Source organism: Nostoc sp. JL34, assembly GCF_017114945.1.
Taxonomy (GTDB): Bacteria; Cyanobacteriota; Cyanobacteriia; order Cyanobacteriales; family Nostocaceae; genus Nostoc.
Map to the genome: position 1 here is coordinate 57672 of NZ_JABXKQ010000108.1, position 98752 is coordinate 156423.

Here is a 98752-nt window from a genome sequence, read left to right on the forward strand (position 1 = left end):
AAGCCATCCCTTTCGCAATAATAAATATAATTACAAAGTTACTATATAGTAAACCGGAATCAACGGATTTTGGGAAAACACATAGGCGATCGCGTAGAATAGCTGCTCAATTATAAGTATTGGGTTTGACTGGGAAAAGTGACTGATTATTAGACACATCTGTAATATTAACTTGGCGTAAAAAAAGGACATAAACCAAGAAATTACTTTGATAATTCATAAATGAATAAAAACCTAACATTCATTCTAGATGGCAATACCTATAAACAGTGTAAAACTTTCAATTAAAATAAGGAGATTGGAATTTATATGCAAATTCAAGCTAGTGAGTCAATTTTAAAAATTAAAAGGCCTAGTACAAAGCAATTTTCCGAGACATGTAAACAATTTCAGCCTTTTATTATTGAAGATGTTGCTCAACATTGGGGTGCTTGTCAGAATTGGTCTAATGATTATCTGATAAAACACTGTGGAGATAATATGGTTCCAGTAAGATTTTATCAAAAAGATTTTTGGTCAGATCATAAAAACTTTGCTAATGAAGATGGCTATGAGCCTAAAAAAGAAATTAAACTCAAGGAGTATATAAATAACCATCTAGAAGATCGTAATTTAGAATGTTATTTATCTGAGGCATATTTTGAAGAGCGTTTTCCGGAAATTGTTGGAGATGTAACTTATCCAGAATACTTGAACAGAAAGGCATTTGTTATATTATGGTATGGTTTTTCAAGTACAAAATTTTCTTCAACTACTAACCTTCACTTCGATCCACTACATAATATTTTTGCTCAAATCCGAGGGAGAAAAAGAATACTTTTATATCCGCCTTCAAATTATTTGTCATTCTATCCACCTCTTGAGAGTCCTTCTGGCGTAGGATTTAATAGTAAGGTAAATCCGGATCTATTAAATTTAGAATTATTTCCGAAGTTTCCTTGGCAAGAAAAAATAGAAGTTATACTTCAACCGGGAGAAATACTCTACATACCTCCTTTCTGGTGGCATCATATTACCGCAGTAGATAAGAATATATCATTATCATTTTGGTACGATCTGAAAATTCAAGATTTTTTCTGGCAAAAAAATATGTCGTCAGTTTTTTTTAATATTGCGCCTCATTATTTATCTCATACAATCTCTGCTGGAAAACTCAATTATTTTATGGAATTCTTTAAGAGTATGTTTGTTTAATTGATGTTCTTATAACAAAATGAGTTGCACATTGCGTTGAGTTGAAAATAGAAATGAATAAATTTTCTCATAGCTTCTTGGATATTATTGGCAACTTTTCTACAGTTGTCGAAGTACTGCGTTTAAGAAGCTCTACGCAGCCGGATAGAGATGCTTTTACCTTTTTGTTAGATGGGAAAACAGAACAAACAACACTAACATATCAAGAATTAGATAGGCGATCGCGTCAAATAGCTGCTCAATTACAAGCATTGGGTTTGGCTGGGGAACGCGCTTTACTACTTTATCCAGCCGGATTAGACTTTTTGGTTGCTTTTTTCGGTTGTTTATATGCCGGAGTTGTGGCTGTAACTGCATATCCCCCTAGAAATGAGCGCAACACACCGAGAATAAAAGCTATTTCTATAGATGCACAAGCAGCGATCGCTCTCACGACAACAGAAATCCTGCCGATAGTGCGGTCTTTAATGTCACAAAAGACTGACTTAGAATCCTTACAGTGGTTGACTACTGATAATCTTGCAGAGGGAATAGAAGATGCTTGGCAAGAACCCTCTATTGATCGAGATACCTTGGCTTTTCTGCAATACACCTCTGGCTCTACAGGGACACCTAAGGGTGTAATGATTAGTCATGGAAACCTACTGCACAATGCTGACACAACTTACCAATTTATGGAGCATTCTCCAGAAAGTAAGTTCGTGACGTGGTTGCCGATGTACCACGATATGGGTCTGATTGGGGGAATACTGCAACCTTTGTATGGAGGTTTTCCTTGCATCATCATGCCTCCAACTTCCTTTCTGCAACGTCCTTATCGTTGGTTGCAGGCTATATCTCACTACAAAGGTACAACTAGTGGTGGCCCTAACTTTGCCTATGAGTTATGTACTCAAAAAATTACTCCTGAACAAAAAGAAACTCTTGACTTGAGTAGTTGGAGTGTGGCATTTAACGGCGCGGAACCGATTCGTTATGATACTTTAGAGCGGTTTGCAGCAGCTTTTGCAGATTGTGGCTTCCGTAAAGAGGCATTCTACCCTTGTTACGGAATGGCTGAAACAACTCTGATGGTTTCTGGTGTGCAGAAGGCAACATCACCAATTATCAAAACAGTCCAAAAGTCTGCATTAGAATCCAATCGAGTAGTTGCATCATCTGTTAAAGATGAGGATGTTTATCATTTCGTCAGTTGTGGTCGAGTCATACCAGAATTGGAAGTGGCGATCGCTAACCCAGAAACACTCAGTAGTTGTAAACCTGGTGAAATTGGGGAAATCTGGGTATCTGGGCCGAGTGTTGGTCAAGGTTATTGGAATCGTCTTCAAGAGACAGCAGAAACTTTCCATGCTTACTTATCAGACACTAGTGTAGGCCCTTTTCTGCGGACGGGAGATTTAGGTTTTTTGCAGAATAGCGAGCTTTTCATTACAGGTAGAGCCAAAGATTTAATTATTATTCGAGGTAGAAATCTTTACCCACAAGATATAGAATTAACCGCAGAACGTAGTCATTCATCTTTACATTCCGGTGCTAGTGCAGCATTTACAGCCGAAGTTAACAACGAAGAACGGCTGGTAATCGTCCAAGAATTGAAGTTTCGCGCCAAGCCAAATTTAGAAGAAGTTATATCTGCAATTCGCCAAGCTGTTACTGAAGAACATGAAGTACAAGTTTATGCTGTGGTTTTGATTAAACCAGGTAGTATTCCCAAAACTTCTAGCGGTAAGATTCAACGACGTGCAACTCGTACTCAGTTTCAGAATGGTGAACTGAGTGTAGTTGTCAGTAACACTCTCAAAATTAGCAATATTGTCAGAGAAGAAACTCGATTACAGCGTTCTGAACTTTTGGCACTTTCTCCAAGAGAATGTCAACAGCTTTTAGAAACATATTTGATTGAACAAGAAGCGAGAGTACTTGCGATCGCACCAGATGATATTAGTCCTGAAGAACCATTAAGCGCTCTGGGACTTGATTCTTTAAAAGTGTTTGAGTTGAAAAACCGCATTGAGGCTGATTTAGAGGTAGAAATATCAGTAGCAGACTTCTTTGCAGGGATGAGTACGCGATCGCTCGTCACTAAGATTCTGGCTCAAATAACAACAGATGCGATCCCGTCAATATCCCTAACTCAACGAGAAAAAACTACATCCGTTCAGCCTCTATCTTTTGCCCAGCAGGGATTGTGGTTCATCAATCAGCTAAATCCTGATACTCCTACATATAATATTCCTATAGTTATTAGCTTAAAAGGTTGCATTAATTTAGTAGCCTTACAAGATAGTCTTAATGAAATTATTAACCGACACGAAGTATTACGAACAAGCTTTGCAGTGGTTGACGGACAACCAGCCCAAGTTATAAATCAACCTGCACCCTTAACTTTAGCGGTTGAAGATTTGCGTTTACTCTCAGAAAGAGAACGCACTCAAGAAGCACAACGTTTAGCTACAGAATTAGCACAGGAGCCGTTTGATTTATCTGCTCAATCACTTTTCCGTGCTAAAATTTTACAGTTAGATGATAAAAGTTATCAATTATTAGTCACTCTGCATCATATAATTGCAGATGGTTGGTCTATTGGTATTCTGCTCAAAGAACTAGCTGCATTATATGATGCATTCTCCACGGGCAAAGTCTGTCTGCATTCGCGCAGCGTGTCGCAGACAGACGCTACGCCAACACCACTACCTGAACTGCCTATTCAGTATAGAGATTTTGTCAATTGGCAACGACAATGCCTTGATGGCGAGAGCGCTACGCGCACACTACGCGATCGCATTCAACCAAAACTTACTTATTGGAAACAAAAGTTAAGTGGTGAACTGACTGTATTGAATTTACCAACTGACCGGCCGCGATCGCCAGTTCAAACATTCAAAGGCGCTCAAGCGAAATTAGTTCTTTCCCAAACTCTGACAAAAGAGCTAAAGAATTTCAGCCGTCATGCGGGAGTAACTCTGTTTATGACCTTGCTTACAGCCTTCAAAATCTTGCTGTATCGCTATACAGGTCAGACTGATATTTTAGTCGGTTCGCCAATCGCCAATCGTAACAGAGCAGAAGTTGAATTATTAATAGGACTTTTTGTCAATGTTTTAGTTCTGCGTACAGACCTTTCTGGCGACCTAAGTTTTCAGGAGTTACTAGCACGAGTGAAGTCTACAGCTTTAGAGGCTTATGTTCATCAAGACTTACCTTTTGAAAAGTTAGTAGAGGAGCTACAGCCAAATAGAGACTTGAGTTACAATCCACTATTTCAAGTGATGTTCGTTCTCCAGAATGTGCCAATATCAAATCCCAGACTGTCAGATGTCTCTGTTACTTATCAGGAGGGTTACAACGGGACATCAAAGTTTGATTTGACATTGTTTATGGAGGATTCCGAGCAAGGGTTAGTTACAACTTGCGAGTACAATACAGATTTATTTAATGCAGATACTATTACCCGGATGTTGGGACACTTCCAGACTTTATTGGGAAGCATAGTTAGCGATCCCCAACAACGGATTACAGATTTGCAATTACTTACGTCATCGGAAATCCAACAGTTATTAGTTGAGTGGAATAATACCAAAACAGAGTACCCGCAAGATAAGTGCATCCATGAGTTATTTGAGGCACAGGTAGAAAAAACACCTGAGGCAGTAGCAGTCGTCTTTGAAAACCAACAATTAACCTATCGCGAACTCAACGCCAAAGCAAATCAACTAGGGCATTATTTGCGATCGCTGGGAGTAAAACCAGAGGTATTGGTGGGGATTTGTATAGAGCGATCGCCTTTAATGGTAGTTGCAGTGTTAGGTATTTTAAAAGCTGGCGGAGCTTACTTACCTTTAGATACTGCACATCCCAAAGAGCGTTTAGCCTTCATTTTAGAAGACACTCAAAGTCCAGTACTGCTAACTCAGCAGAGGTTGATAGAGAAATTCCCAACTGATAACACTAAGGTAATTTGTCTAGACTCGAACTGGAAAAAAATTGCTCAAGAATCTTCAGAAAACCCTGTTTGCAAGACAGATGCCGCTAACCTAGCGTATGTTATCTATACTTCTGGCTCCACTGGCAAACCTAAAGGAACATTAATTCCTCATCAGGGATTACTCAATTACTTAAGTTGGGCTACTCAAGCATATACAGTTGAGCAAGGCAAAGGAACTACCGTTCACTCTTCTCTGGCCTTTGACTTAACTATCACAAGTCTGTTCACACCATTACTAGTTGGGCGTCAGGTAGAACTTATTCCTGAAGACCAAAGCATCGAATCTTTGGGAAATGCACTTCGTCAAGAGTCAAACTTGAGTCTCGTTAAAATCACACCAGCCGAACTCTTATTACTCTCTGGGCAATTATCGTCAAAAGAAGTAGCAGGTATCACTAGAGCTTTCATCATCGGAGGAGAAAACCTCTTGACAGAGAGCATCAGCTTCTGGAAGGCTTTTGCACCTGACACGATGTTGGTAAATGAATATGGCCCAACAGAAACTGTGGTGGGCTGTTGTATTTATCGAGTACCACAGGATGAAATTGAGTCAAGTTCAGTTCCTATTGGTCAACCGATCGCTAACACTCAGCTACATGTATTAGACCAATGTTACCAGCCAGTGCCGATTGGAGTTCCAGGTGAACTATATATTGGCGGTGCTGGTTTAGCGCGAGGTTATCTGAATCGACCAGAACTTACGGCTCTTAAATTCGTTCCAAATTCCTTTAGTCACGAGCCGGGAGCGCGATTGTACAAGACTGGGGACTTGGCTCGTTATCGTTCAGATGGAAATCTAGAGTTTTTGGGACGAATTGATCATCAAGTAAAAGTGCGTGGTTACCGGATTGAACTTGGAGAAATTGAGGGTTTATTAGGACAACATCCCAAAGTTCAAGAAGCAGTAGTGTTGATGCGGGAGGACTTACCAAAAAATCAGAGTTTGGTGGCTTATTTTGTTGCCAACACTGAGATAGCGCCTACCACCACTAATCTCCGAAACTTTCTTAAAGAAAAACTACCGGAATATATGCTGCCATCGGTATTCGTACAGCTAAAGGCGCTGCCATTAACGACGAATGGCAAAGTAGATCGTCGGGCATTACCAGTGCCAGATGGCGATCGCCCGGAGTTAGAAGAAGTTTATGTGGCTCCTCGTTCTGAGATGGAACGAGCGATCGCTACTGTTTGGCAAGAAGTGCTACATCTAGAAAAAGTGGGTGTCAATGACAACTTTTTTGACCTTGGCGGTCATTCACTATTAATGGTTCAGGTTAACAGCAAACTGCAAGAAGTTATTAACTGTAATATATCCATTATCGAAATGTTTCAGAATCCAACTATCAACTCATTAACACAATACTTTAATCAGAAACCAGAAAAACAGACTTTATTTCAACCAGTCCGCGACCGAGTAAATAAGCAAATGGAAGCGATTGAAAGGCGAAAAGAATTATTGATGAGTCAAAAGAGAAAAAAATTTAAATTATGACTAAAATGATAAATTTAGCAACAGTTGAAACTACCGATGCTAAAATAATTTTTAGCGCTCAAGGCGAAAACATCCTTAGCCTACCAACTCAAGAAATATTAGACCTGTTCAATTCATTTGGTCTTCTGCTTTTTCGAGGTTTTGGGGTGAATTATGAGCAAATGGTAGAATTTTCGGGAAAATTTAGTTCTAAATATGTCCGAGATCCTCAAAGACAAATTGTTGATTCACCAGACAAATTCATCCAATTAGTAGACAATGGAACTGACTATGTTCCTCCTCATTGTGAGAATGCAGTTAGTCCATTTCGTCCTGACGTTGTTTGGTTTTGTTGTGCTGTACCAGCAGCAGAAAATGGTGAAACTCTGTTCTGGGATGGTGTACAGGTTTGGAAAGAGTTAAGTGAACAGTCGAAACAACTATTTCTTTCCAAAAAGATCAAGTTTATGTTTGATTTTGATGTCGATAGCTGGAAGTTATTTTTTGGTTCAGATACCACTATTGATGATGCGAAGCGATCGTTATCTGAGTTGGAAGGAATAAATTACTTTATCAGAGATGATCAATCCATACATATGGAATATATTTGCTCATCTGTAGTAAAAACAAGAACTTCTGGGAAAGAAGCATTTGCTAATAGCATCATACCGTGGTATCAGAAACAAGGAACTTGGGAGAAGATAAAGTCCTCTTTACTAGATACGTATAGTAGCTCGGCTTTCGGAAAGTTTTTTGGCTCTCTGCCACAATTTTTGGTTACTTATTTACAAGCAAAACCCCAGACAGTAACCTTTGAAGATGGTTCACCGATTACTGATGTAGTTATCGATGAAATCAACACAATCATGAATAGATTGACTGGGGTGATACCGTGGCAGACTGGCGACATGGTAATGATTGATAATTCCAGATTTTTACATGGACGCAGAGCGTTTAAAGATACTCGCCGGCAAATTTACAGTCATCTAAGTTACCTGATAAACTAAAATAAATTGGATATTTTAATTGATATTTTTGTATTTAAAATAACATTAATACAAATTTTTCAGGTAAGCATTAGCACTGAAATGCTGCAATAAACTCTTAGAAAAAGGGAGTTAAGAAAACTGATTATGAAAATTACAATTGTGACATGGGGTTCATCTGGTGACATAGTACCTTATATTGCCTTATCTTTGGGGCTACAACATGCTGGTCATACCGTGCAACTGGCTACTTATAGTCAACATCAAGAAATAGTCAATAGTTATGGGATCAAGTGTGTTCCCATTGACTTAAATGTTAAAGAAATCGAATACCCAGAACTCTTTATCCACTCCACCTTGCGTACAATAATTTATCAAAGCAGGCTACTGCAACTGTATAAAGAAAAAGTTCTACCTGAGTGCTGGCGTATTTGCCAAGATACAGAGGCGATTATCTTTGGCTCAGACGCACATCCAATCTATGAGATTGTCGAAAAACTAGGTATACCCAGTTATTGTGCTTTTGCACAACCACTTCACCAAACGTATGCTTTTCCTCATCCATATATGCCATGTAGATTTGATTTGGGAGGAATCTATAATTGGCTGAGCTATCCATTCTTTGACCAACTTTCTTGGCAATTTTTTCGTAAGTCGCTCAATGAATGGCGAGGGAAAAGCTTGAATTTGTCTAGTCTCTCCCATTGGGTAGGTATAGTGCGTAGGATGCATCAGCAGCAAATACCCTGTCTTTACAGTTATAGTCCCTCTGTCCTGCCTAAACCATCTGATTGGCCTGATTGGATTCATGTCACTGGCTACTGGTTTTTAGACCGACCAGCAGATTGGCAAGCACCGACTAACCTAGTGAATTTTCTATCAGCTGGAACACCGCCAGTATACATCACCAATAACAAGAATTTGGATCTACTAACTAAGGAAGCAGTGATAGAAGTATTAGCGCTGACAGGACAGAGAATTATAGTGCAGAGTTTGGATGATGATGCCGAACTACCAGATGAGGTTTTCAATATAAAACAATGGATTCCTCATGAATGGTTGCTCCCACAAGTAGCAGCAATTGTGCATCATGGTGGTTGTGGAACAACAATGAGCAGCTTGCGTGCTGGTGTTCCTACAATTATTATTCCTAGTATCACCGACCAATTTTTCTGGGGGAATAGAGTAGCAAAGTTAGGTCTTGGACCAATATCAATTCTACGAAAGCAATTTTCAGCCAAAAGGCTTGCTGCTGCAATTTTAGCTGCCATCAGTGACAAAAAAATGCAGGATTGTGCAGCGGCTATGGGGAAACTAATTCAGGCAGAAAAGGGTGTAATGCTTGCTGTTGAAGCTTTTCATCATCATTTGCCCTCAAACCTAAAGCCGCTAACAACCTCCGTTTTTTGAAGCCTTTTATTAGAACTCGTGAATTAATAATATGGAAAGTAATCTTCAGAATTAACATATTCTTCAGATGCGGATAAATATCTAGCTCAACACAAATACAATAAAGTCAAATTCAGACAAGGATAAAAAATGCTAGTACTAGGAATTTCTGGAGGTCCAGAACTCATTAACGAGAATCTATATGGACTGGACGAGCCATATATTGGTCATGACTCAGCGAGCGTTTTGCTTGAGAATGGAAAAGTAATTTTTGGAATTGAGGAAGAAAGACTCAATAGAATAAAGCATACGAACATGTTTCCTGCTCAATCCTTGCATTCGTGCTTGAAGAGTCATGGTATACAACTCAAGGACATAGACTTAATTGCCTATTACTTTTCTAAAGAATGGGTTGAGTTATTCATGAAAAAACTTTTTTTGGCTAAAGCCCAAGTGCCAACGTTTCTTGAACCGATAACGTTATTTCAGGAGCTTCTACGCCAGACATTACACTCTGAAGTAGATCCGGATAAGCTTTGTTTTGTAAAACATCACTACGCACATGCAATGAGCACGTTCATACTTTCTGGTTATGAAAACAGCCTCATTACTACATTTGATGGATTAGGGGAAGAGTCTTCTGTTGTGGTCTTCAAAGGAGAAGGGTCGAAGCTTGAGCAGATAACCGACTTTCCAGAATCAAAATCTCTTGGCTTGTTCTATGATGATGTTATACCTTTTTTGGGATATACTTTCTTCGACGAATATAAAGTGATGGGACTAGCTCCTTACGGAGAGTCGGGAAGATATAGAAATTTATTCAAAACATTCTATACATTACTGCCGAACGGAGATTATGTTATTCACACAGATCAGATTATCTCACTCTTTGATTTAGGAATGCCGCGCAGAAAAGGAGAGCCGTTCACACAAGTCCATAAGGATATTGCTGCTTCTCTCCAGGAAGCCTTGGAAGATATAGCGTTTCATGTAATTCAATATTACAGACAGGAAACCAAACAGAAAAATCTATGTCTAGCTGGAGGAGTAGCTCACAATTGTACTCTCAACGGAAAAATATTGCGCTCCGGAATGTTTGAAAATGTATTTGTTCAACCAGCGGCTCATGATGCTGGCTGTGCGTTAGGTGCTGCTTTGTATGCTTACTATAAGGCTAAACCAATGGCTCCGAAGCCTTCCAAACTGGAGCATGTTTACTGGGGAACAGATATTGGAAGCGCACCTTCAGTATTGAGCCAATTGAGGCAATGGCAAGATTTTATTGCTATCGAAGAATTGATGGATGTCTCTGGAAAGACGGCAGAGTTGTTAGCAAATGATTATGTTGTGGGATGGGTACAAGGTCGCTCCGAGTTTGGACCTAGAGCTTTGGGGAACAGAAGTATTCTTGCAGATCCTCGACCGGATGAAAACAAAGTCCGTATTAACAAAATGATCAAGAAGCGGGAAGGCTACAGACCATTCGCCCCTTCTGTTTTAGAAGAGGATGTTGATGATTATTTTGAAGTTCCGCCTAATCAAAAACAGCTTCCGTTCATGATATTTGTGGTTAATGTTAAAGAAGATAAACGCAATCTTCTAGGTGCGGTAACCCATGTTGATGGCACAGCAAGGATACAAACTGTATCACGGAAAACAAACGAAAGATATTGGGATTTAATTCACTCATTTAAAAAGTTAACAGGTGTTCCTGTTTTACTGAACACATCATTTAATAACAATGTTGAGCCAATTGTAGATTCTGTTGAAGATGCAATAGTTTGCTTTTTAACAACGGAACTGGACTATCTCGTGGTTGGAGAATATTTGATTAAGAAAAAGGAGGTCTCTTGGCGGAATTATTTGTCTTTTAAACTTTCACTTCCCCCTTATTTTTCGTTACACCAAGATAAGAAGTTTAATTCAGATGGAAATTTAAGTAATTTCTACTATATCAGTAATAGCTACAATTTTGAGTTTCAGATAGGAGTATCAGCAGAAGTATTTAGTATCTTGACATCAGTAACCAGTGAGGAGACTGTGGAAAACATCCTTCAGAACAATGATAAAGTTGAAGAAGTAAAAGCTCAAGAAATTGTTCATGAGCTTATGGAATTATGGTCGCAGCGTTTGATTCTCCTCCGACCATAAGTAAACTCCACATTTGATCGGGTTGCAGGTCGAATAAGACGCTTTTGACCTGCCATCTATGCACAATTGATCAAGCAAGAGAAAAAAACAAATGATGGGTAGCTCACAAACATCTGAATCAATGGAAGCCATTGCCATCATTGGTATAGCAGGGCGTTTTCCAGGTGCCAAAAGTCTTGAGGAATTCTGGCAGAATTTACAATCTGGTGTAGAGTCGATTTCCGTATTCACAGATGAAGAGGCAATTGCTGATGGAATAGACCGTGTTATATTAAATGATCGCAATTATGTAAAAGCCAGTGCCATATTAAAAGATATAGATTTATTTGACGCTTCATTTTTTAGTTTTAATCCCAAAGAAGCAGAAATTACTGACCCCCAACACCGAATTTTTTTAGAGTGTGCATCTGTTGCATTGGAAAATGCTGGCTATGATTCTAATAGATGTGACAGTCGCATTGGAGTTTATGCTGGTGCTAGCCTCAATAACTATTATTCATTAGATTTAAACCGCGATCGCCTGGGTTCAGCCCAATGCTACCAAACAGTAATTGGTAACGATAAAGATTTCCTCACAACTCGTGTTTCTTATAAATTAAATCTCACCGGCCCAAGCATTACAGTCCAAACAGCTTGCTCCACCTCATTAGTTGCAACCACACTTGCTTGTCAAAGTTTGTTGAATTATCAATGCGACATGGCTTTGGCTGGTGGGGTTTCTATCCACGTACCCCAAAAAACGGGTTATCTGTACGAACCCGGAGGCACATTATCGCCTGATGGTCACTGTCGTGCTTTTGATGCCAAAGCACAGGGAACAACTATTGGTAATGGTGTAGGAATTGTTGTCCTGAAGCGATTGAGCGATGCTCTAGCAGATGGTGATTGCATCCATGCTGTAATTAGAGGTTCAGCTATTAATAATGATGGCTCTGGTAAAGTTGGCTACACAGCGCCTAGCGTCAATGGTCAAGCAGAGGTAATTGCCGAAGCGATGATGTTGGCGGGAGTTGAGCCTGAGACAATCAACTATATTGAAGCTCATGGCACTGGTACAGCTTTAGGCGATCCCATTGAAATTGCTGCACTCTCTCAAGTCTTTCGTAGCAATACCACCAAAAAAGGCTTTTGTGCGATCGCTTCAGTGAAGACAAACATCGGTCATTTAGACGCAGCAGCTGGGATTGCCGGACTGATTAAAACAGTTCTAGCCCTGAAACATCAGCAGATACCACCCAGCTTAAATTTTGAGCAACCCAATCCCCAAATTGATTTTGCCAACAGCCCTTTTTATGTGAATACAACCCTCACAGAATGGAAAGCGGGAAGTACCCCTCGGCGTGCTGGTGTGAGTTCTTTGGGCATTGGTGGGACTAATGCTCATGTGATTCTAGAAGAAGCGCCAGTGCTGGAACAGTCTAGTTCTTCTCGTCCCTGGCAATTGTTGGTACTTTCTGCCAAAACTGACTCGGCTCTAGAAACTGCAACAGAAAATCTGGCTAATCACCTCCAGCTACATCCCGATGTGAACTTAGCGGATGTTGCCCATACCCTGCAAGTGGGGCGTGGTGAATTTAATCATCGTCGCGTGCTGGTGTGCCAAGATATCGAGGATGCAGCCAGCGCCTTACGAGATCCGCAAAGAGTTTTCACTCGCTTAGTTGAAAGTGGCGATCGCCCCATTGTCTTCATGTTCCCTGGACAAGGCGCTCAGTATGTGGATATGGGTAAAGAACTATACCAGACTGAGCCGATTTTTCAAGAACAGGTGGATTTGTGCTGTCAATTGCTGCAACCTTATTTGGGGTTGGATTTGCGTTCGCTAATTTATCCCAACGAGTTGGAGTCAAAAACCGCAGCCGAAAAACTGCAACAAACTGACATCACTCAACCAGCTTTGTTTGTCATAGAATACGCTTTAGCTCAATTGTGGATGTCGTGGGGGATTTCTCCCCAGGCGATGATTGGTCATAGCATTGGGGAATATGTTGCTGCCTGTTTAGCTGGTGTAATGTCTGTTGAAGATGCCTTAAGACTGGTAGCTGCTCGTGGGCGACTGATGCAACAACTTCCATCTGGTGCTATGCTCTCTGTCCCCCTGCCAGAAGCGGAAGTTAGAGGTTTACTGAATGAAAATTTATCCTTAGCTGCTAGTAATGCACCAGCCTTATGTGTGGTATCGGGAACTGATGATGCTATAGATGCATTGCAAAACCAGCTTCAAGGGATAGAATGTCGGCGTTTGCATACCTCCCACGCTTTTCATTCTGCGATGATGGAACCCATCTTGGAGCCATTCGAGAAGGAAGTCAGCAAAGTCAAACTAAATCCCCCGAAAATTCCCTTTATTTCCAATGTTACGGGCACTTGGATTACGGCAGAGCAAGCCACAGATCCAAATTATTGGGCGAAACATTTACGCTCCTGTGTTCACTTTTCGGAAGGAATCTCTGCATTACTGCAAGAGCCAAATCGCATCCTGCTAGAGGTTGGGCCTGGACATACTTTATCTACCTTCGCCAAAAAGCATTCAGAACCGATCGCATTATCTTCATTACGACATCCTCAAGAAAAACACTCAGATGTAGGGTTCTTATTGAACACATTAGGCAAGCTTTGGCTATCTGGAGTAAATGTGGATTGGTCGGGATTTTATGCTCATGAGCGCCGTCATCGTCTTCCCTTACCAACATACCCCTTCGAGCGCCAGCGTTACTGGATTCATGACCAAAAACCAGCAGCAACTGTCAAGACAAATGTACAGACGCCTGTCACCTCTCTACCAGGTAAAAAGTCAGATATTGCCAACTGGTTCTACGTCCCATCATGGAAACGCTCTCCACTACCCGAAAAGCCCAAAAGTGAAAAATCGGTTTTGGCTTGCACTCTGGTGTTTACCGATGAGTGCGGATTGGGTGAAGAATTAGTGAAACGATTGAAACTGCAAGGTCGAGATGCGATCGCACTCAGCGTCGGATCAGAGTTGAGAAAACTAAGCGATCGCCACTACACTTTAAATCCCCAACAACGAGATGACTATGATGCTTTGCTCAAAGAACTTCTAGCAGAAAACAAATTCCCAAACACAATTGTGCATTTATGGAATGTCACCCCGATTGGTAACACAGAATCAGCAGTTGGCAAAGCAGAAGATTTAGGATTTTACAGTCTGCTATATCTCGCTCAGGCACTTGGAAAACATCATTTTAGCGAGCAACTGCAAATAGCCGTCATCTCCAACAACATGCAGGAAGTGACTGGAGATGAAATTCTTTGTCCTGAAAAGGCAACTATTCTTGGGCCTGTAAAGGTCATACCAAAAGAGTATTTAAATATCAGTTGTCGCAGTATTGATATTGTTAGTCCCTCAAACCAATCTTGGCATCAAGAGAAACTGATAGACCAGTTGCTCAGTGAATTACAAACACAATCTTCTGACTCAGTTATCGCCTACCGAGGAAATCATCGCTGGGTACAACAATTTGAACCTGTTTCCTTAGAGCCAGCATCTGCAAAAATACCAAAACTACAAGAAAAAGGCGTATATTTAGTCACTGGTGGATTGGGAGGCATTGGATTGGTGCTGGCGGAGCATCTAGCGAAGACTGTAAAAGCAAAATTGCTGCTCACAGGACGTTCATCATTTCCAGCAAAAGACAAATGGTCAGAGTGGCTGAAGGCTCATGGTGAGCAAGATAGTATTAGCCGCAAGATTCAAAAACTCCAAACACTCGAACAGTTGGGTGCAGAAATTTTGGTGGTGAGTGCTGATGTCACTGATCGGGAACAAATGCTTGGGGCGATCGCTCAGGCGCAGGAGCATTTTGGTAAGTTCAATGGTGTAATTCACGCCGCTGGGATTCCAGGAGGTGGAATCATTCAGCTAAAAACGGCGGAAATGACAGCAAATGTTCTGGCTCCTAAAGTCAAGGGAACGCTAGTTATTAATAGTATTTTTCAGGATACTCAGCTAGATTTCTTGGTTTTGTGTTCCTCAATGACTGCCATTGAAGGAGAATTAGGACAGGTAGATTATGCCAGTGCTAATGCTTTTCTTGACGCTTTTGCTCACTATAAGAGTAATCGAGATGGCATATTTACTACATCTATTAACTGGTCTGCTTGGCAGGAAGTTGGTATGGCAGCCGCAGCCGCAAATCTATTAACCCCATCCCTAGAGATTGCCAAACCTCAATTTCAAGCAGTAAACCATCCATTATTTGAGCAATGCATAGTGGAGAGTTCAGAGCAAGAAATATATATCTCGAAGTTTAGCGTCATCAAACACTGGGTTTTGAATGAACACATAGTCATGGAAAAGGCGACACTTCCAGGAACAGCTTACCTGGAAATGGCTAGGGCTGCTTTTGAAAAGCATAGCGAAAATCGCCCAATAGAAATCAGTGAAGTGTATTTTCTCACGCCCTTAGTGGTAGAAGCTGATGAAGAAAAAGAAGTTCGGACACTGTTGAAAAAGCAGGGAGATAAATTTGAATTCTCTATCATCAGCCAATCAAACTCTAAGGGAGATAAATGGTTAGAACATGCTAGGGGTGAAATAGCCTTTATAGAAACAGAATTACCTAATCAATATGACATTGAAGCGATTATAGCCAGATGTAACGAGCAGGAAATTACCAATGCAGAAAGGGAGAGCAAACTTCAAGGAGGATACATAGAATTTGGTTCTAGATGGAACAACTTCAAACAGGCAAAATTCGGTAACAATGAAGGTTTAGCTATCCTAGAAATACCTAGCCAATTTGCCAATGATATTAATTTATATAAATTACATCCGGCTTTACTAGATAATGCCGTTGGTTTTCTGAGCATCAAGGAAGAAAGCGCTTACTTACCGTTTTCTTATAAAAAATTGAGGTTTAGAGAATCTTTACCTGAGAAAGTATACAGTCACATTAGATCCATTAAAAATGACAAATATCGGAATGATACTCTGAAATTTGATATCACTATTATGGATGAGCAAGGGAGAGAATTGGTTGAGATAGAAGAGTATACTTTGAGAAAAGTAGATGTCATCCCAAAAAAATCTCCTATTTCCGAAAGCCAAAACTTCTGTTTGCAAATTTCTTCTCCTGGTACTTTAGATACTTTGACATTTCAATCAGGATCGCGACAGCAAGCAGGTCGAGGAGAGGTAGAAATTGAGGTGGGTGCAACTGGTCTTAATTTTAAAGAAGTACTTCTGGCTCTAGGAATGCTTCCTATCCCAACTGATGCTCATCTCAAGTTCGGTTTGGAGTGTGCTGGAAAAATAGTTGCATTAGGAGAAGGCGTTGAGGGGTTTGAAATTGGAGATGAAGTGATTGCCTTTGGCGATAGTTGCTTTAGCCGATTCCTCACGACTTCTGCTTTGTCAGTTGCACTCAAACCCAAACATTTGAGTTTAGAAGCAGCGGCAACAATTCCTGTAGCATTTACTACAGCTTACTATTCCCTGATGCAATTAGGTAGGTTGAGTAAAGGCGATCGCGTTCTCATTCATGCTGCGGCTGGTGGAGTGGGCATGGCGGCAGTTCAAATTGCTCAGTGGGTAGGAGCAGAAATCTTCGCCACGGCGGGTAATCCAGAGAAGCGAGCGTTTCTGCATTCGATTGGGATTGAACATGTCTTTGATTCTAGGTCTGTTGCTTTTGCTGAGGAAGTGATGCAACGCACGCATGGCAAGGGTGTAGACGTAGTTTTGAATTCCCTTGCTGGAGAATTCTTGACCAAAAGTCTAGACGTATTAGCACCTTACGGACGCTTTCTGGAAATTGGTAAGCGGGATATTCTCAATAACAGCCAACTAGGTCTAAAAGTCTTTGCAAAATGCTTATCGTTCTTTGCTATTAACGTAGATCGACAACTTCCCAACTTTAGCGACCTGTGGCGCGAAGTAGTACAACATTTCCACGAGAGGAATTTTCAACCCTTGCCTTATCAGGTCTTTGCCATTGATTCTGTGGCTCGTGCTTTTGAAGAGATGGCAAGAGCGAAGCATATTGGTAAGATTGTTGTATCTTTGGAAAATCAAGACTCTCTATCTATTGGGGAAAACAAAGACACTAAAGTACCTGTAGCTTTCAGTTCTAGAGAGCCGAAAAAATCTGTCACACCTGCCCAAACGTATCAAAAACAGCTGCTTGAGCAGGGGTTATCATCTGCTGAGGGGATAGAAGCGTTCAACCGGATTCTGGAAAATACGCTTTCCCAAGTTTTGGTCTCAACCCATGATTTTCGACTCCAAATCAAGCCGGATCTCGTGAGTTACTCACCCATTCCAGAAGCTACAAACAAAGATAACCTCTCAAAACCAACGTATTCAAGACCAGAACTGAGTACGACTTATATTGCTCCCAGAAACGAAATCGAGCAAAAAATCTCTTTTATCTGGCAAGAACTCCTGGGCAGCGAACAAGTAGGTATCCACGACAACTTCTTTGAGCTAGGTGGCGATTCACTCCTCATGGTACAGGTACGCAGTAAATTGCAGGCTGCTTTAAACTGTGATATCTCCACAGCTGACTTATTTGAATATCCCACCATTAATGTCTTGGCAGGATATCTCAGCCAGACACAAAATGAACAGCCAGCCTTTGAGCAAGCCCAAGAGCGTGCCAAGAGGCAAGAAGCAGCAATTGAAGAAGAAATGGATCTGATGAGGCTCAGGAGGAGAGTGTATGAGTAATCGATTGAAAGGAATAGCCGTAATTGGCATGGCAGGTCGGTTTCCCGGAGCCAAAAATGTGGCTCAATTTTGGCAGAATTTGTGCAATGGTGTAGAGTCTATTTCACTCTTCAATGATGAAGATTTAATGGCACAAGGCGTAGATCCAGCTTGTTTACAAGACCCTAACTATGTAAAAGCTGGGTTTGTGCTAGAAGACATCGAGATGTTTGACGCTTCATTCTTCGGCTACTCTCCTAGAGAAGCTGAGATTCTCGACCCACAACAGCGAGTTTTTTTAGAGTGTGCGTGGTCAGCTTTAGAAAATGCTGGTTATGACCCAAAATCAGACAATAACCTGATTGGTGTATATGCTGGGGGCAACCTGAGTACTTACCTGCTCAATAATCTCGCCTCACACCCTGACTTGCTCAAATCGCTGAACATGCAAATTGCCCTTGGCAATGATAAGGATTCTATATCTACACGAGTTTCTTACAAGTTAAATTTAAAAGGGCCAAGTATTAGTGTTGGTACAGCTTGTTCCACCTCCTTAGTAGCTGTTCATCTGGCGTGCCGAGGATTACTGAGTTACCAGTGCGATATGGCGCTGGCTGGTGGTATCGCTATCCAAACTCCCCAAATAGAAGGTTATTTCTATCAAACTGGCGGGATGGCTTCTGCTGATGCTCACACTCGCGCCTTTGATGCTAAAGCCCAAGGTGGCCCTTTTGGCAGAGGCGTGGGGATTGTGATCTTGAAGAGGTTAGAGGATGCCGTAGCGGATGGCGACTATATTTATGGGGTAATTAAAGGTTCAGCTATTAATAATGATGGTGCAGTAAAAGTCAGCTATACAGCACCGAGCGTCGCAGGTCAAGCCGAAGTGATTGCCCAAGCTCAAGCGATCGCAGGATTTGATCCTGATACCATTACCTACATTGAAACTCATGGCACTGGTACAGCCTTGGGCGATCCGATTGAAATTCGGGCGTTAGAAAAAGTGTTTCGTGCCGGAACTAGTAAAAAGGGTTTTTGTGCGATCGGTTCCGTTAAACCTAATGTTAGCCATTTGAATACAGCTGCTGGGGTGACGGGCTTAATTAAAACTGTTTTAGCTCTAAAGCATCAACAAATACCACCCAGCTTGTATTTTGAAGAACCCAATCCTGAAATAGACTTTGCCAACAGCCCTTTTTACGTTAATACCGAACTATCTGCATGGCAAACAAACGGGACACCACGCCGCGCTGGGGTCAGTTCTTTTGGTCTTGGAGGGACTAATGCTCATGTTGTTTTAGAAGAAGCACCGGAAGTGGAGCAGAGGGGCAGGGGAGCAGGGGAGCAGGGGAGAAAGTATCAATTGCTGGTAGTTTCTGCTAAAACTAGCTCTGCTTTAGAGACGGCGACTACAAATTTGGTTAATCACCTGGAACAGCACCCAGAAATTAACCTTGCGGATGTAGCTTATACATTGCAAGTTGGGCGGCATGGTTTGAGTCATCGGCGGACAGTTGTTTGTCAAGATACTCAAGATGCGATCGCAGCCCTCCAAAATCCCAAACGAGTCCTCACTAGCACTCAGGACATGAATGAGCGCCCAGTAGCCTTTATGTTTACTGGTTTAGGAACTCATTATGTCAACATGGGTTCAGAATTATACCAATTTGAACCAACTTTTCGCGAACACCTCGATCGCTGTTGCTCGTTGTTTGAACCTCTGTTGGGACTGAATCTCAAAGAAGTTATTTATCCTACTTCCTCCGCCAAGCAAGAAGCAACAAAAGAAAAATCAGGTATCGATTTACGCCAAATGCTTGGTCGCGATCGCCAATCACCAGATCCCGCCGCCCAAAAACTCAATCAGACATACCTCACTCAGCCAGCACTGTTTGCTATTGAGTATGCTTTAGCTCAATTATGGATGTCCTGGGGCATTCGTCCGGTAGCAATGATTGGTTACAGCATTGGTGAATATACCGCAGCAACTCTAGCAGGAGTATTGTCTCTAGAAGATGCGATTACTCTTGTTGCCAAAAGAGCGCAAATGATTCAAGAGTTGCCAGGGGGAGCAATGCTAGCAGTTCCCTTAACAGAGTCAGAAGTGCAACCTTTCTTGAATGAAAACCTTTCCTTGTCAGCAGTCAATGGCTCATTCCAATGTGTGCTTGCAGGAACTACACAAGCTGTAGAGGAATTGGCACGCGAGTTGAGTGCTAAGGGGTTAGCCTGTCGGCAATTGCAGACTTCCCACGCCTTTCATTCTTACATGATGGAGGCGATCGCGGACTCTTTCACCGAACTGGTGCAAACTATCAGCCTCAAACCACCGCAAATTCCTTATATATCTAACGTTACCGGAACTTGGATTACAGCAGATCAAGCCACAAATCCAAGTTACTGGACACAGCATCTATGCCAACCCGTGCGCTTTGCTGATGGAGTAAATCAGTTATGGACACAACATAGTCCAATTTTCTTAGAGGTAGGCCCGGGACAGACCTTAAGCAGTTTAGCAATGCAATGTTTAGATAATGTTCCTGATGATAACAAGGTAATATTATCCTCGCTGCGCTATGCTTATGAGCGACAATCTGACGTTACTTTCATCCTCAACACATTAGGACAACTATGGCTTGAGGGAATCAAGATAGATTGGTCGGGATTTTATGCCCATGAGCGCCGATACCGCCTTCCCTTGCCAACATATCCCTTTGAGCGACAAAGATATTGGATTGAACCACAAAAATTGTTACCTGCACAAAGAAATTTCCAGCCCAAGCTAACAGCATCAGAGCTTTGGAAATCTTTGGTAGAAGCTGGTCAACTCCAAGCTAGTGCAGGAGCTTTGGAATTTGACGAGCAAATTTCTCAAGAGAAAAGAGAGTGTTTAGATCGTTTATGTATTGCTTATATTAATCTTACAACAGCACATTTAGGAGCTTTTAGCAATCCTACTAAACAGTATTCTTTGGAAGAATTGTATGACCAATGTCAGATTATTCCTTCCTATAAAGAATTGTTCAGTCGATGGCTAGAAATATTGGTAGAGCAAGGTCAGTTACATGAAGAACAAAGGCTGTTTACTAACTTTTTACCAATATCAATAGATTTTGTTAATGAGCTTTTGGTAGAAGTCAGAGCCAAATGGGCAGACACACCGCAACAAATAGATTTGCTGCAACTGTATGGCGAAAATATGGTGTCTCTGCTGACTGGTAAAAAAGAACCATTAGAGTTCCATGTTTCTACCTTATTAAAGTCAGGAGAATTTTCAGTCCAACAATTGCCTGAAAATAAGTACTACAACTCAATCATTCGGGTATGCCTAGAACAGGTATCAAAAGCACTACCACCTCAAGTTAATCTCAGAATTCTGGAACTTGGCGCTGGAACTGGTACTGGCACGGCAGAGTTATTACCTATATTGCCATCAGAGAAAACTAATTATACCTTCACTGATGTGGGAGGTTTTTTCCTGAATGCAGCTAAGAAGAAATTTAGCGATTATCCATTTATTGAATACCAATTGCTAGACCTTGAGCGATCACTACAAGAACAAGGATACTCAAGTCACAGTTTTGATGTAATTGTAGCTTTCCAAGTGCTGCACGTTGCTCGAAATATTGGAGAAACTCTCGATCGCATTCGCTCTTTACTTGCTCCTGGAGGTTTACTTCTGTTTTGGGAAACAACTCAACCCCGTTTGGAATTTGAGTTCATTGACGCACTGCTGATGAATCCGATAGAGAATCCAGAAAGCGATCGCAATATGTGCAATCCCTTTTTATCCAAAGAGCAGTGGCAACAAGAACTCAAATCTCATGGTTTTGTGCAGGTGACAGCCTTCTCAGAATTCGCACCTTTCACAGACCACATAATTGTCGCTCAGGCTACTACACAAACAACGCCCAAAGCACCAGCAGCATTTACAGCATTCCTTCATGAACAGCAAGAAGTTTCATTTGGTAAAAAGTCCAATATTGCTGACTGGTTCTACATCCCTTCATGGAAACGTTCGCTACCACCACAATCAAACGGTCAGGTGAAACAAGCAGAACGCTGGTTAATATTTGTTGATGAGTATGGGTTAGGTGCTCAAATCGTGAAGCGACTAGAACTTGAAGGTCATAATGTGATTACCGTCAGAGTTGGGGAGCAATTTGACAGCAAAAGCGAATCTTCCGAGAAGCATCTGGGCAAGTGTGCATATACAATAGCGCCTCAACAACAGGATGATTACAATACCCTACTCAAAGAACTTCGCGCCCAAGACTTCATACCACAAAGAATTATTCATCTGTGGAGTGTAACCCAGTCAGAACTTGCAGATTCTAACACAGCAGAAGGATTCCAAAGTTTGTTATTGTTGACACAAGCACTAGAAAAACAGAACTTTACTAATGAGTTACAGCTTGTAGTTATCTCCAACAATATGCAAGCAGTAACCGGAGTCGAAAATCTCTGCCCAGAAAAAGCAACTCTCCTGGGACTTGTTAAGGTCATCCCACAAGAATATTCAAATATAAAATGTCGTAGCATTGATGTTGCTATTCCCTCAGCAGGAAGTTGGCAAGAAGAGAAATTTGTAGAACAACTGCTGACAGAACTTAAAGCCAATTCCTCTGATTCAGTTATTGCTTACCGTGGTTTGGAACGTTGGGTGCAAACCTTTGAGTCTGTCCAATTAGATGCAAACGTCTCGGATACACCCAGTTTAAGAGAAAAAGGAGTTTACTTAATTACAGGTGGACTGGAAGACATAGGACTTGTAATAGCTGAACATTTAGCAAAGACAGTACAGGCAAAACTGCTGCTTTTAGAAGCTGAGGATTTTCCCAACCAACAGGATTGGTCAGAGTGGCTGACAACTCACGATGAGCAAGATAACATCAGTCGCAAGATACGGAAAGTACAAGAACTGGAGAATCTGGGTGCAAAAGTCTTAATCAAGAGTGCTGATGTAGTAAATGTAGCACAAATGCAAAGTGCGATCGCTCAAACACAAGAACAGTTTGGTCAACTCAACGGCGTGTTTCATACAGTCAAGATAGCTCTAGAAAATTCATTTTTTCCTATTACAGAGATAGACTCAACCCAGTGCAAACAGCAATTTCAACAAAAACAACAGGGACTCTTAGTATTAGAAAAGGTTTTGCAGTCTCAAAAGCTTGATTTTTGTCTATTAATGTCTTCATTAACCTCAGTTTTAGGTGGATTAGGCTCTGTTAGCAACTCAGCAGCAAGTCTGTTTATGGATGCTTTTGCTTACCAGCACAATCAGAGAAATCCTATTCCTTGGATGAGCATTAACTGGGATGCATGGCGGTTTGCAGTAGACAATTCACAAATACCTGCTAATACAAGTTTGGCTGAATTCGCCATCGAACCTTTAGAAGGTATTAATGCCCTTGAACAGATTCTTTTGTGGAGTCAATATTATCAAATAGTTGTCTCAACTGGTAATTTACAATCTAGAATTGACCAATGGATTAGATTAAAGCCTTTACAACAAAAAACTACTGTCCAAACAGTTAATTTATCTTCTCGTCACTCTAGACCAAATTTAAAAAATGCCTATATTGCTCCTAGTAATGATGTAGAGCAAAAACTAGTTGAAGTTTTTCAAGAGTTACTGGGTATAGAGCCAGTAGGTATTCATGACAGCTTTTTTGCTTTAGGGGGAGACTCTCTGACGGGAACTGTACTTATTTCTCAGCTTCGCAAAACTTTTCAAATAGAACTACCTGTTCGTTCTCTTTTTGAAGCTCCCACTATTGATGAATTAGCTTTGGTGATTGAAGAAATTCTCATAGAAGAGTTAGAACAATTATCTAGAAACGAAGCAAGTGTAACTGGAGAGATTAACAAAACTCTTGATGTGCAATTGTCAAACTAGATCAAAAAAGTTAGTCATTGCAGGATAAAATTATGAAAATTCAAACTGTCGGTGTTGTCGGAGCAGGTGTAATGGGAATTGGGTTAGCCCAAAACCTTGCTCAAACTGGTCATCAAGTGATTTTAGTAGATATTTCTGAAGAAATTTTGTCATCTGCTAACAAGCAAATCAGAAATAATATCCGTTTTCAAGGTTTTTTCAATAAAAACGACAAACTAGACAATCCTGACAACATTCTGCATCGAATTAAATTTTCTACGAATTATAAATTTCTTGAAGATACAGAATTTGTGATTGAAAATGTCACCGAAAAGTGGGATATTAAAAAGGGGGTATACGCACAAATTGATGCGATTTGTCCAGAAACAACTGTATTTGCGGCTAATACATCTGCTATTCCCATTACTCGCATTGCTTCATTAACTAAGCGTGCTGATAAAGTGATTGGTATGCATTTCATGAACCCGGTTCCCATAAAGCCGATGGTTGAAATGATTCGCGGGTATCACACATGTGATGAAACAATCTCAACAGCTAAAGAATTACTGGCTCAGATGGGTAAGGAAAGCATCCTCGTCAATGATTCGCCAGGTTTTGTTTCTAACCGAGTTCTCATGTTGACGATTAATGAAGCAATTTTCTTACTACAAGACCAAGTTGCTTCAGTGGAAGAAGTAGATAGAATTTTCAAAACCTGTTTTGGTCACAAAATGGGCCCCCTAGAAACTGCTGACTTAATTGGATTGGATACGATTCTTTTTTCCATCGAAGTTTTGTATGAAAGTTTCAACGACAGCAAATACAGGCCTTGTCAATTGCTGAAAAAGATGGTAGATGCCGGGTTGTATGGTCGCAAGAATGGGCAAGGTTTTTATACTTACAATGGAGCAATTTGAAATTGGATATTAAAACAAACTCCCTAGTCATCCTGAAAGTCAAGGGGAATTAAAACATGTCAGAAATACAAGCAAAAATTAGAGAATTTTTGTCCCGATTTTTCCGAAATCATGATTTGCAGTTAGATGAAGATATTTTTGCACTTGGTTTTGTCAATTCCATGTTTGCTATGCAACTCGTCTTATTTATTGAACAAGCATTTCAAATTAATATTGACAATGAAGACCTGGAGCTTGATAACTTTAGAACTATAAATTCTATGACTCGTTTAGTTGAACGCAAGACAGCTTTTGTTGCCCCAAAATGAACAAATATAAAATTCACAACTATTTTCAACAACCAAGTAATCATCATGAAAATTGAGTTGACATCTCAACAAAAAGATGATAAATCTAAATTTATAGGTTTCGTCAACAAAGAAGTTGTACCTCACGCAAATTCCTCCGACCAAGAAGAGTATACCTCCCCAAAACTTATAGAAAAGTTTGCTCATCAAGGATATTTGGGTGCTGTAATACCCGAAGAATTTGGTGGCAAAAATATGGATATGATCACCTATGGTCTTCTTAATGAAGAAATTGGACGAGGATGTTCTTCTTTACGGAGTTTGCTCACAGTTCATAGCATGGTTGCTTATGCTCTTTGTCGATGGGGTAATAAGTCCCAAAAAGAGTATTGGCTGCCAAAATTATCATCTGGTGAAGTTATAGCTGCTTTTGCTTTAAGTGAACCTAACGTAGGAAGTGATGCCAAAAGCATAGAAACCACAGCAACACTTTCTGGTGACTCTTATATTTTGAATGGACAGAAGAAATGGATTACCTACGGACAAATTGCTGATGTCTTTTTGGTATTTGCCCAATATTCGGGAAAACCTTCTGCTTTTTTGGTTGAAAAAAATAGTCCAGGACTTTTAATACAACCAATTTCGGGGATGTTGGGTGTTCGGGCTTCAATGCTCGCTCAATTAAACTTTCAGGATTGTCGAATTCCTCAAGAGAATCTGGTAGGCAGATTGGGTTTTGGTTTCTCCTATGTGGCTTCTTCTGCATTAGATTATGGAAGATATAGTGTGGCATGGGGTTCTGTAGGTATTGCTCAAGCCTGTCTAGAAGCCTGTATTCAGTACACAAGCGAACGAAAGCAGTTCGGTGTTTATTTGAAAGAACACCAATTAATTCGGCAAATGATTACCGAGATGATAGTCAATGTCAAAGCAGCAAGATTACTGTGCTATCAAGCTGGCTATCTCAAAGAAATTGGCGACCCCAATTCCATAACAGAGACTTCAATTGCCAAATATTTTGCATCTACAACAGCAACTCAAGTGGCAAATAATGCCGTACAAATTCATGGGGCTAATGGTTGTACTAATGAATATTCAGTTGCTAGATATTTGCGAGATGCCAAAATCATGGAAATTATTGAAGGAAGCACACAAATACAACAGATTGCCATCGCTGATTACGGTTATCAGGAGTATATATCAAAACCTAGTTCCACCGTCAATTCTCAAAACTTACTGGCAATGATGTGAGAATATGATTAGCACAAACACTGAAATTTCAAATGATCAACAAATCGATAAAAAAGTTATCAAATGTGTAGTTTGGGATTTAGATAACACGCTTTGGGATGGTATTTTATTAGAGGATGACTGTGTTTGCCTGCGAAATGAGGTAGTCGATATTATCAAAATATTAGATGCTCGAGGTATTTTGCAGTCCATTGCCAGTAAAAATGACTATGCCAGAGCTATGGAGAAAATTCAGGAGTTTGGGCTGCACGAATATTTTCTCTATCCTCAAATAAATTGGAACTCCAAATCAAGTTCTATTCAAGAAATTGCTAAGTCACTCAATCTTGGTATTGATGCATTTGCCTTTATCGATGACCAATTATTTGAACTTGAAGAAGTCAATTTTGCACTTCCTGAAGTACTTTGTATTAATGTAACTGATTTAACGCATCTCTTAGATAAGCCAGAAATGAATCCTCGTTTTATTACAGAGGATTCCAAACTGAGAAGACTAATGTATATTAGTGATATTGAGCGGAATAATTCTGAAAAAGAATTTATTGGGACTCAAGATGAGTTTTTAGCTAAACTTAATATGACTTTTACTATCTCCACTGCTCAAGAAGATGATTTACAAAGAGCCGAAGAGTTAACATTAAGAACTAATCAATTAAATACAACTGGTTATACATACTCATATAACGAATTGAATCATTTCCGAAAATCTGATCAACATAAAATACTGATTGCTAGTTTAGAAGATAAATATGGTAGTTATGGAAAAATTGGACTAGCTCTTGTGGAATGTTCAGAGCTTGTGTGGACTCTAAAACTTTTGTTGATGTCTTGTCGAGTTATGTCCAGAGGAGTCGGCACAATTATGCTAAATCATATTATGACATTGGCTAAGAACAATAATGTTCGTTTGCAGGCTGAGTTTGTTTCTAATAATCGTAATCGAATGATGTATATATCTTATAAATTTGCAGGGTTTCAGGAAATTGATCAAAGTGGAGATTTGCTAATTTTAGAAAATGAGCTAACGCGAATACAGCCTATCCCTGAGTATATAAAGGTCAAAGTTATAGATTAAAAAGCATTGCTAGTTCTCGTAGTTTGATAGGGGGGATTATGGATATAAAAAAAGATGAAATTTTCAAACGACGGTCAAAGCTTTCGCTCGCTCAAAAGGAGCTTCTCCAAAAGCGATTGCGCGGTGAAATCGACTCTCACTCTCAATTAGAGGTTATTTCAAAACGTTCTCAAATTAGTCCTGCTCCCCTATCCTTTGCTCAACAACGGCTGTGGTTTCTCCAACAGTTAGATCCTAGCAATCCTTACTACAGTGAACTAGCATGTGTACAGCTTGTAGGTGCGCTTAACGTGGATGCGTTAGAGCGAAGTTTCAATGAGATTGTGCGACGCCATGAAGCGTTACGTACTACTTTTGAGATAGTTGAAGAACGAGCAGTTCAGATTATTCATCCTACTGTAACTGTTACTCTGCCACTGGTAAACTTGCTCTCGATGCCAGAAGTGGAAAGACATGCACAAGTTGAGCGGTTAACAACAGAGATAGCTGAAAAACCTTTTGATTTAGTGACTGGCCCGTTGCTGCGAGTCATGCTGCTACAAACAGGTGTCGAAGAATACTTGCTGCTGTTCACGATTCACCACATTGCCGTTGATGGTTGGTCTATAGGAGTGTTAATCCGTGAATTAGCAGTACTGTATGAAGCCTTTTCCACCAGCAAAATATCTCCCCTCCCTGATATCTCTATTCAATACGCAGACTTTGCTATTTGGCAGCGTCAGTGGCTACAAGGCGAATTACAAAAGACGCAACTTAATTATTGGAAGCAACAATTGGCAAATGCTTCTACTTTGGCTTTGCCCACAGATCGCCCACGGCCAGCAGTCCAAAGCTTTCGAGGCGCAGTTGCTTCTTTTGAGTTATCAGCAAGCCTAACTGATATGCTCAGATCCCTGAGCAATCGGGAAGGAGTAACCTTATTTATGACGCTACTGGGAGCATTTCAAGCTTTACTGTACCGTTACACAGGGCAAGAAGACATCTGTGTTGGCTCCCCAATTGCTAACCGCAACCAAAGTGAGATTCAAGGGCTGATTGGTTTTTTTGTCAACACCCTTGTGCTGCGGACTTATCTTTCTGGTAATCCAAGTTTTTTAGAATTGTTGAATAGAGTCCGCGAGGTGTGTGTGGGTGCATACGCTCATGCAGATATACCTTTCGAGCAATTAGTGGAAGAACTTCAGCCAGATAGAAATCTCAGTCATATGCCCTTGTTTCAGGTAATGTTTGCTTGGCAGGAAGACACTCAAAAGGAACTGACACTACCTGGTTTGACTCTAAATTGGCTCCCGACACACGGTCAGACTGCCAAATTTGATTTAACTCTGCATATAGTGAACGCAGAGCCAGAGTTGAGGGGCTGCTTAGAATACGACATCGACTTGTTTAATGCTGAAACAATTACTCGGATAGTAGAGCATTTTTGTACTTTGCTAGAAGGGATTGTTGCAAATCCACAAGCAAGATTATCTGACTTACCACTATTAACGGCAGATGAGTTACATCAGCAGCTAGTGGAGTGGAATAACACTCAGGTTGAATATCCTCAACAACAATGTATTCATCAGTTGTTTGAAGCGCAAGTAGAACGCACGCCTGATGCAGTAGCAGTAGTATTTGAGGATAAACAACTAACCTACTACGAACTGAATGCTAGAGCAAATCAACTAGCGCACTATCTGAAAAAGCTGGGCGTGGAACCAGAGGTATTAGTCGGGATTTGTGTAGAGCGATCGCTTGATATGGTCATCGGTCTATTAGCCATCCTTAAAGCTGGTGGTGCTTATGTACCGCTAGACCCTAGTTATCCTTTAGAACGCTTGGCTTATATGTTAGAAGACTCCCAACCAAAAGTCTTATTAACACAACAGCAGCTAGTAGAAAGTCTACCAGATCACAAAATTAAAGTAATTTGCATTGATCGCTATTGGAAACTAATAGCCGATGAAAATACACAAAATCCTGTGTGTAACATCACTTGCGATAACCTTGCTTATGTTATCTACACTTCTGGTTCTACAGGTAAACCCAAAGGAGCAATGCTTCCGCACCATGCAATTTGCAATCACATGTTCTGGATGCAATCAGAATTCCCCCTCACACAAGTAGATAAAGTCCTACAAAAAACTCCCTTTAGCTTTGATGCTTCAGTTTGGGAATTTTACGCACCTTTGTTGGTAGGGGCACAATTGGTTATGGCTCGACCAGGGGGACATCAGGACAGTGATTATCTAATTCAAGCAATTATCGAGCAGCACATTACTACTCTTCAGCTCGTTCCGTCCTTGCTGCAAATGCTTTTAGCTCATGGTGGTATTGAGAATTGTCAATCTCTCAAACGTGTCTTTTGCGGGGGTGAGGCTTTGCCTGTTGCCCTTCAAGAACGCTTCTTTGCTAATTTAGATGCAGAATTGCATAATCTTTATGGCCCTACTGAAACTTGTATCGATGTAATATCCTGGACTTGCAAGCGCGGTATTAATCAACAAGTTGTTCCCATTGGTCGCCCGATCGCTAATACGCAAATATATCTATTAGACAGTAGAGGACAACCTGTTCCCGTAGGCATACCCGGAGAACTGCACATCAGCAGCGAACAACTAGCAAGAGGCTACCTCAACCGCCCAGAACTGACTGCGGAAAAATTCATTCCTAATCCCTTTGGAGATCAATTGGGAGTACGCCTTTATAAAACTGGTGATTTAGCCCGCTATTTACCGAATGGAGACATTGAATATTTGGGTCGCATTGACAACCAAATAAAAATACGAGGATTCCGCATTGAATTGGGGGAAATTGAAACTGTTATAAATCAACACCCCCTTGTAGAAAAAACTGTAGTTGTAGTTCGCTCAGATTTAGTAAATTCTCAACGTTTAATAGCCTATGTAGTCCCAATATCTGAGCAAATGCCAACAATTGCTGAACTACGTGGCTTTTTAGAGATAAAGCTACCAAAATATATGGTTCCAGCAGCTTTTGTGATGCTAGAGACGTTACCATTAACACCTAATGGAAAGGTAGATCGTAATGCACTACCTGCACCTGATACAGCAAGACCTGAATTAGACAAAGAGCTAGTAGCACCTCGTAATTTTGTAGAAGCCAAGCTGGCTGAAATTTGGGCAGGAGTGCTTGGTGTGGATAAAGTAGGTATTTTCGATAACTTTTTTGAGTTAGGTGGAGATTCCATCCTTGCCATTGTAGTTATCACCAGAGCTAACAAGGCTGGCCTACAATTGACCACTAAACAGTTATTTCAACATCAAACAGTTGCTGATTTGGCAACTGTAGCAGTTACGAAAAAGGTCTATCAAGCTGAACAAGGACTGATCACAGGTTTAACCTCTTTCACACCAATCCAGTACTGGTTTTTTGAACAGAATCTACTCGAACCCCACCACTGGAACCAAGCAGTCTTACTAGAAGTTAAACAAATTCTTGACCTAGCTGTATTAGAAAAATCTTTACAGCAACTACTGTTACATCATGATGCTCTCCGCTTGCGATTCGAGCAAACGGAGTCTGGCTGGCAGCAAGTTATAGCTAGCCCTGATGTAGAAGTCCCCTTGATACACTTGGATTTTTCTGTCTTGTCAGAAAGCGAACAAGAACTAGCCATCGAAGCAGCTGCCACCAAATTACAAGCTAGTCTTAATATCTCAGCAGGCCCATTGATGCAAGTTGCTCTATTTAACTTAGGGCAGCGATCAAGTCGTCTGCTGATACTCATCCACCATTTAGCCGTAGATGGCGTTTCTTGGCGAATTTTACTGGAGGACTTGGAAACAGCATACCAACTGATGAACCAAGGCAAGAAAGTGCAACTGTCGGCAAAGACAACTTCGTTTAAATACTGGTCGGAATGTCTACAGGAATATGCACAATCAGCTACTCTCCAGCAACAATGGGACTATTGGCTGAGAGAGTCTTGGCAAAAAATTGCTCCTTTGCCAGTCGATTTTTCTGACGGCGACAATACAGTGGCTTCGGCTCAGAATATCTCAATTTTTTTGACTGGGGAACAGACTCAAGTCTTGCTAAAAGAAGTACCAAAAGCTTACAATACACAAATTAACGATGTCTTGCTCACGGCACTAGTACAAGCTTTTTCTCAATGGACTGGCAGTAATTCCCTATTACTAGCTCTGGAAGGTCATGGGCGGGAAGAGATTTTTGATAATGTCGATTTGTCGCGCACAGTAGGTTGGTTTACATCTATTTTTCCTGTGCTGTTAGATTTTGGAAAAATCTCTCATCCCGTAGAAGCTTTGAAATTGATAAAAGAGCAGCTGCGGAGCATTCCAAATAAGGGGATGGGCTATGGTGTCTTACGTTACCTTAGTAAGGATACTGCCAGAGTAGAGTCACTGCGATCGCTTCCACAAGCTGAGGTGGTCTTCAATTATCTAGGTCAGTTCGATCAAACATTTTCCGACTCATCAATATTTAAAATCTCTCAAGGTTCCCAAGGACAAACGCGCAGCCTTTGCAACCGCGAGACCTATATGCTCAATATCAACGCTTTGGTAGTTAATAACCAGTTGAGAGTGGATTGGACGTACAGCGAAAAAATACATCGACGAAGCACTATTGAACGATTAGCGCAAGGGTTTGTAGAAGCGTTGCAAATACTCATGACTCATTGTCATTCTCCTGAAGTCGGAGGATATACACCTTCTGACTTTCCAGAAGCAGACTTCAATCAACAAGACCTTGATCGGTTTTTAGGGAAAATCAACCGAGGGAGTAAAAATAAAACACTATGAAAGAAGATATTCAAGATATATACCCACTATCTCCAATACAGCATGGTATGCTGTTTCACGGTTTGCACACTCCAGAAATGGGATTATATCATTCACAGTTTGTCTACACTTTTAGTGGCAATCTGAACGTTGTTGCTTTTAAATACGCTTGGCAGCAAGTAGCAACTCAACACACAATCTTGCGTACCAGCTTCTATTGGGAAGAATTGGATAAACCATTACAAGTTGTGCATCGGCAAGTAGAAGTACCTGTAGAGTACCAGGATTGGCAGGAACTCGATCCATTAGAACAACAAGAGCGTTTAAAGTCTTTTATCAACAGCGATCGCTTGCGGCGGTTTGATTTTTCCCAAGCACCTCTAATGCGTGTGGCTGTAATCCAGATTCAAGAAGATGTTTATTATCTTGTTTGGAGTAGCAACCTAATCATTCTCGATGGTTGGTCATATCCATTGGTATTAAATGATGTGATTGAAATTTATGAAGCATATTGTCGGGGTCAAGATGCACCCTTAGCAGACGGCAGTTGTTTTAAAGACTACATCAAATGGTTGAAACAGCAGGATTTATCCAAAGCAGAGGAATTTTGGCGACAGCAACTCAATGAAGTAAAAGAGCCTACTCCCCTAACTAACCTATACTCAAACAACTTGTCCAATTTAGAAGAACGCTACGAGGATATACAAATCAGTCTATCGGAAGCAACTACAAGAAATCTAGATTTATTAGCAAGACAGCATCACCTGACTATGAATACAATAGTTCAGGGAGTTTGGGCCATACTCCTTAGTCACTACAGTGGCAAAAAAGATGTAACTTATGGCTGTACTACTTCTGGTCGCCCAGTAGATTTAGAGCGATCGGAGTCAATGGTAGGGGAAATGGTTAATACCTTACCAGTCCACATCAAGATAGATTTGGAGGAGTATTTATTACCTTGGCTTCAGCAATTACAAACTAAATTGATAGAAGTTCGAGAGTATGAGTATTCTCCACTGGTAGATATTCAAAAGTGCAGTAAAGTACTGGGTAATGTGCCTTTGTTTGAGAGCTTTGTGGTGTTCGAGAACCAAAAAACAGGCAAGTTTCTGCAAGAATGGGGAAGTCTAAACATCTCTGAGCAAACTAGCTATTACAAAACAAACTATCCTCTAAATATAGTTGGGTATCCTGGCTCAGAACTGACGATTGGAATTAATTATGATTTTCGCCGCTTTGATGCAGCAGCAATAATTAATATATTGGAGCATTTCAAAATATTGCTCGAAGGTATAGTAACGAATCCTAAAGTGCGTCTTCAGGAGTTATTGTTGCTTACGGAGCAAAAACCCCATATTAAATTATTAATGTTAGAAAAAGAAATGTCATTGGATTTCGATTCTATCTTGAACACTTCAATGGCTAATACAATACTTTAAAAGTGACAAATAAATATTTTGCAATCAGTTAATTTGATTTTGTCTATTATCAATAAATCTGGTTACAAATATTAAATTTATATATTTATTTTATTACTTAGTCTACAAGGAAAGAAGCATGAGTACACATTTAGACTCTAATGACTTATTATCTCAAAAAATCTATTGGATAAATAAACTTTCGGGAGAATTACCTGAAACAAATCTGATGTTGGACTATGTAAGACCTTTATTTTATAGCGGTAAAAACAAATCTCTTAGCTTTGATTTATCAAACGATTTATCTCAATCAATTATTAAGCTAGCTCAAGGTTCTTACTTTTCAATGTACTGGATACTAGTATCTGCATTGAATATATTGCTGCAAAAGTATACTCGAAACAATGATGTTATTATTGGAATACCAATATATGAGAAAATTTTTTTAGATGAGATAAATAACAAAGTTATTCCATTACATACTCAGGTAAAACCTCATCTCTCATTCAAAGATTTTCTTTTTCAAGTTAAAGACTCAATCATCAGTGCTTACAACAACCAAAGCTATAATTTTGATGAATTAATCCAGTTGTTGAATATATCAAAAAGTCCTAACCGCCATCCAATTTTTGACATAGTAGTTTGTTTAGAAAATATTCATAATAAAAGTCCTTTAAATCAACTCAATAATGATATTACAATTTCTTTTAAAGTTGATTGTGGAAGTATTAGTGCTGATATAGAGTATAAAGAACATTTGTTTCAAGATGAAAATATAAAATTTATGAGTAGATATTATAGTAATATTCTTGGAAGCTGTATTAATCAAGTAAATACTAAGATATCAGAGATTGTTTTCTTAAAAGACTATGAGCAACACCAGATATTAACAGAGTTTAATAACAAAACTAAACAGTATCCCGTTAATCAGACAATAAATCAATTATTTGAAACTCAAGTATCTCAGACTCCAAATAATATAGCCGTCATTCATCAACAAACTCAACTCACGTATCAAGAACTAAACCATCAAGCGAATCAGCTAGCTGAATTATTGCGGAAATTAGGAGTTGAACAAGGAGACTTTGTAGGCATTTTTAAAGACCGTGATATCAATTTCCTGATTGCTATTCTTGCTATATACAAGGCAGGTGGTGCATATGTACCTATTGATAGTACTTACCCACCAAATCGAATTAAGTATATGCTATCTAATAGCGAAGTGAGGTTCTTATTAACAGATTTTTCGCTCTTAAATGTTCTATCAGACCTGGTAGAAGGTTGTTCCGAGTTATCCTCTATTATTTGTTTAGATAGCATTGTTATTGCTCAGACGCCCCTTGCTAAACAAACCGGGTTAAAAATATATAATAAATTGGATTTTCAGCAGCTATCTAATGATAATATAGAACAGGTTAATCATGCTGCTGACCCAGCTTATATGCTTTATACTTCCGGGTCTACAGGATTACCAAAGGGGGCAATTGTCAGGCATGATGGTGCAATTAATCATATTTATGCCCAATTTGATGAGTTGGAGTTAACGCAAGAGTTTTCTTTTCTGCAAAGTGCTCCATCTTCCACAGATATTTCTGTATGGCAATTTTTAGCACCACTTTTAATTGGTGGTCAGACGGTAATAGTAGATATAGAAACCGTTGCTATTCCTGAGCAACTATTTCTTGCTCTGAAATCTGAGAAAATTACAGTTGTTGAATTAGTCCCAGCATTATTTGTCGGCTTGCTTGAATATACTTCTCAGCTACCGATTCATCAAAGAGAATTACCTAATTTAAAATGGATGATGGTTGTAGGAGAACCAGTATCGGTCAGTTTGGTAAATAGGTGGCTTGAGATATATCCCGAAATTAAAATTGTTAACGCTTATGGCCCAACTGAGGCTGCTGATGATATCACCCAGTTTATCGTTGACAAGCCTTTGCCAGAAAATCAGCGGACGGTTCCAATTGGTAAACCATTAGCTAACTTAAATCTCTACATTCTGGATGGAGAAATGCAATTATTACCCATTGGCGCTCCTGGAGAGATTTGTGTATCGGGAATTGGTGTGGGTGATGGGTACTGGAAAAATCAAGAAAAAACTAATTTCAGCTTTGTGACTAACCCGTTTACAGATGTTAGTCAGAAATTACCAGAAAATCGCAGAGATTTAATTTATAAAACTGGAGATTTAGGAAGATGGCTTCCTGATGGGAATATAGAATTCCTCGGACGTATTGACCATCAGGTGAAGATTCGTGGCTTCCGGGTTGAACTTGGAGAAATTGAGACATTTTTGTGTCAGCACCAAGCTGTTAGAGAAGCTGTAGTTATAGTTATGGAGGAAAACCCTGATGATAAACGCTTAGTGGCTTATGTTGTTCCTAGGACTGAGAGCGATCGCAATGATCTAAGTAGTAGCGAACTGGTTCAACAGTTACGCGATTTACTTAAAGAAAGGCTACCAGGCCATATGATACCTTCTGCGATTATACGGATCGAGGCATTGCCTTTAAGTCCTAGTGGTAAAATAGATCGCCGCGCATTACCTGTACCAAATTTCCAGAATGAATCGCAACTGGATTTTGTTGCACCCCGGACTCCCGCAGAGGAGATAGTTGCTGACATCTGGATTCAGATATTAAAGCGAGATCATATAGGCATTTACGATAACTTCTTTGATTTGGGTGGGCATTCTTTATTGGCGACTCAAGCTATTTCCAGGTTGCGAGAAGCTTTTAAAGTAGAAGTACCTTTACGCACTTTATTTGAAGCACCTACACTAGCTCAATTGGTAGAAGGTATCGAAAAGATGCTTACAGTCCAACAACTACAGCTTGTTTCTATGGATGGGGTAGATCACGAGCGAGAGGAGATAGAACTATGAGAACTATTGAAGAGTTTTTGTCTTACCTTTGCAGTCTTGATATCAAGATAAAAAATCGAAAAACTATTTATAAGATATTTAGATTGAAAAAAGGATGTTTGTAGCTGAGGATTCACCTCTTTTTCAAAAAGCCCTACTTTTATAGTGCTTAAGTCATGATGTGAGGAGGTTAAGTGAGCAGAAGCATTGACGAATTATTATTATACCTTGACAGCCTCAACGTCAAATTTAGAGTTGATGGCGATCGCTTATACTGTAATGCTCCTCAAGGAGTACTCTCACCAGATTTAAGCACTCAGTTGCGAGAGCGGAAACAAGAAATCCTCAAACATTTAACATCAAGCGTTAATCTTCAGCCCATAGTACCTGTTCCTAGAAATACCAATTTACCCTTGTCCTTTGCCCAACAAAGGCTATGGTTTCTCAATCAGTTGGAGCCAAATAGCACCACTTATAACCTTCCCTTTGCCGTGCGTCTTACTGGTACGCTTAATATGCCTGCATTGGAGCAGAGTCTCAACGAAATTGTGCAGCGTCATGAAACCTTGCGAACCACTTTTGCGCTCGTCAATGGACAACCAATTCAGGTAATTACTCCAACCCTGACTTTGAAGCTATCTGTGGTGGACTTGCAAGAGTACCCAATAACAAAGCAGGAAGCTGAAGTTTTGCGGCTAGCAGTTCAAGAAAGCCAGTTGCTTTTTAACTTAGCGCAGGGGCCTTTGCTGAGAACGACTCTGTTGCACTTAAGTGAAAAACAATATGTCCTGTTGTTCACCATGCATCATATTGTCTCTGATGGTTGGTCAATAGGGCTACTCATCAAAGAAGTAACAGCACTCTATGAAGCCTTCTGCAAAGGACAGCCTTCCCCACTTTCGGAACTACCAATTCAGTACGCGGACTTCGCAGCTTGGCAACAAAACTGGTTACAGGGTGAAGTACTTAACACCTTACTTACATATTGGAAAAAGCAGTTAGGAGATAACTTACCAGTTTTACAATTATCTAAAAATTATCGATCTTCAGAAGTGAAAACCTCTCAAGAGGAACGACAAAGTTTAATCCTCTCTAAGACATTATCCCAAGCGATTAAGAAGCTAGGTGATAGTGTTGGAACGACGTTATTTATGACGCTACTTGGAGCATTTAAAGTTTTGTTATCCTGGTATACAGGCGACAAAGATATTGTTGTTGGTACTGATATTGCCAACCGCAATATGATTGAAGTAGAGAATTTAATTGGTTTTTTTGTTAATCAACTAGTATTACGTACTGACCTATTTGGCAACCCTGGTTTTAGCGATTTTTTGCAACGAGTTCGTAAGGTTTGCCTAGAAGCTTATGCTCACCAAGATTTACCATTTGAGAAACTAGTTAGCGCTCTTAATCCCAAACGAGACTTCAACCAAACTCCTCTATTTCAAGTCAAGTTTATTCTCCAAAATGCTCCCATACATTCTTTAGAAGTTTCAAATTTAACCCTGGCTAGTTTAGATTTAGAAAATCCGGTAGGCAGAGTTGATTTACTCCTGGAATTAACAGATACAGAGCAAGGAATAGTTGGGTTATTAAAATATAGCAAAGACTTATTTGATACTAGTAGTATGGCCCGATTGCTAAATGCTTTTGAAACAATTTTATCTCAAATTGTTGTAGAGCCTGCTATTAACTTAAATCAGCTAGAAAAAATTGTCATTATATCAGATAAAGAATATCAATTGAGTGAAGAACGAAAACGTAAAGAAAAATATCAACAAAAATTAAGCATAATTAAGCGAAAAGTAATTGGCATTTCAACCGAAGTAGAGAAGTAAAATGAAACAGGTAAAAATAAGTAATTCTCATCTCAAGCCTGAATTCAATAAAGTTAGTAGAAAATCTATAAATTTACAGATCGAACTAATTAAGCTAGATAATTTGGGAGGAGATCAAACCCTACCGTTAATTATCAAACCATCTGTATTAGATGTTGATCTTGCAGATTGGGCTGAGGCAAATCAGGAATTTATAGATACAAATTTAATCAAACATGGTGCTATACTTTTCAGAGACTTTAATATTACGACAGCAGCCGCATTTGAAAAGTTTGGTCTAGCGGTTTGCTCAGAACTATTCAATGAAAATGGCGAACATAACCGTGAAACAGTAACTGGTAAAGTTTATACTCCAGTTTTTTACCCTGCGGATAGCAAGTTATTGTGGCATAACGAGAATTCTTTTAATTATCGATGGCCTGTGAAAATTTTGTTCGGCTGTCGTCAACCTGCACAGCAAGGAGGAGAAACCCCAATAGTTGATAGTCGTAAGGTGTTTCAACTTATAGAACCCAAGATTAGGGAGCAGTTCGTTGAAAAGCAAGTTATGTATGTTCGTAATTATGGAAACGGATTAGGGCTTGACTGGCAAACAGTTTTTCAAACTCAAAGTAGAGCAGATGTAGAAAAGTTTTGTCAAAGTAACTTAATTGATTTTGAATGGAAAAACGATGGTGGTTTGAGAACTATTTCTATTCGTCCAGCCGTAATCAAGCATCCTCAGACAGATGAACTTTCTTGGTTTAATCAAGCACAACATTGGCATTTAGCTTGTTTAGATATACAAACTCGTGAGTCACTACTGTCATCTTTTAAGAAAGAAGATTTACCACGAAACTGCTTTTACGGAGATGGTACTCCTATTGAAGACTCTACAATGATTGATATCTGTGGAGTATATCAGAGATTAGAAGTATGTTTTCCTTGGCAACAAGGAGACATATTGTTACTAGACAACGTATTAACTGCTCATGGACGCAATCCCTATGTAGGAAAACGTAAGCTTTTTGTTGCGATGAGCGAACTAACAAGTTTTAGTCAAGCTTTAGATAGTTAATTTTTGCTTCAACTCACTACGTCAATGTTTTATTAACTCTCTGCTATTTATTAAAATTAAAATATCTGAAAAATTTTGACTAAATTTGAATAATTGAGAAATAAAAATGCAACAAATAATTCAAGGTTTTCCACTATCTCCCCAACAAAAACATCTTTGGTTACTAGAACAAGATAGTAATTTATATCGCAGTCAATGTGCTATTCTTATTGAAGGAAATATAAAACTAGAGATACTAAAAGAAGCGTTACAGAAAGTTATTGCTAGAAATGAAATTCTTCGGACAAAGTTTCATCGTCCCCGAGGATTAAAAATACCTATCCAGGTTATAGATACTACTAGTAGTATTCTTTTCAAGGAGTCTACTTTAGAAAATAAATCTTCTCAATATGAAGAGATAGAAGTACTTTTTAATAAAATAAGCGAACAATCTGTAAAATTAGATAAAGGGCAATTATTAAATATACAGTTGCTAAGTTGCTCATTAAATAAATACGTTTTATTTTTTAACTTACCATCTCTTTGTGCAGACTATAAGACATTAAAAAATATAGTTGATGAAATTAGTCAGTATTACAGTGCCTGTTTGCAGAATGTAGAACTCAGCGAAGAACCACTACAATATGCTGATGTTGCTACATGGCAAAATGAATTACTTGAAGCAGGAGAGAGAAAGTATTGGCAAGAAATAGATTTTTCGACCCTGGATAGCTTAAAGCTTCCTTTTGAGAATCGTCTTTCTGAAAAATCGGAATTTGAACCCCAATTGATTAAGTTAGCAATTCATAGTGATTTACTCGCTAAAATTGAAGAAATTGTCCACAAATCTCAAATATCGATAGATATATTTTTTCTTACTTGCTGGCAAATTCTACTTTGGCGTCTTACTGGGCAATCAAATTTAATTATAGGTCTAGGCTGTGATGGTCGCAATTATGAAGAGTTAAAAGCAGCACTAGGTTTATTTGCCAAATATTTACCGCTTGCTTATCATCTGCAAGAAAATGATACATTCAAAAATACTTTGGCACAGGTTAAAAAATTAACAAATGAAATACTTGAATGGCAGGATAGTTTTAGTTGGGACGCATTTACTCAAACAAACACAGATGATATAGAACAGTCATTTTTACCATTTTGTTTTGATTTTGAGGAAACAGAAACTAATTATTCTACTCCTCAAGTAGCATTTTCAATTTATCAGCATTATGTCTGCTTTGACCGATTTAAAATAAAGCTTTCTTGTATCCGTACACAAAATCGGTTAGTCAAAATAGAGTTTCATTATGATGCAAAAGTTTTCTGTAAAGAAGATATTCAACGTTTAGCAGATCATTGGCAAACTTTGTTAATCAGTGTTATTAATAATCCTTCTACACCAATATCGCGGTTGAATATTCTCAGTGAACAAGAACGAGAACAACTCTTAGTTGCATTCAACAATAGTAAGACAGCAGAGCTACAATACAAGTGCATCCACCATTGGGTTGAACAGCAGTGCGATCGCACGCCAGACAATATTGCCATTATTTATAAAAATCAGCAATTTACCTACCGAGAATTGAACACTCGTGCTAACCAGCTAGCTCATTACCTACAACAATTAGGTGTAAAACCAGACGTAATGGTGGGACTTTGTGTCGAGCGATCGCCTTTAATGCTGATTGGACTTTTAGCTGTCCTCAAAGCTGGTGGTGCTTATGTACCGATTGACCCTAGCTATCCCTTAGAAAGAAAAACTTTTATCCTAAATGATTCTCAAATGCCAGTGCTGCTGACTCAACAGCATTTAATGGCAGATTTAGCTACAAATGGAATTAAAGTAATTTGTATAGATAGTGATTGGCAAGCCATCAACCAACAAAAAGTTGAAAATCCAAGTACTACAACAACCGAATTAAATTTAGCCTATGTTATTTACACCTCTGGTTCTACTGGTAAACCCAAAGGAACTCTAATTCCTCATCAAGGATTAATTAACTACTTGAGTTGGTGTACCCAAACATATGCAGTACAAGAAGGAGTCGGAACTTTAGTTCATTCACCTTTGGGTTTTGACTTAACAATCACTAGTCTTTTTTCACCTTTATTAGTTGGTCGTACAGTAGAATTACTATCAGAAGAACAAGGCATTGAAACCTTTTCTCAAGCTTTAAGTAAAAGCTCGAATTTAAGTTTGGTAAAAATTACCCCTGCTCACTTGGATTTGCTGAAGCAACAGTTATCTAAAGAAGAGATTGGCAATAAAACGAGAGCTTTTATTATTGGTGGCGAAAATTTATTAGCTGAAAGCATCACCTTCTGGCAAGATGTAGCTCCAGATACAATTTTAGTAAACGAATACGGGCCTACAGAGACAGTAGTAGGCTGCTGTGTTTATCAGGTTCCAATAGGTAAACACGCTTCCGGTTCCATACCCATTGGTAAGGCGATCGCTAATACCCAGTTATACATTTTAGACCAATATTTGCAACCAGTATCAATGGGGGTATCCGGTGAATTGCACATTGGCGGACTTGGATTAGCCAGAGGCTATCTAAATCAACCTGAATTAACAGCCCTAAAGTTTATCCCCAATCCCTTTAGCAAACAAGAAGGCGATCGCCTTTACAAAACAGGTGATTTAGTTCGCTTTCTACCAAGTGGAGATATCGAGTATATCGGTCGCATTGATAACCAAGTGAAAATACGTGGGTTCCGTGTTGAACTAGGAGAAATTGAAGCGACTATTAATCAACATCCATCAATATCGACAAGTGTAGTTATTGTTAGAGAGGATAAATCTGGAAATCAAAGTTTAATAGCCTATGTAACTCTTCACTCAGACAAAGCACTAACAATTCCTGAACTGCGCCGCTTCTTGCAGAATAAATTGCTTGATCATATGGTGCCAACAGCCTTTATGATATTAGAAGCATTACCATTAACATCTAATGGCAAAGTAGACCGTCAAGCCTTGCCAATGCCCGACGCTCTGCGCCCAGAATTAGAAGTTGCTTATGTGGTACCGCAAACTGAGGTGGAGAAGACAATAGCCTCTGTTTGGCAAAAAGCTTTGAATCTTGAAAAGATAGGCATTCACGATAATTTTTTTGAAATTGGCGGTCATTCATTACTTTTAGTTACAGTTCACAGCCAATTGCAGGAAATATTAAAAGCAGAACTGTCAACCCTTGATTTGTTTAGATATCCTACCATCAATTCTTTAGCAGAGTATTTAAATTCATCTCCAAATACCACAGCATTTTTACAGGAAAGCGATACTCAAGCAGAGAAAATTTCATCTGGTAAGGCGCAACAAAAAAAACGTCTAGAAAAAATGAAATCAGTTGAAAATAATTAAGGAATTAACAAATAATGAGTATTCCAACTGGTGCAGATCATAGTAACGGTTCAGAAATAGCAATTATTGGATTAGCAGGAAGATTTCCTGGAGCTAAAAATATTGATGAATTTTGGCATAACCTCAAAAATGGTATAGAATCAATTTCTTGGTTCAGCGATCAAGAACTGTTGGAATCAGGAGTAGATGCAGCGCTTCTGGGCAATCCCAGTTATGTGAAAAGAAATGCTGTGATCGAAGATGCAGAACTTTTTGATGCTGACTTTTTTGGTTTTAATCCCAGAGATGCAGAAATTACTGACCCGCAACATCGGATTTTTTTAGAGTGTGCTTGGGAAGCCCTGGAAAAAGCAGGCTATAATTCCGAAACATACAATGGTTCCATAGGTGTTTTTGCTGGTTCTAACTTAAGCGGTTATTTATTAAACATTTATTTTAATCAAAATATTAGAAACTCAGTAGATGAACAACAAATAGCGATCGCTGGGGATAAAGATTACCTGGCTACACGTACTTCTTACAAACTTAATTTAACGGGGCCTAGTTATACAGTTCAAACAGCTTGCTCAACCTCATTAGTGGCCGTGCATTTAGCCTGCCAAAGTTTGCTTAACGGTGAATGTGATATGGCTTTGGTTGGTGGTGTTTCCATCAGCGCTTCAAGAAAATCTGGCTATCTTTATAATGAGGGAGGGATTAATTCTCCTGATGGACACTGCCGCGCCTTTGATGCTAAAGCACGGGGAACAGTGGGCGGAGAAGGTGTGGGAATCGTCGTTTTGAAAAGATTAGAAGATGCTCTAACTGATAGAGATTCTATTGATGCTGTTATTAAAGGTTCGGCAATAAATAACGATGGTTCAAACAAAGTTAGTTACACAGCACCGCGTATAGAAGGTCAAGCTAAAGTTATTAAAACGGCTCAAGTTGTTGCAGAGTTAGAACCAGAAACAATAACTTATATTGAAGCTCACGGGACAGGAACATCTTTAGGAGATCCGATTGAAATTGCAGCACTGACGCAAGCATTTCAAAGCAGCACAAAAAAGAAAGGCTTCTGTGCAATTGGTTCCTTAAAAACAAATATTGGTCATTTAGATGCCGCTGCTGGTGTTGCAGGTTTAATTAAAACTGTCTTAGCTCTTAAACACAAACAAATTCCTCCTAGTCTGCACTTTGAGGAACCAAATCCTCAAATTGATTTTGCCAATAGCCCCTTTTATGTCAACAATAAACTTTCCCAATGGAAAGTAGACAAACATCCTAGACGCGCAGGAGTTAGTTCTTTTGGAATTGGTGGTACTAATGCTCATGTAATTTTAGAAGAAGCTCCACTTTTTACAAGTCAAGAAAGTATTTCTCGCCCCTGGCAGTTGTTAGCAATCTCTGCAAAAACTCAAACAGCTTTAGAATCTACTACAACTAACCTTACCAATTATTTAACACAATATCCTGATATCAACCTTGCTGATGTAGCTCATACTTTACAAGTTGGCCGTCGAAATTTTAGCCATCGTCGAGTGTTGCTGTGTCAGGATATTCAAGATGCTATAAAAATATTAACAGCGTCAAATCAACAAGGAGTTTTCAGTAATTTCTCAGAAACCCGTAACCATTCAATCGTGTTTATGTTTCCCGGACAGGGAGCGCAGTATGTAAACATGGGACGGGAATTATATAAAACAGAAGCAATTTTTCGAGAACAAGTTGATGATTGCTGTGAATTACTCAAACCACATTTAAAGTTAAATCTCAAAGATATACTTTATCCCTCGACAATAGAAGCTACACAAGAAAAACTTAAACAAACTTCCTTAACACAAGTTGCGCTATTTGTGATTGAATATGCTCTTGCTAAACTTTGGATGGCGTGGGGTGTACATCCGCAAGTGATGATTGGTCACAGCATTGGTGAGTATGTAGCTGCTTGTATTTCAGGTGTTTTTTCTTTAGAAGAGGCATTGACTTTAGTCGTAATTCGCGGACGACTGATGCAACAAGTCGAACCAGGGTCAATGCTTTCTGTTTCTCTCTCTGCCAAAGAAATACAACCTATGTTGGGTTCAGAACTTTCTTTAGCAGCTAGCAATGCACCATCTCTTTGTGTGGTTTCTGGTGCTACTAATGCGATAGAACTATTACAAAATAGTTTGATAGAACAAGGTGTTGATTGTCGTCGGCTGCATACATCTCATGCTTTTCATTCTCAGATGATGGAGCCGATTTTAGAGCCATTTCTCCGGCATGTTAGAGAAGTCAACCTGAAACCACCTCAAATTCCTTTTGTTTCCAACGTTACCGGAACTTGGATTATGGCAAAGCAGGCGACTGATCCTGACTACTGGGCTAGACACCTACGACAACCCGTATTATTTAACGAGGGAATCATTGAACTGCTGCAACAGCCAGAGCGAATGCTATTGGAAGTTGGCCCAGGACGAACGCTAACTACCTTAGCTAAACGACAGTCGATTTCACAGACTGTAGTCCTAACTTCCTTGCGACATCCCCAAGAGCAAATTTCTGATGTAGCATTTTTACTCAATACTCTCTCTCGGCTTTGGCTATCAGGATTGCAAATAAACTGGGCAGGCTTTTATACAAAGGAGCAACGCAGACATATTCCTTTGCCTACCTATCCTTTTGAGCGTCAGCGTTACTGGATTGAAGCTAACCCCGAAACTGTATTATCAAAGGCATGGCAAAAATCATCAGGTAAAAAGCCAGATATTGCTGATTGGTTTTATGTCCCAATCTGGAAACAATCTACACCACTTGAGTTCTTCCAAGGGAAGAAAATAGTAACCGATAAAAATACTCGCTGGTTAGTTTTTATCGATGACTATGGAATTGGAAGCGAAGTTGCTAAACGACTCGAACAACAAAGTCAAAATGTTGTTAAAGTTAGGGTCGCAGATAAATTTACTAAGCTGAATAAATATACATATACTGTTAACCCACGGCAAAGCGATGACTACGATGCCTTGCTTCAAGAACTCCAAAAAGAGAGTTTGATTCCAAATGGATTAGCTCACTTTTGGAGCATTACACCAAATGATACGTTACCTTGCAATGAGTTAAAAGAACAAACACAATTATCACATCAGTTTTTTGAAAATTGTCAGAATCTCGGTTTTTGGAGTTTGTTGTATTTAATACAGGCATTAGGAAGACAAAATATCAGCGATTCTCTGAAGCTGAGGGTTGTAACTAACAATCTACATAATGTTAGCGGCGACGAAAATTTACGCCCAGAAAAGGCAACAATATTGGGGCCGTGTAAGATAATTCCCAAGGAATATCTAAACATTAATTCCTGTCTGATCGATGTAGTAATTCCTGCTGCTAACATCTCACCAACACAAAAATTTATCGACTATCTGGTTACTGAGCTGACAACACAGGAAACTGATAATATCGTTGCTTATCGTGGATCTCATCGCTGGATTCAAACCTTTGAAACTGTTCGTTTGGATAATAGTACTCCAGCTAAAACTAGGTTAAAGCAAGAAGGAGTTTACTTAATTACTGGTGGACTTGGCGGTATCGGTTTGGTGCTGGCGGAATATTTAGCGAAGACAGTACAAGCTAAGTTAATTTTAATTGGCAGAAAGGGATTGCCGGAGCGATCGCAGTGGCAGCAATGGCTAGAAACTCATGATAGTAAGGATAGTGTCAGCTGCAAAATCCAAAAAATGCTAGCACTTGAAGAGTTGGGGTCAGAGGTTGAGGTTAAAAGTGCCGATGTAGCTAGCTACGAACAAATGCAGGTAGCCGTTGCTGAAGCTTTAGAAAAATTTGGTCAAATCAATGGTGTCATCCATGCAGCGGGTATTGCTGGTGGTGGCATTGTTCAACTAAAAACACAGGATGTAGCAAACAGCGTATTAGCACCAAAAGTCAAAGGCACATTAGTATTAGAGGAGATTTTAAAGTTACAAAATATTAATTTAGATTTTTTAGTCCTTTGTTCATCTCAAAGCTCTATCTTGAGTGAATTTGGACAGGTAGATTATTGTGCAGCGAATGCATTTCTGGATATTTATGCAGATTATCGGAATTCTAAATCTGACCAATTGACAGTGGCAATCAACTGGGGTACTTGGCAAGAGGTAGGGATGGCAGTAGAGACAGCACTACCAGAACAATTAAAACTTCAACGTGAAGAGGATCTCAAAAAAGGAATATTATCTCAAGAAGGTGCCGAAGCTTTTAATCGCATTTTGCTAAGTAGCTTGCCTCATGTTGTTGTATCCCCGCAAGACTTCCAAACAGTAATTGAACAGGACAATTCTTTCAATTATCTAGAACAAGAATTAGCCCTTTTATCAGAGACATCAAAAACAAATCTTTCTAAACTAAGCCATCCTCGTCCAAATTTGGCAAATGCTTATGTTGCTCCTTGTAACGAAGTTGAGCAGACCCTTGCTGATATTTGGCAACAATTTCTGGGAATCGATAAAGTTGGTATTCATGACAACTTTTTTGAATTGGCAGGAGATTCCATCATTACAATTCAAATTGTTGCCAAAGCTAACCAACTAGGTTTGAAGTTGACTTCTCAACAAATGTTTATGCACCAAACTATCGCTGAATTAGCGACAGCAACAGGTGTAGCTGAAACTAACCTGAGTGAAAAGAGTTCAATAAATAGAGAACTATATCTAACACCTATTCAGCATCGCTTCTTTGAGCAGAATCAAGCAGATGCACATTCTTGTAACCAGTCTTTAATACTGGAAATGCAACAAATATGCGATCCTAAAGTATTAAAGCAGGCTGTAGAATATGTGATTGAATACCACGATGTATTTCGTCTGCGTTTTCTTCAAAAAGAATCTAGCTGGCAGCAAATTAAAGCTAATACCAATGATATAATGGTATACAAGCATCTGGATTTGTCTGCACTTCCAGAAAATCAGCAAAAATATGCTTTTGAATCTGCGATCGCAGAACTACAAAGTAACTTCAACTTAAGTGAAGGGCCCCTTGTAAAAGTAGCTTTTATTGAATTGCGATCGCCGACAAATAGCTACCTAGTAATTACCATCCACCATCTTTTAATAGATGCTGTTTCTTGGCAGATTTTGCTAAAAGATTTACAAACAGTTTATCAGCAACTGAGTCAAGGTAAAGCTATACAGTTGTCTGATAAAGGCACTTCATTCAAGCGCTGGAAGCAGTGTGTGCAAGAGTACGCTCAGACATCAGAAATGATTCATGAGCAAGACTACTGGTTAGCAAAAGCTCAAAAACCTTTCTACAGTCTACTTGTTGACTATTCTGCAAGGGAAAATACAGTATCTAACACTGAGATAGTATCAATTTCTCTAGATAAACAGGAAACACAAGCCTTATTAAAAAATGTCAATAAGGCTTATAACACCCAGATAAACGATGTTCTCTTAACAGCGTTGGTGCAAGCTTTTGCAAAGTGGACAGGAGAGCAGCAATTATGGGTAGATGTTAAAGATAATGGTCGAGATATAATCTTCAAAGATGTTAACGATATATCTCTATCTGATACGATTGGTTTATTTACAACTTGCTTCCCAGTCATTTTAGATATAACAGAGGCTTCCGATCAAGGAAGTGCATTGATAGCAGTCAAAGAGTATTTACGTAGCATTCAGAATAAAGGTATTGGGTACGATATACTGCGCTATATCAGAAGTAATTCAGAAATAAATTCCAAGCTAAAATCTTTTCCACAACCTCAAATAAGTTTTCATTACTTAGGTAACTTTGACCCTGTTATATCCCAGTCATATTTATTTGATTTAACCGGCCAGTCTATTAGACTCAACCAAAGTCAAAATGCAAATCAATTTTACTTACTGGAAATAAATGGAATTATTGTTCAAGAACAACTGCAATTGAACTGGATTTATAGTACAGCGGTTCATCGTCGAGAAACAATTGAAACTTTAGCTAAAAGCTTCATTGGAGCTATGCAAAGCATAATTGATCACTGTCAGTCTCTTGAGACAGAAAAATATACACCTTCTGACTTTCCCAGAGCTAACTTGAATCAACAAGACCTAGATAAATTCCTGACAAAAATTAATCGAGCAAGTGAGAAAAAAGCACAATGAAAGCAGAAAATGTCGAGGACATATATGAACTGACGCCCGTACAAAAGGGGATGCTCTTTCACTGTTTATACGCAAGCGAATCAGCATTATACTTTTTTCACCATACCTTAACTTTGCATGGTAATCCAAATGTAGAGGCTTTTGAACAAGCATGGCAACAAGTAGTAGATAGACATACAGTTTTGCGTACAGGATTTTATTGGGAAGACATTGATAATCCATTACAAGTTGTTTATAAACAAGTAAAAATTACCTTAAATCAAGATGATTGGCGTGGTGTTGAGGAAGCAGAACAACAAGAGCGATTAAAATTATTTCTAGAGAGCGATCGCAAATTAGGTTTTGACTTTTCCCAACCATGTTTAATGCGTATAACTTTAATTCGTCTTGCTGATGAGCGCTATGAATTTATTTGGAGCAATCACCATATAACCACAGACGGATGGTCTGGGCCGATCATATTAGAAGAATGCTTACAAATCTACGAAGCGCTTTGTGATTGTAAAGAAGTGAACTTATTGCCAACTCGTCCTTTTAGGAATTACATCGACTGGTTGCAGCAACAAAGTATAACCAAGACCGAAAGTTTTTGGCGTGAAGCATTACAAGGAGTGAAAGCACCAACTCCCCTAACTTATATAGAAAACAATCAATTATCTAACCAAGAGGAAAGGTACGATGAAGAGATCGTTAAACTATCAGAAGCAACTACAAAATCATTACTATCTTTTGCTACAAAAAATCGTCTAACTCTTGCCACATTAGTTAATGGAATTTGGTCTATTCTTCTTAGTCGTTACACTTGTCGTAACAATATAATTTATGGATTCACTGTCACAGGAAGACCAGTAGATTTAGCTGAAGTAGAGTCAATGGTTGGTATGTTTATAAATACCTTACCAATAAATGTCAAGTTAAATACTGAGCAGCAGTTATTGTCGTGGCTACAAGATTTTCAGATCCAACTAGTCAAAGCGCGTCATCATGAATATACTCCACTTACGCAAATTCAGGGTTGGAGTGAAGTACCACGGAATTTACCTCTATTTGAAACTATTGTTGTGGTTGAAAACTTTCCAGTCAGCCAATTTTTAAAAAGCTGGGAAGGAAATATAGAATTTGAGCTAACTGGAACTTATTACAGAAATAACTACCCTTTGAATTTAGTTATATATCCAGAAGCCGAAATTATAGTCGCAATTTCATACGATTCTCGTAGATTTGATATCGCTACAATTACTGGAATAATTAGCGATTTTCAAATCCTGCTACAAGAAATAATGACTAATCCTTATGCTCAAATTAAAGATTTATCATTTTCGACATCACAACAACAGCAAATCTCAACATCTTTAGAAAAAGAAGCATTATTTGATTGGAAATTAGCTCCAATGTCTTAGATGACTGATAATAAGTGAGTTTATTTCTGCCAATCAGCAAAAATATTGATCGCATTTATGAGAATTGACAAGATTCAAAAGGATAAAGCTATGATTGTTTCATCTGCAATAGAAAGAAGATACAAACTTTCAAGTGATGAATTCAATAAAGACTATGTTGAATTAGGAAAACCAGTCATAATTTCTGGAGTAATTCCCAGTTGGAATGGCTTTGATAAATGGTCTTTAAAATACCTTAAAGATTTATCTCCTTCTCTAAATATTTACGCCAAAAAATTTAGTAACGATGGAATTGAGATATGTAGTCTCACAATGGAAAGATATATAGAATTAATAGAAAACTATGAAGAAAATCCTCAAAATAATGCTAGACCACCATATTGCCATGACTTACCTTTATTTAGTTTAATACCTTCTTTAGTAAAAGATGTTCAACCATTTCCTTTTGATTATTTGCCAGAATGGTATTGGCACGAGTGGTGGCGTTACTGCCAGTTTTTCTTGGGTTCTTCTAATAGTATTACACCACTACATTTTGATTGCCTTCTGACTAACAATATTTTCTTTCAAATTGTTGGACGTAAACAATTTACTATATTACTGCCTGAAGATGCCAAATATTGTTATCGGAAAGGCTGGCGATGGTTTCTCGTTAATCCAGAAAACCCAGATTTAAATAAATACCCAGAATATAAAAATGCCAGACCGATTAAATTTATTGTAAATCCTGGGGATATTGTATACATGCCTCCTGGAACACTGCATCATGTTCGGAGTTTAGATATGTCGATTTCTTTTAATATTGATTGGCATACTCAAAAAAGTTCGCTTAATGCTCTAGCAGCTATTACAAAAGGGATGCCACTTCAAAACTTATACTATAACTTTTTATTAGCTATGGGTTTAGTGTTAAAAGTACCTCCTCAAATTATTTTTAAATATTATAAGTCTTATCTTAATTATGTTTCTTAAAAAATAAGACAAGTACAAGAATATATGCCGTGCACATAGTCAGTAGATTGATTAATGCCTTTTGTAATTAAAATAGAAAAATATCATGAATATATTTGAAAAGTGTGAATCAAACGTCAGAAGCTATTGCCGTAATTTTCCCGATATATTTCATAGAGCTAAAGGTTCTATAATTTATTCGGATTCAGGTAAAGAATATATTGATTTTTTTGCAGGAGCAGGAGCTTTAAATTATGGACATAATCATGACTATATAAAACGAAAGGTTATGGCATATTTAGATGCCGATGGAATTGCACACGGCTTAGATATGTATACTTCAGCTAAAGAGAAGTTTTTAGCAAAGTTTGATGAAGTTATACTAAGCTCAAGAAAACTAGATTATCGCATTCAGTTTTGTGGGCCAACAGGAACAAATGCAGTTGAAGCAGCTTTGAAGTTAGCCAGAAAAGTCAAACAAAGACCAGGTATATTCTCCTTCATGGGAGCGTATCACGGAATGACTTTAGGTAGCCTATCTATTAGTGGTAATGTCGGAATTCGAGCCGGGGCAATTGGGGCATCAAATAATGTAACATTTATGCCTTATCCCTATGGATTTATGGAAAGTTTTGACACAATAGAATATATAAAAACAGTTTTAAATGATGTCAATTCTGGAATTGAAAAACCAGCAGCAATAATTTTTGAAACAGTACAAGCTGAAGGTGGAGTTGTTATAGCTCCTATTGACTGGATGCAAAGACTAAGGAAGTTGTGTGACGAGAATGATATTTTACTAATTTGTGATGATATTCAAGTCGGCTGTGGTCGAACAGGCCCTTTCTTTTCTTTTGAAAGAGCAGATATAGTTCCCGATATGGTAGTACTCTCTAAATCTATTAGTGGGTATGGGTTTCCAATGTCACTATTATTGATTAAGCCAGAGTTGGATATATGGGAACCGGGTGAGCATAATGGTACTTTTAGGGGGAATCAATTGGCATTTGTAGGAGCTACAGCTGCTTTAGAGTATAGAGAAAGTTGTAATTTTGAACAAGATGTTAAAGCTAAAGAGCTTTTTTTGAAAAATTTTCTAACTCAACAAATACTACCAATTAGTGAAAACATATCAATCCGTGGGATTGGGATGATTTGGGGTATTGATGTTAAAAACTTTGGTGGTAGCAGTTTCGCTAAAAGTATCACTTCACGTTGTTTTGAACTAGGGTTAATAGTTGAAAGATCAGGTAGAAATGATACTGTTATTAAAATTTTACCACCATTAATCATTGATATGTCTACCTTAGAAAAGGGATGTTCAATTATCAAAGAAGCTTTTAATGATTGCATAGAAAACTAGGATATTAGCATTAATAAGTTTGCAAGTAATTGATTACAAGGATAAAACTATGGGTATACATCTACAATCGAATGACTCATTCTCTGAAAAAGTTTATTGGATAAATAAACTATCAGGAGAATTACCAGAAACAAATCTGATGCTGGACTATGTAAGACCTTTATTTTCTAGTGATAAAAAGAAATCTCTTAGTTTTGATTTATCAAATGATTTATCTCAAACAATTATTAAGCTAGCTAAAGGCTCTTACTTTTCAATCTACTTGATACTTGTATCTGCATTGAATATATTACTGCAAAAATATACTAGAAATAATGATGTTGTTGTCGGAATACCAGTATATGAGACAACTGGTATTAATTGCGTAAATACTAAAATTATTCCTTTGCGTACTCAAGTCACACCTCGACTTTCATTCAAAGATTTTATTTTTCAAGTTAAAGATGCTACGATCGCAGCTTACAGTCATCAAAACTATAATTTTGATGAAGTAATCGATTTGTTGGAGCTACCAACGAGTCTTAATCGTTGTCCAATTTTTGACATAGTAGTTTGTTTAGAAAATATTCATAATAAAAGTCCTTTAAATCAACTCAATAATGATATTACAATTTCTTTTAAAGTTGATTGTGGAAGTATTAGTGCTGATATAGAGTATAAAGAACATTTGTTTCAAGATGAAAATATAAAATTTATGAGTAGATATTATAGTAATATTCTTGGAAGCTGTATTAATCAAGTAAATACTAAGATATCAGAGATTGTTTTCTTAAAAGACTATGAGCAACACCAGATATTAACAGAGTTTAATAACAAAACTAAACAGTATCCCGTTAATCAGACAATAAATCAATTATTTGAAACTCAAGTATCTCAGACTCCAAATAATATAGCCGTCATTCATCAACAAACTCAACTCACGTATCAAGAACTAAACCATCAAGCGAATCAGCTAGCTGAATTATTGCGGAAATTAGGAGTTGAACAAGGAGACTTTGTAGGCATTTTTAAAGACCGTGATATCAATTTCCTGATTGCTATTCTTGCTATATACAAGGCAGGTGGTGCATATGTACCTATTGATAGTACTTACCCACCAAATCGAATTAAGTATATGCTATCTAATAGCGAAGTGAGGTTCTTATTAACAGATTTTTCGCTCTTAAATGTTCTATCAGACCTGGTAGAAGGTTGTTCCGAGTTATCCTCTATTATTTGTTTAGATAGCATTGTTATTGCTCAGACGCCCCTTGCTAAACAAACCGGGTTAAAAATATATAATAAATTGGATTTTCAGCAGCTATCTAATGATAATATAGAACAGGTTAATCATGCTGCTGACCCAGCTTATATGCTTTATACTTCCGGGTCTACAGGATTACCAAAGGGGGCAATTGTCAGGCATGATGGTGCAATTAATCATATTTATGCCCAATTTGATGAGTTGGAGTTAACGCAAGAGTTTTCTTTTCTGCAAAGTGCTCCATCTTCCACAGATATTTCTGTATGGCAATTTTTAGCACCACTTTTAATTGGTGGTCAGACGGTAATAGTAGATATAGAAACCGTTGCTATTCCTGAGCAACTATTTCTTGCTCTGAAATCTGAGAAAATTACAGTTGTTGAATTAGTCCCAGCATTATTTGTCGGCTTGCTTGAATATACTTCTCAGCTACCGATTCATCAAAGAGAATTACCTAATTTAAAATGGATGATGGTTGTAGGAGAACCAGTATCGGTCAGTTTGGTAAATAGGTGGCTTGAGATATATCCCGAAATTAAAATTGTTAACGCTTATGGCCCAACTGAGGCTGCTGATGATATCACCCAGTTTATCGTTGACAAGCCTTTGCCAGAAAATCAGCGGACGGTTCCAATTGGTAAACCATTAGCTAACTTAAATCTCTACATTCTGGATGGAGAAATGCAATTATTACCCATTGGCGCTCCTGGAGAGATTTGTGTATCGGGAATTGGTGTGGGTGATGGGTACTGGAAAAATCAAGAAAAAACTAATTTCAGCTTTGTGACTAACCCGTTTACAGATGTTAGTCAGAAATTACCAGAAAATCGCAGAGATTTAATTTATAAAACTGGAGATTTAGGAAGATGGCTTCCTGATGGGAATATAGAATTCCTCGGACGTATTGACCATCAGGTGAAGATTCGTGGCTTCCGGGTTGAACTTGGGGAAATTGAGACATTTCTGTGTCAGCATCCGAATGTACGTGAAAATGTAGTCGTGGTTCGACAGGACGAACCAGGTAATTTGCAATTAGTTGCCTATGTGGTTGCTAAGACAGAACCAGTTCCTAGTATTAGTGAATTGCGTAGCTTCTTAAAAGAAAAGTTACCTGACCATATGTTACCTTCTGCCTTTATGATGCTAGAAAATCTACCGCTAGCACCTAGCGGTAAGGTAGACCGGAAAGCTTTACCAAAACCAGATAATCTTCGCCCGGAATTAGAAACAGCTTACGTATTGCCGCGAAATGAGATGGAACACGTAATTGCTGATATTTGGCAAAAAATACTTAAGGTGGAGAAAGTTGGCATTCAAGATAACTTTTTTGACCTTGGTGGTCATTCGCTAAATGTGCTTCAGGTTTACAGCAAACTGCGGGAACTTTATAAAGCTGATTTAGTAATAACTGACCTATTTAAATATCCAACAATCAGTTCAATAGCACGATATTTCAATCAAGAAGAAGATGATAACTTTGCCATTCAGAGTAATGAATTAAATGACCAGTTAGAAGCTGGAAAAGCAAGATTAAAAAAACGATTTCTACAAAATAGACAATAAAATCTTTAATAATTTATAGTCAATAGCTAGCATTAAGTATGGAAAACTCAGAATATTTAAGTAACAAAACTGGTCTGGAAATAGCTATTATTGGTATGAGTGGTTGTTTCCCAGAGGCGGAAAATATTGAGCAGTTTTGGCTAAATATCCGAGACGGAATAGAGTCAATACATAGATTTCATGACCAAGAATTAAAAGATTTAGGTGTAGATGCAGCTTTATTGAGCGACATCAATTATGTTAAAGCAGAGGGAGTAGTCGAAGGTATAGACTTGTTTGATGCTTCATTTTTTGACATCAGTCCTAGAGAAGCTGAAGTCATGGATCCTTCACTCCGTTTTTTCTTGGAGCATTCATGGAAAGCACTTGAGGATGCTGGTTATAGTTCGGATGTCTATAAAAAACCAATTGGGGTCTACGCTGGTACAAGTTTTGGCAGTTATCTACTTAACATTTATTCTAATTATGAGCTTATTGCCTCTGTGGGTGATAAGCAGATAGAAAAGGGAACTTCTCCAGATTATGTGACTACACTTGCTTCTTATAAATTAAATTTGCAGGGCCCAAGTTATGCGGTGCAAACTACTTGCTCAAGTTCATTGGTTGCTGTACATTTAGCTTGCCAAAGTTTGCTTAGTGGTGAGTGTGATATTGCTTTGGCAGGAGGAGTTTCAATATCAACAGCAAATGGTTATTTATATCAAGAGGGAGGAATTGAATCTCCTGATGGACATTGCCGTGCTTTTGATGCAAAGGCTGCGGGAACAGTAAAAGGAAGAGGTTTGGGTATTGTAGTTTTAAAGCGCTTAGAAGAAGCGATCGCAGATGGAGACTGCATCAATGCTATTATCAAAGGCTCTGCTATTAATAACGATGGTTCAGATAAAGTTAGCTACACCGCACCCAGCGTCAATGGTCAAGCCAAGGTAATAAGAGCAGCTCAGGTTATGGCTGAGGTGGAACCTGATACTATTAGCTACATTGAAGCTCATGGAACCGGAACTTCTCTAGGAGATCCCGTTGAAATCGCTGCATTAACACAAGCTTTTCGTACTAAAACTCAGAACAAGGGATTTTGTAGCATTGGTTCTGTGAAAACCAACATTGGGCATTTGGACTCAACTGCTGGAGTAGCAGGTTTAATTAAAACCGTACTAGCCTTAAAACACAAAAAAATTCCCCCCAGTTTAAACTTTGAAGAACCATCACCCCAAATTGATTTCGCTAATAGTCCCTTTTATGTAAACAATAAATTATCTGAATGGAAAACTAACGGTACGCCTCGCCGTGCAGGTGTTAGTTCCTTTGGCTTTGGTGGGACAAATGTCCATTTGATTGTGGAAGAAGCGACCATAACTAAATCCTCTAGTTCTTCTCGACCTTGGCAACTATTATTACTTTCAACCAAGACGAATACAGCCCTAGAAACTGCTACAGAAAATCTGGCTAATTACTTACAAAAGCATCCCGATTTAAACCTTGCGGATGTTGCTCATACTTTACAATTAGGCCGGTGGACTTTGAACCATCGCCGAATGGTAGTTTGCCAAAACCAAGAAGATGCAATCAACGCATTACAAGATCCTCAAAGAGCTTTCACCCATTACCAAGAACCTTGTAATCGCCCAGTTGTGTTTATGTTTTCTGGACAAGGTTCACAATATGTCAATATGGGTCGAGAATTATACGACAGTGAAACCGTATTTAAAAAACAAGTTGATTACTGCTGTGAACTGCTCAAACCTCACTTGGAATTAGACCTGCGTACAGTTCTCTATCCCAGTCTAGAAAAAGCTCAGGAAGCAACACAAAAATTGCAACAAACAGCAATTACTCAACCAGCATTGTTTGTGATTGAATATGCTTTAGCCAAGTTGTGGATGGCGTGGGGTATATGCCCTGAGATGATGATTGGTCACAGTATCGGGGAGTATGTCGCTGCAACTATGGCTGGAGTTTTCTTATTGGAAGATGCTTTAGCGATCGTTGCAATGCGAGGAAAACTAATGCAGCAGTTGCCTGCTGGTGCCATGCTCTCGGTTCAGCTTCCAGAACAAGAGGTACAACAACTGCTAGAAAAGGAAATCTGTCTAGCTGCGAGCAATGCACCTTCTTCCTGTGTGGTGTCCGGTGCGACAGAAGCAATAGAGAAATTGCAACAGAAGCTACAACAAATAGGTGTAAAGTATAGGCGTTTACATACTTCCCACGCCTTTCATTCTCAAATGATGGAACCCATCATTGAGACTTTCATCCAGTCATTACAAAAAGTAAAACTCAATTCCCCAAAGATTCCGTTTGTTTCTAATGTCAGCGGAACTTGGATTACCGCGGCCGAAGCAACAGATCCTAACTATTGGGCTAAACATTTAAGGCAACCAGTATGTTTCAGTTTAGGAATCGCTGAATTGCTCAAACAGTCAGAGCCAATACTGTTAGAAGTTGGGCCGGGACGGACGCTAAGTAGTTTGGCGAAACAACATCAAACAGATAAAATCACAGCACTAACCTCTATACGACATCCTCAAGAGCAACAATCAGATGTAGAATTTTTACTTAACACCTTAGGTAGGCTTTGGTTAGTAGGAATTCAAATTGATTGGTCGGGTTTTTATGTAAATGAAAAGCGTCATCGTATACCCTTACCTACTTATCCTTTTGAGCGTCAGCGTTACTGGATTGAGGTAAATCGAAATGCAACCTTGGCAATGATGTCGCCAAAAACTTCAGATAAGAAGCCAGATATTGCTGACTGGTTCTACCTTCCTTGCTGGAAAGAATCTACACCTATTGAGTTTTTGCAACTGGAAAATCTGGGAGAACAAAAGATATGTTGGTTAGTGTTTGCTGATACCTATGGAGTGGGAGTAGAAATTGCTGAACGACTCAAACAACAGGATCAAGATGTGATTTTCGTTAGGGTTGCAGATAAATTTGCAAAAATTGATAACTGTACATATACAATTAATCCTGAACAAAGGGATGACTATGATAACTTGTTGCAAGCACTACAAGAACAGAATTCTACTCCTCAAGCGATCGCACATTTTTGGAGCGTTACTCCTAACGATATTTTACCTAGTCAAGAGCTAGACCCACAAACACAATATCAGTTTTTTGAAGATTGCCAAAACCTCGGTTTTGATAGTCTGCTATTTCTGACGCAAGCCTTGGCAAAACAGAATATAATTGACCCAATAAAGTTGATGGTTGTCACCAGTAATCTACATGATATAACTGGCAGCGAGAATTTATGCCCAGATAAGGCAACTATATTAGGGCCATGCAATGTAATTCCACAAGAGTATCTCAACATAACTTGCTGTTGCTTTGATATCGTACTACCAAAATCTGGAACTAAGCCATCACAAATACTGATAGACTCACTGATTACAGAATTTACAGCCCCAATAACTGATAACTTAATTGCTTATCGTGGCAATCATCGCTGGATTAAAACATACGAAGCTGTACATTTAGATGAAAGCATTATCAGCAAAACTAAGTTGAGGAAAGGGGGTGTTTACCTAATCACTGGTGGGCTTGGTCGCATTGGTTTAGCCATGTCAGAATACTTAGCAAAAAAAATGCAAGCTAAGTTAGTTTTAATCGGTAGAAATGGCATACCTGAAAGAGATGAGTGGTCTGAATGGCTACTAACTCATGATGAATCTAATCAAGTTAGCCAGAAGCTGAAAAAGGTGATGAGGCTAGAAGAATTAGGTGCCCAAGTTCAGGCGATCGCTGCTGATGTGGCTAATGAACAACAAATGCAACAAGCTATAGCGTTAGTTCATGAACGTTTTGGTAAAATTCATGGTGTGATCCACGCAGCCGGAATTAATGACGATGCGTATTATACTATTGAAGAAAGTTCTAAAACTCAAAGTCAATCACAATTTAATCCCAAAGTGTATGGACTATTTATTTTAGAAAAACTTTTGCGAGATCAAAAGTTAGATTTTTGTTTATTCACATCTTCTTCATCATCTGTTTTAGGAGGTTTAGGGTTAAGTTCCTATTCTGCTGCTAACATTTTTATGGATGCCTATGCTCACAAGCAGAATCAGACAAATTTGTTTCCTTGTATTAGTGTGAACTGGGATACTTGGCAATCTCAAGAAAACGATATGCAGGATCTAACTGTGGGAGTAGCGTTAGAAAAATTACGCATGACATGGCAGGAAGGCATAGATGTCTTTAGCCGTGTATTATCTCTAACTAAAACTCCTCAGATTGTTGTTTCTGCGGGAGAACTGCAACCCAGAATTGAACAATGGATAAAACGAGACTTTTTACAAAACAAGAAATTATCAAATAATCGAGATAGTTTATCACTCCATTCCAGAGCAAACTTACAAAGCGAGTATGTCCCAGCTAGCAACAATGTAGAGCAAATAGTTGCTACAACTTGGCAAAAAGTTCTGGGGATTGAAAAGATTGGTATTTATGATAACTTTTTTGATTTGGGAGGTAGTTCTCTAATCGGTGTTGAAATTATATCCCAGCTTCAAAAAGAATTAAATGCCCATATTCCGATAATCAGCATTTATGAAAAGCCAACTATTAGTTCACTTGCCGAGTTTTTAAGCAACGACGAACAAGCATATTTACAAAAAGATTCTTACCGGAATCAAACGAGGTCTGCTTCAATTAAGCGTCGCAAACAAGCTAGGCAAAATTATCGAAAAACATCACTAATAGAAGATAATTAGTACTTTTAAAAGCTCATGAATGGTTTGTAGGAAGCACTAAAAACTTTCTTAAAAGAAACTAGGCTTTTTGGTGTTAGTAGCAAGGCAATTAGGAACTAAGAGATATTCTGGAGTATAAAATGGCATTGAGTCAGCAGAGACAAGAAAAAACTCAGCAAAATTTCTTTCTTGAGAATGAGCTAACACCACAGTATGCAGTTGCTGAAGAAGTAATGCAACTATTTACACCATCTAACAATTTAATATCTATAGAAGCTAAGATGGGTGTTCAAACTGACACTTTAGTTGATGATTTTTTAAGTGCAATTAACACTAATTCAGATATTGATTTTAATGCATTAGTAGAAACATTTTCTGATAGTCAAGTTCCCATTAATCCTGCTAATTTTGATAACTATCTTGATTATTTAGCAAATAATGTTATTAATCATTCAATACATACATCTTCACCACGATTTATAGGTCACATGACCTCTGCACTACCCTGTTTTGTGCGACCGATCGCAAAACTGATGACAGCAATGAACCAAAATGTTGTCAAAATAGAAACAGCTAAAGCTTTTAGCCCTTATGAACGTCAGGCTTTGGCAATGATGCATAGATTGATTTATAACTTTTCTGATGAATTTTATACCGAGCATATCCAAAATAGCCAAAGTACTTTAGGGATATTGGTTTCTGGAGGTACAGCAGCAAACATCATCGCCCTCTGGTGCGCCCGTAATAAATCCTTGGGTGCAAAAAATAGTTTTGCAGGTGTAGAAAAGGAAGGTTTAACAGCAGCTTTAGATTACTACGGTTATCAAGGAGCAGTGATCATTGGCTCTGAATTGATGCATTATTCTTTTGACAAGGCCGCAGACTTATTAGGCATAGGTACACATGGTTTGATAAAAATTCCTACTAATGGTGATAACCAAGTAGAGTTACCGGCTTTACGTCAGGCTGTTGCAGATTGTCATGCCAAAAATCTGCATATTATTGCGATCGTTGGCGTTGCTGGTACTACGGATTCTGGTAATATAGATTCGCTTTTAGATATAGCAGATATTGCCCAAGCTGCAAATGTTCATTTTCATGTAGATGCAGCTTGGGGCGGCCCACTCATATTTTCAGAACAACATCGACAAAAGCTTGTTGGTATTGAACGCGCTGATTCAGTCACAATTGATGGACATAAACAGCTATATTTACCTATGGGTATTGGTATGGTATTCATGCGCGAACCATACTTAGCTTCATCGATTGAAAAAAATGCTAGCTATACCATGCGTAAGGGTTCATTCGATTTGGGTAAACGCGCTTTAGAAGGTTCTCGAGCGGGTATGGCATTATTTTTACATGCTGGACTACATCTGATAGGGCTTAAAGGTTATGAATTTTTGATTGATGCAGGCATTGAGAAGACACAATATATGGCTGCTCAGATCACTACCATGTCTGAATTTGAGTTACTATCTCAACCGGATATAAATCTTCTTCTTTACCGCTACATTCCAGAATCTTTCAGAGAACTTACAGTTAAAAAGCAATTAACAGAAAGTGATAATCAACAAATAAATATATTCAATGAGCGCCTGCAAAAAAGTCAACGTCAAGCTGGTCGGACTTTTATCTCGCGGACAACAAAAATAATTACCTGTTTAGAACAAGAATTTTCGGTTACCGCCCTTCGTGCAGTAATCGCCAATCCGCTCACTACTAAAGATGATATTGATGCAGTACTAAACGACCAAATTCAGATTGCTTTAGATTTATCAATATCAGATTCTTTAGAAGCCACTCAGAGCCTAGCATAGTTGCTAAAAATAAGTTTAATTAGGTATTTATCCGATGAATAATTTTCAGGAATTTAATAACTTTGATGATAGCGATGAAATAGCCATTATTGGTATAAATGGCCGCTTTGCCGGTGCAAACAATGTTGATAAATTTTGGCAAAATTTGCGGGATGGAGTAGAGTCAATTTCTCATTTTACAGATGAAGAACTGCTAGCTTCGGGTATAGAGCAAAGTTTACTCAATGACCCAAATTATGTTAAAGCCAGCAGCATAGTGGAAGGTATCGAGTTATTTGATGCAGCATTTTTTGGATTTACTCCTAGAGAGGCTGAAATCACAGACCCACAACATCGGATCTTTTTAGAATCTGCCTGGGAAGCTTTAGAATCTGCTGGCTATGATTCCGAATCATACAAAGGTAAAATTGGCGTTTACGCTGGTGTAACTAACAGTAATTATTTATTTACAAATTTATATTCAAATCAAGACTTAATGCAGTCAGTAGATGCTTTAAATATTTTTATTGGTAATGAAAAAGATAACTTAAGCACACAAACTTCTTATAAGTTAAATCTTACTGGGCCAAGTATAAATATTCAAAATAACTGCTCTACATCATTAATAGCTGTACATTTAGCCTGTCAAAGTTTGCTAAATGGAGAAAGTGATATAGCTTTGGCTGGTGGTGTTTCCATAGCAAAGCTACCCCAAAAATCTGGTTATCAGTATCAAGAAGGGGTTCTTTGTTCCCCTGATGGACATTGCCGATCTTTTGATGCTAAAGCTAAAGGAACAGTATTTGGTGATGGGTTGGGAATTGTTGTGTTAAAACGGTTGGCTGATGCTGTTACTGATGGAGACTTTATTCATGCTGTAATTAAAGGTTCAGCTATCAATAACGACGGTTCTTTAAAGGTTGGTTATACAGCGCCTAGTGTTAATGGTCAAAGAGAAGTAATTTTAGAAGCACTTGCCTTAGCTGATGTAGAACCCGATACTATTTCTTATATTGAAGCTCATGGAACTGCAACTCCCTTAGGAGATCCGATTGAAATCAAGGCTCTCACACAAGCTTTTCGTGCTAGCACAAATCAAAAAGGCTTTTGTGCTATCGGTTCAGTAAAAAGCAATATTGGGCATCTGGATACAGCAGCGGGTGTGACAGGCTTAATTAAAACTGTGCAAGCATTAAAACATAAACAAATACCCCCTAGCTTACACTTTGAAAAACCCAACCCAGAGATAGACTTTGCCAAGAGTCCCTTCTACGTCAACACCAAATTATCAGAGTGGAAAACTAAAGGTTTACCTCGCAGAGCAGGTGTAAGTTCTTTTGGGGTTGGCGGGACTAACGCTCATGTAATCTTAGAAGAAGCTCCAGTAATGGAAGCATCTAGTGTTTCTCGCCCTTGGCAATTGCTGTTGCTCTCAGCCAAAACTAGCACAGCCTTAGAAAGTGCAACTGCAAATTTAGCCGCTTACTTCCAGCAACATCCCAATATCAACCTGCCTGATGTAGCTTACACTCTACAAGTAGGTCGTCGAGCTTTTGATCATCGGCGGGTGGTAGTTTGCCAAGATTTGAATGATGCAGTCGGATTACTTAAAAATGAAGACCCGCAACGTATTTTTAGTTACCATTGGAAACCAAGTCGTTGCCCTGTCATTTTCATGTTTTCAGGACAAGGGTCACAATATGTAAACATGGGTCGGGAACTATACGAAGTTGAAGCAACATTTCGCAGACATATAGATACTTGCGCCGAAATCTTGCAATCTCACCTTGGTCTTGATATCCGTCATCTATTGTTTCTAGAGTCAGAAGAAATTGCAACAGCTAACCAAAAATTACAGCAAACAGCGCTTACTCAACCAGCATTATTTGTGATTGAGTATGCCCTAGCTGAGTTACTTATCTCATGGGGAGTGCGCCCAGAAGCGATGATTGGTGACGGTATTGGTGAATATGTCGCAGCTGCGATCGCAGGTGTATTTTCTCTCGAAGATGCCCTATTCATTGTAGCAAACAGGGGACAACTGCGATCGCTCAAAAAAATTCAACTCAATCCACCAGGTATTCGCTTTATTTCCAATGAGACTGGTAGTTGGATTACAGATGCACAAGCCACAAATCCTAACTACTGGAGCCAAAATTTACAACAAGCTGTGAAGTTCTCCGATAGTATTTCTCAACTGTTAGAGCAGTTTGAAGGTGTTTTTATAGAGGTGGGGCCGGGACAAAATTTAAGCACATTAACTAAACAACATTTAGATATTAATGCTAAACAACATGTACTGACTTCCTTACCTGACGTTCAAGATAAACAATCAGATGTCAGCTTTTTGTTAGAAAAATTAGGACAGTTATGGCTTTTTGGAGTCGAGATAGATTGGTCGGTATTTTATACTGAAGAACAGCGTCATCGTCTACCTTTGCCTACCTATCCTTTTGAACGACAAAGGTATTGGATTGATGCCAAAAAGCAAGGAAAAGATGATAATCAGAGTCCAGTATTATTGGGTAAAAAACCTGATATAGCTGACTGGTTTTACATTCCTTTTTGGAAGCCATCTTTACCTCCAGTTCAACTCGATAGCAAAGAATTAATATCTGAAAAATCTTGTACTTTAGTATTTATCGATGAGTGCGGCTTGGGTATTAATTTGGTAAAACAACTAGAAAAACAAAATCAAGATGTAATAACTGTAAAAATAGGTGATAAATTTACCAGATTAGGCGAGTCTGGATATACTATTAATCCTAAAAATAATCAAGATTATGATATTTTATTTCAAGAAATTTTTAGACAAAATAAGTTACCAAAAACAATAGCTCATTTATGGAATGTCACACCTATTAATGACCAAGAATTAGAAATAATAAAAGTTAGTCAGGCTCAAGAAAGGGGATTTTATAGTCTACTATTTATTGCCCAAACTTTAGGTAAACGAGAAACTACTGATGATTTTCAAATCACAGTTATTTCTAACAACCTACAGCCAGTGACCGGAACTGAAGTACTTTGTCCAGAGAAAGCCACTTTAATCGGCCCAATTAAAGTTATTTCTCAAGAATATGCAAATATAAACTGTCGTAGTATTGATGTTATGCTTCCTGCTAACGGCAGTTGGCAAGAAGAAAAACTTATAGAAAAATTGTTGGCAGAACTGACAGTTGATAATTCTGAAAAGTTAATAGCTTATCGAGGTTTGAATCGTTGGGTGCAGAGTTTTGAGCCAGTGCGTTTTGATAAAGCTAAAATTGAAAAACCTCGACTACGAGAAAGAGGAGTCTATTTAATTACAGGTGGACTCGGAGGTATCGGACTTGTTTTGGCAGAATATTTAGCTCGAACTTTACAAGCAAAACTACTGTTATTAGGACGTTCTGCTTTACCTAAAAAAGATGAGTGGTTGCAATGGCTTGCGACTCATGATGAGACTGATAGTACTAGCTGCAAGATTCGCAAAGTTCAAGAACTTGAAGATTTGGGTGCAGAAGTTTTAGCGCTCGCTGCTGATGTCAGCAACACAGAACAAATGCAAAGTGCGATCGCTCAAGCTCAACAGCAATTTGGTCAACTAAATGGTGTTATCCACGCCGCTGGAGTTCCTGGAGGCGGTGTAATTCAGCGAAAAACTCCAGAAGAAGCAGAAAGTATTCTGGCTCCCAAGGTAAAGGGGACAATAGTTCTTGATTCAATTGTCAAAGATATTGAGTTAGATTTCTTTATTCTAGTATCATCAAATAGCTCAATAGTAGCGGAATTTGGACAGGTAGATTATTGTGCAGCAAATGCTTTTCTTGATGCTTATGCTCATAATGCTACAAAACAGTGTCGATTGACTACAAGTATAAACTGGGATACTTGGCAAGAAGTTGGGATGGCAGTAAACACAGAATTACCTCACCGACTCCAAGAATTGCGATTAGAAAATCTTAATCAAGGTATATTACCTAATGAAGGTGTAGATATTTTTCTCCGTACTTTGGGAAATACAATCCCTCAAGTTGTAATATCTACCTCTGACTTATTAGATGTCCTCAAACAGTACAAGTCTTACAACAAAACACAAACCCTAGAATTTTTAGAAACTGTCAATTCCTTTAAATTAAAATATCCCCGACCTGAACTAAGTAATGATTATGTTGCTCCTCGAAATAAAATTGAACAAAAGCTAGTTGACATTTGGCAAGAAGTTATAGGTATTGAACGGATAGGAATTTATGATAACTTCTTTGAGCTTGGTGGTGATTCTCTCATAGGTATTCAACTTATGACGATCGAAAATAAGGAATTTAATTCAAATCTTTCAATTGCCAGACTTTATGAATGCCCAAATATCGGCTCTATGGCAAAGATTTTTACTCCTGAAGACTCTCAAGAAAATGCTTTTGAACAAAGGTTAAGTAGAGGACAGAGAAGAAGACAGATGAAAATACAAACAAACTAAAACACAAAGTTAATTTATCTGGTTGATAAAATCATGAGTACTGAAATAGGACAAGAACAAACGGCAAATCCAGATATAGCAATAGTGGGGATGTCTGGTCGTTTACCTGGGGCAAAAAATATTGATGAGTTTTGGCATAATCTCGAAAATAGAGTTGAGTCAATTTCATTTTTTTCAAATCAAGATTTAATAGATTTAAATCTGGGAGAGGACATTTTACGCGACCCAAATTATGTTAAAGCAGCACCTATATTAGAGGATATTGAGCATTTTGATGCGAGGTTTTTTGGTTACACTCCTAGAGAAGCTGAACTAATTGACCCACAACATCGCCTTTTCATAGAATGTGCCTGGGAAGCTCTTGAAAACGCTGGATATGACCCAGAAACCTATGAAGGTTTAATTGGGGTATATGCTGGTGTTAGCACAAATACTTACTTTTTTAATAATATATATAACAACGTTAATTCTAGAGATATTTCTAATAACTATACTTTTAACAAAGATTTTTTAACAACAAATGTCTCATATAAATTAAATTTAAAAGGGCCAAGTGTAGGAATCCAAACTTACTGCTCTACTTCATTAGTTGCCTTACACTTAGCCTGCAAAAGCCTACTTGATGAAGAGTGTGATATCGCTTTAGCAGGTGGGGTTACAATTATAGTTCCACAAAATTCAGGTTATTTCTATGAGGAGGACGGCATTCTATCTCCTGATGGTCATTGTCGAGCCTTCGATGCTAAAGCACAGGGGACTGTTTTTGGTAGTGGACTAGGAATAGTCGTCTTAAAAAGATTAAAAGATGCTATTGCAGATAAAGATTATATTCATGCAGTTATTAAAGGTTCAGCAATCAACAATGACGGTTCTTTGAAAGTTAGCTATACAGCACCTAGTGTAAATGGTCAGGCTGAAGTGATTGTAGAAGCTTTGGCAAATGCTGGAATAGATGCTGATGATATTTCCTATATAGAAACTCATGGAACTGGAACTGCTGCTGGAGATCCAGTGGAAATTGCTGCACTCACTAAAGCTTTTCGTGCTTTTACAAAAAGAAATGGCTTCTGCGCTATCGGTTCAGTAAAACCAAATATCGGACATCTAGATATAGCCGCTGGTATAGCAAGTCTAATCAAGACTGTACAAGCATTAAAATATAAAAAAATCCCTCCTAGCCTCCATTATGAAGTTCCTAATCCTGAGATTGATTTTGTAAACAGTCCCTTCTATGTTAATACTCAACTTACTGAGTGGGAAACTCATAATACTCCCCGGAGAGCAGGAATTAGTTCCTTAGGTTTTGGTGGAACTAATGCTCATGTGATTCTGGAAGAAGCCCCGGAGATTGAATATTCTCATGACTCTAGACCTTGGCAATTGTTGTTAATTTCAGCTAAAACTAGCACAGCCTTAGAAACTGCAACTACCAATTTAACTGCGTATTTAAAAGAACATCAAGATATAAATTTAGCTAATGCTGCTTATACTTTAAAAGTGGGTCGTAGAGCTTTTAACCATCGCCGAATATTGGTGTGTCAAAGTGTTCAAGATGCTGTAGGAGTTTTAGAAACACAGGAGCAGGAACGAATTTTTACTCTATGTCAGGAACATAGAGAACAGCCAGTCATTTTCATGTTTTCCGCACAAGGGTCACAATATGCAAATATGGGTCGAAAACTATACGAAGTAGAACCGATATATCGCAGACATGTAGATACTTGCGCCGAAATTTTGCAACCCCACCTTGGTCTTGATATCCGCCATCTACTCTTTCCATCAGAAGAAATTGAAGCAGCTAGCCAAAAATTACAACAAACAGCCTTCACTCAACCAGCGTTATTTGTGATTGAGTACGCCCTGGCTCAGTTATGGATGTCTTGGGGAGTGCGACCAGAAGCGATGATTGGTCATAGCATCGGAGAATATGTCGCAGCTGCGATCGCAGGTGTATTTTCTCTTGAAGATGCCCTATTCATTGTGGCAAAAAGGGGACAACTGATGCAACAGTTACCTCCAGGGGGTATGCTGGCAATCCCACTACCAGAAAAAGATGTGCGATCGCTGTTGGATGCACAGACGTTGTATAAAAACTCTCTAGAAATAGCAGCAATTAACACCAGAACTTCATGCGTAGTTTCTGGGACAAAGGAAGCGATCGCCACCTTACAAAACCAATTATCTTCTCAAGGGGTTGAATGTCGGCTGTTGCATACATCTCATGCATTCCATTCTCAAATGATGTCACCAATATTAGAAGAGTTTGTGCAATTGCTGAAAACAGTTCAACTGAATCCACCACGTATCGGCTTTATTTCCAATGTAACCGGTAGTTGGATTACAGATGTACAAGCCACAAATCCCAACTACTGGAGCCAACATTTAAGACAAACTGTGAGATTTTCTGATGGTATCTCTCAACTGTTAGAGCAGTTTGCAGGTGTTTTTCTGGAGGTGGGACCGGGGCGAACTTTAAGCACATTCACCACACAGCATTTAGACATCAATTCTAAACAACACGTATTAACTTCCTTACCTCATGTTAAAGAGCAACAATTGGATGTGAGCTTTTTGTTGCAGACATTAGGTCGATTGTGGCTTTTTGGTGTCGATATAGATTGGTCGGGATTTTATACCCACGAGCAGCGTCATCGTCTACCTTTACCTACTTATCCTTTTGAACGACAAAGGTATTGGATTGATCCCAAATCATCATCGACTTCTTTAAATAATAAACAACCAATATTAGATCATAAACAAGATATTGCTAACTGGTTCTATGTTCCTTCATGGAAACGCTCTGTAGTTGCTCATTCATTCTCTGGTGAAATAGAATCTACCCAAGAACAATGGCTGTTTTTTGTAGATGATTTGGGAGTAAGCCAAAAATTAATTAATATATTTAAAGCTCAAGGTAAAAATATTATTATTGTTCAGCGTGGAGAGGGTTTTAATAAACTAGATGAAGATGTTTATACAATTAATCCACACATCAGTGAAGACTATAATGTATTACTTCAAGAATTAATATCATTCGATAAAGCCCCACAAAAGATAGCTTACTTATGGAGCATCACTAATATTGAAAGTAGTCAACTAGGGAACTATTTAGAATTCAAGAGTCTGCTGTTTTTATCACAGATCCTTAGAAAGCTGAAAACTAAGGAAAACTTGCAACTTTGGGTTGTATCTAATCATATTCAAGAAGTCAATGGAAATGAAATTATAGATCCAGAGAAAGCAACCGTGTTAGGTTTATGTAAGGTAATTTCTCAAGAATATCCTAATATAACCTGTCGAAGTATTGATATCGCCTTAACTAAGCACCTAGATGTAGAGAAAGAACAAGGAGACTGTGAAAGTAATATTATTGACAAACTTTTAAGTGAGTTAACATCTAGATCCTCAGACTTAGTTGTTGCTTATCGTGGTTCTTATCGTTGGGTACAAACATTTGAGCCAGTTCGCTTAGAGTCAGTAGTTGAAGAAAAAACACCATTGAGAAAACAAGGTGTTTACCTGTTCGCTGCTGGGTTAGAAACTATTGAAATTGTGCTTGCTGAATATTTAGTAAAAACTCTACAAGCAAAACTAATATTTATTGAGGATTTAGCTTTTCCAGAAAATAATGATTTTTCACAATGGCTTGCAAGTCACACTACAGAAGATGAAGTAAGTTACAAAATTAAACAATTACTAGTATTAGAAAAATTAGGTGCAAAAGTTTTGATAATACGTGTAGATCCAACTAATTACGAACAAATGCATCAAACTTTTTCATCTGGAAATATTGGAGAAATTAACGGGGTTATTTATTCAACTGGAATAAATCGTGAACAAATATTTGGTTCGATTCCAGAAATTGGTAGAATAGAATTAGAAAATTTATTCGACTTCCAATGTCGTAAAATTACTGTATTAGAAAAAGTTTTTCAGAATAAAAAGTTAGATTTTTGGATAAATTTTTCTTCTTTAGCTTCTATTTTAGGAGGATTTGGGTTAGGTTTATATTCGGCAGCCAATCATTTCATAGATACCTTTGCTAACCGACACAACCGAAATAATTCTTTATCGTGGTACATTATAAATTGGGATAAATTACAGCCTCTAGAACAAAAAACGCTAGAACAAGCATCTGGTGTGGAATTAGCCATTACTCCAGTAGAAATTATAGAAGTATTTAAAAGAATATTTTCTCTAAATCAAGGAACTCAAATTATTGTTTCTACTGTAGATTTAAACGCTAGACATAATTATGCATTTAACCTTGAATATCTAGCAAATTTAAAACTATCCAATCAATTAGATGCATCCCAACGCTATTCCAGACCTCAACTTATTAATTCCTATGTTGCTCCGACAAATGAGTTGGAAAAACAAATTACGGAAATATGGCAAGAGGTACTTGGGATTGCAGAAGTTGGCATTTACGACAACTTCTATGAGTTAGGAGGAGACTCGCTCATTGCAACTCAAATGGTTTCTCGGTTGCGAGCAAAGTTTCCTGTAGATTTACCACTGCGTGACCTTTTATTACAAGCTATGATCCCAGCCAAACAAGCAGAAATGATTGAGCAACTTCTCTTGGAAAAAATAGAAGAATTATCTGAAGAAGAGGTAGAAGCCCTTTTAACTAATAGATATTGAACTACGTTTTCGGAGATATAAAGTTAGTTACAACAGTAGAGGAATAAAACAAAATGACATAAGTGTATACGTGATTTAGATTCCATTTACAAGCCTAGTCAAAAAGTAGTACCTAAATTCTTTGATTGAAACCCTTCATTTTACAACAGGAAAAATAGTTTATGTCTCTGCTAAAAAATCTTCCCAACTATGAACCCATCGCTCGGTTACAGAACGAATTCAAGAATACACCTGAGGATTTAATAGCAGGTATAATACCTGCTTTAGAGCAAATATTATTATCACAACTTCCTGCGGGAGCCCATATTCTTGAACTTGGTTGCGGCTCTGGATATTTAGCGCAACAGCTTAACATTAGAGGATATAAAGTTACTGGAATCGATGCTTCTGAAGGGCTGCTAAACTACGCTAAAAAAAATGCGCCTGAAAGTGAATTTATCCTTAGTGATATACGTAGTTTTGAGTTATCATCCGTCTTTGATGCGGTTTTAGCAAATGATGTTCTCCATTTCATCCAAAACAATGAAGATTTGAAAACGGTATTCAAAAACGTATATGCTGCACTTAAAGATGGTGGCGTGTTCGTGTTCAACATACCAATAACAGATTGGCTACATGAAGCTGCTCAGAAAAACAATTTTAATATTGTCAGTGTCAACGATGAATGCTCCTTGATAGAATTATTCTACTACAAACCCGAAGAAAGAATGTGGGAAATCAAAGTTACAGGATTTGAATTGATAGAAAAAAATTGGAAGCGTTCAGATACCGTTTGGTTAAGAAAAGATCACTTTCTAGAAGAAGTTCAGTCTGCTTTAAAAGATGCGGGCTTTACAGAATTTAATTATTATAATACCAAAGATTTTGGAGAGAGCGAAGACATAGCTTGTTTTGTTTGTCAGAAAGCACCCCTGACTTCATAGTAAACTTGCAAAGTTTGTAAACTAGTCAAGATGAATTTTAATTAATTATTAGACTTGTCGCTTAATAATCTTTGCTTCTGCATCTAACTCATAATTACTCTAAATAAAACGTTTTAGAATGTAGATTTGTATTGGGCGACATCTCTATCTATCTTAAAAATTAGATGTAACAATTTAGTCAATTTTATTTACCTATTAACAATGGATAAACATCACTCTAATTTATCACCTGCAAAAAAAGCTCTTTTGGAAAAATGGAAGGGAGGAAAATTTCAAGCTGATATTATTCCTAAACGTCAACTGGTTAAAAATATTCCCTTATCTTTCTCCCAACAAAGACTATGGTTTATTGACCAACTTTACCACGGGAGTTCTTTCTATAATATTCCCATTGCTTTTCATATAAAAGGACAACTGAATATTACAGTGCTTCAGCAAAGTCTGAATGAAATTCTCAAACGGCACGAAATTTGGCGCACAAATTTTACGCTTGTAAATGGAGAGCCAGTACAGGAAATTACACCAAAGTTAATTTGGGATTTACCTATCATTAATCTTGAACATTTATCTGGTAAAGATTGGGAAGGAGAAGTTAAACAACTTGTAGCTGAGTCAGCAACAAAACCCTTTAATTTAGCTAAAGGACTTTTAGTCAGAGCAACTTTACTACGCTTGAGTGAAGAAGAATATGTTTTGCTTTTGACCATGCACCATATCATCACGGATGGATGGTCTTGTGGTGTGTTCCTGCGCGAATTGTCAACACTCTATGCGGCTTTATCTACAAATCAGCCTTCTCCCTTATCTGAACTCCCGATTCAATATGCAGATTTTGCAATTTGGCAACGCGATCGCACCCAAGGTGAATTCCTTGCAACCAAATTAAATTATTGGAAGCAACAACTAAGCGGTGATCTGACTGTACTACAATTACCCACAGACCGTCCGCGACCTACTGTCACAACTTTTGCTGGTGCCAAGCAATACTTTACATTCTCAGCAGCCTTGACTGATGCACTCAGACAATTAAGCCAACGAGAAGATGCCACTTTATTTATGAGTTTGCTGGCAGCATTCAACATCCTATTATACCGCTATACAAACCAGGAAGATATTGTAATTGGTTCTCCAATTGCCAACCGTAACCGAGCCGAATTAGAAGGTCTGCTGGGCTTGTTTGTTAATACTTTGGTTTTACGTAATAACCTCAGTGGTAATCCCAGTTTCCGCGAGCTACTACATCGAGTCCGTGAGGTAACTCTCGATGCTTATGCACATCAAGATTTGCCTTTTGAGATGCTTGTAGAAGAATTACAACCCGAACGAGACTTAAGCCGAAATCCACTTTATGAAGTTATGTTTGTCTTGCAAAATACTCCAACATCTGTGCAGGAAGTATCTGGATTAACCTTGCGTGCTTTAGAGTTTGATAGTGGTACATCTCAATTAGATATTTTTCTGTCAATGTCTGAATCCCAAGAGGGGTTAACAGGGTGTTTGGAGTACAATACAGATATTTTTGATTCAACAACGATTATCCAATTTATTAACAATTTCCAGACTTTATTAGAAAATATCCTTGCTAATCCAGAGCAGCACATCTGTGAATTATCGCTACTAACTGCTTCTGATCAAGAGCAATTATTACTTAAATTTAATCAAACTAGTGCAGACTATCAAGATGTATCTCTGCACCAATTATTTGAGCAACAAGTTGAACTAACACCTGACTCTTTGGCATTAATTAGCCAGTCAGAAAAAGTTACTTATCGTCAACTTAATCATAACGTTAATCAGCTTGCCAATTATTTACAGAAACAGGGCGTAACAAAAGAAACACTGGTTGCTCTATGTCTGGAACGCTCTGTAGACATGGTAGTGGGAATTTTAGCTATCCTCAAAGCTGGCGGTGCATACATTCCCCTTGATCCAAGTTATCCAGTTGAGCGTCTGAATTTTATGCTCTCTGATTCTCAAGCATCAGTATTAATTAGCCATCAGGAAATATTAGAAAAACTATCATTATCTTTGGCTAAAACCGTTTGCTTAGATATCCACAAAGACGAAATTTCTCAAGAAAATCCAGAAAATCCCATCAATATCTCAAAAGCTGATAATCTTGCCTATATTATCTACACTTCTGGTTCAACTGGAACTCCTAAAGGCGTTCTTGGCACTCATCACGGTACCGTAAATGGCTTACACTGGTTATGGAAAACTTATCCTTTCGCCCCAGAAGAAATTTGTTGTCAGAAAACAGCTATTAGCTTTGTAGATTCTGTATGGGAAATTTTTGCTCCTTTACTTAAAGGAATTCCTACAGTAATTATTAGCAATGCAACTGTATTAGATCCACAGCTATTTATAGAAGCTTTGGCGGCTCATAAAGTTACGCGTATTATACTTGTGCCGTCACTACTGCGCTTACTTCTAGATAATTACAGTTATTTGACTCAGAAATTATCGCAACTCAAGCTTTGGATAACTAGCGGAGAAGCACTATCTGTTAAATTAGCTAAAACTTTCCGAGAATTAATACCATTTGGAAAACTAATCAACCTTTACGGCTCATCGGAAGTTTCCGCCAACGCCACTTACTACGACACCAGTTTATTATCAGATCAAGCAAACAGTGTCCCCATCGGTCGTCCGATCGATAATACTCAGGTCTATGTGTTAAATCGTAATTTACAACCAACACCTGTAGGAGTTGTTGGCGAACTTTATATAGGTGGTGACGGATTGGCGAAGGGTTATTTACATCGTCTGGAATTAACTCAGGAAAGATTTATCGATAACCCATTTATTACAGGAAATAAACTTTATAAAACAGGCGATATAGGGCGTTATCTCAATGATGGTAGTATTGAGTATTGGGGTCGCCATGATGAACAAGTAAAAATCAGAGGTTTTCGAGTTGAATTGGGTGAAGTGGCAACTTTTATTACACAGCATCCAGATGTTCAAGAATCTGTTGTAATTGTCAGCAATGAGGATCAAGAAAATCAATCTTTGATTGCCTATGTGGTTACAGATAAACACGACATAGCTGCACAACTGTTGCCTTCTTTGCAAGAGAGATTGCCTAACTATATGCTACCATCTGCCTTTGTGGTATTAGATGCACTTCCACTGACACCTAATGGCAAAGTAGATAAGCGTTCTCTTCCCACAGATGAAGTTATTCGGACAAATACTACTAAATCCTTCATTGCTCCTCGTAATATTACAGAATTATCATTAGTAAAATTGTGGGAAAATCTCCTAAGTACTAACCAGATTGGGGTGACAGATAACTTCTTTGATTTGGGTGGTCACTCATTTTTAGCTGTACGCTTAATGGCTCAAATTCAAGATAAATTTGGGCATAATCTTACCCTATCTACTCTTTTTGAAAATCCCACAATTGAGAAACTAGCTGCCATCGTCAGTCAGCGATCGCACGAAAATTCTAATTCATCTATTGTAGCAATTAACTCTTCTGGTTCCAAAATACCTTTCTTTTGTATGCATGGCGCTGGTGGAGGTATTAATCATTACTTTAACCTATCCAGAAGACTTGGTGAAGATTATCCATTCTATGCATTGGAACATACTCCTGACAAAGCAGAACTTGAACTTCTCTCACTAGAAGAGACAGCAAATAACTACCTCCAAGAAATTCGTAAAGTACAACCAAATGGCCCTTATCTTTTAGGTGGACATTGTTATGGTGGTGTACTTGCTTTTGAAATGGCGCAGCAATTGCAAAGACAGGGTGAAACAGTAGATTTGTTAGTTGTTATCGATGCCATCCTCTCAGAAACACGCATTGAATCTACAAAAGATGATGATGCAAAATTTTTACTCCGCATGGCTGAATCAATCAAAACTGATAACAATATAGATTTTTCCATTCCTTTTGAGGAACTTCGATATTTGCCACTAAATGAGCAACTTCATTTGATTAATAAAAAAGCAAACTTCATTTTTAGCGATACAGAAATTAAAGATTTTATCAGCTACTACAAACTTTTCAAATCTGATGTCCAAGCCATGCGAGATTATGTTCCACTACTTTATCCTCAGTCCATAACTCTATTTCGAGCAAAAGAGGAGATTATTCATGACTTTGACAATCCAGAGTGGAATACTGATGATCCTTTATTAGGTTGGGGTAAATATTCTAGTCAACCGATTCAAGTCATTGAAGTTCCTGGCGATCATTTCTCGATTTTCGTTGAGCCTCATATTCAGGAATTAACCAAACACCTGAGAAATTGTATCGATCTTGCTGTATGCGATGTAATCAATAATGGGAGCAAAAGAAACTGATGAAACTACCCCCAGGTCCGAAAAAACCCTTATGGTTGCTAGGTCTGCAATTCGAGGTTGATCCCTTTGGCTATTTGGATGCTATTTCCAAAAGTTATGGTGATATTGTGACTGTAATGTCTGGCTCTGCACCAATTGTTTACATCAGTAATCCTTCAGGGATAAAAGAAATTTTCACCAATACCAAAGAAATTAGCGCTAGCGGTGCATTGAACCAAGATTTCGCTTTTATAACCGGAAAAAAAGGAGTTCTGCAACTTGATGGTTTAATTCACAAAAATCGGCGTAAGCTCCTAATGCAGGCTTTTCATGGAGCGCGGATGCAAGCCTGTGGGCGAGGTATCTGCGAACTCACAGAAAAGATGATGAGTAAACAAGCGATTGGAAAACCTTTCGTTGCATACCCAATCATTGAAGATATTACCTTTCAAGTGGGTATAGAGCGGGTAATCGGTTTACATGAAGGAGAGCGTTATAACAAAATCAAGCATTTATTTGCGTCTTTGCTTAAACTCGATAGACAATCTCTTATAGTTAAAATTTTTAGCAATATTTTCGGAGAAAAAGATTTAGGTAAATGGAGTCCACAGGGATACCTCCTCCACTTACGGCGAGAACTTTTTCAATTGCTATCTACAGAGGTTAAAGAACGTCGCCAACAAGCAGATTTTTCATGCACTGATATACTTGGTGATCTAATATTTGCTCGTGATGAAACAGGCGAAACATTAAGCGATGAAGAGGTGCGTGACTTGCTCTTATCGCCTATATTTGCAGCTGGTGATGCTTCAGGAACTGCCATTAGTTGGTCTTTGTACTGGATTCACCGTTTAAGAAATGTTCGGGAGCGACTATTGGAAGAACTTGATAGTCTTGGTCAAAACCCAGACCCCATGAGCATTGTTGCACTCCCATACTTAAATGCTGTTTGTAACGAAGTTTTGCGAATTTACCCAACCCAATTGTTTACATTTCCCAGGTTAGTAGAATCTCCAATTGAGTTAATGGGTTACGAAATACATCCCGGTACGATACTTCTTGGTAATATTTATTCAACGCATCAGCGTGATGATTTATATCCAAATCCAAAAGAGTTTCGACCAGAGCGTTTTTTAGAAAAACAATTTTCTCCCTACGAATTTCTGCCATTTGGTGGTGGTTCTCGTGTGTGTATTGGTGGGACTTTTGCCCTATTTGAAATGAAACTAATATTGGCAACTATTCTTTCAGGCTATCAATTGGAGTTGGTCAGTAAGCGCCCAGAACGTCCAAAATTTGCAGGTTTAATTTGTTCCCCTGCAAGTGGCGTGAAAATGCTTATGCGTGGTCGGCGTCAAGATCAAGGAAAGTCGCAGCCATTAGCTGCTGGTTTAGTTTAGCCAGTAGATTTGATTTTTCATTCAGTTGATATATATTTTTAAAGTTTCTGGTTTCTGAATTGATTTTTTCTGGCTAAGTATCTATAAATCATAGGAGTAAATAAGATTTATGACACTACCACCAGGGCCAAAAACCCCCTTATGGCTGCTACGTCAGCAACTTGACACTAATCCGCTTGGCTGTTTGGATGATATTTACAAACGCTATGGCGATATTATCACCATAATGTCTGGTTCTACACCAATAGTTTACGTCTGCAATCCTTCAGGAATCAAGCAATATTTAACTAATACGAAAGAAATTACAATCTCTAGTGTTCCGCCAGGAGATTCCCCGATTACAGTCGGACAGATGGGACAGCAAGGAATCCTTCATCTTGATGGCTTAGTTCACAAACATCGTCGTCCTCTATTGATGAAGACTTACCATGGAGAGCGGATGAACGCCAGCGGAAAAACTATTTGTGAACTCACGGAAAAAATTCTTAGTCAACAGGCGATTCCAAAAACTTTCATTGCCAATGAAATGTTATCAAAAATCACCTTGCAAGTAGCTATAGAGGTTGTGATTGGATTACGAGAAGGAGAGCGCTATGAACAAATAAAACATCTATATACCTCTTGCATGAAATATGAAAAATCTCCCCTGTTTGAGATCATAACGAAATTGCCTTTTACACAATTGGATTTAGGTCGGCTAAGTCCTTGGGGATACCATAAATATATCCTGAAAGAAATTTTCCAATTTTTATACAATGAAGTCAAAGAACGCCGCCAGGAAGCAGATCCTTCACGCACTGATATGCTTTCTGATTTGATATTTGCTTGTGATGAAACAGGTAAACCGTTAGGCGATGAAGAGGTGCGCGATCTTCTGTTTTTGCCTATATCAGCAAGTAATAATGGTGCAACAGATTCGCTTACCTGGTTATTATATTGGGTTCACCATTTAACAGATGTTCGTGAGCAACTGCTTGAGGAACTCGATAGCCTTGGTGAAAACCCAGATCCGATGAGAATTGTAGCATTGCCTTACCTTAATGCTGTTTGTAATGAGACCTTACGAATTTACCCAAGTTCAATGTTCTCGCTGCCAAGGGTGGTAGTCTCCCCAGTGGAGATTATGGGGTATGAGTTAATTCCGGGTACAGTACTCTTTACCAATATTTATTCAACACATCAACGTGAAGATGTGTACCCAGAACCAAAACAATTTAAGCCAGAGCGCTTTCTAGAAAAAAAATTCTCTCCCTATGAATTTATTCCCTTCGGTAGCGGTGGTCGTAGTTGTATTGCCGGGGCTTTTTCTATATTTCAAATGAAACTTGTGTTAGCAACAATTCTTTCAAACTATAAATTAACACTAGTTAACAAGCAACCAGAACGACCAAAGCATTCCAATGACCAATGTTACGCCAAGAGTGGCGTGAAGATGGTTATGCATGGTCGGCGTCAGCATCAAGGAAAGTCAAAGCCACTTGTTTCGGACTTTGTTTAGATATTGGATTTAATTTTTTATTCAGTTGATATAAGTAGGTAGGCATAATTAAAGCTTTTCGCGCATAAAAATACATTTCATTTTGGAGTAAATAGATATGAATCAGAGTAATAAAGGCACAGTTGTCATTACAGGAACATCCACAGGTTTAGGTCGAGTAACTGCACTTTCCCTTGCTAAACAAGGGTACCGTGTTTTTGCTGGAGTCCGCACAGAGAAAGACGCACACTCACTTAAAGAGGCTGCGTCTGGTGATTTAATACCCATTATTATGGACATCACAAAAGCGGAAGAAATTAAATCTGCTACCGAATTTGTCTCACTGGCGGTTGGTGATGAAGGATTGTTTGCATTAATTAATAACGCAGTTGTAGCAGTTGATGGGCCACTAGAATGTATTCCAATAGATGACATCAGATGGAATTTTGAAGTAAATGTTGTTGGTCAAATTGCAGTTACCCAAGCATTTTTACCCATGATCCGACAAGCCAAAGGTCGAATCATCAATATCAGTGGGATTTGTGGCAGATTAGCTCTACCTTATAGAAGTCTGTTATCTGCTTCAAAATTTGCGATCGAGGCAATTACAGATTCTTTACGAATGGAATTAACTTCTAGCGGAATTGAGGTTATTTCCATTTTACCAGGGGGAATAGTAACTCCAGAACAGGCTGACAAAGTAGAAGCTAGTTATCAGGAAACATTAGCTAATATGTCACCCGATACTAAAGCTATATATGGCAAAAATTACAAAATATATATGCAAGGTGCGGTAGAGGACAATCGCAGCACAGGTTTACCACCTGAAAAAGTGACAAATGCGATTTTGGAGGCTCTGGAAGCTCGGAAACCAAAAAGACAATATTTTGTCACACAATCATTGTGGGAACTTCGGCTATATGCGTTGTATAAAAGATTAGTACCACATCAATATTTTTATGACAATTTTTATAAGGGAATGCAAAAAGGAATGGGATTTGATTAGTAATTTTGCAAGAAGAAATTCAGGAGCTATAAATCAGCATTAATTATGTACGGCTTGCGAATAAACCAAGGTTTTTTTGTAAGAATTTGCAGATTTTAATTCCACAATAATTGATTTGTAATTTTGGCTTCTGAATTCTTCTTCAACGCTATTTCATTCTTTTTGAATAACAACTATAGCAAAGATAGTAAATATGCCAACTCAACATATTCACCAACTTCTCACACCAGACTGTCGTTTTTGCTCCTTGGTTTCTAAAGCTAATGGAGAAGATCCAATTGGGACAGCAGGTACTTGTGAAAATTGGTTGATTATGGAAGTTCCACAACCTTGGCCGCAAGAAATCTTTCAAGAAAATCCAACTATTAAGTCATTGATGGGTTTATTTGAAGAGTTAATTTTTAAGCATGAGGTCAAGTTGAAACCGATGCTAATTGCTCCCGATCGCGAGTATTCTCATCCTGGTTTTACCCGCTTGTTCTACTACTACCGCCCTGCAAAGCTATTTGCTCAGTTTGAGAAACAGGAGTTTGTTGTTCCAGAAAGCAAAGCCGCTGCTTTGGTGACAGCAATATTCAAGCAGTTAATGCAACAACCCAACGATTTATCAGAGTTTCAGCAATATCAACAACAAACGAGTCACATTCGTGAACTCATGGTTTGTACCCATGCTCAAGTTGATCTTGCTTGTGGCAGATTTGGGACTCCCATCTATCGACGATTACGTAAAGAATATGCTCCTGCTTCTAATGGAAAGTTAAGAGTCTGGCAAACAACTCACTTTGGTGGTCATCAGTTTGCTCCTACCTTAGTTGATTTACCCCAAGGGTGCTTGTGGGGACATTTAGAGCCAGATGTATTGGATTTACTAATACAGCGAAATGGCTCAGTTTCTGGTTTGCGTCAATACTACCGAGGATGGACTGGTTTAAGCGAATTTGAGCAAAGTGTTGAACGCGAAATTTGGATGCAGTTTGGTTGGAGTTGGCTAGATTACTTGAAAGCAGGCAAAGTGCTGGCGATGAAAGAGGTTGCTGAAGGACAAAATACTGACTGGGCAGAAGTTCGTATTGACTTTGCAGCTCCAGATGGTAGTAGATCAGGTGCCTATGAAGCCAGAGTAGAAGTTTGTGGTGAGGTCATGAGTGCATTTAACTCAGCAAAAGAGATGGAGTTAGAAGCAGTGAGGCAGTATCGCGTTAGCCGTTTGGTTAAGGTTGAGTAAATGGAAATGATCCGAAAACTAAAAAATGACTTTACAAAAACAATCTCAAATTACAAATGAAATCCTTCAAGGTAATCTTGTTAAGCTGATGTTTAAGTTATCAATTCCCAGTACTCTGGGAATACTGATGTTTAGCTTGAATAATTTTCTTGATGCTTTATTTGCAGGTCAATTTATTGGTGAAACAGCTCTGGCTGGTATTACCCTTGCACTACCACTCACTGGTATAGCTGAGGGATTTTCTGCCTTAGTTGGAGTCGGTTCTGGTTCTGTTCTCAGTCAAGCCATTGGTTCTGGAAATATTAAAAATCAGTCGAAAATATTTGGCAACTTAGTGGTGATGGGTGTAGCGATCGCTTTTGTGATCACAACCCTTGGCTATAGCTTTGGTGAAAAATTAATTGTATTCATGGGAGGAAGTGGTGAAGTTGCCTCTGCTGGTGTGGCATATTTTAAGACTTATATACTAGGTTCAATATTTTATATACTAGCGGGAGCTTCTAGCCAGCTGATAATTTCAGAAGGTAACATTAGATTATCAGCTATATTTGACTTAATTTTTATTACCCTTAACATTTTATTAAATTTAATATTTATTAGTGTCTTTCATTGGGGTATTCAAGGGATCGCCCTGGCTACAGTTATTGCGATGGCTGTTTCTACTCTTGTCAACTTAACTTATTTTTTCTCTGGTAAAAGTTCCATCCCAGTTAATCTTAAAAAGTTAGCGATCGCCATAGACTTAATACCTGCAATATTATCTGTAGGGATATCACAATTATTTTATCCAGTTACGATGTTGATTCAAGATATTGTGATTTTTAATTTAATATCTTACTACGGCAAAAGTAGCGATATTGCTTTCTTTGGAGCAACAGCTAAAGTATCTACATTTGTATTTATTCCCATCATTGGTTTTTCGCAAGCATTACAACCTATAATCGGAATGAATTATGGCGCACAAAATTATGGACGGATAAAAAAAGCATATTTAACTTTTGCAATCATTGGAACTATTTTATCAATATTAATTTGGTTGCCTTTACAATTATCTCCAATGACATTTTTGGGTATAATTCTCCCAGGGATTAATTTTACAGAAGATGATTTTTTAAATTTTATAATTCTGACGATACTAATACCAATCTGGCCTTTAGCACACTTTAGCAATACTCTTTTTATATCTATAGGCAAAGGTAAAACTGTGTTAGTAGTAATTTTGTTAAGAAGTATAATCTTAACTGTGCCAATAATCATATTTTTTTCAAGAATCTCAGGTTTAAGGGGCATATATTATGGAATTCTTTTTGCAGATATTTTATTTATGTTAATTATCTTTGTTCTAACAATTTTGGAATTTCATTATTTAAGTTCACTGAAATTGGAAGAGAGCAAATAGGGAGATATAAAACTAGTATAATCATAAAAATTGCCTGTACTAGTTATTAAATTTAATCCCATAATATTAGTACCAGATCGCAAGTCATAACTTATTAAATCTCAAGAGGTAAATTATGTATCAAGACGACAAAGAAGACACAACAATTTACAAAGTTGTAGTTAATCATGAAGAACAGTATTCCATTTGGCCATCTGAGCGTGAAAACCCTATCGGTTGGCAGGATACTGGAAAAAATGGTTTGAAGCAAGAATGTCTAGATTACATCAAAGAAGTCTGGACTGATATGAGGCCACTTAGTCTTCGGAAAAAGATGCAGGAAACATCTGGCAATATTTAGTAGGCAGATGTACTTTGAAATTGCTTATTTAGATGGGCTTTATATGCTCACTATACATAAAGATAAGCATTTTTATACTGCTGAAACTTTAGGCTTTTTAGGTTAGTAATACTTGTTAAAAATGGAGAATTTCTATGGCATCTCAGACACGGGTATGGTTTATTACTGGTAGCTCAAAAGGCTTAGGTAGAGCATTAGCAGAAACAGTGCTTGAGCGGGGTGAGACTGTGGTGCTAACGGCACGGAATCCCCAGCAGATAGAAGATTTAGTAGCCAGGTTTCCAAACCGTACATTAGCGGTGCAACTTGATGTAACGAAACCCGAAGAAGTACGGGAAGCAGTGAAACAGGCAATTGCCAAGTTTGGACGTATTGATGTACTTGTTAATAATGCTGGATATGGGATTTTAGGGGCAATAGAAGAAGTCAGTGATGAAGGAGTTCGCCGTCAGTTTGAAACAAACTTTTTTGGTGTCTTGGAAGTGCTAAGGACAGTTTTACCTTATATGCGCCAACAACGCAGTGGACACATCCTTAATATTTCATCAGTGGGTGGCTTTGTGTCCTATGCTGGTACGGGAATCTATAATGGTACTAAATTTGCGCTAGAAGGAATTTCCGAAGCATTAGCTCAAGAAGTTACACCTATCGGTATCAAAATCACAATAGTTGAACCTGGTGGATTTCGTACAGACTTTGTGACACGTTCTCTTGTTATAACTGATATCCAAATCAATGACTATGAACCAGTGATTGGTGAGATGCGTAAAGGTGCGCGGGATATCCTGGATCAGAAATTGGAATTTCAGGAATCAGGCGATCCAAAGAAAGCAGCTTTGGCAATGATTCAAGCAGTTGATAGTGAAAATCCACCACTGAGATTGGTGCTAGGAGAAGATGCAATTTATGCTATTAATGCCAAGCTGGAGTCAGTCAAAGCAGAACTAGATGTTTGGAAGGAAGTATCTGTAAATACTGCGTTTGATGAGGTTCTAGTAGCTAAATAGTGCTATTTTTTGCGGTTTGGGAGAACTCCACCCCGCCAAAGCTATGCTTTGTATACGGGGAAATCTAAATTACTTATTGCGATCGCACCACAGAGCAGTAGACTAAACTCACAAAGAAAATTAGTCACAACGTTTTCTTAAATGAAGTAAGTAGGCAATCTTTACTCAATACAAAAAGCTCGTAGCTAACAGAAGTTTTTAGTTTACTAGCTATTTTTAAAGTAATGATGGAGCCGCTTCAAATGAAACGACGTGAAACATTAGCCGAATTGGTCGCCCGAACAGTAGTTGAATTTGAAAAACGCGAGCTAGAACTACAAAAAGCTCAGGTGCATCAGGTGCAGCCACAGAAGAAAGTCACAAGCAAGCGTAAATCTAAAAAGGCTGCTTAATGCAGGTGCAGCAACTCAACCGCAGTCACCAGATTGGCATCTACCACTATCTTTTTAATACACCCTTTAAGTAAAGCTTGTTTGTCCTCCGGCTCTAGTCCTTCCCAGTATCTCTGATTTGAAAATGCCACAATAATCCGCTCTTTAGCTATGAGGTATTGTTTGGATGCGTTGCTTGTCGTTGCGACAGCCGTTGCTATCTGCATTCTCATATCCTCTTTGGCTTTTTGAATTGCTGGATTTGATGGCAATGCTTCCAGGGTATTTAAAGATGCCCGCAGTGTCTTGATTTCTGCGGATTCTTCTGAAGAATAAACTTCTTGTTCTACCAGTCCAGCTAACCGTTCAGCCTCATGAACTAGATGTTTAATCATTTGTTTTTCTAATTCATCGGAAGAAATCATCCGCCCGTTATGACAAGCACCAGTCCGATAAAAACTGCATTGGTAGTGATGACGAACAAAACCTTTGCGTTTAACCAATTTTTTGCACTGGCGACTATAAGCAGCCCCACAATGAGCGCATTTAACTAAATTGGCGAATGGGTTAGTGTGTTTTTGCTCGGTAGCCCATCGGTTATTCCGGTTGCTGCGAATTATTGCTTTGATACGTTCGTGTTCCTCGCGGGTGATAATCGCTTCATCTTCGTGGGTTCCCCATGTCACTTCCCACTCGTCAAAGGGTTTGCGATGTCCTTTGGGATGAACTACTGTGTTATACAGTGTTCCTCCTGCGTAGACGGGATTAACTAGAATAGAGCGTAATCCAGAAACTGACCACTTCAACCCTGTGTGTGGATAACGAAGATTCAACGCACCTCCACGAGATTTGTTGATATTCTCTAGGACGATTTCCTCTTCCTCCTCTAGGAGGTTAATCCTAGTATTAGTAGTTTTTGTGACAGCATTGGCTTGAATACCTAAAGTATCATGCAGTACTCTCGCTGTTTGAGATACTGTACCCACTGCTAAAAATGTATCAAATACTAGCCGCATTAATTGCGATCGCGTTAACTCTTCTTTACCCTCAATTAAACAAACACACAGACGATCATCTCGTTTGTACTTGTCGCCCTCAACTATATACCCCAATGGTGCATTCCAGTGAGGTTTTTGATTAGCTTTGCGGGTGTCGCGCTCTTTCTTAATTCGCATCCCCAGCATTTTCACCTCATACTTAGATGCTGCTAATCTCACATCAATTGTTAACTCACCGCCAATACTCGATAAATCGAACGGTTCATCTAGTGCATGTGGCTGTATACCTTTCTTTTTTAACGCATCCATCAAACGATAAAAGGTCATTGATGAAGATGTTAAACGGTCAATCCGAATAAATAGCAGCTTCGACACTTTGCCTGGTACAGATGCGTTGATATCTTCAATTAACTGCAAAAGCCCTTTACGCTGATCGCTAGTACGACTTTCCACATCGTAATATATGTGTGTTGCCCCAGCACTACGCAACCGCCGCATTTGTTTAATCAACGCGCCTTCATCTTCAGCCTGCTCATCAGTCGAAACCCGTGCATAACCTAAAACGTCCATACACCACACCATAGAAGCGTTAAATTAATTTTACTTGATAGCAAGCGCATTGGTTCTCTGATGTTCACCGAACCTGTAGACTTCCTTATTGGTAACACCTACGGTAAGTACCTGTGGCGCGACACCAAGACTCCCTTAGTGAGAATTGGCTATCCCATCATGGATCGTCACCACCTACACCGCTACTCCACCATTGGTTATGAAGGCGTGATCAACTTGCTCAACTGGGTTGTAAATACCCTGTTTGAAGAAATCGATCGCAACACCAACATTCCTTCTAAGACAGATATTTCCTACGACTTGATTCGTTAGAAATTGCGTAGAAACACAACGTGTTAATTAAGGGTAAAGAAGGGGAGTAGGGAATAGGGAATGGGGAATGGGGACTAGGAACTAGGGACTGGGAAAATACCCAACGCCCAATGCCAATGCCCAATGCCCAATACCCAATGCCCAATCCCCAACTTCCCTTTTTCTTTCTAGCATTTACCCAAGGGATTTATAAATGGAAACCATCAATCATACTCACGAACAAATTCACACTCACGAACACATTCACACTCATCCTCATCCTAATTACCATCCACCTAATCAGAAAAAACCAGGGTGGTTCCACAATCTTCTTAATCCGTTGCGCCGTGTAGTGGATGGAATTCAGGTTAAAAATAATCGCTTCGCTCATCTGATTTGCCAAACAATTCCTTGTTGTTGTCCCTTTGAGCGACAAATTAAATTATTTGGTAAGTCTATTGATATCCCACCACTATGTAAACTCAATCCTTTATATGACGAATTTGTAGGATTGCGTTTTCGCGCTCTATCTTACCTCGCTGATGTATGTGGAGAGGATGTCACAAAATACATTTGTTAATTATTGGGTATGGGGCATTAGTTATTGGTCATTAGTCATTGGTCATTCGTCATTAGTTATTAGTCATTAGTTGTTAGTTATTCAAAGGACAAATGACAAATGACAAAGGACAATTAACAATTAAGAGAAGAGAGATGAAAATCACCCAAGGTAAAATCAACGAACTGCTCACTGAGACAGGATGCGAGCATAATCAGCACAAACAATCCGAAAAGAAAAACAAGTCATGCGCTCAACAGGCACAACCTGGCGCGGCTCAAGGGGGCTGTGCCTTTGATGGTGCAATGATTTCCCTAGTTCCGATCGCAGATGCTGCTCATTTAGTCCACGGGCCGATCGCCTGTGCTGGTAATTCCTGGGGCAGTCGTGGTAGTCTTTCGTCTGGCCCTCTACTCTACAAAATGGGCTTTACCACTGACTTGGGTGAAAATGATGTCATCTTCGGTGGCGAAAAGAAGCTTTACAAAGCAATTTTGGAACTTCACGAGCGCTACCAACCAGCAGCAGTATTCGTCTACGCCACTTGCGTTACAGCCTTAATTGGCGATGATATGGATGCTGTTTGCAAAGCTGCGGCTGAGAAAATTGGTACTCCTGTTATTCCCGTCATTGCCCCAGGATTCATTGGCAGTAAAAATCTCGGCAACCGTTTCGGTGGTGAAGCTTTGTTGGAATATGTTGTCGGAACAGCAGAACCGGAACATACAACGCCCTATGATATTAACTTAATCGGTGAATACAACATCGCCGGTGAAATGTGGGGAGTAACACCACTGTTAGAGAAATTAGGCATCCGTATTTTGTCTAAAATTACGGGCGATGCTCGCTACGATGAAATTCGCTACGCCCACCGCGCCAAGCTCAACGTCATGATCTGCTCACGAGCGCTGCTCAATATGGCAAGAAAGATGGAGGAGCGTTACAACATCCCTTACATTGAAGAGTCTTTCTACGGCATCGATGATATGAATCGCTGTCTGCGAAACATCGCTGCTAAATTAGGCGATCCTGATTTACAGGAGCGCACAGAAAAGCTGATTGCAGAAGAAACGGCTGCTCTGGATTTGGCACTAGCTCCCTATCGCGCTCGACTCAAAGGTAAGCGAGTTGTGTTGTATACAGGTGGTGTTAAGAGTTGGTCGATTATTTCGGCTGCTAGGGACTTGGGCATTGAAGTTGTTGCTACTAGTACTCGCAAAAGTACTGAAGAAGATAAAGCCAAAATCAAGAAGTTGCTCGGCAACGATGGCATTATGTTGGAGAAAGGCAACGCTCAGGAATTGCTACAGGTAGTTAAAGACACTCGCGCAGATATGCTGATTGCTGGTGGTCGTAACCAATACACAGCTTTGAAAGCTCGAATTCCTTTCCTTGATATCAACCAAGAACGCCACCATCCTTATGCAGGTTATGTGGGAATGATTGAGATGGCGCGGGAACTGTACGAAGCTCTGTATAGCCCAATTTGGGAACAAATACGCAAACCGGCTCCTTGGGAAGAAGAGGAAGTAGTTTAATGGCGATCGTTACCGTTTCTAACAAAGCACTGACAGTTAATCCCCTCAAGCAAAGTCAAGCTTTGGGTGCAACCTTAGCCTTTTTGGGATTGAAAGGGACGATGCCCTTATTCCACGGTTCTCAAGGTTGTACTGCTTTCGCCAAAGTTGTCCTAGTGCGGCATTTCCGGGAAGCGATTCCCCTAGCTACCACAGCGATGACAGAAGTCACTACCATTTTGGGTGGCGAAGAGAATGTGGAGCAAGCAATTCTCACTCTGGTGGAAAAGGCTAACCCAGAAATTATTGGTTTATGTAGCACTGGGTTAACAGAAACTAGAGGAGATGACATCGAGGGTTTTCTAAAAGAAATCCGTGGTCGCCATCCAGAATTGAATGATTTAGCGATCGTTTTTGCACCTACCCCAGATTTTAAAGGTGCCCTGCAAGATGGTTTTGCTGTTGCTGTGGAAAGCATCGTTCAGGAAATTCCTCGCGCAGGTGGACTCAGAACTGAACAAGTCACTGTTTTAGCGGGTTCTGCCTTCACACCAGGGGATGTACAAGAAATCAAAGAGATAGTCACAGCCTTTGGACTAGTGCCGATCTTTGTACCTGACCTTGGTGCTTCCTTAGATGGACACTTAGAGGATAATTATAGTGCGGTTACAGTCAGTGGGACTACCTTAAAACAGCTACGAGAAGTAGGTAGTTCTGCCTTTACCCTGGCATTGGGTGAAAGTATGCGGGGGGCTGCCAAGATTCTCGAAGAACGCTTTGGTACACCTTATGAGGTGTTTAGCGAACTGACGGGATTAGAACCAGTAGATGAATTTATCCAAGCATTGGCGATTCTAAGTGGTAACAGCGTACCCGAAAAATACCGTCGCCAACGCCGTCAGTTGCAAGATGCGATGCTGGACACCCACTTTTACTTTGGTGCAAAACGAGTTTCCTTAGCGCTAGAACCAGATTTGCTGTGGTCAACAGTGCATTTCCTGCAATCGATGGGAGCGCAAATTCATGCGGCGGTGACAACTACGCGATCGCATCTCTTAGAAAAACTCCCGGTTAAAAGCATCACCATCGGCGATTTGGAAGACTTTGAGAGTCTAGCAGTCGGTTCTGATTTGCTGATTGGTAACTCCAATGTCGGTGCGATCGCAAAACGCCTCTCGATTCCTCTTTATCGTCTAGGATTGCCCATTTATGACCGCTTAGGTAATGGTCAATTTACCAAAGTTGGCTATCGAGGCACGATGGAAATTGTGTTTGGCATCGGCAACCTGTTTTTAGAGGCAGAAGAAGCGAGAGTTAAACAGTTCCAAGAGTTCGGAATTGTGAGCGCAGAGTTTTGAATTCACACTTGAAATTCAAAACAGTTCAGTTAAAAGTTGATCCTCCCTAACCCTCCTTAAAAATGAGGGAATTGAGAAAGCTTCAAATTAGCCCCCCTTTTTAAGGGGGGTTGGGGGGATCTTCCGAGGCTAAATATCACTAACTGAACCGTATTGCTTCAAATTCAAAACTTTAGAGAGGAGAATTACAATGAAAATAGCCTTCACGACGAGTGACCGAGTTCATATTAATGCTCACTTCGGATGGGCAAAAATGATTGATGTTTACGAAATTTCCGATGAGGGATATCACTTCGTAGAAACCCTCAATTTTGAAGGTGAACTCAAAGAAGATGGGAATGAAGACAAAATTAACCCAAAACTTGATGCGATCGTTGACTGTACGATTATTTATGTAACGGCAATTGGTGGTAGTGCCGCTGCTAGATTAATTAAGAAAGGTGTCACCCCAGTGAAGGCGCGATCGGAAGAAGAAGAAATTAGTGAAGTGCTAAACAAGCTAGTGAAAACCCTCAAAGGTAATCCTCCACCTTGGTTGCGTAAAGCTTTACAGCCAAAAACCACAAACTTTGCTGATGAAATTGAAGACGAAGCAACAGTATGACCGCAAATAATAGTGTTAACGGAACTGCTACAACTGAAGTCTTGAACTCGCCTTTCCTTAAGGTATTAATTAAACAAATCCGTGGTCAAGACAGTTATGGAGTTTATCGTAGTTGGTCGGATGAGTTGATTCTCAAACCCTTTATTGTCACCAAACTAAAGAAACGGGAAATCTCCGTTGAGGGTGAAGTTGATCCGATCACTCAAGCTCGGATTATGGCTTTTTTTCGAGCTGTAGCTGCTGGGATTGAACAAGAAACAGGTTTGATATCCCAGGTTGTAGTTGATTTGAGCCATGAAGGATTTGGTTGGGCGCTAGTTTTTTCTGGTCGTCTTTTGCTAGCTGTGAAAACCTTGCGAGATGCTCATCGCTTTGGCTTTGACTCGCTAGAGAAATTGGCAGAAGAGGGAGAAAACTACGTCAAAAAAGGCCTTGATTTGGCGAATCGCTTTCCGGAAGTTGGCAAAATTTAATTAGTCATTAGTCATTGGTCATTAGTAAAAGACAAATGACAAAGGACGTAGGTAGACGCGCCAGCGGCTTCCCGCAGGGTAGGACGAAGGACGAAAGACAAATGACAATTGAGGAACTACAGGGACAAATCAGACGGTTAAACAGCAAAGCAGGTCAGATGAAAATGGATCTGCATGATTTAGCTGAAGGTCTACCAACAGATTACACACAACTTATGGATGTTGCCGCTGCAACTTATGAAATCTATCGCCAGTTAGATGAACTTAAGCAACATCTGAAAAAAATGGAGAATGCTAAATGACTGGAACTATTGATCAATTCAAGCAGCTCGTAGATGCCGAAGAATTTTTTCAATTCTTTAATATGTCCTACGATTTAGAAGTTGTGAATGTAAATCGTCTACATATTCTGAAAAAGTTCTCTCAATACATGCAGGAAATTGATGATAATTCTCCTGGCTTGAGTCAAGAAGAAAAATTAAATCAATATTCTTTGGCTTTGCAAAAAGCCTATCAGGTATTTATCGAATCAACACCTCACGAACAAAAGCTGTTCAAAGTGTTTAACGACAAGCCGAAAAATGTAGTCACACTGACAGAAATCACTTCTGATTAGGAGGTATAAATTGGTTAACCTGACGCCTACCGAATTAGAACGCTATCGTCGCCAAATGATGCTTCCGAATTTTGGCGAAACAGCACAGAAGCGCCTGAAGTCAGCGACAGTTCTGGTTACAGGTGTGGGGGGATTAGGCGGTACGGCGGCGCTTTACCTAGCAGTAGCAGGCGTTGGGCGGCTAATCTTAGTCCGGGGTGGTGACTTGCGGCTAGATGATATGAATCGTCAGGTTCTCATGACTGATGATTGGGTAGGTAAGCCAAGGGTATTCAAAGCTAAAGAAACTCTGGATGCGATTAATCCTGATGTCCAAGTGGAAACTGTTCATGAGTACATCACCCCGGAAAATGTAGATTCGTTAGTGCAGTCTGCTGATATGGCTCTTGATTGCGCCCACAATTTTACAGAGCGCAATTTGTTAAATGAAGCCTGTGTGCGATCGCGTAAGCCAATGGTGGAAGCCGCAATGAATGGGATGGAGGCTTACCTGACAACGATTATTCCTGGTGTGACTCCTTGTTTATCTTGTCTGTTTCCAGAAAAGCCTGAGTGGGATCAGCGTGGCTTTTCAGTTCTAGGCGCTGTCTCTGGAACACTAGCTTGTTTAACAGCTTTGGAAGCTATCAAGCTGATCACCGGGTTTAGTCAGCCTCTATTGTCGCAATTGCTGACAATCGACCTAAATCGGATGGAATTTGCTAAACGCCGTTCTCACCGCGATCGCTCTTGTCCAGTATGCGGTAATAGTGCGCCTTGGAGACACGCACAATCCAATTCGATGGAAGCCACAGGGATTGCACAAAATACTTAATTTTCGTCATTAGTCATTGGTCATTAGTCATTAGTGAATAACAAAGGACAACTGACATAGACGCACCAGCGGCTTCCCGCAGGGTAGGACAAAGGACAACCCCACCTGAAATCAGAACAACTAATCGCTACAAATCAGGAGACCTGATGACCGTTACTTTATCAGAAAAAGCAGAATTTCATCTGCGGGCATTACTTCGAGGTTCCGCACCTGACGCTAATGGCGCAACTAAAGGTGTCCGCATCTCTGTAAAAAATGGTGGTTGCAATGGCCATGAATATGCAATGGATATCACCAGCAAGCCCCAACCAGATGATTTGGTAAGCCAGCAAGGCAAAGTGTTGGTTTACGTTGATGCCAAAAGTGCGTCGTTATTAGAAGGAATTGTGGTTGACTTCGTTGAGGGAGTGGTGGAAAGCGGTTTTAAGTTCACCAACCCCAATGCAACTGATAAATGCGGTGGTTGTGGAAAGTCCCTCAAAGCAGGCGACAGTAAGCCTAGTGGTGTACCTTGCAGCTAACATCATTCCGTTAGTGCCAAGTCTGATTGTAGAGGTTTCCCATAAACGCCTTCCGCAAAGTTTCAATGCCCTTGAGGTGGCTTCTGGTTCGCATTGCATCCCTTACCCCTATAGAGAAACTAGCTAAAGCGTAGCTTCTGCGTAAGAAGAAGGGAAGCAAAGAGTAGGATAGGTTGCTCAAAAACTTCGGAAATTAGACCAACTGTATAACGTTTGAGGAGAATCGGAAAATGGCTACGTACCAAGTTAGATTAATCAACAAAAAAGAAGAACTCGACACCACAATTGAAGTTGACGAAGAAACTACAATTTTGGACGCAGCGCACGATAACGATATTGACTTGCCCGCTTCTTGTCAAGCAGGTTCTTGCTCTAGTTGTGTTGGCAAGGTCGTTGAAGGTGAAATTAATCAAGAAGATCAAAACTTCTTAGATGACGAGCAGATTTCTAAAGGATTCGCTCTACTTTGTGTCACTTATCCTCGTTCTAATTGCACAATTAAAACACATCAAGAACCCTATCTTGTCTAAACTATTACTTTGGTTGCTGCCTTTAGCGACCAAATAAAAGATGAAGGATGAAGGATGAAAATATACTTCCTCCTTCCCTTCAAAATTCCAAATTTATAATTCCAATGTTTACCCATTTTAGTGTGACTGGCTGTTCATTAGAATTATTGAGAACGGGAGAGCGAGGAATCGTCACTTTCTGTAAAAGTCAGGATGAAACAATCTTAAACCAACTGATATCACTGGGAATAACATCAGGAACTACTATCACTTTAAAACAACACTTACCCTCTTTCATTATCAAAATTGAAAACACAGATTTAGCACTAGATATAGAAAGTATTCATGCCATCTATGTTCGTATTCTTGATAATTAAATTAATTTTGATGTATAGCCTTACTTAATCATTTGTAAAAAATAATATTCCCAAATTATTAAATTAAGTCGGTAATCTATAATCTTTAATTATCACAAATCAAAGATAATTACTATAATATACTCTTGACCTCACTCCTTTTATTTGATAAAGAATTCTAGGAGTGAGGTCACTAATTTATAGATTTGAAGGCAATTTGATATCAGAAATCGAGTGGCTTGCAAGAGAAGCCAAATTGTCTATTTTTAATCAACAGCAACTATCACATCTGATGATTTAATTACGGCATGAGCCTGCTTGCCTTCTACAAGTCCTAGCTTTTCTGCTGATGATTTTGTGATGATTGACACTAGCTCTACTCCTGGTGCTATCTCTAAAGTTATCTCAGTATTAACTGAACCAGGCACAACTTTTGTTACAGTACCTTTGAGAGAATTACGAGCGCTAATTTCCATGTTTTTATTCGCCAAGTTTATCTACTGATACTTTAGTAAGCTAGCAAGTTTTAATTTTAAAACTGGTTTCTTTTAAGATATCTTAATAATTTTAAAATAATTCTCATTTATCTAAGAGCGATATTTCTATTTGACGATTATTACATTACAAGAATGTGTGGTTATTTGCTGTAAAACTCAGGATAAAAAAATAATATCAATTTAATATGGAGATTATTTTATGTATAAACACCGAGACATAAATAATATTTTTTACTTATTTTAGCTTAGTTGCATATCAATCCACAAAAAGCCATGTCTATGTTGATTTTCGATAGTTTACGTGGCAAAAATGATATTTGCTATGCAGTGACTGCTTCAAAAATGCCAATTTTGTAATGTTGAATGCACCGAATAGGGTAGTTTTAAAAGGCTTATAGAACGTAATAATCTTTTTGATAAAATCGCTAATCAAGAGTTAGGAAATAATAGGAAAATTATCCCAGGGGCAATGATAAACTTTGCAAGCTTTGGTGTGCCAAACGCTTCTATATATTTTACTCTTAAAGAATAAAAATAAATATTAGAACTTGTAAAAAAACGAGTTGTTACAGGTGTAGAATTGCTGGATAAATTAAAATATTTGTGAGAAAGAGTCAGAGCTATGATTCGGTTCCTACTAAACAGATTTTAGAAGCAATGGGGACAAGCGATCGCTCTCTTATATATTGATACTATAGCCAGTCCCCAACAGTCAGCTAAAGCAATTATTTCTCGACTATGCAAATATGTTGATATTAAAACTACTAAGTAAGTATTGCTAGTAATAATTAACACAAGGAGAATTCAATGTCGCTATCTGAATTTGCAATTGTAGAAAGCACTCTCCGTGAAGGCGAACAATTTATCAAAGCTAATTTCTCTTCAGATGATAAAGTCGAAATTGCTGAGGCGCTTGCTGCATTTGGAGTAGAATATATAGAATTAACTTCACCCATTGCTTCACCTCAATCTAGGCAAGACTGTGAAAGATTGGCTCGGTTAGGCTTGCCATCCAAAATATTAACTCACATCCGCTGCCACTTAGAAGATGCCAAAGTGGCTTTAGCCACAGGCGTTGCTGGAATTAATTTAACTATAGGTAGTTCTTCTTTGATGCGTCAGTTCAGTCATGGCAAAAATATTAATCAAATTATTGATTTAGTATCTGAAGTTTTAACTTTTATTCATCAGCAAGCCCCCGATATTGAGTTACGGTTTTCTGCTGAGGATTCATCACGCACTTCCACAGAAGATTTAATCACAATTTACTCAGCAGTTGAAAAATTAGGAGTTATTAAACGCATAGGAATTGCCGATACTGTAGGAATTAGTACCCCAATGCAAGTATTTGAATTAGTGAAGACTTTGCGTCAATTCACTAATTTAGATATTGAGTTTCACGGTCATAATGATACAGAATGCGCCAATGCTAACAGTTATACAGCATTAGAAGCGGGAGCAACTCATATTGACACTTGTGTTCTGGGAATTGGTGAACGCAATGGTATTACCTCACTCGCCGGATTCATCGCTAGGTTGTATGCTACAAATCCAGAGCAGATTAAATCTAAATATCGCTTAGAAGAACTGGCTTACCTGCATGAATTAGTTGCAAGAAAAGTTGGAATTTCTATTCCTTTTAATCATTGTATTTTTGGTGAGAGTGCTTTTAGTCATAAAGCTGGCATTCATACTAAAGCTATGCTCAATAACTCGGAGACTTATGAAGCTATTAATCCCCGGAGTTTTGGTGTAACGCGCTCCATTTTAATCAATCATAAATTGGCTGGTAAACAGGCGGTTAATCACCGAGCTAATGAATTAGGACTTTCCTTTAATTTGTCTCAGCTTAAAGATATTACTGAGCAGCTTAAAACTTTAGCTGACAAACAAAGTCTTACCATCGAAGATGTAGACAACATCTTATATTCTTATCATTGCCGGTAAATTTAAAAATATACGCACTTACTGCCTAGATCCCCGATTTCTTGAAGAAGTCGGGGATCTAAATCTATCTACCTACATACAAGCGAGTTTACTCCATAACTTGTGCGATCGCTCATCAAAAAATTTTCCACGCACTTTGTGGCTATTTCATGTATGACGCATGTTTAATTAGTCTATCTTATGAAATAAAAATGTAATAATTACTGCTTTTTCAGCCTTCTTCAAGCTTTTTTAAGAAAAATCTCTGGAAATCATCATAAATGATTAATAATTTAAACTTATACAAGTGATAATATATATGTAATTAGGTGAATTCAATTAAATATAAAACGGCTATAGCTACACCATCTTTTAATTATTTATTTCAACAATTGTTATAAGTCTTAATCTAGTTATATTTATCTTAAATTTAAAGGTTTAATATGCCTTAAATGGGGATGCATAACGCTATGTCTATCTTAGCAAATTTCCTATTGGGAAAATTTAAATACTACATTTTTAGCTCGACGTAGCTGAATTTTTAAGAATGAATTGGGAATTTTATAGGAGATAGAGGAATATTTATGAATTGGACAAGTAAACAAGATTTGAGTGAAGCAACAAGCCAATGGCTAATAGCAAATGGCTATAATCCTGGGGATTTAAATCAGTCAGGTGAAAATGGGGATACAGCTTTGATGAAAGCTACAAGAGAAGGAGTTTATGCAGTTGTAAAAGAACTAATTTATGCAGGTGCAGATATCAATGCTAAAAATAGCGATCACAACAATGCTTTGTGGTTTGCATGTTTTGGTAATCACTACGATTTAATTAATTTGCTGCTTGCTGTCAACATTAACATCGACAACCAAAATGATAATGGTGCAACTGTTTTAATGTATGCAGCATCAGCCGGAAAGACAGAAGTCGTCAAGTTACTTTTACAACATCATCCTAATTTATATTTAAAAAACTTAGACGACTATAAAGCGATAGATTTTGCTAGCAATATAGAAGTTTTAAGGATAATTAAAAATGCCATCAAGTCAGATATCGGGAAAAGCCTATCATGAAGCTACCAAGCATTCTTACCTATCGGTACAACTTAATCCAAATTATGTAGATGCTTCAACACAACCATTTTCATTTAAAGTTTATCCAAAATTTTATCGGAGGGTGAAATTAAATCTCAATAATCCTGTTCATTCTTTTATCTTATTAACCAGTACAATAACACTCGAAAAAGTGTATAAAGACGGCCCTTATAAACTACGGGTGAATCCGTCAGCAGGCGCTCTATATCCTACGGAAGTTTACGTACAAGTTCGCGGAATTGAGGGAATCGTAGATGGTATCTACCATCTAGAAGTTGAGAATAATTGTCTAACTCTTATATATGAATTAATTGATGATGGGTTAGAGAGTTATATTATACCAGGTAAAAGTATCAACGGATTCATCTTTTTAATTAGTTGTGTTTATTATAGGTCTAGCTGGAAATATCAAAATAGAAGCATGAGATATTGCTTATTAGATAGCGGACACCATTTAGGTGCGATCGCAGCTTCAGCTTTTCTCCACAACCGAGATATACAACTAATTTTCGACTTTGATAAATTCGCTCTCAATTCAGATTTGGGATTTGAGAATAAAGAATTTATCACTACTTGTGCGGTATCAGGAGAAGTAGAAGACAAGAAAATCAGACGCTTAAGACTGAAAATTCCTTTTGTCTGCGGTACTGATTATTTTGAATCCAATCAATTTATTGAAGATACCTATCAAGCAACTAGTCTACAAAAGAGTCGCCAGCAGAAATTAGAGTATCCTCAATTTGACTTTGACAAGGATAAATTTTCTCAAACTGTTTGGGATAGACGTTCTATTAGACGTTTCCGGAAAGAGTCTATTTCTCAAGAAGATTATTTATATATAATGCAGCAACTTCAGCAGCCAATACCGACAGAAAATTATGAGGAAATAGAAATTTACTCAGTGGTGCATCGAGTAAATGGAATGACACCTGGGTTATATAAAGGTACACATCTGATTAAAACAGGTAATTTTAGTGAAAAGACAGGTTACTTATGTATTAATCAGGCTATTGCTAAAGATGGCGCTGTAACTTTATTTTTAGTGTCAGATTATTTAAATTATCAAACTGCTATGCAAATAGCTGGTTTTCTCGGACAGAGACTTTATTTAACTAGTAATTATTTGGGAATTCAGTGTAGTGGAATTGGTGCTTATTATGATGACGAAACCCAAGAATTATTAGAAACAAATAAAGATGTACTTTATGGAATGGTAATTGGAATATAAGTAGGAAGCTAAACAGAGATGGCTAGAAAGATGTATTACTTAAATGGTGATGACTCACATCCAATGCAACCGACATCGGCAGATATTATACTGCGGCAACAACTAGAGGATTCTATTAGCAGATACTTTTATGATGCTTGCGATCGCACGATTCAAAATCTTCTATCTAATTGTCGATGGTATGTCACAACCCATGCCAATGCTCTGACATTGGTAATTGAATGTCCCGATCAAGTTAGTAATTGGCGTATTTTACAACAAATTGTGCCAATGGGAACATTACTATACGGAATTGTCAGCAGTGCTAAAATCCGTGTTTGTCCGCCAGAGAGTCAAGGCATACCTTTTGAAATGAGGGTAGATGAACTTTCTGTTTATCGGGATTGGGCGTGATTCAATGTTAGATTTTGGACTTTGGATTTTGGATTATTAACTAAAAGTCGAAATTCTGTCTGATAAGTGCAGTTATTTCTTCAAAAACCAAATCGGCAGAATGTTTAATAATAGGACTTAACTCCAGTCCAAAACCAAGATTTGCCGCCTCAATTAAATAAACTGTCACCTCTTCGGGAAAGTCATTTTGAAATATTTTCCGTCCGGCGGCTAAAGCATTATCCCAACGAAAATCGTGCAAGTTATAAC

Annotated in this window: 55 protein-coding genes and 3 pseudogenes (1 of these 58 running past the window's edge); 55 read left to right on the plus strand and 3 right to left on the minus strand. The window is 38.7% G+C overall.

Going from position 1 to position 98752, the window contains the following annotated elements:
* From HWQ44_RS19360 to HWQ44_RS19545, 39 genes and pseudogenes are all read left to right on the plus strand, one after another.
* On the plus strand, positions 1-21 hold the 3' end of the coding sequence (locus HWQ44_RS19360; protein ID WP_292721794.1) for a class I SAM-dependent methyltransferase. It extends 792 nt beyond the left edge of the window; the window shows 21 of its 813 coding nt (coding positions 793-813); its start codon lies beyond the left edge, outside the window; it ends in the stop codon at positions 19-21.
* Positions 22-309: 288 nt separating this feature from the next.
* Entirely contained in the window at positions 310-1194 is an 885-nt protein-coding gene (locus HWQ44_RS19365) for a cupin-like domain-containing protein (RefSeq protein WP_292721797.1), read from the plus strand.
* 53 nt (positions 1195-1247) lie between these two features.
* A complete protein-coding gene (locus HWQ44_RS19370; protein WP_292721799.1) occupies positions 1248-6671 on the plus strand; it encodes a non-ribosomal peptide synthetase in 5424 nt (1807 codons plus the stop codon).
* Complete coding sequence (locus tag HWQ44_RS19375; protein ID WP_292721802.1) at positions 6668-7657, plus strand: TauD/TfdA family dioxygenase; 990 nt, start codon at positions 6668-6670, stop codon at positions 7655-7657. The genes HWQ44_RS19370 and HWQ44_RS19375 overlap by 4 nt, the downstream gene beginning before the upstream one ends.
* Before the next feature lie 126 nt (positions 7658-7783).
* A complete protein-coding gene (locus HWQ44_RS19380; RefSeq protein WP_292721805.1) occupies positions 7784-9046 on the plus strand; it encodes a glycosyltransferase in 1263 nt (420 codons plus the stop codon).
* A 129-nt stretch (positions 9047-9175) separates the two neighbouring features.
* Positions 9176-11176, plus strand: a complete 2001-nt coding sequence (locus HWQ44_RS19385) for a carbamoyltransferase C-terminal domain-containing protein (protein WP_292721808.1) — start codon at positions 9176-9178, stop codon at positions 11174-11176.
* Between the two features lie 121 nt (positions 11177-11297).
* Positions 11298-15677: pseudogene (locus tag HWQ44_RS19390) on the plus strand (type I polyketide synthase); the annotation flags it as partial.
* A 159-nt stretch (positions 15678-15836) separates the two neighbouring features.
* Positions 15837-16199: pseudogene (locus HWQ44_RS33625) on the plus strand (polyketide synthase dehydratase domain-containing protein); the annotation flags it as partial.
* Positions 16200-16289: 90 nt separating this feature from the next.
* The gene (locus tag HWQ44_RS19395; RefSeq protein ID WP_292721932.1) at positions 16290-17867 is read left to right on the plus strand and encodes a zinc-binding dehydrogenase; all 1578 of its coding nucleotides are present in this window, start codon (positions 16290-16292) and stop codon (positions 17865-17867) included.
* On the plus strand, positions 17860-23745 hold the full coding sequence (locus HWQ44_RS19400; RefSeq protein WP_292721811.1) for a type I polyketide synthase: 5886 nt from the start codon (positions 17860-17862) through the stop codon (positions 23743-23745). Before HWQ44_RS19395 ends, HWQ44_RS19400 begins: the two co-directional genes overlap by 8 nt.
* A gap of 32 nt (positions 23746-23777) precedes the next feature.
* Positions 23778-24641: a 3-hydroxyacyl-CoA dehydrogenase NAD-binding domain-containing protein gene (locus HWQ44_RS19405; protein ID WP_292721814.1), complete on the plus strand. Its 864-nt coding sequence runs from the start codon at positions 23778-23780 to the stop codon at positions 24639-24641.
* Between the two features lie 56 nt (positions 24642-24697).
* The gene (locus HWQ44_RS19410) at positions 24698-24949 is read left to right on the plus strand and encodes an acyl carrier protein (protein WP_292721818.1); all 252 of its coding nucleotides are present in this window, start codon (positions 24698-24700) and stop codon (positions 24947-24949) included.
* Between the two features lie 45 nt (positions 24950-24994).
* Complete coding sequence (locus HWQ44_RS19415; RefSeq protein ID WP_292721821.1) at positions 24995-26179, plus strand: acyl-CoA dehydrogenase family protein; 1185 nt, start codon at positions 24995-24997, stop codon at positions 26177-26179.
* A gap of 4 nt (positions 26180-26183) precedes the next feature.
* Positions 26184-27254 (plus strand): HAD family hydrolase, encoded by a 1071-nt coding sequence (locus tag HWQ44_RS19420; RefSeq protein WP_292721824.1) that lies wholly within the window; start codon positions 26184-26186, stop codon positions 27252-27254.
* Positions 27255-27292: 38 nt separating this feature from the next.
* A complete protein-coding gene (locus tag HWQ44_RS19425; protein ID WP_292721826.1) occupies positions 27293-32023 on the plus strand; it encodes a non-ribosomal peptide synthetase in 4731 nt (1576 codons plus the stop codon).
* Positions 32020-33441 (plus strand): condensation domain-containing protein, encoded by a 1422-nt coding sequence (locus tag HWQ44_RS19430; RefSeq protein WP_292721829.1) that lies wholly within the window; start codon positions 32020-32022, stop codon positions 33439-33441. Before HWQ44_RS19425 ends, HWQ44_RS19430 begins: the two co-directional genes overlap by 4 nt.
* Before the next feature lie 118 nt (positions 33442-33559).
* The gene (locus HWQ44_RS19435) at positions 33560-36307 is read left to right on the plus strand and encodes an amino acid adenylation domain-containing protein (protein ID WP_292721832.1); all 2748 of its coding nucleotides are present in this window, start codon (positions 33560-33562) and stop codon (positions 36305-36307) included.
* A 173-nt stretch (positions 36308-36480) separates the two neighbouring features.
* Positions 36481-38124 (plus strand): condensation domain-containing protein, encoded by a 1644-nt coding sequence (locus HWQ44_RS19440; RefSeq protein ID WP_292721835.1) that lies wholly within the window; start codon positions 36481-36483, stop codon positions 38122-38124.
* A gap of 1 nt (position 38125) precedes the next feature.
* The gene (locus tag HWQ44_RS19445) at positions 38126-39181 is read left to right on the plus strand and encodes a TauD/TfdA family dioxygenase (RefSeq protein ID WP_292721838.1); all 1056 of its coding nucleotides are present in this window, start codon (positions 38126-38128) and stop codon (positions 39179-39181) included.
* A 106-nt stretch (positions 39182-39287) separates the two neighbouring features.
* Positions 39288-42524: an amino acid adenylation domain-containing protein gene (locus HWQ44_RS19450; protein ID WP_292721842.1), complete on the plus strand. Its 3237-nt coding sequence runs from the start codon at positions 39288-39290 to the stop codon at positions 42522-42524.
* Between the two features lie 14 nt (positions 42525-42538).
* Complete coding sequence (locus HWQ44_RS19455; RefSeq protein WP_292721844.1) at positions 42539-48619, plus strand: type I polyketide synthase; 6081 nt, start codon at positions 42539-42541, stop codon at positions 48617-48619.
* Positions 48616-50019 carry a condensation domain-containing protein gene (locus HWQ44_RS19460; protein WP_292721847.1) on the plus strand — a complete coding sequence of 468 codons (1404 nt, stop codon included), beginning with the start codon at positions 48616-48618 and terminating at the stop codon, positions 50017-50019. The genes HWQ44_RS19455 and HWQ44_RS19460 overlap by 4 nt, the downstream gene beginning before the upstream one ends.
* A 57-nt stretch (positions 50020-50076) precedes the next feature.
* Entirely contained in the window at positions 50077-50991 is a 915-nt protein-coding gene (locus HWQ44_RS19465) for a cupin-like domain-containing protein (protein ID WP_292721850.1), read from the plus strand.
* Positions 50992-51076: 85 nt separating this feature from the next.
* A complete protein-coding gene (gene ectB, locus HWQ44_RS19470; RefSeq protein ID WP_292721853.1) occupies positions 51077-52333 on the plus strand; it encodes a diaminobutyrate--2-oxoglutarate transaminase in 1257 nt (418 codons plus the stop codon).
* Positions 52334-52352: 19 nt separating this feature from the next.
* Positions 52353-55139 carry an amino acid adenylation domain-containing protein gene (locus HWQ44_RS19475; protein WP_292721856.1) on the plus strand — a complete coding sequence of 929 codons (2787 nt, stop codon included), beginning with the start codon at positions 52353-52355 and terminating at the stop codon, positions 55137-55139.
* A gap of 38 nt (positions 55140-55177) precedes the next feature.
* Positions 55178-59854: a type I polyketide synthase gene (locus HWQ44_RS19480; RefSeq protein ID WP_292721859.1), complete on the plus strand. Its 4677-nt coding sequence runs from the start codon at positions 55178-55180 to the stop codon at positions 59852-59854.
* Between the two features lie 119 nt (positions 59855-59973).
* Positions 59974-61653, plus strand: a complete 1680-nt coding sequence (gene panP, locus HWQ44_RS19485) for a pyridoxal-dependent aspartate 1-decarboxylase PanP (RefSeq protein WP_292721862.1) — start codon at positions 59974-59976, stop codon at positions 61651-61653.
* Between the two features lie 34 nt (positions 61654-61687).
* Positions 61688-66091 carry an SDR family NAD(P)-dependent oxidoreductase gene (locus HWQ44_RS19490; protein WP_292721865.1) on the plus strand — a complete coding sequence of 1468 codons (4404 nt, stop codon included), beginning with the start codon at positions 61688-61690 and terminating at the stop codon, positions 66089-66091.
* A 33-nt stretch (positions 66092-66124) separates the two neighbouring features.
* The gene (locus HWQ44_RS19495) at positions 66125-70738 is read left to right on the plus strand and encodes a type I polyketide synthase (protein ID WP_292721868.1); all 4614 of its coding nucleotides are present in this window, start codon (positions 66125-66127) and stop codon (positions 70736-70738) included.
* A gap of 161 nt (positions 70739-70899) precedes the next feature.
* The gene (locus HWQ44_RS19500; RefSeq protein WP_292721870.1) at positions 70900-71661 is read left to right on the plus strand and encodes a class I SAM-dependent methyltransferase; all 762 of its coding nucleotides are present in this window, start codon (positions 70900-70902) and stop codon (positions 71659-71661) included.
* 201 nt (positions 71662-71862) lie between these two features.
* Positions 71863-75975 (plus strand): non-ribosomal peptide synthetase, encoded by a 4113-nt coding sequence (locus HWQ44_RS19505; RefSeq protein WP_292721873.1) that lies wholly within the window; start codon positions 71863-71865, stop codon positions 75973-75975.
* On the plus strand, positions 75975-77354 hold the full coding sequence (locus tag HWQ44_RS19510) for a cytochrome P450 (protein ID WP_292721875.1): 1380 nt from the start codon (positions 75975-75977) through the stop codon (positions 77352-77354). Before HWQ44_RS19505 ends, HWQ44_RS19510 begins: the two co-directional genes overlap by 1 nt.
* Positions 77355-77463: 109 nt before the next feature.
* Positions 77464-78852 (plus strand): cytochrome P450, encoded by a 1389-nt coding sequence (locus HWQ44_RS19515; RefSeq protein ID WP_292721877.1) that lies wholly within the window; start codon positions 77464-77466, stop codon positions 78850-78852.
* Between the two features lie 97 nt (positions 78853-78949).
* The gene (locus HWQ44_RS19520) at positions 78950-79837 is read left to right on the plus strand and encodes an SDR family oxidoreductase (protein ID WP_292721880.1); all 888 of its coding nucleotides are present in this window, start codon (positions 78950-78952) and stop codon (positions 79835-79837) included.
* A 193-nt stretch (positions 79838-80030) separates the two neighbouring features.
* A complete protein-coding gene (locus tag HWQ44_RS19525; protein WP_292721881.1) occupies positions 80031-81062 on the plus strand; it encodes a sucrase ferredoxin in 1032 nt (343 codons plus the stop codon).
* A gap of 25 nt (positions 81063-81087) precedes the next feature.
* Positions 81088-82461: an MATE family efflux transporter gene (locus HWQ44_RS19530; protein ID WP_292721884.1), complete on the plus strand. Its 1374-nt coding sequence runs from the start codon at positions 81088-81090 to the stop codon at positions 82459-82461.
* Positions 82462-82576: 115 nt separating this feature from the next.
* Positions 82577-82801, plus strand: coding sequence for an MbtH family protein (locus HWQ44_RS19535; RefSeq protein WP_292721886.1), 225 nt, complete (start codon positions 82577-82579; stop codon positions 82799-82801).
* Positions 82802-82935: 134 nt separating this feature from the next.
* The gene (locus HWQ44_RS19540; protein ID WP_292721888.1) at positions 82936-83808 is read left to right on the plus strand and encodes an oxidoreductase; all 873 of its coding nucleotides are present in this window, start codon (positions 82936-82938) and stop codon (positions 83806-83808) included.
* 242 nt (positions 83809-84050) lie between these two features.
* Positions 84051-84200, plus strand: coding sequence for a hypothetical protein (locus HWQ44_RS19545; RefSeq protein WP_292721890.1), 150 nt, complete (start codon positions 84051-84053; stop codon positions 84198-84200).
* Here HWQ44_RS19545 and xisF read toward each other — a convergent pair.
* Complete coding sequence (gene xisF / locus HWQ44_RS19550) at positions 84197-85747, minus strand: fdxN element excision recombinase XisF (RefSeq protein ID WP_292721935.1); 1551 nt, start codon at positions 85745-85747, stop codon at positions 84197-84199. The genes HWQ44_RS19545 and xisF overlap by 4 nt on opposite strands.
* 27 nt (positions 85748-85774) lie before the next feature.
* Here xisF and HWQ44_RS19555 point away from each other — a divergent pair, with 27 nt between their 5' ends.
* The 12 genes from HWQ44_RS19555 to HWQ44_RS19610 all read left to right on the plus strand — a co-directional run bounded on the left by HWQ44_RS19555 (position 85775) and on the right by HWQ44_RS19610 (position 93386).
* Entirely contained in the window at positions 85775-86059 is a 285-nt protein-coding gene (locus HWQ44_RS19555; RefSeq protein WP_334728035.1) for a nitrogenase component 1, read from the plus strand.
* Positions 86060-86252: 193 nt separating this feature from the next.
* On the plus strand, positions 86253-86618 hold the full coding sequence (locus tag HWQ44_RS19560) for a Mo-dependent nitrogenase C-terminal domain-containing protein (protein ID WP_292721892.1): 366 nt from the start codon (positions 86253-86255) through the stop codon (positions 86616-86618).
* A 134-nt stretch (positions 86619-86752) separates the two neighbouring features.
* Complete coding sequence (gene nifE, locus HWQ44_RS19565) at positions 86753-88135, plus strand: nitrogenase iron-molybdenum cofactor biosynthesis protein NifE (protein WP_292721937.1); 1383 nt, start codon at positions 86753-86755, stop codon at positions 88133-88135.
* Positions 88135-89472: a nitrogenase iron-molybdenum cofactor biosynthesis protein NifN gene (nifN, locus tag HWQ44_RS19570; RefSeq protein ID WP_292721894.1), complete on the plus strand. Its 1338-nt coding sequence runs from the start codon at positions 88135-88137 to the stop codon at positions 89470-89472. Before nifE ends, nifN begins: the two co-directional genes overlap by 1 nt.
* A 190-nt stretch (positions 89473-89662) precedes the next feature.
* Positions 89663-90076 (plus strand): nitrogen fixation protein NifX, encoded by a 414-nt coding sequence (gene nifX, locus HWQ44_RS19575; RefSeq protein WP_292721897.1) that lies wholly within the window; start codon positions 89663-89665, stop codon positions 90074-90076.
* Complete coding sequence (locus HWQ44_RS19580) at positions 90073-90549, plus strand: NifX-associated nitrogen fixation protein (protein WP_292721899.1); 477 nt, start codon at positions 90073-90075, stop codon at positions 90547-90549. Before nifX ends, HWQ44_RS19580 begins: the two co-directional genes overlap by 4 nt.
* A gap of 101 nt (positions 90550-90650) precedes the next feature.
* Positions 90651-90851: a CCE_0567 family metalloprotein gene (locus HWQ44_RS19585; RefSeq protein ID WP_292721940.1), complete on the plus strand. Its 201-nt coding sequence runs from the start codon at positions 90651-90653 to the stop codon at positions 90849-90851.
* Positions 90848-91165 carry a nitrogenase-stabilizing/protective protein NifW gene (gene nifW / locus HWQ44_RS19590; RefSeq protein WP_292721902.1) on the plus strand — a complete coding sequence of 106 codons (318 nt, stop codon included), beginning with the start codon at positions 90848-90850 and terminating at the stop codon, positions 91163-91165. The genes HWQ44_RS19585 and nifW overlap by 4 nt, the downstream gene beginning before the upstream one ends.
* A 10-nt stretch (positions 91166-91175) precedes the next feature.
* A complete protein-coding gene (locus HWQ44_RS19595; RefSeq protein WP_292721904.1) occupies positions 91176-91979 on the plus strand; it encodes a HesA/MoeB/ThiF family protein in 804 nt (267 codons plus the stop codon).
* Positions 91980-92125: 146 nt separating this feature from the next.
* The gene (locus tag HWQ44_RS19600; RefSeq protein WP_292721906.1) at positions 92126-92500 is read left to right on the plus strand and encodes an iron-sulfur cluster assembly accessory protein; all 375 of its coding nucleotides are present in this window, start codon (positions 92126-92128) and stop codon (positions 92498-92500) included.
* A gap of 230 nt (positions 92501-92730) precedes the next feature.
* A complete protein-coding gene (locus HWQ44_RS19605) occupies positions 92731-93030 on the plus strand; it encodes a 2Fe-2S iron-sulfur cluster-binding protein (protein ID WP_292721908.1) in 300 nt (99 codons plus the stop codon).
* A 47-nt stretch (positions 93031-93077) separates the two neighbouring features.
* Positions 93078-93386, plus strand: a complete 309-nt coding sequence (locus HWQ44_RS19610) for a FeoA family protein (protein WP_334728005.1) — start codon at positions 93078-93080, stop codon at positions 93384-93386.
* Positions 93387-93631: 245 nt separating this feature from the next.
* On the opposite strand, the gene HWQ44_RS19615 is transcribed toward HWQ44_RS19610, so the two are convergent.
* Complete coding sequence (locus tag HWQ44_RS19615) at positions 93632-93841, minus strand: molybdopterin-binding protein (RefSeq protein WP_292721910.1); 210 nt, start codon at positions 93839-93841, stop codon at positions 93632-93634.
* Between the two features lie 828 nt (positions 93842-94669).
* On the opposite strand from HWQ44_RS19615, the gene lysS reads away from it, so the two are divergent.
* The 4 genes from lysS (at position 94670) to HWQ44_RS19635 (ending at position 98503) form a co-directional block, all read left to right on the plus strand.
* Positions 94670-95809: a homocitrate synthase gene (gene lysS, locus HWQ44_RS19620; protein WP_292721912.1), complete on the plus strand. Its 1140-nt coding sequence runs from the start codon at positions 94670-94672 to the stop codon at positions 95807-95809.
* A gap of 563 nt (positions 95810-96372) precedes the next feature.
* Positions 96373-96861 carry an ankyrin repeat domain-containing protein gene (locus tag HWQ44_RS19625; RefSeq protein WP_292721915.1) on the plus strand — a complete coding sequence of 163 codons (489 nt, stop codon included), beginning with the start codon at positions 96373-96375 and terminating at the stop codon, positions 96859-96861.
* Complete coding sequence (locus tag HWQ44_RS19630) at positions 96824-98110, plus strand: SagB/ThcOx family dehydrogenase (RefSeq protein ID WP_292721918.1); 1287 nt, start codon at positions 96824-96826, stop codon at positions 98108-98110. The genes HWQ44_RS19625 and HWQ44_RS19630 overlap by 38 nt, the downstream gene beginning before the upstream one ends.
* An 18-nt stretch (positions 98111-98128) precedes the next feature.
* Entirely contained in the window at positions 98129-98503 is a 375-nt protein-coding gene (locus HWQ44_RS19635) for a hypothetical protein (RefSeq protein WP_292721921.1), read from the plus strand.
* A gap of 40 nt (positions 98504-98543) precedes the next feature.
* On the opposite strand, the pseudogene HWQ44_RS19640 reads toward HWQ44_RS19635, so the two are convergent.
* Positions 98544-98752: pseudogene (locus HWQ44_RS19640) on the minus strand (hydrogenase maturation protease); the annotation flags it as partial.

Bases quoted from the DNA above. Each gene is read 5' to 3' on its own strand.
- HWQ44_RS19605 (WP_292721908.1), top strand. From the start codon at position 92,731: ATGGCTACGTACCAAGTTAGATTAATCAACAAAAAAGAAGAACTCGAC.
- HWQ44_RS19560 (WP_292721892.1), top strand. From the start codon at position 86,253: ATGGAAACCATCAATCATACTCACGAACAAATTCACACTCACGAACAC.
- ectB (WP_292721853.1), top strand. From the start codon at position 51,077: ATGAATATATTTGAAAAGTGTGAATCAAACGTCAGAAGCTATTGCCGT.
- nifX (WP_292721897.1), top strand. From the start codon at position 89,663: ATGAAAATAGCCTTCACGACGAGTGACCGAGTTCATATTAATGCTCAC.
- HWQ44_RS19630 (WP_292721918.1), top strand. From the start codon at position 96,824: ATGCCATCAAGTCAGATATCGGGAAAAGCCTATCATGAAGCTACCAAG.
- nifW (WP_292721902.1), top strand. From the start codon at position 90,848: ATGACTGGAACTATTGATCAATTCAAGCAGCTCGTAGATGCCGAAGAA.
- HWQ44_RS19450 (WP_292721842.1), top strand. From the start codon at position 39,288: ATGCAACAAATAATTCAAGGTTTTCCACTATCTCCCCAACAAAAACAT.
- HWQ44_RS19375 (WP_292721802.1), top strand. From the start codon at position 6,668: ATGACTAAAATGATAAATTTAGCAACAGTTGAAACTACCGATGCTAAA.
- HWQ44_RS19515 (WP_292721877.1), top strand. From the start codon at position 77,464: ATGACACTACCACCAGGGCCAAAAACCCCCTTATGGCTGCTACGTCAG.
- HWQ44_RS19380 (WP_292721805.1), top strand. From the start codon at position 7,784: ATGAAAATTACAATTGTGACATGGGGTTCATCTGGTGACATAGTACCT.
- HWQ44_RS19585 (WP_292721940.1), top strand. From the start codon at position 90,651: ATGACAATTGAGGAACTACAGGGACAAATCAGACGGTTAAACAGCAAA.
- HWQ44_RS19495 (WP_292721868.1), top strand. From the start codon at position 66,125: ATGAGTACTGAAATAGGACAAGAACAAACGGCAAATCCAGATATAGCA.
- HWQ44_RS19400 (WP_292721811.1), top strand. From the start codon at position 17,860: ATGAGTAATCGATTGAAAGGAATAGCCGTAATTGGCATGGCAGGTCGG.
- HWQ44_RS19505 (WP_292721873.1), top strand. From the start codon at position 71,863: ATGGATAAACATCACTCTAATTTATCACCTGCAAAAAAAGCTCTTTTG.
- HWQ44_RS19625 (WP_292721915.1), top strand. From the start codon at position 96,373: ATGAATTGGACAAGTAAACAAGATTTGAGTGAAGCAACAAGCCAATGG.
- HWQ44_RS19525 (WP_292721881.1), top strand. From the start codon at position 80,031: ATGCCAACTCAACATATTCACCAACTTCTCACACCAGACTGTCGTTTT.
- nifE (WP_292721937.1), top strand. From the start codon at position 86,753: ATGAAAATCACCCAAGGTAAAATCAACGAACTGCTCACTGAGACAGGA.
- HWQ44_RS19385 (WP_292721808.1), top strand. From the start codon at position 9,176: ATGCTAGTACTAGGAATTTCTGGAGGTCCAGAACTCATTAACGAGAAT.
- HWQ44_RS19545 (WP_292721890.1), top strand. From the start codon at position 84,051: ATGAAACGACGTGAAACATTAGCCGAATTGGTCGCCCGAACAGTAGTT.
- HWQ44_RS19520 (WP_292721880.1), top strand. From the start codon at position 78,950: ATGAATCAGAGTAATAAAGGCACAGTTGTCATTACAGGAACATCCACA.
- HWQ44_RS19425 (WP_292721826.1), top strand. From the start codon at position 27,293: ATGGATATAAAAAAAGATGAAATTTTCAAACGACGGTCAAAGCTTTCG.
- HWQ44_RS19370 (WP_292721799.1), top strand. From the start codon at position 1,248: ATGAATAAATTTTCTCATAGCTTCTTGGATATTATTGGCAACTTTTCT.
- panP (WP_292721862.1), top strand. From the start codon at position 59,974: ATGGCATTGAGTCAGCAGAGACAAGAAAAAACTCAGCAAAATTTCTTT.
- HWQ44_RS19600 (WP_292721906.1), top strand. From the start codon at position 92,126: ATGACCGTTACTTTATCAGAAAAAGCAGAATTTCATCTGCGGGCATTA.
- HWQ44_RS19635 (WP_292721921.1), top strand. From the start codon at position 98,129: ATGGCTAGAAAGATGTATTACTTAAATGGTGATGACTCACATCCAATG.
- HWQ44_RS19365 (WP_292721797.1), top strand. From the start codon at position 310: ATGCAAATTCAAGCTAGTGAGTCAATTTTAAAAATTAAAAGGCCTAGT.
- HWQ44_RS19540 (WP_292721888.1), top strand. From the start codon at position 82,936: ATGGCATCTCAGACACGGGTATGGTTTATTACTGGTAGCTCAAAAGGC.
- HWQ44_RS19500 (WP_292721870.1), top strand. From the start codon at position 70,900: ATGTCTCTGCTAAAAAATCTTCCCAACTATGAACCCATCGCTCGGTTA.
- HWQ44_RS19465 (WP_292721850.1), top strand. From the start codon at position 50,077: ATGAGAATTGACAAGATTCAAAAGGATAAAGCTATGATTGTTTCATCT.
- HWQ44_RS19615 (WP_292721910.1), bottom strand. From the start codon at position 93,841: ATGGAAATTAGCGCTCGTAATTCTCTCAAAGGTACTGTAACAAAAGTT.
- HWQ44_RS19410 (WP_292721818.1), top strand. From the start codon at position 24,698: ATGTCAGAAATACAAGCAAAAATTAGAGAATTTTTGTCCCGATTTTTC.
- nifN (WP_292721894.1), top strand. From the start codon at position 88,135: ATGGCGATCGTTACCGTTTCTAACAAAGCACTGACAGTTAATCCCCTC.
- HWQ44_RS19490 (WP_292721865.1), top strand. From the start codon at position 61,688: ATGAATAATTTTCAGGAATTTAATAACTTTGATGATAGCGATGAAATA.
- HWQ44_RS19535 (WP_292721886.1), top strand. From the start codon at position 82,577: ATGTATCAAGACGACAAAGAAGACACAACAATTTACAAAGTTGTAGTT.
- HWQ44_RS19405 (WP_292721814.1), top strand. From the start codon at position 23,778: ATGAAAATTCAAACTGTCGGTGTTGTCGGAGCAGGTGTAATGGGAATT.
- HWQ44_RS19580 (WP_292721899.1), top strand. From the start codon at position 90,073: ATGACCGCAAATAATAGTGTTAACGGAACTGCTACAACTGAAGTCTTG.
- HWQ44_RS19510 (WP_292721875.1), top strand. From the start codon at position 75,975: ATGAAACTACCCCCAGGTCCGAAAAAACCCTTATGGTTGCTAGGTCTG.
- lysS (WP_292721912.1), top strand. From the start codon at position 94,670: ATGTCGCTATCTGAATTTGCAATTGTAGAAAGCACTCTCCGTGAAGGC.
- HWQ44_RS19420 (WP_292721824.1), top strand. From the start codon at position 26,184: ATGATTAGCACAAACACTGAAATTTCAAATGATCAACAAATCGATAAA.
- HWQ44_RS19460 (WP_292721847.1), top strand. From the start codon at position 48,616: ATGAAAGCAGAAAATGTCGAGGACATATATGAACTGACGCCCGTACAA.
- HWQ44_RS19455 (WP_292721844.1), top strand. From the start codon at position 42,539: ATGAGTATTCCAACTGGTGCAGATCATAGTAACGGTTCAGAAATAGCA.
- HWQ44_RS19530 (WP_292721884.1), top strand. From the start codon at position 81,088: ATGACTTTACAAAAACAATCTCAAATTACAAATGAAATCCTTCAAGGT.
- HWQ44_RS19445 (WP_292721838.1), top strand. From the start codon at position 38,126: ATGAAACAGGTAAAAATAAGTAATTCTCATCTCAAGCCTGAATTCAAT.
- HWQ44_RS19415 (WP_292721821.1), top strand. From the start codon at position 24,995: ATGAAAATTGAGTTGACATCTCAACAAAAAGATGATAAATCTAAATTT.
- HWQ44_RS19435 (WP_292721832.1), top strand. From the start codon at position 33,560: ATGAGTACACATTTAGACTCTAATGACTTATTATCTCAAAAAATCTAT.
- HWQ44_RS19480 (WP_292721859.1), top strand. From the start codon at position 55,178: ATGGAAAACTCAGAATATTTAAGTAACAAAACTGGTCTGGAAATAGCT.
- HWQ44_RS19430 (WP_292721829.1), top strand. From the start codon at position 32,020: ATGAAAGAAGATATTCAAGATATATACCCACTATCTCCAATACAGCAT.
- HWQ44_RS19610 (WP_334728005.1), top strand. From the start codon at position 93,078: ATGAAGGATGAAAATATACTTCCTCCTTCCCTTCAAAATTCCAAATTT.
- xisF (WP_292721935.1), bottom strand. From the start codon at position 85,747: ATGGACGTTTTAGGTTATGCACGGGTTTCGACTGATGAGCAGGCTGAA.